We start from the raw sequence: 115,343 nt of genomic DNA on the forward strand, positions 1-115,343 counted from the left end.
AATGCAAATTATATTAAAGCAGCATTTGCTTATGGATTCGATTTATGTGTATATAAAACGGTAAGAACAAAATTACACAAATGCCATCCGTTACCTAATGTTTTATCTGTTCATCCCAAAGGTAAACTTACGTGTAATTTAGACACAGTTTTAGCTGATACTAATTATAGCCAACCTCTTTCAATCACTAATTCATTTGGGGTTCCATCATTTGCTCCTGATATATGGCAACCAGATATGGCTGATGCTGTTAAAGCTGCTGGTCCAGGACAATGTGTTATTGGTAGCTTCCAAGGAACTCAAGGTAATGGAGTGATAGAACAAGATTATGCATTAGCCGCTAAATTAGTAAGAGAAACCTATGCACCAATTTTAGAAGCTAATTTAAGTTGCCCGAATGAAGGTGCAAGTAAATTACTTTGCTTTGATGTAGATAGAGTTGAAAGAATTGTTAAAGAAATTAAAAATGCTGTACCTGACCGCCCTCTTATCCTGAAATTAGCTTACTTCCCAGATGATGAAAGAATCGTTTCATTATTAACTCGTATTGGAAATATAGTTGATGGGTTAAGCGCGATTAATACGTTGTCAGCAAAACCTGTTGACGCAAATGGTCATCCAGCTTTAGGTGAAAATCGAAAAGAAGGCGGTATCTGTGGCGATGCAATTCGTTGGGCTGGCTTAGATATGGTTAGTCGACTCGATAAATATCGTAAACAAATGGATTTAAAATTTGCAATTATAGGTGTTGGTGGAGTTAGTAACAGTGAACATTATCATCAATTTATAAAAAATGGTGCTGATGCTGTAATGAGTGCAACAGGTGCGATGTGGAATCCGTTACTTGCTATTGAAATAAAAAAGAGTTTGAAATAATAGTAAAAAATAATACATCGCAATAAAGAGCTAATACTTTTGTTACAGGGTAACTTATTTACCCTGTTTTCTCTTAATTTCAACCTTAATATTGATCACTTTTTATTAAAATAATAGTAGCCAAAAACGACATGAGCAAAAAACACAGTGGCTAAGATTATTCTAACATGTAAAGAATTAAAAATAATAAAAGGAATAAGTAGCACAACAAACACCATTGCCAACATCTTAAATAAACTTGACTTGGTTGCCTTCTTTTCAATTAGCATTTTTTGGATATAAGTTTGATAGTAACTAGTTTGTGTAAAATAGTTATAGAGGCGCTCTGAACTATTTAACCATAGATATGCAGTAAGTAAATAAAAAGGTACTGTAGGTAATAAAGGAATAAAAATACCAATAGTTCCTAAAGCAAAAGAAACTCCACCTAGAACAACAAATATCGATTTTTTTAGCATGTCTAAATCAATTTAATTAATATTCATAGGATATCGAAGATAGCACAATTATAATAAACAAGGAAAGTATAAAGAAAAATAAGAATTGGCGGAACGGACGGGGCTCGAACCCGCGACCCCCTGCGTGACAGGCAGGTATTCTAACCAACTGAACTACCGCTCCGCTTTTTAGATACTTTAATGTGGAACATCAAAGTAGGCGTGATGTTAAAGATTATTTTTATTTTCGTCAATAAAATTTTTAAAAATAAAGTTCAATTGAATAGAAAACAATCATTAATGTGCTTTAATGTGCTTTCCATAATGCCCCGCCACTTTTTTTATCAATCTTTTCTAAAATTGACTCGTGAGCAGAGAGTTCAGATTCATTTGCTTTAATTATCTTTAAAGGAGTTCCATTACGTTCAATTTTCTTGACGGTATTATTTGACATTGATAATGGATTATCTTCAGCGCTGAATGCTAACGTCGTTTGCCCCCCTGTCATTGCTAAATAAACTTCAGCTAGAATCTCAGCATCAAGTAAAGCGCCATGCAGTGTACGATGTGAATTATCAATCTGATAACGCTCACATAGTGCATCTAGATTATTTCGTTTACCAGGGAAAAGCCGCCGAGCCATAGCTAGTGTATCAGTAACAATACAATGTTCGGCTGTTTTAAAATTTAAACCACAAAGACGAAATTCATAATCCATAAATCCGACATCAAAAGATGCGTTATGAATGACTAATTCAGCACCATCAATAAATTTTATAAAATCATGTGCTATATTTTTAAATATTGGTTTATCTTTAACAAATTCATTACTTATACCGTGAACTCTAAAGGCTTCTTCATCAATTAAACGTTCTGGATTGATATAAACATGGAAATGATTGCCAGTTAGTCGCCGATTTAATACCTCAACAGCACCAATTTCAATAATCTTATGCCCTTCATAGTGATTATTACCGTCTTGGTTCATACCTGTTGTTTCAGTATCTAATACAATTTGACGTGTTGAATGTGTTATCACGTTATACTCTTCTTCTAAAATTGGGAAATTTAATAATTAATGGTATAGTCTAACACCAAAATGCGCTGATGTTGATACCTACAGTGTTTTCGCCACTAATTACACAACATCACATTATTTAATTCTAAATTTTATTCAATAGGCAAAGTTTATTTAGTATGTTAAAAAAAATTCAAATTTTCACAGATGGTTCTTGTTTGGGTAACCCTGGTCCCGGTGGATATGCCGCAATTTTAAAATATAAACAAACAGAAAAAGTATTAGCTCAAGGTTATTTTAAAACTACCAATAATCGAATGGAATTATTAGCTGCAATTGTTGCTTTAGAGCTTCTTAAAGAACCGTGTCAAATTCAACTGTATTCTGACAGCCAATATCTACGTAATGGCATTATGAATTGGATTCATGGATGGAAAAAAAATGGCTGGAAAACATCAAATAAACAACCTGTTAAAAATGTTGATTTGTGGCAACGTTTAGATGAAATAGCTAAATCACATACTATTGAATGGATTTGGGTTAAAGGTCATGCTGGTCATATCGAAAATGAGCGTTGTGATATTATTGCTAAAAATCAAGCCGAATCCCCAACTTTACATGATACTATTTTTGAAGCATCGTTAAAGGACTGAATACAAAAAACAGTTAGATAACTAAGAAGGTATAATACCTATGTATCGATTACATGTTATCCCGGCCCTAAAAGATAATTATATTTGGTTGTTGGAAAACAACGATAAACAAATTGTTATTATCGACCCAGGTGAAGCTGCCCCTGTAATTAGTTATCTAAAAAAAACATCACTTGTCACCCCTTGCAATTTTACTAACTCACCACCATATCGATCACACTGGCGGGGTAACAGAGCTAAAAGCATTTTATCCCGATATTGAAGTTTATGGGCCTAGTGAAATTAATTTGCAGATTAACTATCTAGATAATATAGATAAAATATCAATTGCTGATTTTCAATTTGATATTATTTCAGTACCGGGACACACATTAGGACATTTAGCTTATTATTGCCGACCATATCTATTTTGTGGTGATACCTTAATGTCTGCTGGTTGTGGTAGAATTTTTGAGGGTGATTATAAGCAAATGCTAAGCTCGCTTAATAATTTAAAGCGACTACCTGATGATACGTTTATTTGTGCAGGACACGAATATACTAAAGCTAATTTGAACTTTGCACAAATGATGGTTCCACATGATAAAGTTATTCATGAATATTATAATTATATTTGCAAAAAGAAAATTACTTTGCCTTCTATTTTAACCAAAGAAAAACAGATTAACTTATTTTTACGGTGTAAAGAAAAATCTTTACAAAACAAATTCAATTGTAACAATGAGTTAGAACTGTTTGCTTTTTTTAGGAGCCAAAAGGACATTTTTTAGGTATAATAAGTCGTTTAAATTAATGTCCTAACTTATAATCTAATGAAAAAATTATTAATATTTACAGTGTTATGTGCTTTTTTAGTCGGGTGTCAAAACCAAGGGTCGCGATACACTTCTGGCTCAAAACCATACAATTCTAAATCAATAGTTAATTCTAGCGTTAAAAGTGGTGGTGTTAATTACGCTTCAGTCACGCAAAATCCTTGGCATTACATGCTAACTCAAATTAACGTAAATGTTCCGAACAACAGCCGAGTTGTCGCGGAAAGAGAACGTTTGCTGCGTAATCCACAGGGATTTGAAAATATTGCATTACGATCTGAACCTTATGTATATTACATCATTAATCAGTTACGAAAAAATAAGCTACCGGTTGAACTTGCTTTAATTCCATTAATTGAGAGTGCTTATGACCCTTTAGCTACCTCGCCTGCTCAAGCGGCTGGTTTATGGCAATTTGTGCCAATTACAGCTAAAGAATATGGTTTAAAACGTAGCAGTAGTTTTGATGGACGTCGAGATCTAATTGCTTCAACAAGCTCAGCTATATCTCTTTTACAAAATCTTAATAACCGCTTTAATGGCGACTGGTTATTAACATTAGCTGCATATAATGCAGGTGAAGGTCGAATTCAACGAGCGATTGATAAAAATAAAGCTAAAGGACTACCTATTGACTATTGGTCTTTAGATTTACCACAAGAAACAATGCATTATGTGCCAAAAATATTAGCTATCATCGACATTGTTAAAAACAATAAACGTTATGGAATTAAACTACCGGATTGTAATTATCAAAACTCTTTAGTTAGAATTGATATGTCTAAAAACATTTCATTGTCTAAAATAGCGCAATATACTGGATTATCACTAAATGATTTAATGACATACAATGCCGGTTATGTGCAACAAACTGTAAATGGCCCTTTTCATCTATTAGTTCCTTATTCTCATGCTAATAAACTATTCAAAAAGTTGAAAAATGAGAATTTAGTTACTAGTCAAGTAACTGAGCTTTTAGAAGATGTGCCACATAACAATATGCCGTTTGAAATTAAATCAACGACAATTCAATACAGTACAGTAAATGCTAAAGATGCTAAATCTATTTTAAGTAATGGCAAAAAACAGATTACTTACCAAGTTAAAGCTGGTGATAATCTTTATTCCATTGCGAGGAATTACCGAGTGAAAATCACCGATCTTTTACAATGGAATAAATTAAAAAATGGACGAGTAAAAGAAGGTGATGTATTAACAATTAATTTAGTCAATTCGAATTCATTTTAAAATTGACTAATAATGGATTATGATCCGATGCGGCTGTACTAATTATCTTAGCCGCATCAAGCTTCAAACCTCGATAAAAAATAAAATCCAATGGCCTACCTAAAAACGTTTTTCGAATATCAATAGCAAAATTAACCGGTTTAAGATTTATTGATCGAGTCAAATGATAGAGTAAATTCAGTCGTTGCCGACTCCATGCATTAAAATCACCTGCCAAAATCACTGGTCCATCATGTTGCTTAATATAATTTAATAACATATACATCTGTTGACGATATATCTTTACACCAATACTAAAATTGATGGCATGAATATTGGCAACTAACAGCTGTTTAGTAGAATTTTTAATTGGATAAACAGTAATTAGAGCTGATTTGGGTACCCGAATAAATGGCTCTTTTTCTCTAAACGATAATATTTTAGTCGGTGCTGAATCAGTTATAGTCATAACTCCAGCAAAAATATCATTAAAGCAGTAAGCTGGTACATGATCTGCAACTTTGTTATTCGCAGATATAAAATTCAATAATTGTGGTGTTGTTTGGGCTTCTTGTAATAGCATTAACTTTGATTGGCTCGCATATTGTTCAAGAATTTTAATACAATCAGCCCGTTTTTGTTTAAAAATATTCCAAACCAAAACCGAGAATGATGATTGATCAATTAGTGGTTCATCATTGACTATCTTATGGTTTGGTAATATCAGTTCAACACTACTATTTCCTTGATATCGTAGTGTATAGTCTCGATGTTTAAACATTTTAACCGTTCATTTTTTCTTTTAAATAATCATCAAATGACAAAGTATCATTCTGTTCTTTCTTTTGTTGCTTTTCAATTGACATAGTTCTTTGCTGAACAAAATCACCATCAGTCAATAATTGCAAAGGTTCTGAACTAAGCTGATTTTTATATTGAGTTGCTAAAACTAAGCCAAATTTAGCAGTACCTAAATCACTGATAGCCTCAAGCGTTCTTGCTGAAAGTGTTAATTCAGGCTGATCAAACATCAGATCAAGCCGTTCGCAAACTTTACGATAATGTTGTTTATCATCTTGATGATCCAATACATCAGCAACACGGAGCAAATCTTTAAATAATTCGTGGCCGACTTTCGATAATGGCTCACGATAACTATCACAGCCGATACCAATTTCAAGACCAGGTTTACGCCCTTCCATAATAACCCGATTCCAATTTAATTTTGTACACTCAAGTTCGGCACTACTCATTTCAGGCGCTGGCGCTAACGCACACCATATCAAAAATAGATCAATAAAGCGGATCTGTTCCTCAGTAATACCTATTGGTGAAAATGGATTAACATCAAGCGCACGTACTTCAATATACTCTATTCCACCACGTAATAAGGCATCTGAAGGTAACTCCCCTGCTCTAGGAACTCGTTTAGGACGAATTGGTGCATAAAATTCATTTTCAATTTGTAAAACGTTATCATTTAGTTGTCGATAATGACCATTAACTTTAATGCCTAATTTGCTGAACTCATCTGATTTGACATGGGTGGCACGTTTTAATCCTTCAACATAAGTATCTAGATGATTAAAGGTAATACCTAATTGTTTCTGGGCATTGTTGGTGTAACCAATATCGCTTAATCTTAATGAAGTTGCATAAGGCAAAAAGCAGTTACCATTGGTTTGTTCTATAAATGCTTTAGCTTTTTGCTTATCTTGAATAAATGAAGAGCACATAGAAGGTGATGCGCCAAACAGGTAAGGAATCACCCAACCAAATCGATAATAATTACGTATTAAAGTAAAATAACCTTCAGAAATAACCGCTTTTCCTTCTTCGGCGTTTTTCACCCCAAACCGGGCTTGCCAAAATGCCATAGGCAAAGAGAAGTTATAATGCACGCCGGATATGGTTTGCATCATTGCGCCATAACGATTCTTCAATCCTTCTCGATAAACCGTTTTAAAACGCCCTTCATTTGAGGAGCCATATTGCGCCAAAATAATATCGTCTTCATTTGCCACAAAACAAGGCATACTTAATGGCCACATCATCTCATCGCCGATACTGACACTAGCATAACGATGTAAATCACGCAAAAACGTGAGCATATAATTAATATTCGTATTAACCGGCGTGATAAATTCAAGCATCGACTCAGCAAAATCGGTTGTTATCCAAGGATGAGTTAATGCTGAACCAATTTTATTAGGAAAAGGTGTTTTTGCTAAAGAGCCGTCTGGTAAAATTCTGAGCGTTTCACGTTCAACACCCCGTTGAATGCCTTGTAAAATTGTATAGTGTTTTTCCAACCAATTGAGTGCTTTAGAAACATCAGGAATCATAATTTTATATTTCCTAAATTCAGTTTAAATTGGCTTAATTTTAGCATAGTTTAATGGTTTATATAGGCTGTTTTGTGACTATTAAAAAGAAAATAGAAATCTATCAATATACAAAATAATATAAACTAAAAGAATGTCACAAATAAGAAACCATTATCTACTAGATAGATAATGGTTAGTAACTTTGCTAATGAATCAGCTTATTTATTGGCTTGTTCAATTTTTTGATTAGCGACATAATCCTCATCGACCGGTGTGATAAGATTATTCTGATGATCAACAATATAGGTTTTTCCAAAACCTAAAACTAATCTACCGACTGTTGGTGTGATTTTAAACAAATTGAAATCTTTCATTTCCGCTAACATATACACCATTTTACTTACCCTTTTAGCAAGTTGGTCAATGATGTTATCAAAAAGCTCAGATTCTCTTTCAACAATGCTTGTTGTTGCACGGAACGATAGTCGTCTACGAGCATAGATATTCTTGGTATTGCATTCATCATCAATAATTAAAAAAGAGAGATTTGCATTATCTTTCATATTTTGACTATGAGGGGCGAGATCTGATATTAAAACGTAATAATCTTTTCCATCAAAAAAATAAGGTGAATAACTCGTATCTACTTCACCATTTTTAGTCATTGTTGATAATATAATTGTGCGAATTGTTTCATGTAAATTTTCTATTGTACTTTCAACAACATCATTTTTGGACTCAGCCATAATTACTCCTTGTTTGTCTATTCAGTTAACTTATTAACTTCATTGTTATAAATTCAATTGGATGCATTTATCAAAATAGTTCGAAATATCAGTATGAGAAATTATAATAAAACTACTTGTCGGTAGGTTTGTCTTTAACAATTTCAGCAATTGTTTTTCTGACTGCTTATCTAACGCATTGGTTGTTTCATCCATAAAAATCCAATCAGGTTTATGCATTAAAATTCTTGCAATCATTAGTCGTTGCTTTTCACCACCGGAAAGTGTTTTTAAATTATCACTGAGTAAATTTCTATCGATAAATTCTGTAGAAAAACCAACTTTTAATAGAAGTTGCTTAATCAAACTTAAATCTTTTTCAAACAAAGGTTGCGGATAGCTTATTGCATGAGCTAATCCCCCAACCGGAAAATAGGCATTTTGCGATAAAAATAATGTCTTTAATTTTGGCACTTTAATCATCCCCTCAAAATTGGGATAAAGGCCAGAAATTACTTTGAAAAATGTTGATTTACCTATACCCGATGCACCGGATATAACAACCGAATCGCCTTTATTAAGATAAAGATTGGGTAGTGTTAATAAAACAGTGCCATCCGGTTTTTTTATAGTTAAATCTTCAATGGAAAATGCATCTTGATTAATCTCTAATTGGCTAGCTGATTGATATTGATGAGCAGCTTGATTAGCTTTTTCAAAAAACTGGGTTAAACGATAACTACATGCAATAAGTTCGGCAAGTTTAGTATAATTGAAAATAAACCAAGACAAGTTAGTCACAACATTACTAAATGATTTACTAATTTGCATTAAAGAACCTAAGCTAACTTTACCAATTAAATAGATAGGCAAAGAAAAGAAAATAGGCACACTTAACACCGTTAAATAATAAGGCCGTGTAAAACAGCCTAAAATAAGTTGTCGTTTAATTAATAAATACCAATTTTTAATAATATGATTAAAATGCTGTTCAAATTGTTGTTTCTCCACTTTTTCACCATTCGCTAACGCGATTGCCTCTTTCGATTCACGAAATCGAGTTAAGACAAAGCGATAATTTGCCTCTAAGTGTTGTTGTTCAATTAACACGTTTTTTAAGGGGCGCCCCAGCATGTGGGCAATACAAGAAGTGAATAATACATAGATAGGTGCTAGCCAAATTAAATAATGAGAAATACTTATATCAATATTGAATAGACTAAAATTTAAAACAAAATTATCGGTAATTTTCCATAGAAGCATAAAATAGGAAAACAGGCCTATACATTGAGTAATCAGCGAAAAGCCTTCATTTGTTAATCGCTCAATAAATAGCAGACAGTCTTCGGAAATACGCTGATCAGGATTATCAATTTGGTCTTGATTTAAATACCAATATGCCTTGTTATTCAGCCATTTATCAAGTATCGAATCATTTAAAACCTTGCGCCATGTAATCACTAAGGTTTTTCTTAAAAATTCAATTATTAAGTAAGTTATTGCCCCCGAAATAGTTAATAACACAAAAACGATTAATTGGGTAATAACGCCTTGCATGTCATATTTTTCTAATGCATTAAAAAAGTTTTTATTCCAATTAATCATTTCAAGACTAATTTTAATTAAAACAATATTTAAACAAATAATAATTAAAGCATAACAGTAACCATATTTACCTTGTCTTGTTTTGAAGCAAAGCTTCATAAGCAAGATTATATTTTTCAATGTTTGCACAACTTATACTCTCAAAACTGCCTTTTTCTAAATCAACTCCTGCCAATTATCAATTTGACAGAAGTATTTAACTTTAATGATTAAAAATTAATAACCGCACTAACTGCAAAAGTTCTTCCCGGTGCGGTTTGAAGCTCGATAGGATTCGTCACTTTTACATTATTTTGTGGATTTTTATAATAACTACTAAACATCGGCCATTTAAAATAACGGCGGTCAAATATATTTAACACCGATCCCCGAATAGTAATATTTTTGCTAGGGTGCCAATTTAAATAGGCATCATAGACTGCATAACCGCTTGGTTTAAATATTTCATCTGATGAGGATTTATCCCTAGAAACGTGAGATACCGCTTTGGAAAAAGTGCCGACGACTTCAGTATCAAAATTAAAATCGGGAACATTCCATTTCAAACCGATATTACCTTGCAGAGGCATGGCTTCATTAAAATAAGTTTTTTTATCACCGGGGGAATCTTGTTTTTTTCCATATTGATATGAGCTTGAAGCATTCAAAGTCCAATTTGGCGCAAAATGCCACTCGCCCGATGTTTCAATGCCCCATAGATTAACATTGGATAAATTTTTGTAGGTATAATCCTTCGGTCCAACCCGAATGAAATTCTTGATATAGTTGCTATAATCAGCTTTGAATAAGCCTACACTAAACCAACCTTCTGAAAAATCGCCTCTGATGCCGGTCTCATAAGATTTCACTTTTTCAGGTTTTAGTTTAGGGTTAGGAATCAGATTCATCGTTACCGAAGGCAATGAGGTATAAAGCTGTTGAGCCGTTGGCATTTTGAATCCTTCAGCATAACGGGCATAAACAGAGTATTGATCAGTGATGTTATATAATATGCCTAACTGCGGAATGAGGCGATGTGAACTCAAATCACGAGGTTCTTTGCCTTTAACCACCGCATAATGGCTATCCGTATTGGGTTTAATTTTATACGTTGCATATCGTAAACCCGGTTTAATTTTTAAATTTTCTGATATAAAGTGAAATTCATCTTGAAGATAAATATCTGCACGCTGCGTTTTAGCGTTAGCAAAATTAAATCCGCCACCTATGGTTTTTACGCCATTTTTTGTGCTCTCATTACGATAATTGCTACGGGTAATATCCCCTTGAAAACCATAAATTAAATCATGCGTTGTATTGAAAAAATCAACGTTTGAATTTAACTGAAGATCCAACTGCCAAAACTTTTCTTTATAATCATTCGTGGTATAAGTATAAATCGGTGTTTGTCTTCGATCTTTTTGTTGACGATGCGATTTTAAATAACGTTCTTGCGGCGAGTAAGAGAACATGGTTTTGATTTGATCGATAAAGCTTATTTCGGGAGTCCAACTATCATCAATCGCAAACCTTTTACGAGTTTGAATTTGTGTTCTTTGATAATCCCCGTTGAATGTTCCATTGGTTTGTAATCCATAATCATACATTTGTTTTACATACGAATTAGAACGGAAATTCTCAAATGCTAACTTTGTTTCTCGAGTATCATTACGATAAACCAATTTGGTTAACATATTTTCAGATTTAGCATCCAACGGATTTAATTTATTACATTTAATAGCATCTGCGCCACGTGGACAGCCCCAAATACCGCCATTTGCTTTAGCTTTAGTTAACTTGGTTTCTTGGTAATCTCTTCGACTAAAACTGATCAATCCTTCTAAGTTAGGCATCAATTCAAGCGCTAACATACTCGTTTTGGTATTTTGTTTATTTAAACTATCATAACCGCCACTTACTCGAACAGCATAAGACTTACCTTTAAGTAAATCACTAGGATCTATGGTCTTAAACGCAACTACCCCACCAACAGCATCTGCCCCCCATAATACCGAGCCAGGTCCACGAATGACTTCAACAGCTTTTATATTTGCTAAATCAATAAAATTTCTATTGCCGTCTTGGATACTTTCAATCACTCTTGAACCGTCAACTTGCATTTGAATACGGTTACCCGCCATACCACGTATTCTAATACTGCCTAAATTACCAAAAGGGTCGGTCCCTGAAGTTTGCCGATTAACTGATATTCCCGGTAAATATCTAACTAAATCTTCCATTGTTGACATTTGATGATCATCTATATTCTTTCTAGAGATGACATCAACGGTTTCTGGAATAGCTAATTTGGCTCTTTTTTGTCTACTAGCCGTAACCGTCATAGTTTCCAATTCATCATCAGCAGCAAATACTGAGAAGGAGATTGAAGCAGTCAAAACGGTTAAAAAGATTTTATTTATTTTCATTTTTCACCACAAAGTTATATTAATAAACTGCTCAAATTAATTCCCAATATTTGATAATTATCATTTTTTACTAATTAATCTAGCAAAAATAGAAAATATGATCAATGAGAATAATTATCATTTATATTGGATAATGATTATCATTAGCTTTAATACGAGAGGCTAAAATATTAAAATAAGCGATTAATATCAATGAGGTTTAATAGAGAAGCAAATCTATACCAATAGTTATTAATAACTAATATAAATATTAGTCATTAATAGCCTAAATCAGTAAATAACTATCTGTATTTTTCCAACAAAACCAAAACTTCCATGTGTGAAGTGTGCGGAAACATGTCGAACAATTGGGCTTTAGTCATTTGATAATCGCTTAAAAGCTGCAAATCTTCTACCATAGATGCTAAGTTACAACTTGAATATAATATATATTTCGGTTTTATATTATCTAAGTATTGAATGAGTGATTTACCAGCCCCGCGTCTTGGAGGATTAAGTAAGACTAAATCAGGGATACCTTTTTCATTGTTTACATATTTAGTGGCATCTAGCGATTTAAAATCTAGTTTATCATAACCAAGTTTTTCAGCGGATTTTGTTGCGCACTCAATGGCATCAGAACTAATTTCAATGCCAGTCAATTGGATCTTTTCATTATTAGAATGACCGATACAATGCAAACCAAAACCACCTACTCCACAAAATAGATCCCATATTGAGTTAACATTTAAGTTTGCCACCCAATCACTAGCCGTTTGATAAAGTTTTTCTGCAATGTAACTATTTGTTTGAAAGAAACTTTTAGATTTAATATATAAAGGTATCTGATTGAATTGGAACGCTAAAAAAGGGTTATCGGTTAAAATCAGTTCTTCTTCCCCCTCTAATATCGCTGCATGGTTAGGTTGGATGTTGATAGTAACAACTTCTAAGTTATTTATTTGCAAGTTGTGGTAACTATTTTTGATTTTTCCTACAAATTTATGTGATTTCAATACAAATCGCAGCATAAAATGGCTGTTATTATCAATAATGCTTTCTGTGATGATAACGAATTTTAACTCCCCTTTTCGCTTGTTGATATTATAGGGAACTAATCCTTGCTTACGAATATAAGTACGAACCAATTTTAGAATATTTTGCATGTTCGAGCTATAAAGCGGGCAATCGCACAAATCAATCGCATCATTACCATTTTGGATGCCTAAAATTGGTTTTTCAACCGTACCCAGCACCGCCATTTTAGCTTTATTACGAAACCCTGATTCAGAACTCGCATACGGCTCGTTAACTTGTTTAGGATTAAAATCAGCTAATTTCTCCAACAAATGACTTTGTTTCTCAGTTAATTGAGAATGATATGGTTGATTAATTTTATGACAAGACAAACATTTTTTTTCTTGATAATAGCTACATTGCATCATATTGAAACCTTTTTTTATAATGTTTTATTATATAATTAAACGGTTTCAAGCTGTATTAGTTTTCATTTTTTATACACAAAAAACCCGTTCCTCAACTTTTTTTTCGTAAAATTTAAACTTTTAATCAAGAGGAATTATCCACCGCTATGCTTTAAAGAAACAACGGTATATGATAGGATATTGCCATTAAAATTACAGGAACACGTTAATGTCTATTAAGTTAAAAACTCCCGCCGAAATTGAAAAAATGCGTATTGCAGGCAAATTAGCTGCTGAAGTTTTAGAGATGATCGAGCCGTATGTTAAACCAGGAATTACTACTGGTGAACTCGATAAAATTTGTTATGAACATATTGTAAATGTACAAAAAGCTATACCTGCCAATATTGGTTATCATGGATTTAAACATACAAGTTGTATATCTATTAACGACGTGGTGTGTCATGGTATTCCAAGTTTTGATAAAAAATTAAAAGATGGTGATATTCTTAATATAGATGTAACTGTGATCAAAGATGGTTATCATGGGGATACTTCAAAAATGTACATTGCAGGTAAACCCACTGTCGCTGGCGAAAAACTTTGCCAAGTTACACAAGAGAGCTTATACGAAGCGATTAAAATCATAAAACCAGGAATTCGATTGAGAGAAATCGGTAAAGCTATTCAAAAATATGTTGATAAATTTGGATTTTCTTCAGTTCGTGAATATTGTGGTCATGGTATTGGTGAGGTATATCATGATGAACCTCAAGTATTACATTATGATGCTGATGATGGTGGTGTAATTTTAAAACCAGGTATGACTTTCACGATTGAACCGATGGTGAATACTGGCGATTGGCGTACACGCACAATGAAAGATGGTTGGACCGTTAAAACTAAAGACCATGGACTTTCAGCTCAATATGAGCACACTATTTTAGTAACCGATAACGGGGTTGAGGTTTTAACCCTTCGTAGTAACGAAAACTTTCCTCGTATTATCGAACATTAAATAAAAAAAGAGATTCAACAAAACTGTTGAATCTCTTCATTTCATCCTTCTAATCTATCAACTTTCTTTTGATATCTTTTAACTTTCCAAAGTTTCGATAGAAGCTCATAAAATTTTTTATGAATTAATGCCAAGCTATTACCATCGCCAGAAATCAATTAAGTATTTCTTAATATAACAGCGTATAAAGCTTACGACGATAACTACTAGCTAAAGCGTTATTAGTACCCAATGCAGCTAACAGATCAAGTAATGTCTTCTTAACTTGACCATCTCCCGCATTTAGATCTTTTGTTAACGGTTTGAATAGAAGCTCTAAAGCCTCTTCGTGTCGCCCTACTTGCATCAATTGTGATGAAAGTTGGATCATTAATTCAATATTGTCAGGTTGTTTGGCCAATTCAGCTTGCAACTGCTGTAATTCTGGTGAATTTGCCGCTTGTTCAAGTAACTCAATCTCAGCTTGTAATCCATGAAAAGCGGAATCTTGGTCTTGTAGCGGAATTGTTGCTAAAACTTCTTTAGCATCGTTAAGTTGCTTTTGTTCAATTTGCGCTTTAGCTAACATTAATGCGATATCTGATCTTGGTTTGCCTAAGTGATCAGTTAGCGTCGTCCATGCTTGTTTTAATAAAGGTAAAGCTTGGTCATATAACCCTTCATTAAATAATTTTTGAGCTTCAACAAGTTTTAATTCATCTTCATTAGGTAAGATTTTGGCTAAAAATGCTTTAATTTGATCTTCACTTTGTGGACCTTGAAAACCATCAACTGGCTGCCCATTTTGGAACATATAAACTGTTGGAATTGCTCTTAAACCAAATTGTGCTGCAAGCATTTGTTGCTCATCACAATTTACGCTGGCTAAAATAAATTGTCCTTGATGCTCTGTCGCTAATTTTGTTAGCGTGTTTGTCATCTCTTGATGATTTGGACTTCTTGGTGACCAAAAGTAGAATAACACGGGAGTATTTGTCGATTTTTCGACAATTTCTTGAATATTCTGTTCGTTAACATCAAAAATAAATTGATTTGACATAATTTATCCTATGAATAATTTAATTTATTACTTATTTTCTAAAATTTTATCCATTAATCTGTCGGGAAGCAAACGTTTAGCTATCGCTGCTAACTTCGTTACTTTAGTTACCCTGTAACGTATTTTTGGCTTATCGTGCTCCAATGCATGATAAAGATAGGGTAAAACAGCTTCGGGAGCTAAGGTAAAACGTCTAGCAATTGGTGGATTTTTTACAATATTCTCTTTTTCGGTTTGATTCACATTATTTGAAAAATAGGTTTTTAATGGACCAGGTTCGATTAAACAAACCTTTATATTCGTTTTAGCTAATTCTAACCTTAATACATCAGACCATGCTTCTAAGGCGTATTTACTGGCTGAATAAGCTCCTCTCCCTGGGGTTGCAACAATTCCAACAATAGAGCTTGTTTGAATGATTCTTCCTTCATTTTGATCTAGCATTGCCGGTAACAATAATTGAGTTAATTGATGTACACCAAAAAAGTTTGTTGAAAACTGTGATTCTAACTGCGATCGACTGATGGTGTTTAATCGACCATATACCCCAAATCCGGCATTATTAAATAAAGCATATAATTTACCTTCACATAAAGTTAAAACTTCCTGCGCAGCTTGAGTAACAGAGTCTGGATCATCTAAATCTAAAAGAACGGTTTCAAAACCTTGCTCGACTAATTTTTTTTGGTCTTCAACTTTACGGCAAGAAGCAATAACACGATAACCTCGCTTTTTTAATGCTATTGCTGAAATCAAGCCAATACCGCTTGAGCAACCTGTTATAAAAATTGTACGCAAATTTTATCTCCGTTATGATTCATTTATTGTCAAGTTCACTTATGGCAATTATGATAGCACATTTAAAACAAATATACGGCTAATAAACACCTAGAGGTCCTTATGAAAATTGCTATTATCGCAGCAATGGAAGAAGAAGTTGCAATATTAAAAAGTCAAATTACTGATTATCAATTAGAACATCATTTAGGATGTGATTTTCACATTGGCAAAATTGCTAATTGCGACATCGTATTATTACAATCAGGTATCGGTAAAGTAGCTGCGGCATCTGGAACTACCCTGCTTTTAAATAATTACCAAGTTGATGCGGTTATTAACACTGGCTCAGCTGGTGGGCTTTCAACTATGCTCAGTATCGGTGATATTATTGTATCAAAAGATGTTTTTTATCATGATGTGGATCTAACTGCTTTTGGATATAAGCCGGGCCAAATGTCTGGTTGCCCTGTCTCGTTTCCTGCTGATGAAAAATATCGATCATTAGCCGAAGCTTGTATAAAAAAACATGGTGTCAATGCTGTGGCTGGTTCAATCGGTAGTGGAGACGCTTTTATTAATGGAAAAAGTAATCTTGAACGAATTAAGCAAACTTATCCTGACGCAATTGCCGTTGAAATGGAAGCCGCTGCGATCGGCCATGTTTGTTGGTTATTTAAAGTTCCTTTTGTAGTGGTTAGAGCGATTTCAGACAATGGGGATAATGAATCAGCAATTGATTTTCAATCTTTTTTAAAGTTAGCCGCAGCTCAATCATCTAAAATTGTTGAATCGATGCTAAGTGAACTTGCTTAAATAAAGTGGTGTCAATTCATTTGACACCCTAGATCAATTTAAGCCATATTGTTCAAATAGCGGTTTTCTCCAACCAGATAATATTTCTGGCATACTTTCGTTTTGATCGATTTTCCATTTTATATATTGACTGATTAACCGTTTTGATAAAATTAACTCACGGCTAAGCCCAGTCTGTGATGATATTTTTTCAGTGATTTGCTTTAATAAATCAGAAGTTTCTTTGTAATTTGGATAACTATTAATTCGTTTAATTGGAGGAATATTCGGTATAGGTTCCTGCAATATTTCCAAAATGGTTGGACCATATAGCCGAACTTCTTTTCCTTTCATTCCTAATTTATCAAGTTCAGCTAACGACGAAGGTTGGAAACGAGCAATCTTAAATAAAACAGCTTCATGTACAACAAAATTTAATGCAATATTTTCAGATTTGGCTAATTGGTATCGCCATAATGCTAACTTAGCCAATTGTCCTAAGCTGTCACCTTTTAATTGCCAGCTATTTCCGATATTTAGATAAGCATCTTTAGGATCAAACGGCTTGCATTTACGGGCAATCGCACTTTGACATTCTTGATAAGCTGCATCTAAATAATGATTAGTTGTGAGTTTAGCTTTTAGAATTTCCATTAATTGGAAGAGATATAACACATCATTAATCGCATATTCACATTGTTTTTCAGTCAAAGGACGTTTTAGCCAATCTGTTCGAGTTTCGCTTTTATCTAATTCAATACCTAGGTATTTATTAACTAAACTAGCATAGCCACTGCTAACAGGATTATCTAGGAATGATGCCAAAATTTGGCTATCTATAATTGGAGTGGGTACACAGTTAAATGTAGAAAGAAACACATCAATATCCTCACTACAAGAGTGAAAATATTTTTCAATTGTGGGATTGGCTAAAATAGCTAAAAAATCCTGCCAATTGTTGATATTAACCGGATCAATTAATGCTGCATGTTTACCATCAAAAACCTGAATAAGTCCTAATTGAGGATAAAATGTTCGCGTACGAACAAATTCCGTATCTAATGCGATTGCATTGCTGTTCGCAATTTTTAAACAATAACTAGATAATTCTTCATCAGTAGTAATATATTGATAACTCAAAATATGAATCCTATTTAAGAGGTCGATTTTTTTGCAAATGATACATCTATTACAACAATTTCAGAACGGGTCATTAATCGTATTGGCGGCCCGCCAAACCCATAACCACTACTCACGATACTGGTAAAATGATGATTAGTATCTTGATAAATTCCCTTAGCATTTTTATACATCATGGCGACTAAAATATTAACCGGGAAAATTTGCCCACCATGTGTATGTCCAGATAGCATCAAATCTACATTTTGTTCAGCGGCTTCATCAAGATTTCTTGGTTGATGATCTAACAATATTATAGGTTTCTCGGTATCAGTAAACAGGATTAAATCAGATAATGGAGAACGCTTAATATCATACCGAGATGAAGAAAAATCATCCCGCCCTATCAATGTTATACCAACTTCATCAAGATAGACTATGTCATCTTTTAAGACTTTCAAATTTGCTTGTTTGAAGGCATTAATAATATCATCTTCACGATTATTAGCGTCATTAATTCCTAAATATTCATGATTACCAAAAATAATATAGCTACCATATTTTGGTTTTAATTGTTGAAATTGCTTATCAAAGCCATCTTCTAAAAAAGGCTTTAAACTTTTATCCAGTGTATCCCCCGTTATCACAATAAAATCAGGTTCCAAAGCGTTTACCTTTTCGACCATTTCTTGAATCATTTTGGTAGACGTATGTTCATTGATATGAATATCTGAAAGTTGAACAATTCTTAAATGCTCTACATGGGCAGGTTTATTAATTTCAACTTTATAATGGACAATTTGAGGATTTATCGCCATTTCATGCCCAAAACAAAACAGCGCTGCAACAGCAATAATAAAGCTAACCTTAAGCCATAGATTGGGTTTTAATCTTTTTTTACTAAACCAATAAGTGATATCAAAAATAGTAGCTATAAAAACGCTACAAATCATCAATCCAGAAATGGAGATTAAAGAAAGATGTATATTTGAAGGTATAAAACCATCTAATAATCTGGCAAAAATTAATGATAATCCAGCAAAACAGACAGTGACCCAATAAATAATTCGAAAGTAACCTGTTAAATTCAAATTAAGCCAAAACTGCCAACGTTTACCAAAATAGAATGTAACAAACACGCTAATAACAATCGTTGCAAAAATGGCTATAAAATCAACAAATGTCATAATTTCCCGAACAATCGAAAGCAAAAAATGGTATGATAACAGAATTAGAACCTATAGCACCAATAACTTTTATGAATAGCAAAAAAGATCAGTTATTTTCAACACCAATTGATAAATTAGGCGATTGGACTTTTGATGAAAAAGTTGCCGAAGTCTTTCCCGATATGGTGCAACGCTCTGTTCCCGGTTATTCGAATATAATCTCAATGATAGGCATGTTGGCTGAAAGATTTGTTCAACCCAATTCAATGATATATGATTTGGGATGCTCGCTAGGCGCTGCATCACTTGCAATTCGTCGGAATATCAAACAAGAAAATTGCCATATCATTGCCGTTGATAATTCATTACCAATGGTAGAACGATGTAAAAAACACCTTGATGCCTATAAATCAACTACACCTGTTGATGTTATATGTGAAGATATCTGCAATATTAATATGCAAAATGCTTCAATGGTTGTCCTAAATTTTACCTTGCAATTTCTAACGCCAGACAATCGTCAACGTGTTTTAAATAATATCTACCAAGCATTAATTCCTAATGGCATATTAGTGCTATCTGAAAAATTTAGTTTTAATGATAAGAGTGTTGATGAATTATTATTTAACATGCACCATGACTTCAAACGAGCGAATGGTTACAGTGAACTAGAGATTAGCCAAAAACGGAATATGCTTGAAAACGTTATGCTTACCGATACTATTGAAACCCATAAACAGCGTCTTGCTAAAGCAGGATTTAAACATGTCGATACCTGGTTTCAATGTTTTAATTTCGGTTCTATCATTGCTATAAAATAACATCAGATTTAACCCAATTACAAAGGAATAACGAATGATTGATTTTGGTGATTTTTACCAAATTATCGCAAAAAATAAGCTTAAAAATTGGCTTGAAGTATTACCAGCACAACTAGCTAATTGGCAAAAGCAAAATTTAGATAACCGTTTTAGCCAATGGTTAAATAGCATTAAACACTTGCCAGCAATTACCCCTTTTCAAATCGACTTCTTACACAGCGTAACAGCTAAAACTGAGCAACCGTTATCTTCAGGGGAACAGCAAAGAATCACCCAATTATTGAAAACTATGATGCCGTGGCGTAAAGGCCCTTTTCATCTTTATGGTGTGGATATTGATACAGAATGGCGTTCTGATTGGAAATGGGAACGACTAATTAATCACATTGAAAATTTAGAGGGCAAAACAGTTCTCGATGTTGGTTGTAATAGTGGTTATCACTTGTGGCGAATGGTTGGCGCAGGAGCTAAACTTGCCGTTGGTATTGATCCAATGGCGCTTTATTTATGCCAATTTGAAGCAGTAAGAAAACTATTAGGTAATGATCAACGAGCTCACTTACTACCCTTAGGAATTGAGGAACTGCCAAAATTAAATGCATTTGATACGGTTTTTTCAATGGGCGTATTATATCATCGCCGTTCGCCACTTGATCATCTTTACCAATTGAAAGATCAATTAGTTGATGGTGGACAATTAGTGCTTGAAACCCTGGTTATTGAGGGAGTCGAACACCAAGCATTAATGCCAGGTGAACGTTATGCTCAAATGCGAAATGTCTATTTCATCCCATCTGTCCCCACCATGATAAATTGGCTACATAAATGTGGTTTTAAAGAGATAAAAATGGTTGATATATCGAAAACCAGTTTAGATGAACAGCGCAAAACAGACTGGATGGAATCTGACTCATTAGCTGAGTTTCTTGATCCAAACGATTTGAACAAAACGATTGAAGGTTACCCTGCTCCAATACGAGCGGTATTTGTTGCCCGAAAATAGTGCATTGATCTTATCGCATCAATTAATATAAAAAACGGGCTTATGCCCGTTTTATTCTTAACTATATAGATAATATTAATTATTCTTTATAATCATTTGAACTGGGTAGTGATCTGAATACTTATCAGTAAAATCATCTTTAAGTACCTTAACATCAATCACGTTATCTTTAAGTGGTGGTGAGACATAGATATAATCATAACGTAATGGTACTGATGCTTGATCATAAAAGACTTTAGTTGGTGCGGTTGAGATAAATTCTTTGTGTTTTATCTTTAATGCATCAATATAACCCGCATCAAGTAGATTTTGTTGAACGGTATAGCTTAATTGGCCATTTACCAGATTATCAAGAATTGGTCTTTTCTTCTGTTTTTCTTTTATATCTTCTAAAAGCGTGCTTTTATCATAATCAGGTTTATCTGCTGGAGAGAATGAATTCAAATCCCCCGCGATTATCCATTTACCATTAGGATCACGACTGTATTTAATTGAATCTATAATCAAATTAATTTCATCGATACGCTTAGCCGTCCAAAACGGGTTCATATGGGTTATCACAAAATGATAATTACCAACATCTGCAAACAGCGCTCCATGCCATAAATTATCGACCACTTTATTCACATTTACGATAGGATATTTTGAGGTAATGGCAACTGGGAAAAAAGCAGGATCATCTGGTGACTCTTTTAACAGAACAGCATATTTGTGACCATAACTGGCTGCAAATTTTTCAAGTTTTTCTCGAGTAAAGAAATTCATCTCTTGCCAGGCAATGATATCGGCATCTTGAGCTTTTGCCCAATCAATATATTTCTGCTTGCCTTCGCTCTCATCTAACTTCATCCCGTTATAAACATTATAACTGATGATTTTAAGTTGCTTAACATCATCAATTGATGCGTAAGCACTTGAAGCACTAAAAATAATACCACCAATTAATGCTGCAATTTTCAATCTAGTTTTACTCATAAGATATTCCTTTATTTTATTAACTCACTATAAATATTATATTGATTCGATTTTAATCAAAATTCTTTTTATGATTTATGTGATTTAGGTCAATATTATTATCTACAATTCGTGCGATTCGAATTTTATTCAAGGAAGGAGCATGATCTGTGAATATAAAGATTGGATAATTGCGATTTTGAAACTTCAAAAACCCCGCTCCTCAACTTTTTTTATAATATAAATACAATTCAATAAATTCAGAATAACGGTTATTGATAAAATAAAAGGCATAATAAAAATATTATGCCTTTTATAATTATTGTAGTGATAAATTACACAATGACTAAAATTTATTTGATAATATAGATATTAGTATCTTGGGTAAAATTTAAAAATTTTTCAAATGGGCCATATGCTTGGTAATAAGTCATATTTGGATCTATTTCTTTAGGACAAAGTTCATCAGATTTTCTTAAAGAATTTATGCCTTCCTCTCCACCTAATTTTTTATACTTACTAGCAAAGTCATCACCATTTAAAGTGAAAAGTTGTTTCCAATTATCTAATGTGTCTGCTAAATATTTTTTACCAGCATCACATTCAATTCCACCCAAATTAATTTTAGGGAATACGTATTGCTCAATCTCAGCAAATTTTACTGGTTTATTAGGAAAACTTACTTCAAATCCTGTCTCTGGATCTTCATTGGATTCAAAAAATTCATTTTTTAATAAGGTGATATAATCTTTTTCACGATAGACTTTAATTCTAGGAAGTTGGATATCTTTTTTGGTTTTAAATTTTTTAGAAAGTTCATTAGGGGCTTCCTGGTTGATTGAATAGTCCCAAGTATTATCTTCCCTTTCGATAAAAACATTATTTATCACTTTAACAGGTAGTTCAACTTCATCTTCTACACCATTTATAATAATGGAGACTTTACGTAAAGATTTTTCATATAACTTATCATAATCTTCGTCACTGGTATTTTCAGTAGCGTAGATATAGGTATGAAACATATAGTTGCTTTGTGTAGGATTAATAAAACCATCATTAGGAAACCTAGCTGGTTTAACGATAAAATCGAGCGACTCATTTTTATAAGCTAAATTATGCTTACCATATTCAAAAGTATAGGTAGTGTTAGAGTTAGCCGGAATAGCGAGTTCTTTACCATCAATGGCTACTACAATTTCATTATCAGTGGGATTATCAATCATACGAACAACTGACTTAGGTTCATCGGAACAGCTACAAAGCATAACGCCACAGACAATTAAAATGGGTAATTGAATTTTTTTCATCACATTCATTTATATTCATAATTGGGGAGATAACAATTTTATCATGGTGAAAAATCAAAATAAATGAATTATTTATCTTTAAATTGCTTTACAAAATAGTTTTTGATCTAATCAAAGTTTGAAAGCAGTTATATAAATTATGAAAAATATCCTAATAGTAATTAGGATATCTTGGAAAGATTTACTGCTGTGGCCAAATAAAGCGACCTTTAGCGTCAGGATCTTCATTAATAAATTTTCTAAGCTGATCTGATTGATAAAGTTTTTTTACATCTTGCGCCCACTTGGTATTTAAGTTTTCTTTCTTAACTACGACCATTAATTCAAGATTCGGAGTTAACTTTTCTTGAACTAAAACATTATCTGCCGGAATATGACTTAACCATGCTATTCCCCCAGGCATTATGGCATAATCAACCTCATTAAGCGTTCTAGGAATAATTTCAGATAATATTGCTTTAAATTTTAAATTATACTTATTTTCTGCAATATCATTTAAATCTAACGTTCCTGCTTCACTTTCAGGTTTTAAGGTGATCCAATTCAAACTTTGTAATAATTGTAATGAACGAGCTTTATTTGATGGGTCATTTGGAATAAGAATTGTCTGTCCATCAGCAATTTCATTTATTGAATGATGTTTCTGTGAAAAAAGCGCCGCGGATATTGAAGGAATATGAACTAAAGAAACAAGATCACTCTTAGTTTCTTTATTATATACATCTAAATAAGATTGATGTTGAGCGGCATTGAGATCGATACTTCCTTCAACTAAAGCGGTATTTGAATCCCTTAATGAACTGAAATTTACCATCTTAACTTTGTAACCTTCTTGTTCTAAAGCAGGTTTTACGACTTTTTCCATCATTATATTATGCATACTTGGTGGCAAACCAACTACGATTTCTTTCTTCTCTAGTTGGTTGTTTTTAGCTGAATCTGACTTGTTGTCACACCCAATTAATGTAAATCCTAATAATATAAACAGGTAAATATATTTTTTCATTATCACTCCCTATTAAGATAAATTAGTCGAACATATTCTGATACGACTATTGAGTCATTATAGTCGGTGAATAACTATTGGGATAATACGAAAAAATTATATCTATATTCAAATTGGAAATATGTGAAATAAGATTAAAATATCGCTAAGAAAATAGGATATCAATAAATTAGTTAAACTAGTATCCTTAATATTATTAAGCTTTTGAGTTCAATGTCCTTATTATATTAAAAAAATAATGGTATCCTTAGGATTAGGACCAGATTTTAAACATAAGGATCATAATGAAAAAAACTATCATTTGCTTTTTATCATTTTTGATAATTGGCTGTAACCCAAAGAGTGATAATGAGCAAGCTATTAATAATAATTACTTATTTTTTCAAGCTCCTGAACTTAAACCATTTTCCAAACCAATAAAAAAACAAATATTATCTGGTAGCATAAACCAAGAGTTTACTATAAATCAGCAAGGTTTTATTACCTCTGTTGTTTCACCCGAAATTCAACCTACTTTTAATCAATCATCAGATAAAGCATTTCCAGTCAAAATAGATATTGATTACCAAAAATCCTTAATGATTTTCTCGCAACAAGATCAATTTCTTTTAGAATTTTATATAAAATTCGATAATGACAAGAATATGACCGAAATTCATGAAGCAAAACTACCTATTGCTTGGTATGCTAATTATGATGAGCAAAAAAGATTGATTAAGCTTACAAAAAAAACTGATCCCAATCTTATTACCTTCGTATCAACATTTCTTTATGACCAAAATAATTTGAAAAAAATCATTACAGAAACCACATTTAAAGAAAATGATGAAACAAAACTAATGTCAAAAAATGAAGTGGAATATTTTTATAATAATCATCATCAAATTGATAAAAAAATAATTTATTTAGATGATTATATAACAAAAAATAACCAAAAATTAGAATGCCAATTTTATGATTTTAATCAATTTGGTGATTGGACGAAATATTATTGCTTAAAGCCTAATGAAAATTTCAGTTTCTTTGTTTTACGTGAAATTGAATATTAACCTTTAAGTAAATAAATAGGAGTATAATAATGAAAATCAAAATAATTCTTCTTATAAGTTTAGCGCTATTTGGATGTAAAGATAATCATACACCCAATATAGCCGTTGAAAATAGTTATTTAATTCATGCCGGTATAGATTTAGCCCCCTATTCCATTCCAATTAAAGAACAGTCAATAAAAGGGGATAATCCTGTAACTTTAACGGCAAATACCGATGGACTCATTGAATCAATGACTTTAGATTATTATAAATTTGTTATTGATTATAAAAATGGGAAATATACTTATGAATCTGAAAATAAGAACCTGAATCTTGATATCAAGTTTGATCAAGAAAAAAATATTCTTTCTTATCAGGATGCAAAAAAAAATAATAAATTATTGGTAGGTTATGATTCTAATGGGCGAATAATAAAAATTGAAGATTCAACCTATGACTTGGATTTCATTAGTCAAGTTGATTATGAAAACGATTTAGTCTCTAAAAGGGTTGTAGAAATTTTTCAAAAATACGATGAAACTGACAGTTTCATCGTTGTTTTAAGAGAATATAAATATTTTTATAATGATAAAAAACAATTGAGTAAAAGAATTCAATACGACTACAAAATTGAATTTGGCAAAATTGTACTCGATGAAAACAATCAAAGAATAGCTGAGATGAAGGAAGAGTGTTCTTATGGTGATTATAATAAGCACGGCGATTGGACTAAAGAATATTGTTTAGGTCCAAATAAAGTGACGACGCATTTTTATTTACGAAATTTGGAATACTTTTGATTAAATTGATAAAAAAAGTCATTTAAATATTATTTAAAATCAATTTATTATTTAACCCTCGATATTTCAAATATAATATCGAGGGTTAGTGAGCTGTAAAAAACAGTTAAAAAACAATACTTTTAGATTGCTCCCATAATAACATGGGGGATATAAAGTTCCTCAAGATAAGCAATATCATCTTTAGTTAATGAAACTTTTAACGCGCCGACTGCATCATCCAAATATTGCGTTTTGGTTGCACCAATGATAGGTGATGCAACGCCTTTAGCAAATTGCCATGCTAGCGCAACTTGCGTCATGGTTACACCATATTTTTGTGCGATATCATTTACTCTTACAACAATTTCTCTATCTATTTGTTGCGTACTATCATATTTGGCAATAGCAACTTTATCAGTTTTACTTCGCAACGTATCGGTTTTCCATTCTAATCGGGAAAGTCTACCAGCCGCTAATGGGCTATAAGGAGTTAATGAAACATGGAATTGCTTACAGATCGGAATTAACTCTCTTTCATCTTCCCGATATAATAAATTATAGTGATTTTGCATTGAAACAAATTGAGTCCAACCATTTTGCTTAGCTGCCAGCTGCATATTATAAAATTGATAACCATACATTGCCGAAGCACCTAGGGCTCGTACCTTACCCATCTCGACCAAATGATGTAATGCCGCCATGGTTTCTTCAATCGGTGTACTGTAATCAAAACGATGAATTATGTATAAATCGACGTAATCGGTACCCAATCGTTTAAGGGATCCATCAATTTCTCTTTCAATAGCTGTTTTAGAGAGGTGTCCTTCGTTAAAATAGACTTTAGTGGCCAAAACGACTTTATCTCTAGCGGTATTTCGTTTCAATGCTCTTCCAACATATTCCTCGCTAGTTCCACTTGAATAAGTATTAGCTGTATCAATAAAATTAATACCTAGATCTAAAGCATGTTTAATGATGGCTTCACTTTGGTCGGGATTAAGTGTCCAGTCATGCATTTTACTGGCAGGATCACCAAAACTCATACATCCTAAGCAAAACCTGGAGACCTCAATATCAGAAGTACCTAATTTTATATAATCCATACAATAACTCCTCAGTATGTCAGAATCGTTTAAATAATTTAATAAATTGATAAAAAGTCAATTTTGATAATATTATTTTAGAGATAACTTTTATTGAGATAAACAGGGTATTCATTTATAGTATCATGAATTAAATTCATTAATTTTATATATTATGCATAACTATAATGAACTCAATTACTTTATTACTATCGCTGAAGCAAAAAGCTTTATTGGAGCAGCTAAATCTTTGGGAGTTTCCTCTTCCGCATTAAGCCATAGTATGAGGAATTTAGAAACTCGATTAAATCTCAGGCTATTTAATCGTACAACTCGAAGTCTTTCACTAACTGAAGCTGGTGAACAACTTTATAAACAACTAGCGCCTCTATTTAAACAGATAAATGAAGAAGTTAACGCACTTGGCGATTATTTAGATACGCCATCAGGTACAATTAGGATCAACGCATCAAATATTGCGATTGAAAACTTTATATATCCTAAATTAAGTCAATTTTCCTTACGCTATCCACAAATTAAGATTGAAATTGAATGTGACAATAATCTAGTCGATATCGTTAAAGATGGTTTTGATATGGGTTGTAGAATTGGGAATGACCTTGCTAAAGAAATGGTTGCTGTAAAAATATCAGATCCTTTGCGAATGGTCCTAGTTGCTAGTCCTGATTATCTAAAGCAGAGAAAAGAGCCTAAACAGATAAGTGATTTAGATCAACATCTTTTAATTGGCAAAAAAGTTTCAAGCCAACATGGAATGGAAACAATTTGGGAATTTACTAATAGTGGTAATATTATTCAATATCCCCCCTCTACTCACTTCTCCATCAATAATCATTTAAGAAAACAGGCGATACTTGATGGCTTAGGTATTTGTTGGATTGGTTATCCTGATGTAAAAAATGAATTAGCAACTGGAAGACTTATAGAATTATTAAGCGACTATTCAATTACCTATGAGCCATTTTATATCTATTATCCAAGCCGTAAAGGCCATTCAAATGTTTTTAAACTTGTTTTAGATGCATTGAAATCTTAATTAGATTAATCTTTATATTTTAAAAAGGCAGTAATACTGCCTTTTTAATTTTCCAAAATGGCCTATCAATTTTTTAATAAACTATATTGATGATTAACTTCGTCAATTGCTTTGCGAAGATCTTCTTGAAACTGTGGGATAGTTTGTAATTTTGAGTACTCCACTGCCCCAACCATTCTACCGGCATTTACGTCGGTCTGCCAATGGGCCCCACAAATCATTCTGCTTTGACCAAATTCATAGCCTCGTTTGATTAACGCTTCAGCATGTGAAGGTGAAATTTGAGCTAGAACTAAAGCTAATGTCCAACCATAAGCGGTATGACCTGATGGAAATGAACCATTTTGACGTAATCGTTCTTCTTCATCAACAGGCTGGCAAGAGTGATTACCAAAATAGACAAAAGGACGTTTTCGCATATAAAACTCTTTAGCCGTTTTAGTGGCATTATCAGCAGAATCAACCAATAAATCACCAAACATTTTATATAAAGTGGGTGTTGTTTCGGGTGATATTGTAATACCTAAAGGTTCAGAAAAAATTTCAGCTACATTTGCCGTATGCAAATCAGCATCCTTTGTTGCTTGTTTCCAGCGATCAGTATCTTTAAGATTATAACCATGTAAATAGGCAATCTTATCTGCTTCAAATTCAGGCGTACCTTCTTGAGGATAAATAGGCAAGTATTCTTTACTACTAACGGCTTGATCGGCAGTATGATATGTAACCCCAACTTCATGACCAAGAAAGTCTTCGGTTGATCCTTTTTGAAAAGCTAATAATGATGAAGAAAATATTAAAGAACAGTAGAGTGTTGAAATGAAAATTGTCAATTTTCTAACATTTATTTTTTCTGCCATATTTTACTCCTATTACCAGATTAATGATTAAACAGGCTTACTTCGGAGAACTTGGAAAAATTTTGATGATAATAATAACTTTATTTAGTATTAATTTTTTAGGATTTGGGTGAGTAATTGAAATATGATCTATTATTGGTGCCAGTGGTCGGACTCGAACCGACACGCTTTTAAGGGCGGCGGATTTTGAATCCGCTGCGTCTACCAATTTCGCCACACTGGCATCTGAAGTGTAAATAAGTAAACGTTGGCAATTATACTAAGCTTTGTGATATCTGCAACAGATATTATTATAAACGCAGTTAGTTGCCTAAAATTTCTACTACCATTTACGTTTCCAAGCAGGTAATTTTTTTAAAATAGTATAAGCGGTCTCTTTTGCCACTAAATAATCAACATTATGGTTATTTGAATATTTAAGAGTAACTTCTTGCCATTTTTCATCAAAGGTTTTCATTGAACCATCTGAATGAGCGCAATGTTTACAGTAGTTTTTCGACAAATCATGTAAAGGATAATCAGCAATAGCTGTCATTGGCATACCACAAGCAATACACATTTTCATATTTTAAATTCCAATTAATTTGCAGGTAATTAAAATAAATCGACTTAACCTGAATAAAAATGCTACTCCGAGTTTAGATTGAATACAAGATATATAAGAATGGCTATATTTTATTAGAAAGTGAAATCGATTTGTGCAGTATTTATTTGATTATTATTTTGTTGTTGTAATAATTGATAGCGGCGTCTTAATGCCCTTTGCTTACATAATCGCAAAATTTCTTGTTTTTGAACATCTGAAAATTTTAACCAATTGAATCTTTCCTCCCTGGAACGAAAGCATTTGATGCAATAACCTTGCTTATCTGTCTCACATACTCGTCTACATGGGCTTTGTATGTCAAAAAATTCAATTTGATCCAATCTATCTCTTCCTATGAAGATCAACAACTATTAAAGCTCTTTTAAGCCTAATCCTTTACTTAATATTTTAAAACAATCATCACAATCATGTGTTGCCGCATCAAGCAAAGTTTGTGTTGGTGCATGAATCAATTTATTAGTCAATTTATGTGAAAACTCAAAAAATACATCATCAATATTGGCACCTTGTTTAATTGCTTTTAAAGCTTTTAATTCTAATTCACGCTTAATAACTTGTGCATTCTGGCGATATTGCTTTACATATTCAACAGCATGTCTGGTTTTTAGCCAATCGATATACAACTCAGCTTGCTCATGAATAATATATTCAGCTTCATTGGCGGCAATAATCCGTTGTTCTAGATTGTTCTGAACGGTTTGTTGCAGATCATCAACAGTATAAAGATAAACATTTTCGAGTTGACTAATTTCTGACTCAACATCACGAGGAACGGCTAAATCGATAAATAACATTGGATTATTATTTCGTTCATGTAGTGTCCGTTCAACCATCCCTTTGCCAATAATAGGTAAAGGACTAGCAGTTGAACTAATGACAATATCAACCTCTTTGAGTCGATTAGCAATATCGGGTAAAGAGATGATCTCAGCATCAATAATAGATGCTAATTTTAGCGCTTTATCTCTTGTTCGATTAGCAACAATAACATGTTTGAATCCATGAGGCTTTAAGTAGCGAGAAATAAGCTCAATGGTCTCACCTGCTCCCACTAGCATTACACTTAACTCAGACACATCAGAGAAAAGATCACGCGCAACTAAGCACGCCGCGTAAGCTACCGAAGCGGTATTTGCTCCAATATTAGTTTCTGTTCGAACAATTTTGGCTACATGAAAAATAGATTGAAAAAGTTTTTCGAGTTGAACTGACAAACAATTATTTTGCTGAGCAAAATTATAAGCTTGTTTTACTTGACCAAGAATTTGAGGCTCACCAATAATTAACGAATCAATACCACAAGCAACAGACATAAGATGTTCGACAGCTTTCTGGCCTTCATAGCAATATAGTGACTTATTAAAAACATCCAAATCAACGTGATGAAATTGTCCTAACCAATTTTCAACAGATTGCTTTACTCGAAAAAAATCTGCCTCATCCTCATAACTTAAGTAAATTTCTGTGCGATTACAAGTTGATAAAATGACGCACCCAGTAATTAAAGGATGCTGATATAGACTGTATAATGCCTTATCAATAATCTCATTAGAAAAAGCAATTTTTTCTCTTAAAGCGACTGACGCACTTTTATGGTTTACACCCAATACTGTAATAGACATTGCATTGATTCTTTTATAATAGTTTATAAAGCGTCTAAATTTAAATATTATAGCTAAAAAAATAATAAAGGTTAATTACAGTTACTTTTTCTTATTCGCAAAATTATCAGCTATAATATGCCCTACTTTTGACTATAACTACTTAAGAGTTATTTTATGACAAAAATCAAATTTGCGTTACTTTTTATATTGCCATTAATGATTACTGCATGTCAAACAACAAAATACCAATCTAATGCATCAATCGAGCAACAATGGCAAAGCCATAAACAGATACTTGAACAAATTAATTCTTTTAAGGTTAATGGTAGTATTGCTCATACTGGAACAAAAACGAAAAACTATGGTCGTTTCCTTATTATTCAACAATCACAAGATCATTATGAGGTCAAATTAACGACACCTGTAGGAACCAATATTTTAACACTAAAGTCGGAACCAAACTATGCCGAATTAGTGGATAAAAATGGTGGACATTATAATGATGTTAATATTGAAAGATTAATGAAAAAAGTTTCTAACATCAACATTCCTCTTAACTCTTTACATAATTGGTTAAAAGGCTTTTCTGATGATAACCAAACAGATAAATTAGATAACTCAGGTAGGCTTGCATCAACATCTTTTATGCAAAATAACAATAAATGGACATTAAAGATTTTGAGCTATGCAACTTATACTTTCAAAAATAAAAAAGTTGATTTACCCGCCATCATTGAACTTTCACATGATGATGAACTTATTCGCTTAAAAATTAGCAACTGGACGTTAAACTAACGGAACAGAATATGAAACATTGGTTATCGCCAGCTAAATTAAATTTATTTTTATACATTACTGGACGTCGTCCAGACAATTATCACAATTTACAGACATTATTCCAGTTTATTGATGTTTGCGACAAACTGACTTTTAATGTTCGCAATGATGGTAAAATAAGATTATTAACTCAATTTGAACAAGTCCCTGAAGATAAAAATCTAATCACTATTGCAGCTCAGCGGTTAAAATCCTATGCAAATAATAGTGAACTTGGTGTGGATATTGCTATAGAGAAAATGATCCCAATGGGAGGAGGACTTGGCGGTGCGTCTTCCAATGCTGCAACAGTTCTTGTTGCTTTAAACCAATTATGGAATTTAAATATTGAGCAACAAACTTTAATAACAATAGGCCGTTCAATTGGAGCGGATGTGCCTATTTTCATTTATGGTCACTCAGCATTTGCTGAAGGTATCGGCGATCAGTTTCAACAAGTTGATATTCCTCAATATTGGTATTTAGTTAGTTGTCCTAATATTGAAATTTCAACAGTTAAAGTATTTAACGATCCTAAATTACAGCGTGACACACCTAAACGAACTTTTGAACAATTAATGTCAATTCCTTTTGATAAGTTTACTAACGATTGTGAACCTATTGTGCGTGAACGTTATCCTCAAGTCGATCAGCTTATATCGTATTTGTCCAAATTTGCTCCAACAAGGCTAACAGGGACAGGAGCATGTGTTTTCACTCGTTGTGATTCTAAAGAACAAGCATTGTCGATACAAAATGAGCTGAAGTCCCTCTCAGTCAAAAACTTTATAACTAAATCACTAAACTTATCACCGCTGTATGCAGATTAATTAATTTTGTTTAACATGATTAACCATATAAATATAACTAATTTATATGGTTAATCACCATAAAATCGAAAAAGTCCCAACCTTAGTGTATAGCATCATTTGGTATAACAAAAAGATGATGATCATAATACTCAACGCAATAAAGCCCTTCAAAACTTTTATAACCTTGATCAGCTAACGCGGATTTTAACCATTTTTCATCCTTACCTAGTTGCTCTAAAACATTATCAACGGGTTGTTCGTTTTCTAATACAATGACGGATATGTCCTTATCCCCTTTTTTAACTATTGATAATTGCCCATTAGGCTCCAAAATAGCTTTTTCAACACAATGAATGTTGAAAACATTCTTCATTCTGAGTAGTACTGCAAAACTAGCCAAATCTAAATTAATCGAGGTGAAAGCATCTAATTTTAATTTTCCATGATCCATTAATATAATTGGATTACCAACAATAAAGGCTTTAGCATTTTGACTTCGTTTTTTTAAATAATTAGAGGTATACATGATTGCTGTCCACATCAACAAGACAACAATAAAATCATATATGGTCAATTTAGGATTATAGATAATTCCACCTGCAATCCCACCTAATATCATATTCCCTATAAAATCAATGCTCGACATTTGCGATAGTGATGTTTTACCTGTTATTTTTAAGAATAAAACGATACATATAAAAACAACCAATAACTTTAAAGCAATAATAATAAAATCCAGATAGTTAAGCATAGTACTCTCCAAATGTTAAAGACCTAAGCTAGTAAAACAATAAATATTAAAGTTAATACTGAAAACCTATAAAATTTTAGAAGAGATTTTAATAAATTAGAAAATTTGATTATATAAATCGTGAGTAATTGAGTGACGCTTTAATATTAGGTTGCCCTGCCATTGGTATTCCCAGCCACCTTGCTGCCATTATGGAGGGGCGGAATTTTCAAGGGTTCTTTTTTTTCGTATTTTATCGTATTGTTTAAGTTCGGATTTTGAATATCGCCGTATTTCGGCCTTACGGTCAAATTCATTTTCTTCAATCCAAAAATTGTTCTTAGAATTTGTATTTTCACTTAAGAAAGATGAATTTTTTGGTAAATTATTGGCAGAATTTTTAAAATTTATCGGAGTTTTTAAAATAAGATTTCCCTGTTTATCATAAATATAATTCCAATTTTTATCCTTTAGAATCTTACCCGATGCACCATATATTTGATCGGATTTTTTGAAGATTGATATACAAATTTTATAGAAAAAATCATCATTCAAATATAAAGAAATATAAATCCTCAAGAATTTTTAATTATTTTACTATATCTAAAATTGAGTCCTGATGATAAGAACTTAGGTTTTTCGCTTAACTCTATTTGTAATATTGGGCAAACAGCCCTTTTAGCGGAAACGCAGTGCAAAGGGCTTACGCTCTGCCATTCTCACCTAGATTTTTATAACCTGCTCTGGCTCGTTAAAATCCTTCACCCTAACTCAGAATCGGAATTGTTAGAGAAACTAAATTGATTGTTAAACCAAAAAACCAAATTTTACATTGGTTTTTCCCTTTTAGTTTTTATTTAGTATAGTAAATTCTACACCGTCATTTTCAATATACAAATCATAAATGCGTATATTATTCCTTTCAAGGAATAAATCAAAACTATTGATTTGTTCATCAAGCTCATCTAAAATAGAAAATAAACCCGTATTAATAGATTCTTCTTTTTCTTTTAAAAGATTTTGTAAAGACTCTGGTATTATATCTTTTCCTTTACTAATATTTCCACTATAATGCAATTTATTAATATTATTAAAACTAATTTCTCTATGTAGGCTAACATTGATACTTCCTATGTTCAATTTATTAGAACCTACTATCAATATGATATTATCTATTATTTTCTTCATTTCGTTAAGGACATTTAAAGTTATCTGATAATTTTTTCAAATTACTATTACTAAATCCATCGGCTCCATCCGGATGGATTAATCTAGCATGCGCATCACCTATACCTTTTGTAGGATTATGAATTACATCAAAACCTGCTTCTCTTATACTTTTTGCATCTATTTCTGCAATATTTCCAGCATTAATAATATCATGTAATCGAGTAGCTTTAGTAAAAGCTTCTTTAGCACTACTCGCTTGAACTATTTGAAATTTCAAACCTTATTAAAATCCTTATCCCTAAGTATGAAGTCGAACTAGTAGATAAGCTAAATGCTTAGAAAAAAACCAATTCTATAAGTTGGATTTTAAGATTATTTTAAATATCTATCTAAATTTTCTAATAAATAAAAATCTTCTAGATTTTCTTTATTGTAACCCGTTTTTTTTAAATCTTCTTTTATCTGATTTAATAACTTTAACCATTCTTTGATAAATGCATCTATATCTATAATTAGTTCATTTGAAACTTTCTTTATCTCATTAAGTATTTCATTCCCCCCTCTTAATGCAGTCCAATCAGATTTTATCTTAATAGTGTTTTTATATTGCAAACACTCCCATGTTCCAAAGAAAATATTACTTCCCCAATTAATTGTGAATTGTTTCTCATTTTTTAAAGAATTAATTAATAATAAAATATCTTTGAAAATATCTGAAATTTCTGCACATAACCACAGTTCTAAAATATAACCATTCCAATACATATAAATTGATGATTCTCTTGTGTATGGATAAATTGTTTGTAAAGCTTCATTTATAGTAATATCTTCTTTATCTCTAGGTAAAAGATTATTAGGGTGGCTTATTAATAATTTAAAATTCATTATAATATCATTTTAATGACAGGTTGATTTTAATTTAGCTTCTTTCCCTTGGGCTATAGGTTCAGCTGTGCAATCTATTGGAAAACCATGAAATGTACCATCTCCATTATTTCTAACTCTATAATGTGTCGCCGGATGAGGAGTTGCTACATCAGGAGCTATTCCTGGATGAAATACCACACTCTTACTATCAGCATTTACAGGAAAATCCTTAAATCCACCAGGTTCTAATGTATCTGCTAATTTTCCCGCATAATTTAAATCAACTTTATTTCCCCATTTTCCGTGTGGTAAATTCTCTGTATTAGCTAAAATTTGAGCATCTTTATTAGATAACTTTGTACCATGACGTTTCCCTCTAGTATATCCATTTTCAGGTTTTAAATCCAATCCAAACGGATCAACCCAAGCATTACTATCATGCACATACGCATAAAAATTCGGGTTGTTTCCTTCAAGTTTTATAGGGTCTTGGCTTATATAAGTTCCTGTATTACTGTCGTAATACCTAAACCGATTGTAATAAAGCCCATCTAGTTCTTCGTCTTATATTGTCCTTGATGTATGAAGAGTATAAATCACCTGTTGTTAAATTTATCATGATTTTAAAGCAAATTTTTATGGCCGTATTTTTCATAATTAAAAATATTTCTCAATATTTTTATATAAAGTTTTTAATTCTTCTAAATTATTAAAATCTTTTCGTTGATGAAGAACATTTTTTTCAGATAAAATTTCAATTAATTCAAAAAAACAACTATTATCATCCCAAACAACAAATTTTCCGATGTAATTGTCATTTGTAATATCTATAACTATAGTTCTTTTTAGAGTACTATCTAATATATTTTCACCAAAATTTATTTTTTGTATTTCTAATTCACAATTATTAGGAGGTATTAAAGTTAAAAACCAATTGTAAAATTCATCTATTATCATAATAAAAATTTACCTACATTCAATTTTTGCCCCCTTTCTTTATTCCGCTTTGAAGCGGTTTTTTGGTAGCCAATTTATTTTACAATGTAAATTTTTTCAGGGTTATATATTGGAATTTTTATCGTAATACCTTTTGTGCTTCTTACTTCGATGAAATCATTTTCTAATTTCACTTCTATAAAAGGATTGCTATTATCTAAAAATAAGAACCAAAGTAATTTTCCTGTTTTGTCATTAAGTTGAACAAAACCGTCATTACCAAAACTTCCTTCACCAACATTTATAATAAAGTTATCTGTTTCAAATTTTTTAAGTATATCAAAACAGGAAACCCAGTCTTCATTATTGTATTTAAAAAAACTTTCAATCGTTGATTTACATAATACTCTTATATATTCATTATTATTTTTTAAAACTAACATTTCTCCATTTGGAAAAAATAAAGCATTAATTAATGGACACTCAAAATTATCAATTAAATCATTTATATTCATAAAAATATCTTTTATCCACAAGAAATTCGAGGTTTTTCTTTTAGTCCTTTGTCGGGAACAACTCCACCTGCTTTTTTATTTCTTATATCGTTAAATCGTTCTTTGAATTTTTGCCCCCAAGTTTTTCCTGTTGTAGAATCGGGAAAAACATCATCTGCTTTTACAACATTAACTTCAAGTTTATCTATACATGCATTTTGGGCGGAAAGCAACCTTCTATTATCGTAAGATACCAATTGTCCATCAACTTCAATAACATTTATCGGCGTATATTTAGACGCATCAAATACTCTTACTTCAGACACAGTCCTTTGTGAAAAGTTAATATCATTGGGATTTACAAATATGGGGGACAACCCAAACGGATCCACCCAAGCATTACTATCATGCACATAAGCATACAAATTCGGGTTATTTCCTTGCAGACCGATGGGGTCTTTGCTGATGTATTGCCCTGTTTCAGAATTATAATATCGGAACCGATTGTAATAAAGCCCCGTTTCAACATCCTCATACTGCCCCAGTTGCCTGAACGGAATAAATAACTTATTGTTAAAGATATCTTCCCGTATTCTGCCATAGATGTCAAATTCTACCTGCCAAACCAATTCACCTTTGTCATCATAGACCTGAGCGGGTCTGCCCAAATAATCCGATACAATTGAGTAGGACTTGTTCTAGCATAGCTGATAGACACCTATAAAAAACGGGTAACTGTCAGATCAGGTTTGAGTTACTACATCTAAGATTTTACCTGCATAAAATAAAATTGAACTTCATAAAATTTATATTAAATTTAATGTTTATAACCAATCCCATGAACAGTTTTAATTAAAGTTGGTGTGGATGGATTAATTTCTATTTGTTTTCTCAATTTTGAAATATGTTGATCGAGCGTTCTGCTATTAGGTAAAAAATCATATCCCCAAACATAATCAAAAAGCATATCTCGAGTAACAACCTGATTTTTAAACTGATATAAACACTCTAAAATCTTAATTTCTCTTAAGGTTAATTCGATAACCTGATCGTTTCTTTTTGCATACAATTCGGAAGAATAGACATTCAAATCACCAAATTGAAAATAGTCTTCTTTAGAGCAATTTGAGTATTTTGATTTTAAGTAACGTTTGGCTATTGCCTTGATTCTTGCCCTAAGTTCATGAATACCAAAAGGCTTATTCATATAATCATCAGCACCGAGCTCTAATCCAATTACTCGGTCGATCTCTTCATCTTTAGCAGATAAAAATAGAATTGGCACATCTTCATTTAATTTACGGATTTCACGACAAACAGAATAACCATCAAGTTCAGGCATCATAATATCTAAAATAATAAAATCGGGTTGATGTTGATTAAACATTTCAAGTGCAACTTTACCATCATTTGCTTTGATAATCGTATAACCTTCTTTTTCTAGAAGATCTGACATACCATTAAGAATATGCTTATCGTCTTCAGCAATTAAAATCTTCATTTTCTAACTCCATTAAAATAAGTGAAAACGCAATTCCTGGATTCTGATTCATAACTTTAATTTCACCATTGATCTGATTAGCTAACTGATTGGCAATCGTCAACCCTATTCCAGTACCTGAAACCCCTTCGGTTATGGATGAGCTAACCCGATAAAAAGGATCAAAAATCTGTTTTAATAAATGATTAGCAATGCCCTCACCATAATCTCGAACCGTAATTATCACCTGTTTTCCCGATTTAGTTAAAGATAAATCAACTTGCTTGCCCTTAGAAGCATATTTTTCAGCATTACTCAGAAAATTATTGAGAATTTGCATTACACTGTCTTCATCCGTATTAACAATACAATCACTTGCAATATTAGTGATATTAAGATGTAACGATTTTGCATCTAAAATAGGACTAAAGGTATTATATATCTGGTTGATTAGCTCGGTTAAATTAACTGGTTTTATATTGACACTAAGTGGTTTATTAAAACTTAAAACATTTTGAACTAGCCTAGTTAATCGCTTACTTTCAGCACTGATTACATACAAATAATCAGGAATGGGCGCAGGCTCATCTTCTAGATACTCTGACAACATTTCAGAATATAGTGTGATATTGGTTAGGGGGGTTTTAAATTCATGGGAAACTTGCCCGACAAAACTAACCTGCTGTTTTGCTAAGCGCAATGTTCGAGTATATTCTCGATAGCTATAGAAAATCAATCCAAGTATTACGGTAATGAAAAGACCAATAACAACAGAACCTAATAAATACAAATTAACAACATTTGGGGAGAAATAATAATAGGTTAAATGCCAATTTTGTAAAGGATAGTCAAGCGATATCAAAATTTCATTATCAGATTTTTCACCATTGGTATAAATCTGCTTATCGCCATCGGATAATTTAAAATTATCATCAAAAGCTTGCTTATCTAATAAATTGATCATATCAAAAGAAAGTTTGATGTTAGAAAGCTCAAAACCAATAATATTATCCGATTGAATTGACCAGTAAATTAAGTGGTTATACATTTGATACCAACCAGAACTTGGTTGAAACTGTTCAGTATGATCTTGTTGATTGAATAAAACAGAATTATCTAAAGCGATGGATTCTACTATCTTATGCCATTGCGAATCATACACATCACTTACAAATAAAATTTTATTTTTATTGATGATAAAAATATTTTTAATATCAGTTTCTGATCCTAATAAATCTTCCGCTTTATCGTTGTCGTCATTAATTTGAAGTGACAAACTACTCAAATAAGATAGACGCTGATTTAGCAACGATTCAATCGATAACTTGATATTATTTATACGGCTTTTGGCGAGTAAGATTTGGTTGCTTTCTCGTAATAACACTTCGTGTTCTACACTTCGCCAACCTAAATAGCTTATAAACGCTATTAACATCATTAAAGATAAAATCGTTGCTAATCTTTTCATAATTATTTCTTAATTACATTGCTTTTTGACTCAAACTGCTTTTCAGCTGAAATTTTGTTGAAAACGTCTTTATCAGCTTTAGCAGCATCAGCCATAATATTATTTTTTTCAATTTGGCCTCTTAATCTTTCTTTTGCCTCTTCTGAGGATACTGAATTTGAAATTGAGCTAAGTTTTTTACTATTTTCCATAAGAATATCTTCTGCTTCTTGAAACCTACCTAGATTGTAATACTCTAAGGCTTTTTCATTCTCAATGGTTACCTTCTGGATCTCTGATTCAGCTAAAACTTCTTGAATCATTGAATCCTTGACCAACTTTTTATCATCGGTATACGCTACGCTTACAAATTGAGTTTCGTGTTCAGCTTTATTTCTCAATAAATTGTCATATGATAAATCAATTTGAGCTAACGTTTTACTTTGGCCAACTTTTCCTTCCTCAGGGATGACTTCTAACAGTACATATTTTTCTTGATTTGAAAACAATTGATTCATTTTAATCGTAACTTGATTACCTTTAATTACACCATCTCGACCAAGTAAACGCACTGGTTTAACGCCATCTTTCAATTGGATAGTAATCACAACATTTTGAGCAACTGTGGACATCACGTCAGTAAACTCGTGAACAAACATTTTTTCAAGATCAAAAGTATTATTAACAAATACATGATTACCATCACTATAACTTGCGATAGATGACATTAATATTTCATTATAATCAGAACCGATCCCCATTGTGGTAATAGCAATATTCTTTTTAGCTGCAATAATAGCTAATTGAGAAAGTTCAGCTACTGAACTAGGACCTATATTGGCTTGACCATCAGATAACAAAATAATACGATTAACTTTATCTTTCGTAAGTTGGCTTTCAACTTGTTTTATTCCCTTACTCAATCCTGCAAATAAGGCTGTTCCTCCACCTGCAACTAAATTTTTATTGATTAGTTTAATAATTTGTTCTTTATTCTTTACTTTAGTTGCTGGAACAATAACTTTCGCATCATAATCATAAGTAACAATAGATAATGTATCTTCTTCATTTAGCATATTAACCGCAAAAATAGCAGCTTCTCTCGCTTTTACTATGCGATCGCCTTGCATTGAACCTGATTTATCAATAACAAGCGCTAAATTGATCGGCACATGTTTATTAGAGTTCGCTTTTTCACCAGTTAATGAAACTTTTAAATAATTGGTTTCTTCACTTCCTGCCATAATAATAGGTGAAGACAATTCTGAACGGACGTTAATTTGTGAAACTTGTGAACTTGGTAGAATTGTCGTGGCATAGCTAAATAAACTAGACAAGACAAAACCTAACATGACAAATATTTTAATAAATTTCATAGTATTTTCCTTCCTATATAAAGTTTATTCAATTATTCATCAATCGCCAAATAAATTGTCTAAATAATGTATTTAATTGTAAAAAGTTGTAAAAAGTAAAACCTTGATAAAAAACACCTATTAGTACTTAAACTAACCAATCTCTCTATTTTACGGTGCGTTAACTGTTTGTTTATTGCCAGTCTAAAGTGCAAAGGTATATAATAAAAAATTAGTCGCTTTTGAAGAGAATAGTTAGAGAACATTTAAAATGACTCAATCAAAACTTGAACTTATTAAAAATAGCATTATCACAATACCAAATTATCCTAAACAAGGTATCTTATTTCGTGATATCACCAGTCTACTTGAAAACCCTATTGCATTTAAAACATCTGTCGATCTTTTAATTGAGCATTATAAAGATAAAAAAATCGACAAAGTGGTTGGCACCGAAGCTAGAGGTTTTATCTTTGCAGCGCCACTTGCGTTAGCATTAGGCGTTGGTTTTGTACCGGTAAGAAAACCAAATAAACTACCGCGTAAGGTATTTAAAGAAGAGTATCAACTTGAATACGGTACAGATACCTTAGAAATGCATTGCGATGCGATCAAACCTAACGAACGAGTGTTAATTATTGACGATCTACTTGCAACTGGAGGCACCGTTGCCGCTACCGCAAAATTAATTCAAAAAGCAGGTGGTATTGCTCAAGATGCGGCATTTGTAATTAATTTACCTGATTTACACGGGAAAACAAAATTAACTGATATGGGAATTAACTGTTACACATTAGTCGATTTTGCCGGTGAATAACGCATATTTTTAGGGCGAAATGTCGCCCTATTCGTCTGCAACATCCTCATTTATTAATATCCTCATTTTTGCCATCAAATTCAGGCTTATCTTATCCGCTACTCTAATTTCATTTTAACTAGCCCAAACCACAACAAATATCGCCATACTCAATTTGCATAAAATATCAACTTAATGCTTGAAATAGTTATTATTATGAATTATTATTCAAAAATAATGAATATTTATAACAGGAATTAAACAGTGAAAAAATTTAATCATATTATTGCCAGAACCCCAGCTAAGTCACTTATCAACGGATTAACCTCTGCCAATTTAGGAAAACCAGACTATCAAAAAGCGCTTGATCAACATAACAACTACATTCGAGCATTACAGCAATGCGATGTCGATATCACAATATTACCTGCCGATGAACGATTTCCAGATTCTGTTTTTGTCGAAGATGCCGTGTTATGTACGCCCTGTTGCGCCATTATTACTCGCCCTGGCGCGGTAAGCCGTCGTGCAGAAACAGAAATCATCGTTGATACTATTGAACGATTTTATCCTAATAATGTTGAACACATTACCGCCCCTGGCACTGTTGAAGCGGGCGATATTATGATGGTTGAGAATCACTATTACATTGGTTTATCCGCTCGTACCAATCAAGAAGGTGCCAATCAAATGATTGCTATCTTAGAAAAATACGGACTATCCGGTTCAGTGGTGACTTTAGAGAAAGTATTACATCTAAAAACCGGACTTGCCTATTTGGAACACAATAATTTATTAGCTGCGGGTGAATTTATCACTAAACCAGAATTTCAACATCTTAATATTATTGAAATACCAGAAGAAGAGAGTTATGCCGCTAACTGTATCTGGGTTAATGAGCGAGTCATCATGCCGGCTGGTTATCCAATTACTAAAGCTAAAATTGAAGCGCTTGGCTATCAAGTCATCGAAGTTGATACCTCAGAATATCGCAAAATTGATGGTGGAGTTAGTTGTATGTCATTGCGATTTTAATTAAAACTTAACTGAACAATTAAAATAAGAAAACGATATGAATATGCCAGTAAGAAAAAAGCTTGGCATACTCCCACTTACATTAATGGTAGTGGGCAGTATTGTCGGTAGTGGTATTTTTAGCCTTCCTCAAAACATGGCCGAAGGCGCTGGGGCTGGTGCCATACTAATTGCATGGGTAATAACCTTATTTGGCATGTTTATGCTTACGCGAATTTTTCAGTATCTTTCAATTCGTTTTTACAAAATCAATGAAGGATTATATGGCTATGTTCGTGAAGGATTTGGTGATTATATTGGTTTTAATGCCGCTTGGGGCTATTGGATATCGGCATGGATGTCATGTGGCAGCTATTTAGTTATCCTATTTAGCGCATTAGGTTCATTTGAGTGCTTCAATTATTTTGGTAATGGCACCACTATTCCCGCAGTGATTGCTGGACTTATATTCTTATGGATTATCCATTTTTTTGTCATAAAAGGCATCTATCAAGCATTTTTACTTAATTGTTTAGTCACATTAGCTAAAATTGTGCCTATTTGTTTATTTATTGTTTGTGTCGTTTTAGCGTTTAAAGTTGATACTTTTAACATGGACTTTTGGGGGACACCTCAATTAGGAACCATCCTCAGTCAAGTAAAACATACCATGCTTTATACCGTATGGGTTTATTTGGGGATTGAAAGTGCAACAGTTTATGCTGCTCGAGCTAAAAATATTATTAGTATAAGTCGAGCCACCTTTTTTGGTTTTGCTATTACCAGTCTATTATTAGTCTGTGTTTCGGTGCTATCTTTAGGGATCGTCCCACAACACGAACTGGCACAAATGAAAAATCCATCCATGGCCTTAGTGATTGAACATGTTGTAGGTAGTTGGGGAGCTAAATGTATCAACATTGGTTTGATTGTGTCGGTCAGTGGTGGATTATTGTCTTGGTTAATGTTAGCGGCTGAAATGCTGTTCCTTTCTGGCCAAGGCAATCAACATACCGTACCTAGTTGTTTCGGTAAACTTAATAAAAACAGCACACCCGCTAATGCATTGTGGTTAACAACGAGTTTAATTAGTGTACTTATGATTTTGGCACATTTTTATCAATCGGGTTACAACACCTTAATTCAGCTATCAACTTCAATGGTACTCATCCCCTATCTACTATCAGCACTATTCGTGTTTAAACTATCTATAAGGCAACGAAAAAAACATCTATTATTCATCGGTACACTGGGTTCAATTTATGGATTCTGGTTAATCTATGCTGGTGGAGTGTCTTATTTATTACTATCCATGATCTTATATAGTGTTGGATTATTATTCTACCTTTATGCAAGAAAACAAAGGCATCTATCATCTTTCAGTTATTTGCATGACAAAATTTATGCCATAACCATAGTTATACTAGCTATCATAGCGATAATATACTTCTACATTATTCCACAATAATCGAAAAGGCATTATTTACGAAACAGATAAAAATCGGCCAATAATTCTCTAAATGGTTGGGAATACCCCCCATGGTCATCACGCATACACAATGATTGACTAAGGAAATTATCATTTTGATGAAATGAAAAGGCCATCAGTGCCAACGAGAAATCCTTATCAGCTGAATATTTTACTTGCATTTCACTGCATAAAAATAACCTATTTAACTCGCATAACTGTTTAAATTTATCTGCAACATGATAAGGTAAGACTAAACAAAATAATCCATTTGGTTTTAATAAACGAATTACCGCATCAATAAGTTGCTGATAGTTTAAACTCTCGGTATAACGAGCCAACTGACGCTCTGTATTTCGGCATTCGACTGCTGATTGGAAATAAGGTGGATTAGTTATAATCAAATCATAACAAGCAATATCATCTATTCTAAATTGATTAACATTGATATTTAATGCTTGGATCGTTTGAAAATTAGCATTTAAGCTATTTTGCTGACATTGCATAATCGCTTGCGGATCAATGTCGATCGCATCAATTTGACATGAATGGTTTTCTAAACGTTGGGCAAGCATCAATGCTATAACACCACACCCAGTACCAATATCTAAAACATTTTGTATATCAGGTTTAATAGGAGCCCATGCACCTAACAAGCAACTATCCGTTGTCACTTTCATGGGACTTTTATCATGGGCAACAAAAAAACGCTTAAAGGTAAATCCACCTTTTTTTAATGGTAGCTGATTATTTGGCATGACTAAACTTTCTAAATAATGGCTTATTGGACGCAATTGCATCAGCCCAACGAGTTGGCTCCGGCAAACGGTAACCGCGTAAACATTGTTTGACCCAATGTAATGCACTGTCCTGACTGATTCTATGCCCTGCGGAAACAAATAACGGATTACAATTATCTTTACTTTGTAAAACCCAGCCTATCTGTTCTTGCTTATCAACCAGAGGCGTTACATTTCCCGCTTTTTTCGATTGAGGCTCGAATTGTCCACATAATTTTCTTTTTGCTACACCAATCGTAGGTATATCGAGCAATAAACCTAAATGACTTGCAATTCCTAATCGTCTGGGATGAGCAACACCCTGCCCATCAACCAACAACAAATCAGGTTTGTGCTTAAGCTGTTGCCATGCTTTAAGCAATGCTGGATACTCCCGAAAAGACAAATATCCTGGAATATAAGGAAAATTTGTTTCCAATCGAGCAATATTATATTCAACCACTTCAAAATCAGGAAATGTCAATATCACAATCGCAGCACGAGTTATCATGCCACCTTGTTCAAAACCGACATCCGTCCCACCAATCAATTTTATTGCTGGGTTAAAATCATCCACCAAGCTAACCTGATTGGCTAATTGCTGTTGTGAAAGTTTTAATTGTGCTAAATTAATAGACATTTCAACTCTGCTGAGTATTATTAGTTACAATAAAATGATTTTACCAGAATAAGTATGCCTTATACATTAGCAAATCCAACCGAATTAACCGAAGAAATAAAAAAAAGTCGCTTTATTGTCAATGCGGCACCCATTATAAATGCTGAGCAGGCTGCACAATTTATTGATAGCATTAGTGATCCAAATGCAACTCACAACTGTTGGGCATGGAAAATAGGACAACAATATCGTTTCAATGATGATGGAGAACCTACCAGTACTGCTGGGCGCCCTATTCTATCAGCTATTGAAGGACAAGATTGCGATCAAGTCGTCGTTGTTGTGACCCGCTATTTTGGCGGAATTAAATTAGGTACAGGTGGACTAATCCGTGCTTATGGCGGCTCAGCAAGCCATTGCTTACAACAAGCTGAATTAATAGAACTTATTGCCAGAACAACCTTAGAATTTCACTGTTACTATAACGAGTGGCCTATCATAGAAAACCGACTGAAGGAACTCGATGCAATTATTGAACAACAAAATTTTGATGCAGAAGGTGTTACAGTCGGCATCGCTATCACACAAGACAATTTGCTCACACTTAAAAAGAATATTAGTGATATTACTCGCGGAAGAGTGATTATTGAATGAAATCTGAAAACTTTTTGAATACCTTCAATAACGTTAAATTTAAATATACTCTTAATTGAACTGACTTGGAAATAGATAAGCATAAAAATAATTTAAATACCGCTTCAACAATGAAATCAGCACTTTGGAAAATATACACTTAAAGCAGCGGGATGAGGTTTAAAATTAATTTAAATGTTTTTAATCATTCAAAAAATGACCTCAAAAACCCCGCTCCTCAACTTTTTTTCTTTCCCTCAAGGATAAATAATTGCTAGTGATAAATAGTTAATTATTAAACTCATATACACTACCGTCACCCCATGTGCCAATGTAATAACGGCTATTATGATAAGCTAATGCAACAGCTTGAGATAAGTTCGAAACTAATGTCGTCACTTTTTTGCTTTGTACATCAATTTTTCGCACCATACCGGCACCATTATCAACCACTGCCACTACATTTGGGGCAATTCGTACAATACCTACACCTGGGCGACTAAATTCGGCGCCGAGTTCCGTTTGAGTACCATTTGGACTGATCATAGTTAGACGTCCACTGTATTGAGAAACAACTAAACTATTATCCGCTAATTGAGTCACGCCAACTGGTGTAGTTAATCCACGAGCAACAATATTTTTTTGTTTTGTTTGAAGATCAAGCGAAACAATTTCACCTGTTGAACGATTAGTGATGAGTAATTGCCCCTGATTAGAAAAAGCGATTCCGGTAGGCGTATGATAACCATCAGAAATTTTTTCTGATTTACCATCACGATTAATTTTTAAAATATAATCATCGCCATAAGATGAAACATACATATTATCTTTTGCATCAAAAACTATTCCAGCTGGTGATGATATACCCGAATAAAAAGTCTCTTTTTTACCATTAGCATTTATTTTCAAAATTGAATTATTTGACCAATCTGTCACATACATCTCACCTTTACTATCAAATGCGATTCCTGTTGGAGCATTGAAGTCTGAGGAAATCTTTGTTAAGCCTGCCATAGATGACCCTCCATAAAAACAGCAAAATATAAACATCGATATACGCAGTAAAAATTTTTTCATTATTAATTTCCTTATTTATAACACATTAATTTTTAATACTATTTTCAATTAATCGAATCGCAATTAACGCTAGGATTAAATTAACGATAGACAAAAAGACACAAAGTATTATGGCTCCATTCCAAGCTTTATTTTGATAAACAATACCGAGTAAATAAGTACCAATACTACCGCCAGCCAAACAAGCAAGAAGATATAAAGATGAAATAGCTCCTCTAGAACTAATTGGTACAATTTTATTTAGCATTGCAATCACTAATGGTTGAATACCAAATACGAATAGAAATAAACAAAAAATGCCTAATCCAATAACATATAATGATGAGCTAAATCCTATAGTGGCAATCGATACACATACCGCTAACAGACAGATGATGAATAGATATTTTTCATTGATGACTTGAGTTAACTTACCAGTGATCATGCTACCGACTACCGCACTTAGACCAGCAAAATTCAACCAACCTAAAACGGTTGAAGATAAGTAAAAAGGTGCGCCTTTCAAATAAAAAGTGAGTAAAGAAGATATTCCAAGATAAACAAAAAATAGTAAAAAACCGATTACTAAAAAAATAACGACAGTTTTATCTAGAAATAATTTAAGTGCAGAGAAATACGTACCTATCAAACTGGTTGTTGGAGATTGATTTGTTGTTTGCTTTATACCAAAAGGAACAAAAAGACATGCTACAATGATTAATCCCGCATAAATGATAAAAGCAATCTGCCAAGACCAAAAATCAGTTAACATCGCAATCACACTACGGCTAAAAATGATGCCAACAATTGAAGCTGAAATCATAATTCCCATTGCTTGTGGTAACTTATGATTTGGCGTGTTTTTAGCGGTATAAGCAAACAAAGCAGCAGGAACAGCAGCTGCAAAAAAGCCTATTAATGACATAACAACCAAATATAAATTAAAACAATCAATGATCACCGATAAAATAAGACAACAAATAGTTCCAATACTGCCAATCAGAACTAATAACTTTGTTGAAACGTTATCCGAGAGTGGACCATAAATAAAAAAAGAAATGGCATAAAAAAAACAAGATAAACTAAACACATTTCTCGCTTCTAAAATATCAATATGATAACTTTTTGATATTTCTTGAAAGATAAGTTGACTTATATAAACCGAGCCGACTAATAGCACAATTAAAATTGCTGACAAAATTAGACTTGATTTTTTCTGTATTGTTTCTTCTTTTAACATAGATTTCATAATAAAGATTAATTAGTTTTCAAGAAGACTATCTAACAAATAGCTAATTTAAAAATACATATTTTGTTATACGAAAATCGTATAGCAAAAAAATGATGATTAGCAAAAGATGTAAAACTCATTCATAATAACTAAATGATGATTGAGCTAAAAAACTATACGACGATTTGGACACCAAACTAATTGATGTATTAAGAACTGTGTAATTATGGACATTTACAGCAAAAGATTACCGACTATTAAGCAATTACAATATTTCATTGCGGTCTGTGAAGAACTTAGTTTTACTGCCGCAGCCAAAAAACTTGGTATTAGCCAACCTCCTCTTTCAACTCAAATTAAAAATTTGGAAGAAACCCTACAAAGCACACTATTTTTAAGGAACTCTCACAATATTGTATTAACCAATGAAGGCGAAATACTAAAATCTAAAGTAACACAATTATTAAGTGATCTTTGTTCAATGGTTAAATCAACAAAGCATCTAGAAAAAGTTATTATAGGAACAACTAAAACCTTAAGTTTTGACTATATTCCTTATTTCAAATCGTTTTTATCCAAATTTAGTGATGAAACAGAAATATATAAACATAACTATACCTCTAAAGAGCTAATACTTGAGTTACAAAAAGGCAATATTGATTTTGCCTTTGTTTCGGATTATTCAACTAGAGATTTTAATGAAAACTCAATACTAATCTATCAAGAACCCATGACCTTAGTATTGCCAGCTCATCACCCATGTAGTAAACAAGATAAAGTTAATCTTAATGATGTGATTGATTTACCCCTGTTTTGGTTTAAACAACATTTAAACCCATTTTTTTACGACCAGTGTGAAAAGGTTTTCAATAGCTTAAACCACCCACTACATCGTCGTGCCGAACTCGCTGATAATTTATCTATGCTACTGGAAGTTGCATTGGGTAAAGCAATAATGCTTTTACCACAATCGATGACACAAATGAAAGTCGATGGTGTTATCTATAAAAAGTTGATCAACAGCCAAGATAAAAAATTAAAAATAAATATTTATCTGATATGGCGTAAAAACATTAAAACTTCAACAGTCAATCAAGCAATAATTGATTATTTTAATCAGCATAAAATCAGCTAAATTAAACCTCAAAAACCCCGCTCCTCAACTTTTTTTGCTAATTTATTCATTATTGGAATGGTGTCAAAAATGTTGAGGAAAGGGTTTTTTGGTAAATTCTTTTAAACTATTTTTCTTTTTTTAGTTATTAAATCGCCTTTGGTTGCTTGTACATAATAAAGCCATTACAATTATGCAAAACTAATCACTTTTCTTTTAAACTTATGATTACTTACACAGATGCAACTTTAGATGATTTGCCTTTTATCGTGGATGTATATAATTCAACAATTGCTAGTCGCCAAGTTACAGCTGATTTACAGCCGGTGTCTGTTGAAAGTCGTTTAACGTGGTTTGAACAGCATAATCCACAAAAACGCCCACTTTGGTTAATCAAATATCAAAATCAACCTTGTGGTTGGGTGAGCTTATCATCATTTTATGGCCGTCCGGCTTACGATAAAACGGTTGAAATTAGTTTATACATTCATCAAGATTTTAGAGGGAAGAAAATCGGCCAAGCCACAGTGACACAAATTGAATCATTTGCAAAAAAAATCGGTATTCAATCCATACTTAGCTATGTTTTTGGACACAATACGCCTAGCATAAAACTATTTGAAAAACTTCATTATCAACATTGGGCCCTACTCCCCAAAATTGCCGAACTTGATGGCGTCAAGCGTGATTTAGTTATTTTAGGTAAGCATCTGGATTAACACATCTATCTAACTTAGTTATGATTTATTTTTTTCAAAAGGGATACTCCACACATGGGCAATCTAAGAAATCTTCAATATTTATTTCAACAAGCAAAAATTACGAGTATTTTAGTTCTGCTTAATGTTGCATGGTTTGTTATTTCTCATCTACTTGATTCTCGTGGTTTTTCAACATATATGGAAAACGCCTTCTTGATTGACTGGGGTGCGGATGTTGCTCAGTTAACTTTTTCTGGTGAATATTGGCGTTTATTTACCAATATCTTTGTACATGCAGGATTAGCTCATCTTGCTATGAATATGTTAGCATTATGGAGTGTTGGGATTGTTTTAGAACGATTGATCCCACCATTTTCTTTTATTGGTATCTACTTATTGTCCGGCTTATTTGGTAGCTTAGCGAGTGACGTTTCAACCATTCGTCATAGTGTTATTAGTTGTGGTGCTTCAGGGGCTATCTTAGGTATTATCACTGCACTGCTTGCCTATTCGCTCATCAATCGTACCGATCTGCAAGAGATGCCTATCAAGTCTATTGTAATCAGTTTATTTCTGACTCTGGGATTAGGTTTGTTACCTTCTATTGACAATATGGCGCACATTGGTGGTGCGATTACAGGGTTTATTCTAGGTGGGATAGTTACGGTCTGTTTGAAAAAATTTCGCTATCAAAGCAATATTTACACTCTATTAATCTTAATCCTCTTTGCGGCATCGTGTTTGCTGTTATATTCAATTTATCAATATTTTAAAACAACATATGGTTTTAATTATTAAAAATAAAGGCGCAAATTGAACTTTGCGCCTTTATTATTTTATCTGATTTATTAATAACTACTTAGCACTCGAGCCGGATCAATTTTATATGCTCTTCGAGCTGGGTAGTAGCTGGCAATCAAACTCAATAACATTGCCGTAATAAACACAATGACAACATCAAACAGATGAATTTCGGATGGTAAAAAATCAACAAAATAGATGTTGCTATTTAAGATTTTATGTCCCATCATCGACTCAAAAACACCCATTATGTTTGAAAGTTGCCATGAAACGATAACGCCAAGCACCACACCAATCACACTACCAATCAAACCTGAAATTACACCATACCAAATAAAAATACGTTTTATAAGATTATTGGTTGCGCCAAGTGTTTTAAGAATAGCGATATCTCGTTGCTTATCTTTAACTGCAATAACTAGCGTCGATACTATATTAAAACAAGCAACGCCAATTACGACAATCATCGCTAAATACATAATTTGTCGAATCATTTGAATATCACGATACATAAATCCAAATGTACGTTCCCAACTATTAAAATCGAGATTTTCTTCAAGATTCAACGTTGCCTGGCCAATAATATCACTAGCTTGATAAACATTATCTACATTGATCATCAATCCTGTGACACTGTCACCAATATTGAGTAGCTTTTGTGAATCAGTTAAAGGTAATAAAGCCACATTGTTACTCAATGAGCCACTAAGATCTAAAATACCATGTACTTGTAAACGAACTCGACGAGGTGGTTTAAGTTGTTCTGGATTGTTTGAAACCGGAATAAGCAAAGAAACCCACTGCCCTTCTTGAACTGCAAGTGATTTAGCTAAACCGGCACCTAAAATGATTTGTTGATTATCTGCTTTAAAATCTTGCCATTTATTATTAAGTACATAATTTGGTAATGCACTTATCTTCTTTTCTTGTTCTGGGTCAAGCCCTTGTACTTCAACCGCACCAAGCTTGCTACCATTTTCAATCAATCCCGTAAAACTAACAAACGGCATGGCAGATACAATACGTTTATTTTCTTGCAGTTCAGTTTGAATATGTTCCCAATTTTCCAAATTGCCCATATGAGAATAAACTTGTCCATGAGGCACGACCGATAAAACTCGATCATTTAATTCACGCTCAAAACCATTCATGGCACTTAAGCCAATGATCAGCGCAGCAATACCTATAGCAATGCTCAGAGTTGAAATAATTGATATCAACGAAACCATACCGCTTTTACGGCGTCCTTTACGGAATTTTATGGCTGTGATTAATGATAAATTCATAATCCATTTACCTTTATTTTATTTCACCGAATGAGACAACTGTCCATCACTCATAATCAATTGATGATCGAGTTGATTTGCTAAAGCGAGATCATGCGTAACCACTAAAAAAGCCGTACCATGTTCACGATTAAGTTTTATCAATAACTCAAAAATTGAATCAGCTGTTGATTTATCTAAGTTACCCGTTGGTTCATCAGCCATCACGAGTGCTGGATTATTAATCAATGCTCGTCCTATCGCAACGCGTTGACGTTCACCACCAGATAGTTCAGATGGACGATGATTAGCACGTTTAACTAGATTTACCGACTCTAACATCGCCATAGCGCGTTTTTTAGCTTCGCTAGGTGAAGTGCCTCCAATCAACAATGGCATTGCTACATTTTCAAGCGCAGTAAAGTCAGGCAATAGATGGTGGAACTGATATACAAATCCAATTTCTTGGTTACGCAAATGTGCTTTTTCTTGTTCTGATAAGCGATTCAGTTGTTGAGATTTAAATGTGATTTCACCTGAAGTTGGTTTGTCTAATCCACCAAGCAAATGCAATAAAGTACTTTTACCTGAACCAGAGCTACCAATAATTGCCAGCAATGATTTAGGATAGATATCAAACGAGACATCTTTTAATACCTCGGTCACCATTTTGCCTTCTTTATAGGTTTTATAAAGATTTTTAGCTGAAAGAAGTGGCTGTGAATTATTCATAACGTAAAGCCTCGGCTGGTTGGATATTGGCTGCACGATATGCAGGATAAATAGTTGAAATTAGCGATAACATAAGTAATCCGAAAATAATAAATATAATTTGTGCAGGTTCAACTAGCGTTGGTAATTCAATACCAGCAAAGGATAAACCAAGCACCGACATCAACTCATTTAAATATGAGGCTAGTAACAAACCAATGGCGCTACCTAATAAAGTTCCAATGACACCTGAACTAGCACCTTGAATAATAAAAATCAGCATAATCTTAAAGCGTGATAAACCCTGCGTTTTTAATATGGCCACTTCGCCTTGTTTTTCCATAACTAATAAGCTAAGCGAAGTAATAATGTTAAATGCCGCAACAATTACAATTAAACTAATCAACAGCCCCATCACATTTTTTTCCATCTTAATAGCTTGGAACAGCTCACCACGTTTTGCTCGCCAATCGGTAAACACCAAGTCTTCAGGTAATGGATTTTTTGTTACTGACGAAATTTCAAGTGGATGAGCTAAAAATAGACGCCAGCCACTAATATTATTAGCAGGATAACGTAATAAATTTCTAGCATCAGTTTGATTGATATAAATTAACGCTTGATTGATATCATGATTAACGGAAAACAACCCGCTCACGGTAAATAAACGTTGGGAAGGAATACGCCCTACTGGTGTAATCTGACTGGCATCGGTGACCATCAAGCGAATCTTATCGCCAACTATCACACCCAATTGATCGGCTAACGTCTGCCCTAATATTACATTATAGCTGCCTGCCTGTAAGGTGTCGATTGAACCAGCATAAACATAATCTTCAATCGGATCGTGGTCGTCAGCAGTAATCCCCATTAAGGTGCTGACCGTGATACTTTGTTGACTTTGTAAAACCACATCACCTGTAATAATCGGCGTTATCCGCTCAACACCTTGGATATTTTCAAATTGCGATGAAGTGATAATACTAGAATCAATTTTACCTGTTTTAGAGGTAATTTGTGCTTGAGGAAAAAACTTTAAGATACTATTTTGCATCTGCTCTTCCAGCCCATTCATTACCGACAATACCACAATTAAACCGATAGAACCAAGCATAATTCCAATCATAGATAGCCAGGAAACAAAGCGGCCAAAACCATCGTTTTTTTGCCCATATACATAGCGTAAACCAATATAAAATACTAATGGACGAAATATCTTTGACATAATAGTTATTAAGTACCTGAAGTTTTCAATCAACTTTTTAAATTTTAGTTGCTTATCATACAGGATTAAACAGTTATAGAAAACAACCATATAATTACGTTATAATATCACGATAACTTTGTCGCAATTATCTATTATTCCAACATGCCTAATAATATTTCTAGCATCATTCCTAAAAAATCAGGTGAAGTTAAACAAGTTGGTCAACTTGTCGGTTCTTCATTATCTCAATTTTGTGCGCAGATCATTGACGCACATGATGGTTTAGTGGTGATTGTTACAGATGATATGCAACAAACAACTCGTCTTCATGAAGAGCTAAAACAATTTTCACACTATCCGTCGATCTTCTTCCCCGATTGGGAAACGCTTCCTTATGATAGCTTTTCCCCGCACCAAGATATCGTGTCAGAACGATTATCTTGCCTCTATAATCTAGGGCATTTGACCAAAGGTGCATTAATCTTACCAATTAATACGCTTATGCAAAAAGTCTGCCCGCAGAACTATTTAGGTGGGCATGTCTTTATGATGAAAAAAGGCTTAGCCATAAGTCGGGAAAATCTACGCTTGCAACTTGAAAATACCGGTTATCGTTCAGTTAGTCAAGTCATGGAACATGGTGAGTATGCTACTCGCGGAGCATTATTTGATATCTATCCGATGGGCAGTGAAAGCCCTTACCGTATTGATTTCTTTGATGATGAAATAGACAGCATTCGGACTTTTGATGTCGAAACTCAACGGACTCTCGATGAAATTACCGAAATTCAACTACTACCTGCTCATGAGTTTCCTTTTGATAAAACATCAATAGAATTGTTTAGAAGCCAATGGCGAGAGAGATTTGAAGTAAGGTTAGACTCTGAAAGTATCTACCAACAAGTCAGTAAAAATATTTTACCAACCGGTATTGAGTATTGGCAGGCATTATTCTTTAATGAACCACTCACGTCACTATTCAGCTATTTTTTATCTAATACACTGATCATTAACACTGCTAACATCGAACAGTTTGCTAATAAATATTGGCAAGATATTACTCAGCGTTATGAGAGCCGAAAAGTCGATCCTATGCGACCGCTTTTAGAACCAACAATTATTTGGTCAAAAACCGATGAAATCTTTGCTCATTTCAAACATTATCCACGAATTACGGTTTCACGCGCTCAAATCACTGAATCGAACAAAAGTATTAATTTACCATTTAGTTTACTGCCTGAAATGGCTATACAGATTCAGCAGAAAAATCCCTATTCACATTTTGAACAATTTACTCAAAATTTTAATGGCAGGATTATTTTTTCAGTCGAATCGGAAGGTCGAAAAGATGCATTGCTAGAAATATTAGGCCGTATAAGAATACATCCAACCACCATTACTCAACTTAGCCAACAATCGGATAACCGTTATTGTTTAATGATTGGTGCTAGCGAACAAGGTTTTATCGATCATCAACAAAATTTGGCCTTTATTACTGAAAACGAATTATTGGGCCGTCGAGTTATTCGTCGTAAGAAAGAGAGCAAGCAGGCAATTAATACTGACAGTTTAATCCGTAGTTTAGCAGAATTAACACCTGGTAAGCCTGTTGTACATCTTGAGCATGGTGTTGGTCGCTACGCTGGTTTAACCACATTAGAAACAGGTGGTATTACTGCTGAATACCTTATTTTACTTTATGCCAATGATACCAAACTCTATGTACCCGTTTCATCGCTAAACTTAATTAGCCGTTATTCTGGTGGTGATGAAGAAAATGCTCCACTCAATAAATTAGGTACTGATGCATGGAGTAAAGCTAGACAAAAAGCTGCCGAAAAAGTACGAGATGTTGCAGCTGAATTGTTAGATATTTATGCTGAACGCGAAAGTAAGCCAGGCTTCGAATTCAAACAAGATCGTGAACAATACGAGCTGTTTTGCCAAGCTTTTCCTTACCAAGAAACGGAAGATCAGCAAAATGCCATTGGTGCTGTTATTGGTGACATGTGCTCACCTTATGCTATGGACCGATTAGTTTGTGGTGATGTTGGTTTTGGTAAAACCGAAGTGGCAATTCGTGCTGCATTTTTAGCGGTGATAAATCATAAACAAACCGCAGTCTTAGTCCCGACTACTTTACTTGCACAGCAACATTATGAAAGTTTTTGTGATAGATTTGCCAATTGGCCAATTCGCATTGAAAGTTTGTCACGATTTAAAACCGCTAAACAGCAACAAGCTATAATTCAAGAACTCGCTGAAGGTAAAATCGATATTGTTATTGGCACCCATAGACTTTTACAAGAAGATGTAAAATGGAAAGATTTAGGGCTTTTAATTGTTGATGAAGAGCATCGCTTTGGTGTTCGCCAAAAAGAGCGAATTAAAGCGATGCGAGCCAATATCGATATTTTAACCTTAACGGCAACCCCAATTCCTCGAACGCTAAATATGGCAATGAGTGGTATGCGTGATCTCTCAATTATCGCTACACCACCTGCTCGCCGATTAGCGGTAAAAACCTTTGTTCGAGAATATGATAACTTAGTTATTCGTGAAGCCATCTTGCGTGAAATTTTGCGTGGCGGTCAAATTTATTACTTACACAATGACGTATCAGATATTGAAAATGTGGCTGAAAAGTTAGCTGAATTGGTTCCTGAAGCACGAATTGCAGTTGGTCATGGGCAGATGCATGAACGCGATTTAGAGCGCGTAATGAATGACTTTCATCATCAACGATTCAACTTATTGGTGTGTACTACCATTGTCGAAACCGGAATCGACATCCCTAATGCCAACACCATTATTATTGAAAGAGCCGATAAATTTGGTTTAGCACAATTACATCAATTGCGTGGTCGAGTTGGACGCTCATATCACCAAGCTTACGCTTATTTATTAACACCACACCCTAAATTACTAAGTAAAGATGCTAAAAAACGTCTTGATGCTATCGCTACATTAGAGGACTTAGGTGCTGGTTTTGCTTTAGCTACACATGATCTTGAAATCCGTGGTGCAGGCGAATTATTAGGCAGTGATCAAAGTGGGCAGATTGAAACAATTGGTTTTAACCTTTATATCGAATTACTTGATGATGCCGTTAAATCTCTTAAGGAAGGCAAAGAACCGACTCTTGAATCATTACTTAATAATCAACAGACCGAAGTTGAGTTACGATTACCAACGTTGATTCCTGATGATTTCATCCCCGATGTCAATACTCGATTGTCACTATATAAGCGAATTGCAAGCATCGAAAGTTTAGATGAATTAACCGATATTCAAGTCGAAATGCGCGATCGCTTTGGTCAGCTACCTGATCCGGTACTTTTTTTATTAGAAATAACAAAAATCCGTTATCAAGCACAAAAATTAGGTATTACAAAAATTGAATTTGGTGAAAAAGGTGGTTTTATTGAGTTTGGATCTAACAACAAAATTTCAGTTGATTATTTAATTGAAACAATTCAAAAATCACCAAAAAATTATCGCTTGGAAGGAACAAATCGATTAAAATTACTCAAAGCTGATTTAGAGTGCATTGAACGCATTGATTATATTAAAAATTTATTAGCTGATTTTGCTGAACATCAAGAAAAATAGCTCGAAATATACAGGAACATAAGAATTGAAAAAAACAATATTAACTATTATTACTATTGCTATATTAACCATTATTACTATTGCTATATTAGGCTATATTTGTATAGCATGGCATACAGGTATCGTAATAGAAAAGGAACTATACAATACGTTACCCGAAACCGTTGCAAAATTTAACAATGCGCAAAATATCTTTAAGTTAAACATTTCCCATTCTAATCATGAAAGACATCTGTTTTCAACCAAAACACACATCTATATGACGTTAACACCCAAAGATGGAAGTTCAGAGGATGTATTAACGTTAGCTGATAAAGATTTTACTATTCATCATGGACCATTCCCAATTGCAGCTTTAAAACAAGGTATATTTTCACCACAACAGGCTTGGATTGATTATGAAATCAGCCAAGAAGCTAAACCTGCGTTATGGGAAGCTATGGGAAATCAACCATTTATTACTGGCTACATTAGTTTGGATTATAGTAATAATCTGATCATGAAACTTTTTAGTCGAAAATTTAGTGAAAAAAGGGAGTTCGAAACTAATATTAATCTTGAATACGAATTAGGTAATGGTAGTTTTACATTTATTAGTAATAATGATTCCCCTATACCTTCGATAACGCTGGATTTAGATAGATTTCACACCAAAAAAGCTAATGTATATTTCACTTTAGATAAGCTTCACATTGAGTTTGCTGGCGAAAAACAATCAACAAATACTCATTATTTATTGAGTTTAGATTCTTTAAATACAAATCTAAGAGATGCTTTTTTCAATCCTGATTATGACTTTACTAAGTCCGATAATGACACTTTCTTAATAAACAATCTAAAAGTAGATAGCACTATTGATTCCAATAATCAAAATATAACATTACAAGCTAACCTCGATAAGTTTACCTTAATTCCTGAGTCAGACGATAAACGACCTGCTATAAAAGTAAATAAAATTTCAGTCAATCAGAAAGTTAATTTTGGTGATAGCCGTACTCTAAATGGCTTTTTTAGCGGTAGTATTGACTCGATCTTATATGGACAACAAGAGTTAGGAAAAGCAGAAATAAATATTGATTATCAAGGGTTAGATAAGGCGGAATTTGGTGCAGCGTTTATCGATGAAGATACTCAATATAATCAACCTATCAATAGTCGATTTGAGTTAAAAAATTTAAATTTACATAATGATAATGGTGACATCAATATCAAAGGTTTACTTGATGTTACTAATCTTAATAAAATTTATATAATTAACGATCCGTTAGATAACATCAATAACTTTACATTACACGTGAACGCCCCGCTTAACGTACTAGCGCGTACATTTGCTCAATATTATTCTCCTAATAATAGTGGTATAACAGAGGATCAATTTAATAAATCTAAAAAAATAGTCCAAGACATATTGGCACATATGTCTAATGATTCGCCATTATTTACCTTTAGTAAAGACGGAGAGCAAGGTTTATTTATTGATATACTTCAAGATAGCAATGATGTTAATATTAATGGAAAAATTTATAATAAAAGTGATGTATTGGAACTATTAAAATAATAATGAATTAAAACCCAATTAGTCTTAAACCCGAAGTAAAAAGCAGTAAAAATTATTAATTTTAGAAAAGTAACTAACAAGTAATAGAAATTAAGAGAGTAAAAATGAAGAAAACAAAATTAGCAGTTGGTGTTATTGCAATATTAGGTTTGGGGTATGTTGGTACTGCATGGTATACCGGAAATGTAATTGAAAATGGTCTTGATGGCACATTAAAAAATTTAACCCAAAAAGTTAATAGTTTACAAGATAATTTTAATGTACAAATCACGCATACAAATGACGAAAAAAGCCTTTTCTCAACTAAAACACACATAAAAATAGCTGTAATTAAGGACTCAAAAACAGTTGTATTATACGATGATGATGTGATTATTCATCATGGTCCTTTTCCAATTGAAGCGTTAAAAAATGGCGTATTCACACCACAACAAGCTTGGGTTGAATTTCAAAATAGTGAACAATTTAATCCTGATTTATGGAAAAAAGCGGGCAATCAGCCATTTATGAAAGGTCATATAAGCCTGTCTTACTCTGACTTCATAGACTATAACATATCAACTCAACCAATTGTACTTGATTTGAAAGATATCGGAGTTGAAGATGCTGATGGTAAACTTGATCTTGGTGAGATAAATTGGCGTGCTTCAGGAAACATTAATTTTGTTGCCCCATCAATTTCGATTGAAGCAAGTAAAATTAATTATCAACATGATGCAGATAATCAATTAAAAATAACCAATTTAAAAGTTGTTAACGATGCAGATTTTCAAAATAAATATACTTTAAATGCTAGCGTTGATGATTTCTATTTTAATTTTGAATCGGCCAGAGATACACCAGAAATTTCTCTGAAAAATTTAGCTTGGAATTATGTGTTAGAAGCAAAAGAGAGTGGCTTAAATGGTGATTTTGCATTCAAGCTTGGTTCATTTAAATATGGTAAACAAGACATAGGTAATGGTTCGTTTGAATTTGATTTTGAAGGATTAGATAAATCTTTTTTAGAAATTTACCCGGAAGCAGCGCCGTTTTTAGCTAAAATTAAACATAGTTCACCTAATACCAAAATAAACATCAAAAAAGTCAATTGGCACAATGCAGCCGGTGATTTTAACTACAGCGCATTTTTTGATGTTTCTGATTTCACTATAATGTCAAGTTTCAGATTGGCTCAAAATATCGATCAACTTAACCAATTTAAAGTAAATCTTGATGCACCATACAAAGTTATAGCACGTATTAAGACTCAATTTGATAATCCAGAAAATGAAAATATTTCTGAACAACAATTTGAGTCTGATGCTAAACAAATGCAATTCATCGTTGAAAGATCTTTTAATAGATCTCCATATCCAGCAATTTTATTTAAAAAAGGAGATGTGGAAGGTATATTCACTGAAATTGAATACACTAAACAAAGTGGTCAATTCAACCTTAATGGCAAAAAAATGAGTTTTCAAGAGCTTCAAAACCATTTTTAAAAGTTAAACTCTTTATCACTAATTTATCCCGCCACCTTTTGGCGGGATAGCTTCAATAAACAATTTATTTGTAAATCCGATACATATTATTTGATTAGTTATATCAAATCACAAAATGAAGTATTTGTTTAAACAATGATAGATGAATATTTAAATCATAATTCAACTTACTTAGAATTATGAATTCTTTTACTTTAACTGAAAATAAATTTTATGAATAAACATTCTTCTGTTAGTAATGAAAATCAATTTAAACGCACCATGAAAACTCGGCATTTAATTATGCTATCTTTAGGTGGTGTAATTGGGACCGGTCTATTTTTTAATACCGGTTATATTATTGCCACTGCTGGCGCAATTGGTGCAATCATTGCCTATTTAATTGGCGCATTAGTCGTTTATCTTGTCATGTTATGTTTAGGTGAACTTGCTGTGGCTATGCCTGAAACGGGTGCCTTTCATACCTATGCATCTCGATTTATCAGCCCGGCTACAGGCTATACGGTAGCCTGGCTTTATTGGTTAACTTGGACTGTCGCATTAGGATCAAGCTTTACCGCTGCCGGATTGTGTATGCAATACTGGTTCCCGCAAGTTTCAGTATGGCAGTGGTGTTTAGTGTTTTGCATAGTCATTTTTATGTTGAATATGATTACCGCTCAATTTTTTGCCGAAAGTGAGTTTTGGTTTTCGATAATAAAAGTCATCACTATCGTAGTATTTATCATTGCCGGAAGCGCAGCTATTTTTGGCATAATTCCGATGAAAAATGATATGCCAGCTCCATTTTTACATAATATTACCGAGCATGGCTGGTTTCCAAATGGTATTACGCCAATAATTATGACCATGGTATCAGTTAATTTTGCTTTTTCTGGAACCGAACTTATTGGTATAGCTGCTGGTGAAACCCATCAGCCTGAAAAATCGATTCCATTAGCGATTAAAACCACTATTTTCAGATTAATCATCTTTTTCGTCGGTACAATTTTTGTATTAGCAGCGCTACTACCAATGGAGCAAGCTGGTGTAATCAAAAGTCCATTTGTTGAAGTGTTCGAAAGTATTGGTATCCCCTATTCGGCTGATATTATGAATTTTGTTATTTTAACCGCTATTCTATCAGCCGCTAATTCTGGTCTATATGCTTCTGGTCGGATGTTATGGTCACTATCCAATCAAGGTACATTACCTAAATATTTTAGTAAACTAAATAAAAAAGGTATTCCAACCACTGCTATTTCCGTTAGTATGATTGGTGGTTTATTAGCGCTGTTTTCTAGTGTCATCGCCCCAGATACGGTGTTTGTCGGTCTGACCGCGATTTCTGGATTTGCTGTGGTGGCAGTTTGGTTAAGTATTTGTGCTTCTCATTACTTTTTTAGAAAACAACTTTCATCTTCTGACATTGAAGGTCTCAAATATAAAGCACCTTTATACCCATTAGTACCAATTTTAGGCTTTATTCTATGCTTAGTTGCTTGTGTTGGTTTGGCATTCGATCCAGAACAGCGCATCGCGCTTTATTGTGGTATTCCATTTGTGGTGTTTTGCTATATCGCCTATCATGTTACCCGAGCTTATCAACAACGAGTAAACCGATAATGTTTAATCCAATATCATTCAACCAAAATATCATAATTGACGGTGCTTTAGCTAGTGAGTTACAGCGCCGTGGCTGTGATCTTAATGATAGTTTGTGGTCAGCCAAAGTATTAATAGAACAACCCGATCTGATTAGGCAAGTTCATTATGACTACTTTAAAGCTGGTGCAGATTGTGCAACCACAGCCAGCTATCAGGCATCACCTTTAGGGTTCGCTAAAAAAGGGATATCTTTAGATGAATCTATAAAGCTTATCAAAAAAAGTGTCGAGCTGGCTCAACAAGCAAAAGAGCAATATTTAACTCAGATTGGTAAAAATAAACTACTATTTATAGCTGGTTCAGTTGGTCCTTATGGTGCTTATTTAGCCGATGGTTCAGAATACACAGGCAACTACCAATTAAGTGAAGAAGAATTTATCGAGTTTCATCAGATCCGAATACAAGCACTAATCGATGCAAAAGCCGATATCCTAGCTTGCGAAACCTTACCCAATTTTGCTGAAATTAAAGCGATTGTTAAAGTACTGAAACAGTATCCAACAATGACAGCATGGTTCTCATTTACCCTAAAAGATGCTAATCACCTTAGCGATGGTACCCCGCTAAAAGAAGTTATCGATTATCTAAATAACGTTGATCAAGTGGTTAGTGTTGGTATTAATTGCATTGCCTTAGAAGAAGTAACTGCCGCATTAACCGTATTACAAACCTTAACTAGAAAACCTTTGATTGTTTATCCAAACTCAGGTGAACAGTATGATCCAACCACCAAACAATGGCATAAAAATCACCAACACAACTGTACTTTCAAAAACCAATTACCAACTTGGTTAAAATTAGGTGCTAAATTGATTGGCGGATGCTGCCAAACTACACCTAAAGATATTGCAGAAATTGCTGACTATTTAAAAAAATATTAAATAGTGATTCAATCTGTAAGGAATAAAATCGCTGTTAATTGAATAGATAAATTAATGGCAGTTTAACTTTTTAAGAGTTATTTGCATTCTCACCCCCCTCAAAAACCCCGCTCCTCAACTTTTTTTGAATCAAAAAACCCGTTCCTCAAAATTTTATAAAGATATTAAATACTATAATGTTAACTATCCCATATAGTGTAGATGCAATGGACTTGCCTCCAAAAGCATCCATCACTAATTTAGGTTTGAGACTTGGAGTTTTTTAGACTCAATGCTATTCAATATTGGCATGTCGATTTTTCATTGATTCTGGCGTTTGATTCAAATCTTCCATTAGGCTATAAATGATGCTGTCATAAGTCAGCAGAGATAGTTGTTCAAAGGTACTGCCCATAGGTTGATTTAATTGAACAACATTGATTGGAATTGCAACAATGTTATCAGCTAGTTTTGCTAAACTTGAGTTGTTGTTGGTGGTAAATAGGATTATTTTAACACCGATTGCTTTTGCTTGATTAGCATAAGCAATGAGGCTTTTAGTTTCCCCAGAATTAGATCCTAAAATCAATAAATCACCAACATTTGCTTTAGGTTTGCTGATTTCAGTTATTAAACTCACATTTAAACCTAAATGCATTAATCGATTAGCAAATGCACTAATCATTAATCCTGAACGGCCGGTTCCAGCTAAAAAGATATGTTTTGCGGAAATAATAGCGTTTTTAAATTCCTGAAGTTGATCTTCATTTAAATTACCTTGCTGAGCCGATATTTCTGTCAATATATTGCTAAGTACATTTTTGATAGTCACTGTTTTATTCCTATTTTATTGCCATTTTTAATTTTTCAATATTGCTTTCTATGGCATTATTTTTAAAGATGAATCCACCCGATACAATGCTATTTGCTCCAGCTGCAATGCATGGTGATATAGTTTGGTCGGTAATATTGCCATCAACTTGGATGTCGTAATGATAATTACCTTTTTGCTTTTCACGGGTTAATTGTTCAATTTTTTGTAAGGTAAAAGGTAAAAAGCTTTCATTTTTTTGACCAGGATTGACTGTCATAACTAGTACCAAATCAATAAAAGGTAAGAGTAGCTTAAGGTTTTCAATTGGTGTGCTTGGATTGATAGATATTCCAGCTTTGATATTGTTACTTTTTATTTTGTTGATAATGAATGAGTGATGGGCCGTTGCTTCGTAATGAAAGGTGATGATATCAGCTTTAGCATCAATAAAATCTGCTATGGCTAACTCAGGCTTCTCAACCATAAGATGACAATCTAAAATAAAATCAGTATGTGCTTTTAAATCTTTGACAAAGCTTGCATTAAAGCCAAGATTTGGTACATAGTGATTATCCATCACGTCAATATGTAATTGACGAATACCCAATGATTTAAATTTTTCCAAGTTTTCTTTAATCTGATAAAGATCAGAATTAAATAGTGATGGAGACAGTATCATAATTATTCCCTCTTATTAACAGCCCATCAACATAAAATTGACATGACGTTTTCGTTCACGTAACGCATCCCAGTCAACAAAATAGATTTTTCCTAATTGCCCTAATAGTGGCAAACCATCTTTAATGATCAACACCAATGAGAAATGACCAAAAAGTGATGATTTGATATGAGCATCAGTATTTAGCATAACCCATTTTTCTGCTGGATAATTGGGATCACTAAGTCCTAAACCAAATTCAACATGCTTTGGACCAGGGCTGTTGTACTGATTTTCACTGGTCATGCGTGGTACAATTTTTTCTAAAGTATTGTTGATATCGACATGAAGAAACTCATCACCAAAAAAATTAGTGTCATGCATACACTCTTCAAAAAATAGTGAGCAAGTTGTATGTGTGGTAGCTATGGTTAACTGACCATTTTGGATATTGGATTGCTTAACAAATTGATTTAATTCTTCAGTAATATCATGGTAAGAGTGTCTGCCAGCAACAGTATTGATTTCAATGGCATGATGAATAATTTTCATATTGCTTTATTCCTTATTGCAGCCTCATTAACTTTGTTATTTCAGTTAACGAAAGTCAATGAGGCGGTCGTTATAAATACTTAATGATGCTTTTCAATTAAATAGCTAAACGTTTTTTTAACTCTGCAAAAAACTCATTCAATCCTACACCAGTAAGTAATGGTAAACCGTTGATGACTTTAGCCTTAATTGAATCTGGTACGATGGTGGTACTCACCACAACGTCATAAGAGTCGATTTTATTAAGTTCATCAGCAATTTTAGATTGATAAATTTTTACTTGATCTGTTAATTTTTCATCACTAAGCCATTTAGTGACTTTGCTTACTGCAATAGTTGAAGTTGCATGACCTGCACCACACATTATGAGTAAATTTTTCATATGACTATTTCCTTTTAATACATTTCAATTTTTTTGATTTTGTTGATATAGATAAGCAAGCAAAGGATTACGAGAGCTAAACCAATTAAGCCAAGGTATCCGATATGGGTTAATAACAGTACAAATAGTGTTACAGGCCATAATCCACATAAAATTACAGTAACAATACCAGCTGTACCTACATCATAATTAGCTAGATGGAATACATCAGTGATGACTGGTGCAAGCCAAGTTGCCATATATAGGCAGATAACTAGGTAAATGGTGCCACCAAGGATTGAACGAATAATATTACCTTTAAAGAACGGTACCATTAAGCAGATGCCAAATGCATAGAAGGCTAAATCACCAAAAGGTAGTACTTTGTTACCCGGTAAGATCAAAGCAAGTAGTAATGATACTGGCACCATGATTAACGCAGTTGCCATTACTGCAGGATGACCAACAGTTAATGCGGCATCCATTCCGATGTTTACTTGTTTTCCATTAAGTTTTTTGCTAGTAAATTCACGCGCAGCGTCAGCAACAGGAAGTAAGCCTTCCATAAACATTGCAACCATTTTTGGCATAATTTTCATGATTGCAGCAGTTGAAATACCTAGCTGACCAATTTTTGGAACATCATAATTGGCTAAAATCCCTACAACAATACCGATGATTAATCCGATAACAACAGTATCACCAAAGATACCAAAACGTTTGGTTAGCGTTTCTGAATCGGCATTTAATTTATTTAACCCTGGAATACGGTCAAAGATCCAATTTAATGGGATTGCGACAATTGCACCCGATAATGCCATGAGGTGAGTAATAGCAATGCCAGGATAACCAAAAAATGAGCTTATTGGTTTTTGTAGTAGATCGGCTAAAAACCATTGCAACATTACTGCAGTTATACAGCCAATGATACCAACCCAATATTCACCTGTGACTGAATACGCGACTAAACCTAGGAAAATCGCAAACCAGAAATTCCAGATATCGACATTTAACGTTCGAGTCCAACCGAGTGAGATAAATAAGAAATTGATAATTAGTGATGCTGGAATTAGTAATAATCCCAATGTCGTTGAGAATGCCAATGGCCCACCTACTCCACAACCAATATCCATAATACTTAATGATGTTCCATACTGTTCACCCATTTTTTGGATGGCAACACCTAAAGTGTCAGATAGTAAACCGATAACTAATCCAAGACCAACGATACCGATACCGACGGTAATACCCGACATTATTGCTTTGGAAAAACTGACTCTAAAAAATAAGGCTATGATAAAGATGATGATGGGTAAAAAAACCACTCCACCAAGATCGATTAACCATTGAAAAATATTAATGACACTATCCATTTGTATCTCCTTGATAAAATTAATCCACCCTATTTAACGCCAGCGCTATTTAAGATAGAGGTAAATTCGTTAATTGATTGACACTTTTCTAATAATTTTATTTGCTCATCATTTTGAAATAAGCCAATAAGGTTCTGTAAATTCTCAATTTGTTCATGTGGCTGCTTCATTGCTAGCATAAAAATAAATTTGACTGGGATTTGTTCTTTATCATCAGTCATACCAGAAAAAATGATTGGATTTTTTAGGGATGCAAAGCAAATTTGTGATTGATTAACTTTTGAAGAATCAGTGTGTGGTATGGCAAAACCGACAGAATTAATTAATAATCCTGTTGGATATTGTTTTTCTCTTTGCAAAATTCCATCTAAATAGTCTTGTTTAACAATTCCATGTGAAAATAACATTTGTGCCATTGTTGTTAAGATCTCTTCTTTAGTTTTTGCCTCAATATTGAATAGGCATAAATGCTGATCAAAGTACATTCTTGATTCCTCTTTGATTGTCCAAAAATAGTTTAAGTTGTTTAAAGTTTGTGAGATTTTTTAAGGATGAAATTGCCTGTTTATTCGAGACTATTTCATAAATTTCAGTGAAAACGTCATTAATACTATTAATATTGTTCTCCGAAAGACTAACCATGATAATGATGCTGACATCAATCATGCCCCATTTGATCGGTTGTTTTAATGTCATGATTGATATGCTTGATTTGATAACAAACATTGGTGAACCATGTGGTAAAGCGATCCCGTTTTCAATCGAGGTATCACCGATTTCTTCACGATATAACACTGAATCACGATAGTTTTTAGTTACAAATCCTTTCTCTTCAAGCTTATTTATCAGTAAGTTAAGGCATTCATTTTTGTGTTGAATATCAACGTTTAATTCAATTAAATCTGCTTTAACGAATTTAGCTGTTGTTGGATAGTAATTGTCTGAAAAATCGGGTTGTTTATTAAGAACATAGTTGGCGTAAGCTTGGATAATATTTTGGTAATCTTGATTGTTTAATAATGACGATATTTTGACAATGGGTTTATTAATGTTGTTGATATCAAGTGTAGTGATGATTAAATCGACATTACTAAGTTTGGTCGAATTTAATTTTGAAACAGAATAGACTTCGATATTATCTTTCGACGGTAAAAGTTTTCGTACTTTATTTAAAATTAAATTTGATGATGAGCATCCATATTGGCAAATAATGACAATATTATTTGCATCCGCGGCTTTATCTAAAGCTATTTGAAAATGAATCAATAAAAATGAGATTTCATGATCATTTAAATGGATGTCAAATTTACGTTCTAAGTCTGAAAGTGCATACCATAACACACTAAATAATTTAGAATATTCTTGTTTTATCTCATCTAATATTGGATTTATAATACGGATTTTCTTTTGTAAACGAGTAATCATCGATGGAAAATGTGACAATAAAGAGTGAAACAATTTACTATCACCCGTTAAATCTACATTCTCAATGTCACCAATTTTTTTTATGATCCTAAAGATGATTTGTTCATAAAAACTGTCATCAACAATGATATTTTCATCAATGATTCGATGAGCAAAAAACAGTTTGCTTAAATATTTAATATCATTGGTTGGAAACGCCACCTGAAAAGTTGACTCAAGTGTTTTTGCCAATTCCGAGGCAATTAAGTAGGATTGCATATATCGAATATGATTAAATAAAAAATCATTTTCTTCAGGAATGGAATATCCCAAACACAATCTCTTAAGTTGTATGGTAATTGATATCAGTAGCGAAGATAAATAATGCTCAGTAGATTGTGCAACGACCGATTCAAAACGTTCAAACAGTAATCGATTTATCTGTTCAAACGAATCATCCCCAATAAAGGATTTCATCAATTGATTTAGATAATAGTCATCTTGTTTGTGAATATATAAGGAGAGAAAATGTTTAATCGCTCGTTGAATTTGATTTTCATTACCGTCAACATGAATTCCTTTGTGGGTGACGGTTAATACGATATTTTCTTGCTCAAGCGCACGATTAATAAATTCGATATCTTTGTGTAATGATGTTTTACTGACTAAATAGTCAAAAGATAATTGTTCAAGTGATACGGTTTCACTGTTTAATAAACTTCGTTTAACAATATCTAAACGACGGTATTCAGGGCTTAATCGCCGTGATTTTTTATTAAAATAACTGTGACTATTTTTTTGTTCTAAATAATTAATTATTGTTTCAATATCCGTTTTTTGACCTAATAAAATTAATCCGTTACGAGGTGACTTTTCGATTCGAATATCCATATTCGGTATCGTTTTTAAACGTTCGTTTAGTTTCTCAATATCGCAATATACGGTTTTAGTTGAAATTAATAATTTTGAACTAAAAAAAGCAGCCGGTTTAAATTCTGACTGGCTAAAAAGTAGTTTAAGTAATTTGATCTGTCTTTCCATTACTCAACTCCTTTTTCTGTATGTAATACCTTCATGATGATTTAAAGTATAGTTAGATAAATAAATAAGACGATTACATTTTTTTCCAGATTAATCTGGAATCCAATGTGATAATAACCAATGTTGAAAAGTCTGAGTGCGTAAATAGCAATCTTAAAGTGGGGTATTTTTCTTAATCTAGATGATTATAAAGGTCTTAATAATGAGGTAATACATTTAGTCATTTGACATGAAATTACTATTTTATACTTCTTTTTAATGAATAAATTAAGAATGATGATTATTTGGATGATTCATTTGAGATAGTAAAGCATACCTTTAATATTTTCATCTTATTAAATAGCTGAGTTTATTTTATATGAAGAGATAAATGTTTGTAATAACTTATGTTATAAGTTAATTCAATAATAATGGTTTGATGCTTTTAATAGTTTGCTTTTATTTCAATAAAAAGTATATTATTTTGCAATAAACCATTATTAAATAATCTTTTGTGCTCAATCATTTATTTTGCTAATACGCGTTCAACCGTATCGACAATAGCTTGAGTTTGTGAATCAATTTCGATATTAACACTATCCCCTACTTTTTTGGTATCCAGAGTAGTAATCGATAAGGTTTCTGGGATCAGGTGAATGTTAAAATGGTTATCTTTAACCTCACCAACGGTTAAACTTGCGCCATCTATACCAATAAAGCCTTTATATAGCACATATTTCATAAATTTTTCAGGCATAGCTAAGGTCATTTGACAGTTAGTAGCTGTTTTTTGGATATCGATAATGGTTGCAGTACAAGAGACATGTCCAGACATAACATGCCCACCAATTTCATCACCATATTTAGCACTTCGTTCAATATTAACAAAGTCATTTTGCTTCTTATTGCCGAGAGTAGTTAAAGCAAGGGTTTCTTGCATAATGTCAAAGGTTACGCAATCATTTTCAATTCCGGTTACAGTTAAGCAACAGCCATCATTTGCTATTGATGCTCCGATTTCAATATTATTTGTTAAGTTGTGTGGAAGTTTGACTTTATAGGTTCTTAATTTGTCTCGATCTGTGATACAAATAATCTGACCAACACCTTGTACGATTCCTGTAAACATTATCATAACCTTTATATTTAATCATTTAGCTAAATATTTTAGCGCAAACCAGTAAAAAATAATAACGATTGAAATCGAATATTTAATAAATGAATGATTTTATCTTCAAAAAGATATTCAATTGGATGCTCTACTGATATGATCGGATTTAATTTATGATTTAAAGGTTGCCCATTTATGTTGAAACTTATTTTAGCTATTTCAATCGGTTCAGTTTTCGGAGGATTGCTTCGCTGGTTCTTATCGTTAAAATTAAATGTCATTGCTTTTGCTATTCCTTTAGGTACATTATTTTCTAATTTGATCGCTGGTTATATTATTGGTTTTGCAATTGCTTTTTTTAATCATGCAAATCTTTCTGCTGAGTGGCGATTGCTGATAATTACAGGTTTTTGTGGTGGGTTATCTACTTTTTCAACGTTTTCGGCTGAAATTGTTAACTTTCTTCAAGAAGGTCGTATTGGTTGGGGATTAGCGACCATTGCAGTTCATGTTACTGGCTCAGTTTTAATGACATTTTTAGGCTTTTTTACCTATCAATTTTTTCGTTCATGAAGGTATATTAATCCAAAACAATATAAAAAATGATCACAAATAGTATTTACAACCTAAAATTACTGTATTAATATACACTGTATATACAAACAGTATCGAGGTTTTTATGCTTATTGAACATTCTTCACCACAACTTATGGCTATCAATTTTGAAACACCTTTTCAACAGGTGTTACAACAACAGAGACCTTTATTACGTTCATTTAATAAAGAGAAAAAATGGCAATTATGGCTATCAGATCGTCCGATGCTAAAACGTTCATGGGTGAATACTGCTGGACTTGATAAAGAAAAAGTTGTTCATTTAGCTAATTTGAATAATGAAAATTTAGTATCTACTATTGAGAAAGCATTACAAAGTAAAACCTGTAGTTATGTAGTTGCATGTGTTAATGATCTTAATGAGAAAGATAAACTGCGTTTACAACAAGCCGTTTTAACTAGCAATACCTGTTTGTTTTTAGTTCACGATGAACAAAACCAACAACCAATTCAATACCATTAAAAAAATATCTGTTTCTAAAATTTACAGTTATAAAAGAAAGACACTGTCTAATATGGCAGTGTTTTGAATGATTTTTCGTTTTAAAAACTTAGAAAGGAATAGGAAAAAACACGTTAAGTGTTAGCATCATTTTTCGCTTGATTAATGATAGCGTTAGCTATCCATTGAGAAAGCGATATAATATATGAATCATCTAAATTCCAAACATCTTTTAAAACCGTTATTTGCGAACCACAGATGATTGATATGGTATAAATGACTTTATTATATTGCTCTTCACTAAGCTGTGATTGTAACGGTTGTAATAATTTCGAAATTACCTCTTTACGATTTTCCCGTACTCGTTTTGTTGTATTAGGTGCTAATTTAGAACGCTCATTCGCCCATTGTTGCAAAGATAATCGCATCGTCGCTCTTATAGCACCTTCATGTTTTATCATTTCAGTATAAGCAAACGATATGAATTCATTAACTCTTTGGTTTATATTTTGTTCGTCTGTATGCCATTGTAAAATAGGATCAAGTGAACGATTAACTACAGCCGATATCAGATCATTTTGTGTTGGAAAATAGCGATAAGCAGTCGACCTTGAGATTCCTGATTTATCAGCTAACTCAGTAATCGTTGGTTCAATGCCATTTTCTAATGAGTCTAAGGCAATCTCTATCAATCGCTCATAATTCTTTTTTTTAAGACTTGTAAAGTTGTTCAAAGAACTAGTTTCAGATTTGTTCATAACACTGTTTTTTGACTTATATTAATTTTGCGCCATTTCTTTCATTCTAAATAATAAATTATTAATTGTGAAATATTTTAAAAAAATGAGACTAAAGTCTCATTTTTGATATATAATGTTACCCAATAAAATTTGAATGTTTAGAAACATAATTTAGGCAAACAAATTTAAATACCAATTCTATTCGACACCAACAATAAGTAAGTAATACCGGTGCGACATTAGTCGCACCGCTATTTTATCGCAATTAATAGTATTAATTCATATTGATAAGAAGAACTTTAATATTTTAATGTTCCTTTACTATTGATTGTTAACTGTGAGACAATCTCACATGCAGTATCCTATGTTTCAAATAAGTAATAGATATATAAGATTTTTATTATTTTGTTAACTTAATATAGGAAACACACAATGAAAGAATATCAAACTGATGTAGCTGCTTTCGTATTACGAATTGCTTTAGGTATGATGTTTTTAGCTCATGGTTTTACTAAATTACTTGTTCTAACACCAGAAGGTACCGCAGAGTATTTTCACACTCTTGGTTTTCCTGGGTTCTTTTCTTATATTGTAATCGTTTTTGAAATTGGTGGCGGTGCATTGTTGCTATTAGGTATTCTAACTCGCGCTGTTGCATTAATTGCCTTTTTTCAACTAGCAATAATAACTATTGTGCATTGGGCTAATGGTTGGTCATTTACTAATCCAGGTGGTGGTTGGGAATATCCAGCATTTATGTCTTTAACTGCTTTTAGTCTTTCATTGCTTGGAACCGGCAGATTTAGTGTTCTATCTGGTAAAAAATATCCACAAATTATCGAGTCATAATATGTTAAATTTCTAGGAAAGGTAAAAATGATTACCTTTCCTCTAACTTTGATTTATCGCTTAAATAAATAGTTCAATCTAGTTTTAATAATGGCTTAGTTTTCCTATCGATATTGTTTATTACTCTTCCCTATCTTAACATTCAGATAATTATATTTTATTTAAACCAGTTATGTTTATATGATCTATTTTATTAAACATATTACGCTACAATTTTTTGATTGTTTATTTATTAATAATAAGAAAACTATAATATGTATATTCTGGGTAAATTTATCTAAGCATTGAAAGCTTTATCTGAAATCAATCCTTAAAATATAAACTAACATCAATCGGCAAGTAATTTGAAACTATTTAACTAAAGTCTCAATCCACCATATCTTGCTTGTCACTTAGACTCTCAATAAAATCTTCAACTACTAAAGCGGCTTTTTGAGCGCCTTCTAAATATTTATCAATGAACTCTTGGTTGTAAATGGGTTCCTCTCCATAATTGGCTTTATTATCATGATTAATAAATTCATAGTGAAGTGATACTTTAAAATCCCCTTTATATTCATAAATATAATGACATCCAAAATCCTTATCAATTGAACATTTAATTACTAATGGTTCAGATTGAATAGGTAACCAATTTGGTTGGGGAACAATTAGAATATTATTATTTTTAAATCTATACAGAACTATATTATTGTCAAATTGATTACTCTCTATAAATTTATTATAACAATAATCACATTTTTCTTTACTTTTTGCATACTCTAAGTTTTCTTGAAATATTTTAAATGAACTGTCATCAGAGCTATTCTTATTAGTTCTAAAAAAATCAATATCTAAATTGTTAAATTGTAAATTTTCATTTTTTATATTATTGCAATAAGCAGTTAATGCTTTGGATGTTGGATGAAGGCAAATATCACTCGAGTCAATTCTAATATCACTAATTTTATCAATTTTATGAGCTACATCATTAGAAAACTTCTCGCAAAATTTTCTTTCTGAAACATTAGCACTATTATATCCTTCAATAACCCAAAATGGTGAATATTTAGAATTAGGATAAATACGTAAGATTGCATCTTTAGACAGTTCAACTAAACGTCCATTTTTTTTGCACTCGCTACTTGGTCTATTTTCTAAATACTTAGTCACGCCAGGTACTATGATTAAATAAGTCGGCCAAAAGAAAGTACAAAATAATGGTAATAATATATAACTGAATAGAGAAGCTAATTTATTTCTTGAACCAAAATATTTTTTTGTTTCTGATTGGCAAAAACGAATTATTAGCGGAAAAACAATGGCTGAAAGAAAAAATATAAAAAACTCCAAATTAGCATTGATTGAAATATAAACAGTTAAAGCCAAAATTATAGTTGCTAGAATTGCTCTAATAATTCGATTCATTCTTACAAAGATAGTTATGAATGAAAAAACATAAAAGAAATAAAAGATTGGCAACAAGAATAATAATATAATAACCTCTCTTGCTACATGATGCACATCAATGGATTGAAACATGTAAAACACCTATAAAATACTAATTAATATTAAATTATTTTTAATTAGCCAGTATTATCACAGATAAATATTAATGTCAAAAATAAGAATATTTACTTCAATTATTAAAGTTTAAAATAGTGTTTTATTTATTTCACTTCATTAAATTTTTTGTATAAATGATTCACACTTCTTTACTGTTGCAAATCGCATTAATGCAGACATAAAACTATCATGAACTATTTGTGAAGCAATTATATTGTCATTAAAGTTAAGATCACGAGTAGTACAAGCATCATGAATCAAAATTGGTTGATAATTTAGTTCAAATGCGCAGCGTGTAGTGGAATCAACACACATGTGACTCATCATTCCACAAATCACTAATTGTGATATACCTAATTGCTCTAACTTCTGTTGTAAATGAGTTTGGTAAAAGCTATTTGGATATGCTTTTTGAACAATAAATTCATTATGCTCTTCAAGAGGAAGTAATTTAGAATGTAACTGACTTCCGTAGCTATTTTTTACAAAAAAAGCGGCATTAACATCTTGATTAACGTGCTGTATATAAATAATCGGCAATTGCTTTTGACGGAAATAATTTTGTAACTTTAAAATATATTTCAACGTCTGTTCGGTATTATTTAATGGGTATTTTCCCTCAGGGAAATAATCATTTTGCACATCAATAATTATTAATGCTTGCGTCATTTTGCTCTCCTTTATAATGTTTTATGTTATTATTCTGCAGGTATTAACTTTTAAATAACATAGTAAATTGAAGGAATTAACAGCAGTTCGCTTTCAAAATGAAAATATGGATAAAAAAGATCGCGCTATATTAAATGAGTTAAAAGAGAATAGTCGTCAATCTTGGCGAGAGATTGGAGAGAAGGTATTCTTGTCAAGCCAAGCAGTTGGTCAACGTGTGCAAGAGTTATTAAATAATCATATTATCGAAAAATTCACCATTAAAGAGCAAAAATCTCAATTACAATTTATTACTATTTATATGAATTCAAATCAATTTGAATCGTTTGAAAAGTTAGTAAAATCTTTTGATGAGGTTTCCGAATTTTACAAAATTACTGGTGATGGTTGTTATATGATTGTCTGCCACTTTGAAAATAATAGTCTAGAGAACTTCTTAAATAAAATTGCTGATTATAGTCGTTATAAAGTCAGCCATAAGTTAAAACAAATCTTATAATTAATCGTAAAAATAAATGATTAAATATTTATATTTGATAAGTCATTATGGTTAATAATAATCGCTTGCTTACAATTTATTTCAATAAATTAACAAAAAGCTATTGCTCATTAATCGTTTCTGTTATATTTTGTACAACAGTTAAATTTAAAGGTTTTAATTTTTATGAATTGTTTTTGTATGACTAAACACCATCATCACCATCATTCCTGAATAGTCTTCAGGCGATTGGTGCTGGAAGACAAATGGTCTTCCGGTGATTTCGCAAAAGCAAATAGAGAACCCTCGGAAGATCAAACTTCCGAGGGTTTTTTGTTTGTGGTTAATAATTTTATTTAGGGAGAATAACATGTTGGATAATTCACGTTTACGTATAGCAATGCAAAAATCAGGACGTTTAAGTGATGAGTCAAAAAAATTACTAGCTCAGTGTGGTATCAAAATTAATCTACAAGAGCAACGTCTAATTGCTTTCGCTGAAAATATGCCAATTGATATTTTACGCGTTCGTGATGACGATATACCAGGCCTTGTGATTGATGGCGTAGTTGATATTGGTATTGTAGGCGAAAATGTTTTAGAAGAAGAAGTTCTAGATAGGCAAGCTGAAGGTTATAATCCACAATATAAAAAATTACGTAGACTTGATTTTGGAGGATGTCGTTTATCTATTGCCGCCCCTCGTGACTTTAACTATACAGGTCCCGAGTGCTTAAATAATTTGCGTGTAGCAACAACTTATCCTCACCTACTCCGCCGTTATCTCTCTCAATATAATGTAAGTTTTAAAACTTGTTTGCTTAATGGTTCTGTTGAAGTGGCTCCTCGAGCTGGTTTAGCTGATGTAATTTGTGATTTGGTATCAAGTGGTGCAACTCTTGAGGCCAATGGTTTACAAGAAATAGAAGTCATTTATAAATCTAAAGCATGCTTAATTCAACGTGAAGGTGAAATGTCCTGCACTAAACAAGCCCTAATCGATAAAGTGATGACTCGAATTCAAGGTGTAATTCAAGCTCGTGAATCTAAATATATTATGCTTCACGCTCCAACAGCAGTTTTAGATCAAGTTGTTTCGCTATTACCTGGTGCAGAAAATCCAACTATTTTACCATTAACCGGTGAACAAAATCGGGTAGCATTACACATGGTTAGTACTGAGTCATTATTCTGGGAAACCATGGAAAAACTAAAAGCATTAGGTGCTAGTTCAATCCTTGTATTACCAATTGAAAAAATGATGGAGTAATCAAATGAAGCTTTCTTATTGGCAAAATTGTTCTAAAGAACAGCAAGCAGAATTATTAACTCGCCCGGCAATTGCTGCCTCAGATTCTATTAGCCAAGTGGTTAAAGATATTTTGACACAGGTTAAACAAAATGGTGACCAAGCCCTCAAAGCATTGAGTAGTAAATATGATAAAACTCAAACCAATCAAATTAAATTGACTGAAGATGAGATAAAAACAGCAATTAGTCGTGTCACAACGGATTTAAAACAGGCAATGCAATTAGCTGTGAGCAATATTAAAAAATTCCATCAAGCGCAAGTAAGACCGACCATAACAGTTGAAACTATGCCAGGTATTCAATGCCAATCAGTGACCAGACCTATTGATTCAGTTGGTCTTTATATACCTGGTGGTTCTGCTCCTTTATTATCAACTGTTTTAATGCTCGCTATTCCAGCCAAAATTGCTGGTTGTCGTAAAGTGATTTTATGCTCACCTCCCCCAATTGCAGACGAAATTTTATATGCTGCCGATCTTTGTGGTGTAACAGAAATCTATCAACTAGGTGGGGCACAAGCGATTGCTGCAATGGCATTAGGTACCGAGTCAGTTCCAAAAGTCGATAAAATATTTGGCCCGGGTAATGCTTATGTTACTGAAGCCAAACGTCAAGTAAGCCAACGTCTTGATGGTGCAGCTATTGATATGCCAGCAGGCCCTTCTGAAGTATTGGTCATCGCCGATAGTTCTGCTAATCCATCTTTTATAGCTGCTGATTTACTTTCTCAAGCTGAACATGGACCGGATTCACAAGTTGTACTACTCACTCCTGATGAGAAGATTGCACAGGAAGTTTCGATTGAGGTTGATAAACAACTTATGCAACTATCGCGCCAAGATATTGCTGAAAAAGCGTTGAAAGAAAGCCGACTTATAGTAACCAATGATTTAGAAGAATGTGTAGATATCAGCAATCGTTATGGGCCTGAGCATTTAATTATTCAAACTAAAAATGCGGATCAACTGGTCGATAAAATTAATAGTGCCGGTTCAATATTTATCGGTGATTGGTCACCAGAGTCTGCTGGCGATTATGCATCAGGTACAAATCATGTATTACCTACTTATGGTTATACCTCAACTTATTCAAGCCTCGGGTTACCAGATTTTCAAAAACGGATGACTGTACAAAAATTAACGCCTGATGGATTGAAAGCAATAGGTACAGCAGTTGAGCTAATGGCACAAGCTGAGCAACTGACTGCACACAAAAATGCGGTAACGATTCGCTTAGCTAAACTTAATGCTGATAATAAATAATAGGTGGATAAAATGGATATTAATCAATTAGTCAGAAAAAACGTACAAAAGTTGACACCTTATCAATCAGCCAGGCGTATTGGTGGTAAAGGTGACGTGTGGTTAAATGCCAATGAATACCCTGTTGCCCCCAATTATCAGTTAACAGAACAAACATTAAACCGTTATCCAGAAGCACAGCCTGAACATGTTATAAATGGTTATGCGCAGTATGCAGGAGTTCGACCTGATCAAGTGATAGTTAGTCGCGGTGCTGACGAAGCGATAGAACTGTTAATGCGTGCTTTTTGTGAGCCTGATACAGATACAATACTTTACTGTCCACCAACTTATGGTATGTATCAAGTCAGTGCTGAAACTTTAGGAATAAAAACTAAAACTGTACCGACCAAATCAGATTGGCAACTTGATCTTGAAGGAATTAAGCAAAATATTGATAGTGTTAAATTAATCTATGTTTGTTCACCAAATAATCCCACTGGTAATTTAATCAATCAAGATGATATTAAAACATTACTTAATATAGCCGAAGATCGAGCGCTAGTTGTGATTGATGAGGCTTATATTGAGTTTTCGCCTAATTCAACGGTAGTCAGTTGGCTTAAAGACTTTCCTCACTTAGTGATTTTACGCACCTTATCAAAAGCATTTGCACTTGCCGGTTTACGTTGTGGATTTACTTTAGCTAATAAGCCAGTAATCGACGCGTTACAAAAAGTGATCGCTCCATATCCATTAGCTACACCTGTAGCTGACATTGCCACTCAGGCATTGAGTAAAGACGGTATTAATACGATGAGATTGCATGTCATCAATCTGAATAATCAAAAAGAAAAGCTGGCTAAGCATCTTTCAGCACTGCCTATAGTCGAAAAAGTTTATCCTAGTGAATCAAATTATTTATGTGTTAAATTTCAGAATAATAAGGATGTATTTCATAAACTTTGGAATGAAGGCATTATATTGCGTGACCAAAGTAAATCAATTGGTCAAGATGGTTTTGTTCGAATTTCGATTGGTACCCAAGCTGAATGTGAAGCAGTAATAACAGCACTTAAAGCCATATTATAGGAGCAAGTATGTTACAAAAATATTTATTTATCGATCGTGATGGAACATTAATTGTTGAACCTCCTATCGATTTTCAAGTTGATAGTTTCGAAAAACTTGAATTTGAACCTAATGTGATACCCGCATTACTTAAATTACAAGCTGCTGGTTATAAATTAGTTATGGTGACCAATCAAGATGGTTTAGGCACCAGCAGCTATCCACAAGCCAAATTTGATGGCCCTCATAACTTAATGATGCAAATATTTGAATCACAAGGCGTCAGATTTGAAGAAGTTTTAATTTGTCCACATTTTCCTGAGGACAATTGTGAGTGCCGTAAACCTAAACTAAAACTGGTGCTTCCTTATTTAATGAATGGCAACTTAGACAAACAAAATAGCTATGTAATTGGTGACAGGGTCACTGATATCCAGCTTGCAGAAAATATGCAAATAAAAGGGTTACGTTATGATCCAGTAAATCTTAATTGGAACGAAATAGCTCAACGTTTAACCACAGCAGATCGTTATGCAAAAGTCGAAAGAAACACCAAAGAGACTAAGATTTTAGTTGAGGTTTGGTTAGATAGACAAGGTGGTAGCCAAATTAATACAGGTATTGGTTTTTTTGACCATATGCTCGATCAAATTGCTACTCATGGTGGCATTAAACTCAATATCCAAGTTGAAGGTGATCTTCATGTTGATGATCATCACACCATTGAAGATACTGGCCTTGCTTTAGGTGAAGCGCTAAAACTAGCTCTTGGAGATAAACGTGGAATCACACGCTATGCATCAGTTATTCCAATGGATGAATGTTTAGCAAAATGTGCAATAGATATTTCTGGTCGCCCTTACCTTGTATTTTCGGCACAATTTAGTGATCCTAAAGTTGGAGATATGAGTACACAAATGGTAGAGCATTTCTTCTACTCTTTAACTTATGCTATGGGGATCACCTTACATATTGAAACATCAGGAAATAATGATCATCATAGAATCGAGAGCTTATTTAAAGCATTTGCTCGAACACTTAAACAAGCAATTAAAATTGAAAGTGATAGATTACCTAGTTCGAAAGGAGTGCTATAGATGAAAATTGTCATTCTCGATACAGGCTGTGCAAATCTTTCATCAGTAAAATACGCAATACAACGACTAGGCTATAATCCAATTATTAGTCTTGAGCCTGATATTGTGCTTGAGTCGGATAAACTCTTTTTACCGGGTGTGGGTTCCGCATCTGCAGCAATGAAAAAGTTAAAAGAACGGAATTTAATCGAGCTGATAAAAGTTTGCACCCAACCTGTATTAGGCATCTGCCTTGGTATGCAACTTTTGGCCGATTATAGTAATGAAGGGCATGTCCATACGTTAGGTATCATTCACGAAAAAGTCTCTGAAATTCCTGATTGTGGACTACCACTACCGCATATGGGGTGGAATCAAGTTAACCCTAAAGCTGGCCACCATTTATTCCGAGATATTCCTAATGGTGCTTATTTTTACTTTGTACATGGATACGCCTTACCATTATGCTCATCAACTATCGCAGAAACCAATTACGGCGAAAGCTTTACAGCTGCCGTACAAAAAGACAACTTTTACGGTGTGCAATTTCATCCAGAGCGTTCTGGCTCAGCCGGTGCAAAATTACTAAAGAACTTTTTGGAGATGTAAAAATGGCAGTTTACCCTATTATTATTCCTGCTCTGGATTTAATTGATGGCACTGTGGTTCGATTACACCAGGGTGATTATGAACAAAAACGTGATTATGGTAATGATCCTTTAGCTCGATTACAAGACTATCAGAGGCAAGGAGCTAAATTACTACATTTAGTTGATTTAACAGGTGCTAAAGATCCAAAAGCTCGGCAAATCACATTAATTAAAACACTGATTAATGGTGTCCAAGTTCCAGTACAAGTTGGAGGAGGAATTCGCAGTGAAGATGATGTTAAAGCCCTTCTCTCTGCTGGTGCAACACGAGTTGTTATCGGTTCAACTGCAATTAAAGATCCCAAATTAGTAAAAAAATGGTTTGAAAATTATGGACCTGAATCTTTGGTATTAGCATTGGATGTTCGTATTGACAAATATGGCAATAAAAATGTCGCTATTCATGGCTGGCAAGAAGATTCTAAGCAAACTTTAGAACAAGTAATTGAGGATTACTTACCTTATGGCTTAAAACATGTCCTTTGTACTGACATTTCAAAAGATGGTACATTAACTGGTTCTAACATAAGCTTATATCAAGAAATTAGCAAAAAATACCCAACTATTGATTTTCAAGCTTCTGGTGGAATCGGACAGTTGAACGATGTAAAGGACTTAAAAGACAGTGGTGTTGCTGGTGTCATTGTGGGTCGGGCATTACTAGAAGGTAAATTTACAGTTCAGGAGGCAATTTCATGTTGGCAAAAAGGATAATACCTTGCTTGGACGTTCGTAATGGTCAAGTTGTTAAAGGCGTGCAATTCCGTAATCACGAAATCATTGGTGATATTGTACCATTAGCTAAACGCTATGCGGAAGAAGGTGCAGATGAACTGGTTTTCTATGATATCACTGCTTCATCTGATGGGCGTGTGGTTGATAAAAGTTGGGTGGCTAAAGTTGCTCAAGTTATTGACATACCCTTTTGTGTTGCTGGTGGTATAAAAACGGTTGAAGATGCTGGGCAGATTTTAACTTATGGGGCAGATAAAATTTCAATCAACTCACCTGCTTTAGCTAACCCAAACTTGATTACTCAATTAGCTGATTGCTTTGGTGTGCAATGTATCGTGGTAGGGATTGATACTTGGTATGATAAAGATTCAGATAGTTATCACGTTTATCAATTTACCGGTGATGAAAAGCGAACTGTAGCCACCAAATGGAATACAATTGATTGGGTTCAAGAGGTCCAAAAGCGAGGTGCCGGTGAAATTGTATTGAATATGATGAACCAAGATGGTGTTCGTAATGGTTATGATCTTAAGCAACTTAAAACGATTAGAGAAGTTTGCCAAGTACCACTGATTGCTTCTGGCGGTGCGGGTACTATGGAGCATTTTTTACAAGCTTTTAAAGAAACTAATGTTGATGGTGCTTTAGCGGCTTCAGTCTTTCATAAACAAATTATTAATATTGGCGAACTTAAACAATATTTAGCTCAACATGGAGTAGAAATACGATTATGTTAACTCAACATTCCCAAATAAAGATAGATACAAAATCACTTGATTGGCAAAAAGTCGATAATTTAATGCCAGTTATTATTCAGCATTATATTTCTGGTGAAGTGCTCATGCTGGGCTATATGAATCAGGAAGCTTTAGCTCAAACCCTAAATAGCGGAAAAGTAACGTTTTATTCTCGGACTAAACAACGTTTATGGACCAAAGGCGAAACCTCAGGCAACTTTTTAAACGTGGTTAATATCTCAACCGATTGTGATAACGATACGCTGTTAATTTTAGTCAATCCGATTGGACCAACTTGTCATACTGGAACAAACAGCTGCTTTAAGAATTCTAAAACTGAATGGGGCTTTCTATACGATTTAGAACAATTACTTGGCTCTCGTAAGCAAGCTGATCCTAACACCTCTTATACTGCAAAACTCTATCATGATGGTACTAAGCGTATTGCTCAGAAAGTCGGAGAAGAAGGTGTAGAAACCGCCCTTGCTGCCACTGTACGAGATAAAGAAGAATTGAAAAATGAATCAGCAGATTTGATTTACCATCTATTAGTCTTACTACAGGATCAAAATCTATCACTCCAAGATGTGATTGGCATTTTAAAAGCTAGACATAAATAATATAAAAAAGAAACCAAGCGAGGCACAATCTTTGAGCTTGGTTTCTTAAAATACATTTCAAAATGACCTATCGGTTTATCTAACAGGTAATTTAACTCCATTAAACATAGCTTGCACTGCTACATTGTTTTCACAAAGACTAATTTTATCTATTGTTTGTCTATTTAAATGTGGAGAAAATTGACTAATAAAATCATACATATAATTACGTAAGAACAGAGATCGCGCAAAGACGATATAAGTTGTACTGTAAGGGAATATATGGCCGGCATTTAGCACCACAAATTCACAATCTGAACTTTCATCAACCGCCATTTTAGCCACAATGCCAACACCAACACCTAATTTGACATAGGTTTTAATCAAATCAGCATCAGTAGTGCTAAATACAATATTTGGGACTTGATTAGCTTTAATAAATGCCTGATTAAGATCGGAACCATCATTAGAAAAATCATAACTAACTAATGGATATTTAGATAGCTCATCAATTGTAACTAAACTGCTTTTAGCTAAAGGGTGATCTTTCATGACAATGACAGCTTGGTTCCAATGATAACAAGGTAATGCAATCATATCATCACTAAGATCTGATAAATCGGTCACGATAGCAAAATCAGCTTGTCCAGTTTGTACTTGCATCAGGCATTGAGGAGATGACCCTTGTTCCATATGAAGAGTGATACTCGGGTACTGTTGCATAAATTGTTGGATAACAAGAGGTAAAGTATAACGAGCTTGAGTATAAGTGGTTGTTATCGTTAATGAGCCTTGATTTGGTTGACTAAACTCTTTAGCTAAAATTTTAATATCTTGTGCTTTATTTAAAATATCACGGGCTAAAGCTATAATCTGCTCACCAACTGGTGTAACTTCTGAAAGATGTTTACCTACACGGGTAAAGATTTGTACATTTAGCTCATCTTCCAATAATTTAATCTGCTTACTTATTCCAGGTTGAGAGGTATAAAGTTTTTCAGAAGTAAGCGATACATTGAGATCATTATTAACAACCTCAACAATATAACGCAGCTGTTGCAACTTCATGACAAAGGCTCCTTTAACTATATACCTTTCCCTTTTCTCAAAAAAAACTTGAGGAAAGGGGTTTTTTAAGGTAATTCCCTTCACACCTTACCACATAAACGGCTTTTTATATTAAACAGCTACTGAACCTGAGCTATTCTTTATAAAATGATTAAGTGTTATTACCTATTTTTTACTATTAACCCATTTACCATGAACATATTGCATGACCCAACCAGTAGATTTGCCGTTAACTTCAGAAGTAACATACTGTTCTTTATTCTTTCGGCTATAACGAACAATACTTGGATTACCATTTGGATCATGGCTTGGTGCTTCAGTTAAATAAATAAATTTTTCTGGTAAACGATATTTAAAGCGTTGTAACTCTTCAACTAATGGTGCACGAGTTTCCCGTGATTTTGGGAAATTATGCGCTGCTAAAAATATACCTGATGCACCATCTCTAAGGACAAAATGTGCATCTGATTTAGTACATTGTAATTCAGGCAAATCAACTGGATCTTCTTTAGGAGGAGCCACATCACCATTTTTCAAGATTTTACGTGTATTTTTACAATCTTGATTAGTACAGCCCATATAGAGTCCAAAACGACCTGATTTTAGGTGCATTTCTGATCCACATTTTTCACATTCGATAATGGGCCCATCATAACTTTTTACTTTAAATGTACCCTTTTCAACCAAAGAACCATCACAAATAGGATTATTACCACAAATATGTAGCTTACGCTCATTATCAAGCAGATAACTATCCATAGCGGTATGACATTTAGGGCAACGCTTAAGTGCTCTTAAAGCGTTGGTTTCAGCTGTTTCAGCTTCTTCCAAAATGTTTAAGGTTTCATGTTCTGGAATTAAGTTAATTGTTTGCTTACAACGCTCTTTTGGCGGTAATGCATAACCAGAACAAGCTAAAAACACGCCGGTTCCTGCAGTTTTAATCCCCATTTCACGACCACAATTAGGACATTTAATTTCTGGTGTTAAAACTAAAGGATTTAATTGCATTCCACCATGATCTGGATCTTGTTCAGCGATTTCAAGATGCTGGCTAAAATCTTCAAAAAATTGATCTAAAACTTCGCGCCATTCTTGTTTTTTATTAGCGATCTCATCAAGTGCATGTTCCATACGAGCGGTAAAATCATAACTCATAAGATCATTAAAATTTTCACTTAATCTATCGGTAACAATTTCACCAATTTTTTCTGCGTAAAAACGACGATTATCTAATCGTACATATCCACGATCTTGAATAGTTGAAATGATCGTTGCATAAGTAGAAGGGCGACCAATTTCTCGTTTTTCCAACTCTTTTACTAAAGAAGCTTCATTGTAACGAGCAGGTGGTTTAGTAAAATGTTGATCTGGATTTAAGCTAAGTAACTCTAAAATATCGTTGACAGATACAGCGGGTAACATTTTATCTTCATTGTTTTTACTCAACTGAGATTGTACTTTTGTCCAACCATCAAAACGTAAAGTACGACCTTTTGCTTTTAAAGTAAAATCCCCAGCTTTAACAGTAACAGTAATTGAGTTATATTCAGCTGATGTCATTTGACAAGCAACAAATTGACGCCAAATTAGTTGATATAACTTAACAGCATCAACCTCAACATCACTCAGACTTGTAGCTTGTATATTAACATCAGAAGGACGAATAGCTTCGTGCGCTTCTTGTGAGTTTTTCTTACTGGTATAAACATTCGGTGATTTTGGTAGATATTTATCACCATAATTTTCACCAATATAATCTCGGACCATCGTTAATGCGTCTTGACTCAAATTTGTAGAGTCGGTACGCATATAAGTAATATAACCTGCCTCGTATAAACGCTGTGCTAACATCATTGTCTTTTTCACCCCGAAGCCAAGGCGAGTACTTGCAGCTTGTTGTAAAGTCGACGTAATAAATGGCGCAGTTGGATTACTTTTAGTTGGCTTTTCTTCAATATTGGTTACTTGATATTGTTTATTATTTAGCTCTGCTAAAGCAATATCAATAGCAACCCGATCTTTCGGTTCAAACGCATCATCTTTATAATGCGTAACTTGCATTGTTAGTTTTTCTTGATTAGCTGTTTTTAAATCAGCATAGAGCTCCCAATACTCTTCAGGAATAAAGGCATGGATTTCACGTTCACGTTCAACAACTAATCGTACCGCAACGGATTGGACTCGACCAGCTGACAAACCTCTTGCTACTTTTTTCCAAAGTAATGGCGACACCATAAAACCAACTACGCGGTCCATAAATCGGCGTGCCTGCTGAGCATTAACACGATCCATATCAAGCATAGCAGGATGCTTAAACGCATTTTGAATCGCAGTTTTAGTGATTTCATTAAATACAACACGTCGATATTTATCATCATCACCACCAATAACATCTTTTAGATGCCACGCGATGGCTTCCCCTTCTCTATCCAAGTCGGTTGCGAGATAAATCATATCAGCATCTTTGGCTAATTTTTTAAGCTCATCAACTACCCGCTCTTTACCGGGTAAAATTTCATAATGAGCCTTCCAACCATTATAAGGATCGACACTCATACGATCGACTAAGATCTGCTTTTCAGATCGTTTTACTTTCTTCTCGGCTTTATCTTTGCTGGTTTTTTCATTGCGGTGGCTACTACCACTAACTGGAAGATCTCGAATATGCCCCACGCTTGATTTAACCACGAAATCTTTACCAAGATATTTATTAATTGTTTTTGCTTTTGCTGGTGATTCCACAATAACAAGGGATTTTCCCATAATTAAACCTATTTATCCTGTAGTTTAAGTTATTTACTGTCTAAATTAACATCAAGTAATGACAGTAAATCATCTTTAATTGTCGACACTTTACTTGCATACTGCTCTTTTTGCTCTGCATCTTCAATTAATTGTGTAATTGTTTGTGACAACGTACATCCCCGGCGTTTAGCTAAATTAGCTAATCTTTGCCAGACTAGAAATTCTAAATCAATAGACTTTTTACGTGTATTTTGCTGCTCGGCATTAAAATGTCGTTTTCGTCGCGCCCGAATGGTTTGCTTCATGCGGTTATCTAAATCGGGATTTAAATGCTGCTTAATCCAATCAACGACGGCTGTCGGTTTGTGTTCTAATAACAATAGTTCATTTACGGCTTGTTGAGCTGCACTCTTTTCAACATAACGAGTGATAGGCTCCCCTTCTAAATGTCTTTTTACTAAATAGTGCCACTTCCAACCGCATTCAAGGTTTTCTAATTGTTGATATTTCATAAGCTCACCTTGTGACGCTGTAACTAAATATGTTAGTTGTAGCATAATCTTGACACACAATAAAGAAAATTATTGCATTTGACAAATTTTTTATAAATCTGCTATCGTTCGTCTATCATTTTGAACTTCTACTTAAGGAATTACAAATAATGGCAAAAGCCGATGTTATTTATATTAATGGTTACATTTACACTGCAGACGAGCATGATACCGTTTGTGAAGCGCTTGCAATTAAAAATGGCTATATTATTGCAACTGGTACCACACAAGAGATAAATAACTCCCAATATGTTGATAATTGTACAATAATTCATGATCTACTAGGTAAAACAATGATGCCTGGCATAATTGATGCTCATCTACATACCTTTTGGGGCGGTATGCAATTATCATCATGTAATTTAAATTATCAAAGTTTAACTGTTGATACTACCTTAGCCATTATTCAAGAATATTTAGATAATGATTCCGCAGACAATAGTAAAAATTGGTTACAAGTTCGTGGTTGGTTACGCCAAGAAGTGTTACCAATCGGAACCGACATTACCCGCTTTGATCTTGATAAACTTAATACCACGCGCCCTGTAATTCTGTTTTCAAATGATTGTCATACGCTTGTTGCTAATAGCATTGCTTTAGAAAAATTTGGACTTGACCGTAATACGCCAGAGCCTTCTGATGGAAAAATTGGACGCACTGAAGATGGCGAATTAAACGGTATATTAGAAGATGCCCCTGCTATGCGCGCATTTGACAGCATCTCTAAAATTACCGATGAACAAGCAGTAAACATAGCTAAATTATCACAAACTGAATTAAATAAGCAAGGTGTAACGTCAGTTATGGATGCACGCATCACTGAAACACAAGCCGATGCATTTCTAAAATTACAACAACAAGATCAGCTCTCAATACGTTTATTTGGTGCACGTGAATTACCACCTGATGATGTTGGTTCTATTGAAGATATTCCTGCTGTTATTGATCGCGTTAAACAATTTGCTAAGCGTTATGATGATAAAAACTGGCAACCTAAACCAGGTATAAAAGTATCGCATACCAAATTATTTGTCGATGGAGTGATGCAAGCACCATTAATGACAGCTCGCTTACTAAAACCTTATCAATTAGAAAATGAAAAAGATCGCCTCGGTGATCTATATTATTCAACAGAGATGTTAGATGCATTAATACTGGAATCATCTAAAGCTGGATTTCATCCTCACATGCATACTGTTGGCGAAGGAGCAATTGAAGTTGTTCTTAACGCGATTGAAAAAATGCGAAAAACACTACCAGATGCAGATATTCGTCCTAGCACTGCACATAATGAACTCAGTGCTATGCATCAATTTGCTCGTTATAAACAATTGAAAACCAGTGTAGTATTTTCATTCCAATGGGCAGGCTGTAGCTCAGCAATGGTAGAACAATACGAAACCTTATTTGGTGCCGAACGCTATAATGGTTTAGAAGCCCACGGTCAGTATATAGATGCTGGAGTCACCTGTGCGTTTGGTAGCGATTGGCCAATTGATCCACTTAATGAATGGTATGATTTCCAAATCGCTATGACCAGACAAATTGACGCACAGCACCCTCGTTTAAATAGTGACCGCAATTTAACAGCAACCGAAGTCCTACGCTGTGCAACAATTGGCGCCGCTTATGTGTTAAAACAAGATGATTATATAGGCTCTATAGAAAAAGGAAAATTTGCAGATTTAATTATTTTAGATCGTAATCCATTTACCATTCCAGCAACGGATATTCAAAATGTCAAAGTATTAACGACGATTGTTGGAGGGAAAACAGTTTATCAACACGCCTAATAATCGTTAAAACTTTATTACCCCGCCTATTAGTCGGGGTAATTTTTCAATGATTAATCAGCATCAACAATAACATCGCCTTCCACTGCTGGTTTTCGAGAAAAATTTAAAATCGCAGCAATAATAAATGCTCCGATAAACATATCAATGACATACCATAATGCACCTTTGGTTACACCACCTAACGCAACTAAACCACCAAATGCAACTAATGAATCAATACCATTAATCATGCCTAGCATTCCCGCAACCGCTGTACCAACAACGATCGCAATAATAACGCGTTTTGGATCTTTAGCCGCAAATGGAATCGCCCCTTCTGTAATACCAGCTAGGGATAAAAAGAACGCAGTAATACCAAACTCTTTTTCTTCCTTAGTATATTTAGAGCGAGACACAATCAAAGAAGAAATAGCCAATCCTAAAGGAGGAATTGCACAGCACATACGAAATACACCATTAGGACCGTAAACACCTTCTGCCATAGCTGCTAATGTAAAAGCTGTAGCTGCTTTACTACATGGTCCGCCCATATCTAGCGCTGCAAGAACACCAATTCCTATACCTAAAAATGCCGCATTAACTTCAGACATGCCTTTTAAAGTTTCGACCATCGCTTTTACAAACCAATCTAGCGGATATGACAAGCCATAAATATAAATAGGAGCCATAACTAATAAGGTCACAGTTGGAATAATCATAACAGGCATAACCGAGGCAATAACTGGATGGACTTTAACTGTTTTAAACCATTTTACAAAATAACCAATTAAAACACCGAAAATCATAGCACCAATAAAGCCTGTACTTACATGATTAGCACCAATTGGATTATTTACTACATATCCCATAATAAATGCTGGAGCTAAAGCGGCATTTCCACCAATCGAATAAGCCATATATGCCGCAAGCACAGGTACCATCATTGAAAAGCCATAAAACGCAACTTGCTGTAAATCGGCAAAGAATTGATTACTTGGTAAAATAGTGTCACCAGTTACATGACCAGTCATTAACACTATTGAAAAAAGAATACCTGAAGCAATAATAACTGGTAAAAATTTACTGATACCAGTATTTAATGACCTAAATATTTCTTTTCCAATACTCTCCTTAACTTCTTTTTTAGATGATAGTGCTTCAGCATTGTTAAAAATATTAACCGTGTTTTTAACCGCTTCACCGGTGCTCACCTTAATCACATTTTTAAAAGGTTCTAACCTTTCAGCATTATCAATAGAAATATCTGTTGCTAACAAAATCACATCAGCACTTTTTAAATCTTGTTCTGTTAAAACATTGTCAATTCCTGCTGCGCCTTGTGTTTCGACCTTACAATCCCATCCTCGTTTTTTAGCTTCATTTTCAATTTTTTGTTTAGCAATATAAGTATGAGCCATACCCGCTGTACAGGCACATATGGCCACAATTTTTTTATTTTTTAGCGATTCTTTACTCATATAAACCTCGAATTAATTTTGCTACAGTTTGAATATCACTATTTAACAGTTCTTCAATAAAATCATCATCAGCCAAATTAGATGCCAATTTAGCAATTATTGTCAAATGCTCTTTATCCGCATTTTCTGGAGCGCCAATCATTACTACTAACTTAACTTTATTTTCATTATTCCAAATTATTCCTGGATTATACTTACCTACCACAATAAATGGTGTTTTCACTGCGCCACTTTTAGCATGAGGCAAAGCAATATCTGTTAGTACATCTGTATCCATTTCTTTTTCATGATTCATAAGATCTTGGAAAAATTGTGTGACATTGTTTAAATACTCGTTACTGTTTTCTGCCATTAATTTGATCACTAATGATTTATCTTGAGCAAGATTATCAGTTAGTTCGACGGGAATAACCGGAATTAAAGCCATAAATAAGTCCTCTTGATAATTATTTAGTATAAAATTTTAGTAAAATAAAGATATACAAAACAAATATATAACGTTCATTTTTTATTGACACTTAATTTTTTGATTAAATAATTTGATCTAGATCACAAATATGAAATATTTAGAATTTATTAATGATTAAAATAATCATTAACTTCAATAGCAAATTCTTACACTGAATAAAACTAGTTGGTAAAGTTAACTGCTGAGCAGCAACCAATTATTGCGTTATAAAAGAAGTAAAAATTCTAGATGTTGAGAATAACATTCTAAAAATCTCACATGTACTTAACCAATTATCAAATATTAAGATAACATGCTGGCTTTTAAAATTTGTGCTGCATTGTAAAGTAAAGCTTGCACTCGAATTGCATAAGCAAAGATTTATAAATCAGTGAAATATGGAGTAATATTATTACAATTTAAAGCATCATCAAGGGTTTAAGCAATCATTTGTTTTCAGCAGATAATAATACTTGAACGTTTAAAAGAATAATCTTCAAGTTTATTAAGCTTTACATTCAACTCTGATGCAGCAAAATTTTTAATAGGGGAAAAGCAATCTAATAAATAACTTGCTTGAAATACTGACAGTTAGAAATTAATACAATAATTTCAAGTTTCTTAAGGAAGGTCTGTTTTTTATTTAGATATAAACTTTAAAATCAACTTATTTTAAAAAACATTAACTTGTTGACTGATTGAATGTTTACCTTATACTATGCGCAATTGTTTACCGGCAGTACAAAAATGTTCAACTCCTCAAATCTTCTTAATTGTGTACTCTTTCCAATCGTTAAGCCTAATTATTCAAAATTAAAATGCCAATTAGAAAATAAAGTGATTGTCATTACCGGCGCTAGCTATGGAATTGGTGAAAGTCTGGTTAATCTTTTAGCCAATATTCAATGTCATCTTATTTTAGTCGCTAGAACACATGATAAATTAATAAATATACAGCAGTCATTAGCTCACAAAAAAGCTAAGATTGATATATTTTCGGTTGATTTGCGCGAATCGGAACAATTGGATAATTTAATTACTAATTTACAGCGATACTCTGTTGATATCTTAATCAATAATGCTGGCAAATCAATTTGTCGGTCAATACTGCAATCATTATCACGTATGCATGATTTTGATAGAACGATGAAGTTAAATTATTATGCACCGGTCAAACTCTGCTTGGCGTTAATTCCCCAATTACAGCGTAATCAAGGGCAAATTATTAATGTTTCTGCCATAAACGTACTTTTAGCCCCAACGGCTAATTGGGCTGCTTATCAAGCCTCAAAAACGGCCTTTGACCAATGGTTAAGCTGTGCAAGGCCAGAATTGGAAAATCAGAAAATCAATGTTTCAACAGCTTATTTACCTCTTGTTAAAACACGAATGATTGAACCTACTAAGATTTATAAGAGATTTCCTGCCTTACAAGCTGATAAAGCTGCAGCCATAATCTGTCGTTTATTACAAACAAAAAAACATCAATATAAACCATGGTGGACCATTATAGTTCAACTTGCCTCATTATTTTTTAATAATATTTGGGTTAAATTGAACCGTTATTTTTTGAAGAAAACGCTATGATAAAACTTATTAAAGCGCTATATAAAAAGAAATTATTAACTTTACTAGGCATTTGGCACTTATTAAATAGCGTTCATATTGTTGGTATCAATTTAATGGCGTTGCTTTATGTTCGTCAAAAGCTTTCTCCTAACCAAATTGCAATCGATGAGAATGGCACTGGCACTGATTATCGCACTCTTTTTAATCAATCTCAGCACCTTGCCAAACAATTAGCGATTAATTTTAAAATAAAGCGTCATCAAAAAGTCGCTATTATAGCGCACAACCACCTACTCTTAGTTCACACTTTATTTGCAATGACAAGATTAGGCGTTGATGTTTATCTTATTAATACTGAACTGTCGACAAATCAACTTAAGTCCATTCACGAAAATGTCGGTTTTGACTGGATAATTCATGATCCAGAAATAGAGTGTTTATCAAATGTAAAAAGCTTACCCATTTATCATGAAAGCCTTATGTCAATTCACTCTCTATTAGCTTCAACTTCAACAATTGATGTAAAAATTAAAACGACCCACTTCTCAAAAATTATAGTTTTAACGAGTGGTACAACAGGGCGTTTTAAATTAGCAGAACGCAACAGTAAGGCACAAAATTTTATTAGTCCATTTTGTCAACTACTGGTGAAACTAAATCTTTTCCGTTATCAAAAAATCTATATTGCAACGCCTATTTATCATGGGTTTGGTATGGCAAGTTTATGTATAGCTGTGTTATTAGGTGCGACAATGTTTTTAACAAAAAAATTTGATAGTCAAAAAGCATGCAGGTTAATTGCTAGTAACCAAATAGAGGTGGTCACACTTGTTCCTTTAATGTTAAATAGGATGCTGAAATGCTCTAAACATCAACTCACTAGTTTAAAATGTATTATTACCGGAGGCGCGCCAATTACAGCAATATTAGTTGATCAAGTCATTGCTACACTTGGAAAGATATTATTCAATTTGTATGGTACATCAGAAGCAGGCGTTTGCATGATTGCCTCGCCCGATGCTCTCTCTATCAAGCCAGAAACCATTGGTAAACCGCTGAGAGGATTATCAACAAAATTACAGAAGCAAAACAATGAATCACAAAAACACCATGAGCTGTTTATTAAATGTGCTTGGTCAACTGTAGGCAACCATTGGGTTTCAACAGGAGATTTAGTCTATCAAGATGCTGACGGTTATTACTTTTTAGCAGGTCGAGTTGATGATATGATTGTTTCAGGTGGTGAAAATGTTTATCCATATGAACTTGAACACTGCTTATCAACTCATCCGGAAATTAATGATGTAACAGTGATAAGTGTGCCGGATGAAGAATTCGGGCAAAGATTGGTCGCCTTTATTGTTTTAAATCCTAATACCGAACAATCCGAAACTAAAATACAGGACTGGCTTAAATCAAAAATAGCCCGTTATCAGATGCCAAAAAAAATCATTTTTATCGACGAACTACCTATGACAAGTATTGGAAAAATAAACCGTAAAAAATTACAAAAGCTATTTTTTAATCATTTAAGTAATGCATAACACTTAGTTAGCAATAAATGAACTGTTGTCCATTATTATATTCTAATAAAAATTTTTCTTAGAAAGGTATTATGAATTTGTAGGCGGCGCTATTTAACCTCTACTTTGAGTTACTCTTCTTGAAAAATAAGCCTGAAAAGTTGACTGGTTTATTTCTAGTTTTCAGTATTTATTTATGGTTAACGTCCTAAAAAAATATCTTTACTGGATCTAGAACCCTCATCTTTAATTTGTTTCTTCTTTTCTATTAAATAGTTATTTGCTTTGATATATATATCTTTATCGCATTCAATGTTTAAGATTAATTTATTATTACTTTTATTTATGACGAGAAAATGATTATCCTTATAATCAAAAATAATATTTTCTACCGATGTAGCACCTTTATTAAAATTAGATAAATTATAATAATATCTGAAAGTTACATATTGTTTTGAGATATGAATATAACCATACTCTTTTTCATCAACTTTAGCAAAAATTTTTAATGTTAAAGAATCCTCATCTTCAATTTTATCATATTTATAGGATTTTATATAAAACTTAGGGCTAGTAAATGAGCACGTAAATAACAAAGATATTATTAAAAAAGTTATAACTGAAATTACCTTAAAGATTCTCATTTCATTATACCTGCTGCTTGAGATGCATTATACATAGAACTTGCACATTGTCTTTTGAGCAAATTATATCCTTTTGTTGCATTTACCACATCATAATTATCAACATACATTTTTAAAATTAGACATTTGCATATCATCTACATCAAAACTTGTTCCTTTGGGACTAACGAACGAGAAAAACAAAACTTGAATTAAAAGAAAAATTTTTCCATTATGCCTATCCCTCTATTTTTAAATTTAAATCTTCTGGTGCTATGAAGATAGTTTCTTTGAAACCAACGCCTTTAGATGCTCCAACCAAAACTTTCTTTATTATCTTTTTCAACTCACCAATACCCATTCTAATTAATATATCCATAGCTTTTCTAGATATTAAAAGACCGTCCCCGAAGGGATTAACGAGAGTATTATAATCATGCGTATAAGCATGAACTTTGGTTAGCTTCCTTTTAGTTTTATGGGATCTTGGCTTATATTGGTTCCGGTATTACTGTCGTAATATCGGAACCGATTAGATAAGCTGAAGCGTTGAAACTTTAAAAGGATTTTGCATTACCATTCTAACACGAGCTGCTTTACTCATTCCGTCAGTTTAAAAATCAGCACTGGCGAGATATCAACACCATATATCTCCTTATATAGAAATAATGTTTATTTCATTCCTTTATGAAGGATATCGCAACTTTCTTTAAATTTTAGCTCACAAGCTTGTTCAAAATACTTTTTAGCTAACTCGCTATTTTTTCAATACCATCACCTTTATAATACATAATGCCTAAATTATGCATTGCTTCAGTGTTACCATTATCTATTGATTTTTTATACCAAAATAGTGCTTTCTCTTTATCGACTTCGACTCCCTCACCTTCTTCATACATGCGTGATAAACCATATTGCGCAATAGAACCCCCTTGTTCCGCTGCCTGAGTAAGCCAATATAGCGTTTTTTCAGTATTTTCTTCGACGCCGTCGCCGTTCTAATACATAAATGCTAAATTAAACTGAGCATCTTTATCTCCCTGCTCAGCCTCAGTGTTACAAGCAATAAAAGCTTTATCAAAAGCTTTTTGTTCGAAATAGGTAGCGCAATTATTAGCGTAAGCCGTGGTCGATAATAATGCTGTTAATACAACATATACCAATATAGCGCTTTTTCTTTATTTCCTTCATGATCAAGCATCCAGGATAAACCACTGTGCTCCGCATAAACAAACCCTTGTTTAGTAGCTTTAGTGTACCAATAGAGCACTTTTTTTCTATTTTTATCGAAATCGAACGACCGCCCTAATTCATATTGAGCAACAATAAATCCTTGCTCTGCTGCTTTAGTGAGCCATTTTTCACGTTCAAACCTTCTGGATAAATCATATTGCGCTTGAACAGATCCGGCTTCCGCTGCTTGAGTGAGCCAATAGAGTGCTTTTTCTTTGTTTTCCTCGACTCCCTCACCTTCTTCATACATGCGTGATAAACCATATTGCGCAATAGAAACCCCTTGTTCCGCTGCCTGAGTAAGCCAATATAGTGCTTTTTCAGTATTTTCTTCGACACCGTAGCCGTTGTAATACATAAATGCTAAATTAAACTGAGCATCTTTATCTCCCTGCTCAGCCTCAGTGTTACAAGCAATAAAAGCTTGAGCAAAATCTTTTTGTTCAAAATAGGTCGCACAATTATTAGCGTAAGCCGTCGTCGATAATAATGCTGTTAATACAACAAATAGTACTTTTTTCATTAGTTTTCCTTAAATTCCTAAAAATAATAATAATTTTTTTATTTTGCCTGCTGGCAAGAAAAGAACAAAAATACGTTTACTATCTATTACTTGTTAACAATGTACTTTTAAATCGCTTATCGGTATATGGAGTTGATAAAATGACTAACACGCTAACCCAATATATTGAGCCTATTAAAATGTCACTGTTAAGCTAATTTATATCAAAAAAGTGATTGTGTTAACAGAATAAATAACATTTTGAGTCTATATAAAAAAGAACTGCCTTAATATGTAAGACAGTTCTTTAAACAGATTTCTAATTTGCCTGACTTATGAATAATGTTTATTTGATTCCTTTGTGAAGAATATCGCAACTTTCTTTAAGTTTTTGCTCACAAGCTAGTTCAAAATACTTTTTAGCTAACTTGCTATTTTTTTCAATACCATCGCCTTCATAATATATAACACCTAACTGATGTATTGCTTGAGTGTTACCATTATCTGCTGCTTTTTTATACCAAAATAGTGCTTTGTTTTTATCGACTTTTATACCGTCATCACCTTTTTCATACCTAGATGCTATCTCATATTGTGCTTGAGCAAGCTTTTGTTTTGCGGCTTTCGTGTACCAATAATGCGCTTTTTCTCTATTGACTTCGGTATCTTCTGCTGAGTGATAATACATACCTACTAAATAATCTTGCGCTTCAATATCCCCTTGCTCTGCTAAACGGGTGGCCAATGATAGCTTTTGTTCTTTAAAATGATCTGAAAACTTTTCCTCATTACTAAATCCATATTTTGCTGCTCTAACATACCAATATATCGCTTTTTCTTCATTGGCTTCGATTCCATCACCTTTGTCATACATAAGTGCTAAAGAATATTGTGCTTCACCAATCCCTCGTTCCGCAGCTTTAGTGTACCAATAGAGCGCTTTTTCTTTATCAACTCCGATACCCTTCCCGCTATCATACATAAATGCTAAATCATATTGCGCATCACCAAGCTCTTGTTCTGCTGCTTTGGTGTACCAATAGAGCGCTTTTTCTTTATTGACTTCGACACCTTCACCTCGGTCGTACAAATGTGCTAACTCTAATTGTGCAATGGGAAGCCCTGCTTCCGCTGCTTTTGTATACCAATATAGCGCTTTTTCTTTATCGACTTTGACACCGTCGAATCCGTTTCCATACCGTTCTGCTAAACGATATTGCGCATTACTATCGCCTTGTTCTGCTAAACGGGTAGCCAATAATAGCTCTTGTTCTATAAAATGATCTGAATACCCTTCTTCATTACGATATCCATGGTTTATTGCTCTAATATACCAAAATTTAGCTTTTTCTTCATTGGCTTCGATCCCGTCACCTTTGTCATACATAACCCCTAATTTATATTGTGCACTACTATTCTCTTGTTCCGCAGCTTTTGTGTACCAATAGTGTGCTTTTTCTTTATTGACTTCAACACCATCACCTTCGTCATACATAACCCCTAATTTATATTGCGCCCAAACATCCCCTTGTTCAGCGGCTTTAGTATACCAATAGAGCGCTTTTTCTTTATTGATTTCAACACCGTTTCCATTGTTATACATGCATGCTAAATAATATTGCGCTTCAACTAATCCTTCTTCCGCTGCTTTCGTGTACCAATATACTGCTTTCTCTTTATTGACTTCAACACCGTCTCCTTTGTCATATCTTTTTGCTAACTTCAATTGCGCCCAACCATCCCCTTGTTCCGCAGCTTTAGTGTACCAATAGCGGGCTTTTTCTTTATTGACTTCGACACCTTCACCTTTGTCATATCTCTCTGCTAACTCTAATTGCGCATAATAAAGCCCTTGTTCCGCTGCTTTTGCAAACCAATAGATCGCTTTTTCTTTGTTGACTTCAACACCGTACCCATTGTCATACATACCAGCTAAATCATATTGCGCACTGCCGAGCCCTTGTTCTGCTGCTTTTGTGTACCAATATAGCGCTCTTTTTTTATTGACTTTGACACTGAACCCATTGTCATACATACGAGCTAAATCATATTGTGCATCACCACGCCCTTTTTCCGCTGCTTGAGCTTTCGTGTACCAATATTGTGCTTTTTCTTTATTGACGTCGACACCCTCACCTTGGTCGTACATATATGCTAACTCTAATTGCGCATAATCAAGCCCTTGTTCTGCTGCTTTTACGATCCAATAGAGCGCTTTTTCTTTATTGACTTTGACACTGAACCCATTGTCAAACAGAAGGGCTAAATGATATTGTGCCTTATTAACTCCTTGTTCAGCGGCTTGAGTATACCAATATAGTGCTTTTTCTTTATTGCCTATGAAAAGAAACTCACTGTCATAAAGACGTGCTAAATAAAACTGAGCATCTTTATCTCCCTGCTCAGCCTCAGTGTTACAAGCAATAAAAGCTTTATCAAAAGCTTTTTGTTCGAAATAGGTAGCGCAATTATTAGCGTAAGCTGTCGTCGATAATAATGCTGTTAATACAACAAATTGTACTTTTTTCATTAGTTTTCCTTAATTTCCTTAAATATAATAATTTTTTTATTTTGTCTGCTGGTAAAAATAGAACAAAAAATACGCTTACTATCTATTACTCGTTAACAATGTACTTTTAAATCGCTTATCGGTATATGGAGTTGATAAAATGACTAACACGCTAACCCAATATATTGAGCCGTATTAAAATGTCACTGTTAAGCTAATTTATATCAAAAAAGTGATTGTGTTAACAGAATAAATAACATTTTGAGTCTATATAAAAAAAGAACTGCCTTAATATGTGAGGCAGTTCTTTTAACATGTTTCTAATTTGCATGACTTATGAATAATGTTTATTTGATTCCTTTGTGAAGGATATCGCAACTTTCTTTAAATTTTAGCTCACAAGCTTGTTCAAAATACTTTTTAGCTAACTCGCTATTTTTTTCAATACCATCACCTTTATAATACATAACGCCTAAATTATGCATTGCTTCAGTGTTACCATTATCTATTGATTTTTTATACCAAAATAGTGCTTTTTCTTTATCGACTTCGATACCGTCACCTTGGTCATACATACGTGCTAAAGTATCTTGTGCATTACCAAGCTCTTTTTTCATTGCTTTACTGAGCCAATATACCGTTTTATCTTTATTAACTTCGAGACCGTCACCTTTGTCATACAGTTCTGCTAAACGATATTGCGCTTGAGCAATTTCATATTCCGGTCCAGTGATTTTTCTATGTCCCCTTTTTATTAGCTCTGCTATGACATCGTCACTTTCATTATTCAAAACTGCTAAATAATATTGGGCGTGAACAAATCCTTTTTTTGCTGCTTTCGTGTACCAATACACTGCTTTCTCTTTATTGACTTCAACACCGTCACCTTTGTCATATTTCTCTGCTAACTCTAATTGCGCCGAACCCTCATCTTGTTCCGCTGCTTTTGTATACCAATATAGCGCTTTTTCTTTATTTCCTTCATGATCATACATACTGGCTAAGCCATATTGCTGCGCATAAACAAACCCTTGTTCAGCAGCTTTAGTGTACCAATAGAGCGCTTTTTCTCTATTTTTATCGAAATCGAACGACCGCCCTAATTTATATTGCGCAAGAACAAATCCTTGCTCTGCTGCTTTAGTGAGCCATTTTTCACGTTCAAACCTTTCGGATAAATCATATTGTGCTTGAACAGATCCGGCTTCCGCTGCTTGAGTGAGCCAATAGAGTGCTTGTTCTTTATCGACTTCGACTCCCTCACCTTCTTCATACATGCGTGATAAACCATATTGCGCAACAGAAACCCCTTGTTCCGCTGCCTGAGTAAGCCAATTTAGTGCTTTTTCTGTATTTTTTTCGACGCCGTCGCCGTTGTAATACATAAATGCTAAATTAAACTGAGCATCTTTATCTCCCTGCTCAGCCTCAGTGTTACAAGCAATAAAAGCTTTATCAAAAGCTTTTTGTTCGAAATAGGTAGCGCAATTATTAGCGTAAGCCGTCGTCGATAATAATGCTGTTAATACAACAAATTGTACTTTTTTCATTAGTTTTCCTTAATTTCCTTAAATATAATAATTTTTTTATTTTGTCTGCTGGCAAAAATAGAACAAAAATACGCTTACTATCTATTACTCGTTAATAGTGTACTTTTAAATGACTTATGGGATATGGAGTTGATAAAATGGTTAACACGCCAACCCAATATCTTTAGCCGTTTTAAAAAGTCACTGTTAAGCTAATTTATATCAAAAAAGTGATTGTGTTAACAGAATAAATGATATTTTGAGGCTGTATAAAAAAAGAACTGCCTTAATATGTGAGGCAGTTCTTTTAACATGTTTCTAATTTGCATGACTTATGAATAATGTTTATTTAATTCCTTTGTGAAGGATATCGCAACTTTCTTTAAATTTTAGCTCACAAGCTTGTTCAAAATACTTTTTAGCTAACTCGCTATTTTTTTCAATACCATCACCTTTATAATACATAACGCCTAACTGATGTATTGCTTGAGTGTTACCATTATCTGCTGCTTTTTTATACCAATATAGTGCTTTTTCTTTATCGGATTCGATACCGTCACCTTGGTCATACATACGTGCTAACTCATATTGCGCAGCAGTATGCTCTTCTTGCGCATCACCATCCCATAGTTCAGCGACTTTTGTGTACCAATATAATGCTTTCCTTTTATCAACTTTGACCCCATCACCTTCAGCATATATACTTGCCAAAGAATATTGCGCCCCAACAAACCCTTCTTCCTCTCCTTGAGCTTGAGAAAACCAATATGACGCTTTTTCCTGATTGACTTCGACACCATCTCCTTGGTCATACATATATGCTAACTCTAATTGCGCAGAAATATCCCCTTCTTCAGCTGCTTTTGTGTACCAATATAATGCTTTACTTTTATTAGGTTTGACCCTATTGCCTTCGGCATACATATGTGCCAAATCAGATTGCGCTTCAACAACCCCATATTCTTGTCTTTCTCCTTGAGCTTTAGCTCGGGAGTACCAATATCGTGCTTTTTCTTTATTGACTTCGATACCCTCACCTTGGTCATACCTATATGCTAACTCTAATTGCGCAGAAATATACTTTCCTTCCGCTAATTTGGTATACCAATATAGCGCTTTTTCTTTATTGATTTCGCCATCTATACCTTGGTCATACATAAGAGCTAACTCATATTCTCCATCAGCAAGTCCTTCTTCCACTTCTTCAACTTTAGAGTACCAATATGCTGCTTTTTCTTTATTGATTTCGACACCCTTACCTTGGTCATACATATATGCTAACTCAAATTGCGCAAATTCATACCCCAGTTCCGCTGCTTGAGTGTACAAATAGAGGGCTTTTTCTTTATCGACTTCGACACCATCTCCTATTTCATACATACGTGCTAAATGATATTGCGCCTCACTAAGCCCATGTTCCATTGCTTTAGTAAACCAATAGAGGGCTTTTTCTTTATTTTTTTCGACACCGTCACCTTTATAATAAAGAAGCGCTAAATCATTTTCCGCCTTATCAAACCCATGTTCTGCTGCTTGAGTGAGCCAATATAGCGATTTTTCTTTATTGACTTCAATACCGTTATCGTCAACATACATAAGTGCTAACTGATATTGCGCCTCAAGAAATCCTTGTTCCGCTGCTTTTGTGTACCAATAGAGTGCTTTATCTTTATCAATGCCGACACCATACCCATTGTTATACGTCTGTGCTAAATCATATTGCGCCTTAACATGGCCTTGTTCCCCTGCTTCTGCGTACCAATAGAGTGCTTTTTCTTTATTGTCGGCACCTATACGTTCGTCATATATAAGTGCTAAATTATACTGAGCTTCCCTATCTCCTTGATCAGCCTCAGTGTTACAAGCAATAAACGCTTGATCAAAATTGTTTTGTTCATAATAGGTCGCGCAATTATTAGCGTAAGCCGTCGTCGATAATAATGTTGTTAATACAACAAATTGTACTTTTTTCATTAGTTTTCCTTAATTTCCTTAAATATAATAATTTTTTTATTTTGTCTGCTGGCAAAAATAGAACAAAATACGCTTACTATCTATTACTCGTTAACAATGTACTTTTAAATCGTTTATCGGTATATGGAGTTAATAAAATGTTATCATATCAACCAAATATCTTGGGCCTAATTAAAAAGTCACTGTTAAATCAATCTATATCAAAAAAGATTGGGATAACAGAATCAATGACATTTTGAGTCTGTATAAAAACCTGTCTTAATATATAAGACATTTTTAGCATATATATTTTCAATATGAATTAATCGTGTTTATTTAAGGGAATTATAATCATCACATCCTTTATCAAAACCAAGCGAACAAGCTTGCTTAAAATACCTTTTTGCTAACGCTATATCTTTTTTTACTCCGTCTCCGTGGTGATACATAAGTCCTAAATTATATTGCGCTTCACTATACCCTTGTTCCGCTGCTTTTGTGTACCAATATAATGCTTTCTTTTTATCAACTTTGACCCCATCACCTTCAGCATAAATACTTGCCAAATAATATTGATCTACCATAAACTCATCTTCCTCTTCTTGAGCTAGAGATAGAACTTGAGCTTGAGAATACCAATATAGTGCTTTTTCTTTATTGATTTGGACACGATCTCCTTGGTCATACATACGTGCTAAATTATATTGCTCATCACCATTTCCTTGTTTGGTAGCTTTAGTATACCAATCTAGCGATTTTTCTTTATTGACTTCAACACCATCTCCTTGGTCATAGATATATGCTAACTCTAACTGCGCAAAAATATGACCTTGTTCCGCTGCTTGGGTGTACCAACTCCGTACTTTTTCTTTATTGTTTTCGACACCATCTCCGACTTCATACATACGTGCTAAATTGTATTGCGCGTCACCATCCCCTTGTTTGGCGGCTTTGGTATACCAATATAGCGCTTTTTCTTTATTGACCTCGACACCATCTCCGACTTCATACAAACGTGCTAAATTAAATTGCGCATAACTAGCGCCTTGCTCAGCGGCTTTAGTATACCAATATAATGTTTTTTCGATATTTCTTTCGAGACCTTCCCCTTTGTAATACTTAAGGCCTAAATTATATTGCGCGTCACCATACCCTTGTTTGGCGGCTTTAGTAAACCAATATAGGGCTTTTTCTTTATTGACTTCGACACCGAATCCTCTGTTATACATAGCCCCTAAATTAAATTGTGCATTACTAAGACCTTGTTCAGCGGCTTTAGTATACCAATATAATTCTTTTTCAATATTTTGTACGACGCCTTCCCCATTACCATACATAACCCCTAAATTATATTGCGCTTCACTATGCCCTTGTTCAGCGGCTTTAGTATACCAATATAGTGCTTTCTCTTTATTGACTTCGATATCCCATCCTATGTAATAATTATATGCTAAATCAAATTGCGCTTGAGCAAATCCAGCTTCCGCTGCTTTTGTTTCCCAATATAGTCCTTTTTCAATATTTTCTTCAACGCCATCGCCGTTGTAAAACATTAGTGCTAAATTATACTGAGCTTCCCTATCTCCCTGCTTAGCCTCAGTATTACAAGCAATAAAAGCTTTATCAAAATCTTTTTGTTCATAATAGGTAGCGCAATGATTAGCGTAAACCGTCGTCGAGAATAATGCAGTTAATGCAACAAGGGGGATGTTTTTCATAAGTTCCCTAAATTTCCTTAAATATAATAATTTTTTTATTTTGCCTACTGACAAGAAAAGAATAGGCTTACTCTCTATTACTTTTTAACAATGTACTTTTAACTGGCTTATGCGTATGTGGAGTTGAAAAAATTGTTAACACGCCAATTATTGGATCACATAAAAATGTCACTATTATTAGAAAAGTATTTAACCATAATATTCCTATAAATATATTTTCTCATTACTTTATATCAAATCCTTAATATTTCCCTTTCTTCAGAAATTAAAAATGCGATTTATTTTTATAGGCAAATAACCTTGGTTTAATCTATTTTTATTCTTATTCATAATAGAGAGCTTAACCTAAATATAAATCACTTTCTTTGAGTCTAAAAAATCTATTTTTATTAAGAATTGTTCAGAAATAATTCATATTAAATGGTTAAATCCAGAATTTACTAAATTAAATGTCAATATAATAAAAATTAGCTTGCATAATTATGATAATGTGGCAGAATTCCCTGCCGCTTCAAGCGGGTAAAAGGCAAAACTATACTTAGTAGTTTTTTATTGTTTTTTGGGACAGAGGAGCAAAAATAAATCATGTCCGCAATAAAAATGAAACGAGTTTTAACCACACCTGCATTAATTGCATTTGGTTTAGCTTATATGGTTCCTTTAGGGATCTTTACCACTTATGGGGAAGTTACCGTTGTCAGTAATGGACACTTACCTATAGCCTACATCATCACCCTTGCCATGATCTTTTTCACAGCATTGAGTTACTGCCGAATGGCAAATAAACTCCCTATTGCTGGTTCGGCGTATACCTATGTACAACGAACTTTTGGTGGAAAAGTTGGTTTCTTAGTTGGTTGGGCACAAATTCTTGATTACCTATTTTTACCAATATTAAATTATTTGGTTTTAGGAATATATCTACATGAGCACTTTGAGAATATTCCAGCCTATGTATTTGTATTAGTATCGATTATGGGTGTCAGTATATTAAATTATCTTGGAATAAAGTTAATCAATTGGGCCAATATCACTTTAAATTTATTTCAAGCGTTATTTATCGTATTGTTTATTATTATAACGTTAATAAATGTTGATTTAACACCCGAAGCGATGCTCAAACCAATATCAGTTACACCAGATGACTTTAGTGGTTTATTTTCCGGAGCCGCCATATTATGCCTTGCATTTTTAGGTTTTGATGCAATAGCGACACTGGCTGAAGAATCAAATGAAGCGAAAAAAACCTTACCAAGAGCTATTATTGGCACCGTACTTATTGCTGGTTGTATATTCCTAGTTGTTTCCTATTGTGCGCATTTAGCGTATCCGCAATGGACTGATTTTGTTGATAATAGAGATACAGCGAGTTTGGATGTAATGCACAGAGTTGACAGTATAAGTCATTTAACCAATATTCTTGGCAATTTTGGTAATGATTTTATATATAATTTCTTCCAAACAGCATATTTAACTGGTGTATTTGCCTCAACAATGACAGCACAAACTAGTGTGTCTCGAATTTTTTATGCTATGGGACGTGAAGGTGTATTACCTAAAAGAATCTTCTATAGAATTCATCCACGTTTTAGAACACCTTACTTATCAATAATTTTTGTTTCTATTTTTTCATTATTCTCTTTGGTTCTTGATTTAACCTTAGTGATATCGATGATAAGTTTTGGTGCATTAGTCGCTTTTACCTTTGTCAACCTATGCGTTATCAAAAGCTACTTAGGTGGTGAAACCAAGAAAACAGTGTTGATGCTATTAAAATATGGACTAATGCCTGCAATTGGTTTACTACTTTCGTTGTGGCTATGGACTAGCCTTGAATCGACAGCAATGATGGTTGGATTGATATGGTTGGCTTTTGGATTCTGTTATCTACTTTATTTAACTAGATTTTTTACAACAACATTACCATCAATTGATCATTCGGAATTGGATTCAATTATCAAAGATTAGATAATTCTATTAGGTCTACTTAAAAGTATTTAGTTCATGCCCTTTAAAAATAATCCCGTCGACCAAGGTCGACGGGATTTTCATTTTTAAGTAATAAAACTTGATTAAAATCGCTTAAAATTATTCACCAAAACCTGTAGCAAATAATTCACGGATTTCATCCATAGCTGCTTTTTCATCTTCACCATCACAGATGATTTCAACAGTTGAACCACCTTTAACGCCAGCACCAAGTAAACCCATCATACTTTTTAATTTAATAGCTTTATCGTTATAAACAAGTTCAATTGATGATTTATAACGACCAGCTAATTTAACAAGTGTCGTTACTGGGCGGGCATGTAAACCAGTTGAATTTTTTACTACCATTTGCTCTTTTAGCATATTATATGTCCTTACTTATATCTAACGTTAATACGATACCTGTATTTATATCATAAATTCATTTTTTTTGCTCTTTTTTAGCGTTAATTTTTGAAATTTATTCATAACATTCTGATTATTAATAGCTGTTTATTAATAATACTAAAATTACTCTACCCAGAAATATCTCACCACATGGAAAAAAATTGGAGCAGCAAAACAGATTGAATCGAAGCGATCAAGTATTCCTCCATGACCACCTATAAGCCTTCCCCAGTCTTTTACACCCCGATCACGTTTGATGGCAGACATCACTAATCCCCCAAAAAAGCCCAAGAGTGTAATCATTAGCGAAATTAAACCCGATTGCAGAAAAGTAAAAGGCGTGATCCAAAACATACATGCCCCAATAAAACTGGCTGATAAAATACCGCCAACAAACCCTTCTATCGTTTTTGCTGGTGAGACATTTGGGCTAATTTTATGTCTTCCAAATAATTTTCCAAAAACGTATTGCAATACATCTGATAGCTGAACGACGAGTACTAGATAAGCGATTAACAACAGGTTACGACCTTGATAATTTTCGATGTCTAACACTAATAATGCTGGCACGCATGAAATACAATAAACCGTAATCATCAATCCCCATTGTACATCCGCTATTCTTTCTAAAAAATTTCGGGTCGATCCTGTAATCGTAGCAAATATTGCCAGGAACAAAAACGCATAAACTGGAATAAAGATACTGAATAGACCATACCAAGCATAAGCGACCAAAATATATTGCACAGGTAAAGCGATACCAAATGCAAAAATTAATGCAAAATAGTCGTAGCGATTAATCGGTGTTAAAATAAGAAATTCACGTAAAGCTAATCCCGAAACAATAAAAAACAAAAATATCACTGCCAATTGACCTAACCAAAAAGCTCCACCAATAATGGCTACCATCACCCACCATGCATTAATTCGAGCATTTAAATTATCAATACTGGGGGATTTGAAGCGGTATTTTAGAAGCTGACCAATTATCGATGCCACTAACAAAAACAAACCGATGCCCAAAAACAATAAAAATGTATCATATTGATAATGGGACATCTTAATTCTCCTTGTGTGTAATGTTACAAAAAAATCCGTTAATTATTGATAATACCATTAATGACAGCAAAAACGATTAAACAATTTTGTAATAAAAATAAAATTATTTGGAATCTTAACAGCGATAAAACTCCCTTTTGGCGATCATCCACTGTCCTTAATGTTGGAGCATTAATGAGTTTTAAATTGATTAACGCCTTATCCATCGCCAACAATTCATTTTGCAAATGGTCTGAATGATTGGCTAAATATTCAAATAACTTTTTATCAAAAGCGACTCTTATAGCGTAATATTTACTTACTAAACCAAGGAGAAAAATAATCAAACAAAAAATGGTTAAAGCTCCTTCCCCAAAACTTATCAAAGCAACAAAAGCACCTAATACGGATAAAAGCATAGAATAAATATCAATCTGTCTGCTAATTGATAAATAATGACAAAATATCTCCAAATCGGTTTTGCTAATACTATTTTGCAATGGGTCCGAACTTAACATCTCCCTATCCCTTCTTTAATCGTTGAAAACCAATTGGATAAAATCAATTGTTGTTGGTTAGATATAACAATCGAATTCCGACAGGCTTTTACTTTATTTATTGCTTCTTGTAGATTATTGGCTCTTTTCGTCCATAATAACCACGCAATCACAGCGGTTGCACTTCTAGAATAACCTAAAGCACAACAAACTAATAATTTACCTTGTTGATGATAAAGTTCAATAGTTTTCGCGGCTTGTTGACACTCTTCCTGCGAAAGTGGGGTCATATCTAAAACGGGAATAAGAGTATATGCACCTTTAAAATGCCCAATTGGTAACTCGGCGCACAAATCTACCACGGAATTATAATGATTTTGCTTTAAGCTTTGACTGGATGGAATGCGGCCTAAATAAACTTCATCAACGATCAAATCATCAGTTTGATGTCTGATTGTCCATATCCTTGAATTTATCCACATAATGATAAAATATGGGAAAAAAAGCAAAATAACGGGAAGCTTAAAATGGCCATTTTGTTGTTTTTGAAAGTCTGATGAGAACAAATAATTAGCAGCAACCAATAACAAAGCACCTGCCAACCATAATAGAGCCCATACAGAATAATAGACAACAACGGCCAGTGATAACAAGCTCAAACCAAAATAAATCAATGCCCAGCAATAGCTTGACGGTCGATGTTTCATCTGTTTTTCTCTCTTATCTGGCCATAACCAAATACAAAAACACCCAACCCATAATCCAGTTGGAATATCAAAAAAATGATGCTGCCAAGTGGTTAAAACTGAAAGTCCAATTAACAAGCACCAAATATGTAAAAAATAACGACTCAATCCACGAAAATAGTTAGCGTAAAACTGCCATAAAATAACTAATAACGTAATATGTAATGAAGGAGCTTGATTAAATGGCTTATCAAATCCCATCAAAATATCAAACATCAATCCAAAAAATCCGTCCAAAGCCGGACGATCAAAATAGAATTTCAGTGGAAAAAGCAAAAAACAAATAATACAAATGACTTGCGCCGTTAACAGCCGTAAACCAAGAGTCTTAAGAGATTGCCATGAAGATGTTAGTAAAATGGCAAAACCATACATGAGATCGATAGACCAATAAGGAACAATCGTCCATGGCCAAAGTGGAATATTACGTTCCCAACTAAAAAATAGACTCGGTATCCCCTCACGTTGAGACGTAAACCAGTTAGCAAAATTGTAACTAGTAAAAAAGAACACCGATAAACCGACTAACCATATACACTTATAAAAGTTAAGCCGGTTAAATACTTTTAGCATAATTAATTCGAATTTCGTTGCGCAAGCGAAACGGTAAAAATACCCCACTGATCTACCAACATGGTAACTTTAGTAAATCCAGCTTCCTCAACTAACTGATCCATCTCAAGCTGAGTCCGTCGTCGCATAATCCATGCTTTTCCTTCTCGATGAGAGGTTAAAGCTCTAGCAATAAATTCAAGTTGAGGATGCCAAGGTTGATTGGTATAAATTAAATATCCCCCTGCTGGAATCACATCGGACAACCCTAACAAAGATTCACGTAATAACTGATTATCATCAAACAATTCATATAAACCTGAAACCACCGCTAAATTAGGTTTTGGAGATAATTGTGAAAGTTCATTACGACTAAATGCATCACCTTTTTCAAAACGGACAATATCACTTAAACCTTGTTGTTCTATGAGTATACGCCCATCACGAATATTGATATCACTATAATCACGTAATAGAACCGAATTTGGTTTATGGGCAATTTGATTAATCGTTTCTAGAATGTAGCGACCATGTCCTGCAGCTATATCAACAATGTTAACTTCATCAGATTGTAGCTTTTCAATAGTTTGCTTTAACAATTGCTCTAAATGGTTTTTACGTTGTCGAATACCCCTCCAGCCAATAGATTGCAAATAGAGATAATCAAAAAATTGACCGAGTTTAGAGGAACCAGAAGGTTCATTTCGATAAACATAATCTAGTGTACTACCCGAATCAAATCCTGTTTCTAAGCCTAGCTTGATACCATCAGACATTTTACCAGCATGTTTTAAGGTCGCTCGAACACACTTCCAATACCATGACTTAATCCATCCAGAAGGCGGTAATGCTAATTTATCGGTTTCCATGCGAGTATAACCAACTCGATCAGCATTTGTTAATACCGGAACATTGGGTTGATTTGCAAAACAGCCTTGTATAAACCGCCTCGCCCTATCGATAGCCATGTAACGATCTTTCTCGCCAAACGTATCGTGATAAAATTTTGGTAAGATATGGAACTCTTTTTGGTTTGTTCCTAGATTATCATAAAAGATTTTCTGTGGTTTACGACGCACCACAAAATCAGAGCCAGAAACGAGTAATTGAGTGGGAACAGTAATGGCGTTGGCATCTTTAACAATTCGATCTGATACCGCATAAAGATCAAGCAATAATCTAACTGAAATAGGTCGAGTAATTAATGAATCTTTATTAAAAGATTCAGCCCGACTAGTATCATGCGTTAATAAATTCGGTTTGACATAACTATTTACGAAAAAATTTCCTTTTAGATTATACAGTAACTTAAGTCCTGGCACAGCTAATGGTACATATAACTTAACGCTAAATGCGGGTGATCCTAAAACCAAGGCGCGAATATTTGGCACATAATCATGCACCCAAGCGCTTGCAATTACCGCCCCTACACTTTGAGCGATAACGGCAATATCTTGCATACTCAAAGAGTATTCCTCAATGATATGCTTAATAAAACAATCAGCATCTTTAATTAGCGTGGCAAAATTGGGAGCATCACCACGCTCACCTTCTGATTGACCGTTTCCTCTCGCATCCCAAGCAAAAATATGGTAGTCAGGTAAATCAAGTTCATCAGCCAAATGGGCTACTCGTCCAGAGTGTTCATGACCTCGATGAAAAAGTACAATGACTTTTGAAGTCTTTTGATCATTAGTCTCAACAGCTGGCCAATAACGATAAAATAATTGACAACCATCATGACTAATAAATGTTTTTTGCTGCTGTTCACGCATAAGCTAATCCTTGATATTTGTTGATTCTTGCAATCCCTTTCTAACTCTATTAACTACCGTAATTAATAACAAAAAGATAATTAGCCACAATACAGTATTAAGCCAATCAAGTGGTAACAAATAGGTAGAAATGCCTAAACTTATTAGGCTAAAAACAAAAGCCCGATCACTTTTACCCATGGGGCCATCATAACGTCGTGAGCTACCTATCATCACACCGAGTACTCCAGCAAACTCAGTTAAAAAAGATAACAAAACGACTAAAATAACTAAACTGTTATTGACCTGATTCAATTGAGTAAAGATTAATAGTAATACAGAATCAGAAACCACATCACAAATCTCGTTTAAATACGAACCAAGATTTGATTTTTGGTTATATTCTCTTGCTAGCATACCATCAATCGCATTGAGTGCCATCCGAATAAACATCCATAATGGTATTAACAAAAATAACCATAGATGATCTGCAAAATAACCAACAAACATAGCAACTAATATCGACCCAACACAAGCACCTAATGTCACCTGATTGGCAGTTATTTGTGAATCATAGAGCAACTTCACATAAGGACGAAGCAATGCTTGAAAGCGCGATTTTAATTGATAAATAGAAAACATTTTTCGTCCTTTAATACATAATTAAACAATACGTTGTAATTGAGTATACTTTAATGAGCTATATAAAGGGAGTGATTAATGAAAAATTATTTAAGGATTACTTTTTTTGTATTTTCCAACACAATAATTTAAAAAAATCATTACAAATGATTAAACTATCAATAGTTGCATATCAAGAGCTAAAGTAATCATATAATTTTTCTAATGAAAATCTATTCAATAATGAATTGGCAAATCTTCTAATCACAATCTGATGAATACACATTTGGATACTTTTCTGCTGATCGTTTGACAAATTAATCAACAATTAGTGAACTAAAATTAAAGCAAATTATTTTGTAAATCGTTCGCTGGCTGAAACGCTATCAAAACTCGCTCATAAAACATGCCATGTCTGGCAACATTATGAGCATGATTAAAATGTAGAAGCCGATATCATAATAGAGTTTTGGATCAAAAAAATAGCATCAATCAAATTGATGCCATCAAATACTGTTTACAAGGCGGAAAAGGTCAATAAATGAGACACTACATTATAAAAGATAGCTTGTTTCAGCAAGTTGTATATAACTTACTAATTAGTGGATTTGAAATATTGTAGAATAAAAAATATTCAGAAAATATGGCTGCTCAAATAGTTAAAGTTAATTACAACATGAAGATTTACCAAATAAACCAAACACCTAAAAATAATATTAATTTAATTAACAAAATGTCAAAAACAGTTAACAGTAATTCAATTTAGATGGTAGGAAATTATGATTTATCAATAATAAAACTAATTTCAAAGGGAATGTACACAAGATATAAATTTATATGTCCCGACTATGGGCAAAACCATGAAAAGTTTGACTGGTGGTAATTATAACAAATTTTTAGTCAACCATAAATGGTAACAATTACCATTCATGATATCATAAGATTTTTATTTCTTGATCCACACGACTTTTTTATTATTACCGAACGCAAGTTCATTTGGTGAGATTAAAGTGTATTCGATACGATTACTACTCATACTTCTTAAATAATTAGAATCTTCCTTCACATCAAATGTTGAATTTCTATTTATCATAGGATCTACATGATTCACTTCATAATGATCACCTTGTGCAGTAATTGTAACAGTACTCGAAATAGAGTTAGGATTAGGCTCAACCCACGTTCCAGAAAATTTTCCTGAAACATTATCATTACAACCAACTAGGGCAATAGAAAAAAGGCAAACTGCAATTACTTTTTTTAACATCATTATTTTCTCCAATTAATTTATATCATTTTCAATTTTTTAAAATTTAACTTCATCAGATAAATCCAAAAAACACGATAGTGCAGAGCTTAGAACTATAGAAAATTGTTATTTATCGTTAATATTAGAAGCAATGATAAATTCCATTCTTTATAATCAGAATTATACTTTCCCAGTGATGGTAACACAAATAAATGCCCAACATACTAGGTAAAGTATCATCACCACATTTATAATAACCAGTTTTTTCGGAATTTCCAAGAGCATCAGCAATAGCGTTCCCTAATTCTGGATTTTCTGCTTGAATACTCAAATATTTTTCTTTAAAAGCCCTAAAGGGCTTTTAAATTATCTATTAATTAACGTCTTAAAGCCCCAAATTTAGAAATAATATTTTTAACAATTTTTGGATCAGCGGTAGGACAGCTGTTTAAGAAACTATTTCTAGCACTAGATGTACGACCAATATTAAATTTTCCATGTTTTTTAGAAATTATACTAAAAAAGTCTTTTACTGCTGAAGAACATTCGGATGGATTTGCCCCATTCATTTTACCATACATGCACATAACAACTTTGCACGGATCACTTTTAGCAAATACCGATGGTGCTATTAACATTGAGCAAACAGCTAATGGAACAACTAGTAGTTTTTTCATTTTCATAATTGATTCTCCTTTGTTTCTGGTACATCATATCTTTAAACTATATGAGTAGGTCTAAATGAATTAAATTTTAGTAAGGGAACATCTATAATGTTGTTTTCAGAAAAAATTTTTCTTTCAATAAAAGCCGGTTCATCAAAATAAACTATTTTATGGGCAATAAAAGGGCGAACTTTTTCCATGATCACTATTTCATTAATCCCTAAATTAGTTTTTTTACCCGCACGAGTTGTATAAACTTCTGAGCCAAGTTCTACAACTTCTTGTGGTAATAAAACATCCCGTCCCTGCTCCGAAAAATTATCACTTTTAGATCCTCCACCTTTAGAACGTGAATTTGATTTATTTTTTACTTTGACTGTTT

The 115,343-nt window shown here is 33.5% G+C and carries 113 protein-coding genes, 2 tRNA genes, 1 pseudogene and 1 other annotated feature (2 of these 117 running past the window's edge); of the genes and pseudogenes, 41 read left to right on the forward strand and 75 right to left on the reverse strand.

Annotation, left to right across the window (positions count from 1 at the left end; all coding sequences use genetic code 11):
- Positions 1-876 carry the 3' portion of a hypothetical protein gene (locus J3U18_RS06215; protein ID WP_267353262.1) on the forward strand. Its footprint begins 177 nt before the window's first position, so the window shows 876 of its 1,053 coding nt (coding positions 178-1,053); the start codon falls outside the window, past its left edge; the stop codon is at positions 874-876.
- A 95-nt stretch (positions 877-971) separates the two neighbouring features.
- Here the strand turns inward: J3U18_RS06215 and J3U18_RS06220 are convergent, their stop codons facing one another.
- The 3 genes from J3U18_RS06220 to dnaQ form a co-directional block, all read right to left on the reverse strand.
- Positions 972-1,334: a YbaN family protein gene (locus J3U18_RS06220; RefSeq protein ID WP_267353263.1), complete on the reverse strand. Its 363-nt coding sequence runs from the start codon at positions 1,332-1,334 to the stop codon at positions 972-974.
- An 86-nt stretch (positions 1,335-1,420) separates the two neighbouring features.
- Positions 1,421-1,497 (reverse strand) — tRNA-Asp (locus J3U18_RS06225).
- A 123-nt stretch (positions 1,498-1,620) separates the two neighbouring features.
- The gene (dnaQ, locus tag J3U18_RS06230) at positions 1,621-2,352 is read right to left on the reverse strand and encodes a DNA polymerase III subunit epsilon (protein ID WP_267330356.1); all 732 of its coding nucleotides are present in this window, start codon (positions 2,350-2,352) and stop codon (positions 1,621-1,623) included.
- A gap of 158 nt (positions 2,353-2,510) precedes the next feature.
- On the opposite strand from dnaQ, the gene rnhA reads away from it, so the two are divergent.
- The 3 genes from rnhA (at position 2,511) to J3U18_RS06245 (ending at position 5,047) form a co-directional block, all read left to right on the forward strand.
- A complete protein-coding gene (gene rnhA, locus J3U18_RS06235) occupies positions 2,511-2,984 on the forward strand; it encodes a ribonuclease HI (protein ID WP_065562837.1) in 474 nt (157 codons plus the stop codon).
- A 173-nt stretch (positions 2,985-3,157) separates the two neighbouring features.
- Positions 3,158-3,754 carry a hydroxyacylglutathione hydrolase gene (gloB, locus tag J3U18_RS06240; RefSeq protein WP_267353264.1) on the forward strand — a complete coding sequence of 199 codons (597 nt, stop codon included), beginning with the start codon at positions 3,158-3,160 and terminating at the stop codon, positions 3,752-3,754.
- A 42-nt stretch (positions 3,755-3,796) separates the two neighbouring features.
- Complete coding sequence (locus tag J3U18_RS06245; RefSeq protein WP_081303339.1) at positions 3,797-5,047, forward strand: transglycosylase SLT domain-containing protein; 1,251 nt, start codon at positions 3,797-3,799, stop codon at positions 5,045-5,047.
- Here J3U18_RS06245 and J3U18_RS06250 read toward each other — a convergent pair.
- The 6 genes from J3U18_RS06250 to rlmC form a co-directional block, all read right to left on the reverse strand.
- Positions 5,028-5,807, reverse strand: coding sequence for an endonuclease/exonuclease/phosphatase family protein (locus tag J3U18_RS06250; protein WP_065562840.1), 780 nt, complete (start codon positions 5,805-5,807; stop codon positions 5,028-5,030). The two genes, J3U18_RS06245 and J3U18_RS06250, sit on opposite strands and share 20 nt — an antisense overlap.
- Before the next feature lies 1 nt (position 5,808).
- Positions 5,809-7,371 carry a glutamate--cysteine ligase gene (gene gshA / locus J3U18_RS06255; RefSeq protein ID WP_267353265.1) on the reverse strand — a complete coding sequence of 521 codons (1,563 nt, stop codon included), beginning with the start codon at positions 7,369-7,371 and terminating at the stop codon, positions 5,809-5,811.
- 200 nt (positions 7,372-7,571) lie between these two features.
- Positions 7,572-8,099: a HugZ family protein gene (locus J3U18_RS06260; RefSeq protein WP_065562842.1), complete on the reverse strand. Its 528-nt coding sequence runs from the start codon at positions 8,097-8,099 to the stop codon at positions 7,572-7,574.
- A 45-nt stretch (positions 8,100-8,144) separates the two neighbouring features.
- Positions 8,145-9,803 (reverse strand): ABC transporter ATP-binding protein/permease, encoded by a 1,659-nt coding sequence (locus tag J3U18_RS06265; protein WP_267353266.1) that lies wholly within the window; start codon positions 9,801-9,803, stop codon positions 8,145-8,147.
- A gap of 89 nt (positions 9,804-9,892) precedes the next feature.
- A complete protein-coding gene (locus tag J3U18_RS06270) occupies positions 9,893-12,088 on the reverse strand; it encodes a TonB-dependent hemoglobin/transferrin/lactoferrin family receptor (protein WP_267353267.1) in 2,196 nt (731 codons plus the stop codon).
- 281 nt (positions 12,089-12,369) lie between these two features.
- The gene (gene rlmC, locus J3U18_RS06275; protein ID WP_267353268.1) at positions 12,370-13,512 is read right to left on the reverse strand and encodes a 23S rRNA (uracil(747)-C(5))-methyltransferase RlmC; all 1,143 of its coding nucleotides are present in this window, start codon (positions 13,510-13,512) and stop codon (positions 12,370-12,372) included.
- Between the two features lie 208 nt (positions 13,513-13,720).
- On the opposite strand from rlmC, the gene map reads away from it, so the two are divergent.
- On the forward strand, positions 13,721-14,509 hold the full coding sequence (gene map, locus J3U18_RS06280; protein WP_220226051.1) for a type I methionyl aminopeptidase: 789 nt from the start codon (positions 13,721-13,723) through the stop codon (positions 14,507-14,509).
- 169 nt (positions 14,510-14,678) lie between these two features.
- Here the strand turns inward: map and J3U18_RS06285 are convergent, their stop codons facing one another.
- On the reverse strand, positions 14,679-15,548 hold the full coding sequence (locus J3U18_RS06285; RefSeq protein ID WP_220226052.1) for a co-chaperone YbbN: 870 nt from the start codon (positions 15,546-15,548) through the stop codon (positions 14,679-14,681).
- 27 nt (positions 15,549-15,575) lie between these two features.
- Positions 15,576-16,346: an SDR family oxidoreductase gene (locus tag J3U18_RS06290; protein WP_065734137.1), complete on the reverse strand. Its 771-nt coding sequence runs from the start codon at positions 16,344-16,346 to the stop codon at positions 15,576-15,578.
- A gap of 102 nt (positions 16,347-16,448) precedes the next feature.
- Between J3U18_RS06290 and J3U18_RS06295 the strand changes: the two genes are divergently transcribed.
- Complete coding sequence (locus J3U18_RS06295) at positions 16,449-17,141, forward strand: 5'-methylthioadenosine/adenosylhomocysteine nucleosidase (protein ID WP_267353269.1); 693 nt, start codon at positions 16,449-16,451, stop codon at positions 17,139-17,141.
- A 33-nt stretch (positions 17,142-17,174) separates the two neighbouring features.
- Here the strand turns inward: J3U18_RS06295 and rnd are convergent, their stop codons facing one another.
- Positions 17,175-18,260: a ribonuclease D gene (gene rnd, locus J3U18_RS06300; RefSeq protein WP_267353270.1), complete on the reverse strand. Its 1,086-nt coding sequence runs from the start codon at positions 18,258-18,260 to the stop codon at positions 17,175-17,177.
- A 14-nt stretch (positions 18,261-18,274) separates the two neighbouring features.
- Positions 18,275-19,426, reverse strand: coding sequence for a metallophosphoesterase (locus J3U18_RS06305; protein WP_267353271.1), 1,152 nt, complete (start codon positions 19,424-19,426; stop codon positions 18,275-18,277).
- Between the two features lie 32 nt (positions 19,427-19,458).
- Here J3U18_RS06305 and cmoA point away from each other — a divergent pair, with 32 nt between their 5' ends.
- On the forward strand, positions 19,459-20,229 hold the full coding sequence (cmoA, locus tag J3U18_RS06310; RefSeq protein WP_267353272.1) for a carboxy-S-adenosyl-L-methionine synthase CmoA: 771 nt from the start codon (positions 19,459-19,461) through the stop codon (positions 20,227-20,229).
- Positions 20,230-20,263: 34 nt separating this feature from the next.
- Complete coding sequence (cmoB, locus tag J3U18_RS06315; protein ID WP_267353273.1) at positions 20,264-21,232, forward strand: tRNA 5-methoxyuridine(34)/uridine 5-oxyacetic acid(34) synthase CmoB; 969 nt, start codon at positions 20,264-20,266, stop codon at positions 21,230-21,232.
- A 75-nt stretch (positions 21,233-21,307) separates the two neighbouring features.
- Here the strand turns inward: cmoB and J3U18_RS06320 are convergent, their stop codons facing one another.
- The 3 genes from J3U18_RS06320 to J3U18_RS06330 all read right to left on the reverse strand — a co-directional run bounded on the left by J3U18_RS06320 (position 21,308) and on the right by J3U18_RS06330 (position 24,499).
- Positions 21,308-22,207 (reverse strand): endonuclease/exonuclease/phosphatase family protein, encoded by a 900-nt coding sequence (locus J3U18_RS06320; protein WP_220226057.1) that lies wholly within the window; start codon positions 22,205-22,207, stop codon positions 21,308-21,310.
- 332 nt (positions 22,208-22,539) lie between these two features.
- A complete protein-coding gene (locus tag J3U18_RS06325) occupies positions 22,540-23,502 on the reverse strand; it encodes a hypothetical protein (RefSeq protein ID WP_267353274.1) in 963 nt (320 codons plus the stop codon).
- 172 nt (positions 23,503-23,674) lie between these two features.
- Positions 23,675-24,499 carry a MetQ/NlpA family ABC transporter substrate-binding protein gene (locus tag J3U18_RS06330; protein ID WP_267353275.1) on the reverse strand — a complete coding sequence of 275 codons (825 nt, stop codon included), beginning with the start codon at positions 24,497-24,499 and terminating at the stop codon, positions 23,675-23,677.
- A gap of 284 nt (positions 24,500-24,783) precedes the next feature.
- Here J3U18_RS06330 and J3U18_RS06335 point away from each other — a divergent pair, with 284 nt between their 5' ends.
- A complete protein-coding gene (locus J3U18_RS06335) occupies positions 24,784-25,548 on the forward strand; it encodes a hypothetical protein (protein ID WP_267353276.1) in 765 nt (254 codons plus the stop codon).
- 29 nt (positions 25,549-25,577) lie between these two features.
- Positions 25,578-26,330: a hypothetical protein gene (locus tag J3U18_RS06340; RefSeq protein WP_267353277.1), complete on the forward strand. Its 753-nt coding sequence runs from the start codon at positions 25,578-25,580 to the stop codon at positions 26,328-26,330.
- Between the two features lie 122 nt (positions 26,331-26,452).
- Here J3U18_RS06340 and J3U18_RS06345 read toward each other — a convergent pair whose 3' ends face one another.
- Positions 26,453-27,415, reverse strand: coding sequence for an aldo/keto reductase (locus J3U18_RS06345; RefSeq protein ID WP_267353278.1), 963 nt, complete (start codon positions 27,413-27,415; stop codon positions 26,453-26,455).
- Positions 27,416-27,569: 154 nt separating this feature from the next.
- Between J3U18_RS06345 and J3U18_RS06350 the strand changes: the two genes are divergently transcribed.
- Complete coding sequence (locus J3U18_RS06350) at positions 27,570-28,451, forward strand: LysR family transcriptional regulator (protein WP_267353279.1); 882 nt, start codon at positions 27,570-27,572, stop codon at positions 28,449-28,451.
- 65 nt (positions 28,452-28,516) lie between these two features.
- Here J3U18_RS06350 and J3U18_RS06355 read toward each other — a convergent pair whose 3' ends face one another.
- The 5 genes from J3U18_RS06355 to hemA form a co-directional block, all read right to left on the reverse strand.
- Positions 28,517-29,311 (reverse strand): acid phosphatase, encoded by a 795-nt coding sequence (locus tag J3U18_RS06355; protein ID WP_081303342.1) that lies wholly within the window; start codon positions 29,309-29,311, stop codon positions 28,517-28,519.
- Between the two features lie 136 nt (positions 29,312-29,447).
- Positions 29,448-29,534, reverse strand: a tRNA-Leu gene (locus tag J3U18_RS06360).
- Positions 29,535-29,633: 99 nt separating this feature from the next.
- Positions 29,634-29,876 carry a zinc ribbon domain-containing protein gene (locus J3U18_RS06365; protein ID WP_065563429.1) on the reverse strand — a complete coding sequence of 81 codons (243 nt, stop codon included), beginning with the start codon at positions 29,874-29,876 and terminating at the stop codon, positions 29,634-29,636.
- A 113-nt stretch (positions 29,877-29,989) separates the two neighbouring features.
- Positions 29,990-30,238: a DUF1289 domain-containing protein gene (locus J3U18_RS11910; protein ID WP_065563430.1), complete on the reverse strand. Its 249-nt coding sequence runs from the start codon at positions 30,236-30,238 to the stop codon at positions 29,990-29,992.
- A gap of 30 nt (positions 30,239-30,268) precedes the next feature.
- A complete protein-coding gene (hemA, locus tag J3U18_RS06370; protein ID WP_267353280.1) occupies positions 30,269-31,540 on the reverse strand; it encodes a glutamyl-tRNA reductase in 1,272 nt (423 codons plus the stop codon).
- 156 nt (positions 31,541-31,696) lie between these two features.
- Here hemA and lolB point away from each other — a divergent pair, with 156 nt between their 5' ends.
- Together lolB and ispE are read left to right on the forward strand one after the other, a co-directional pair.
- Positions 31,697-32,317, forward strand: coding sequence for a lipoprotein insertase outer membrane protein LolB (lolB, locus tag J3U18_RS06375; RefSeq protein ID WP_267331961.1), 621 nt, complete (start codon positions 31,697-31,699; stop codon positions 32,315-32,317).
- An 11-nt stretch (positions 32,318-32,328) separates the two neighbouring features.
- Positions 32,329-33,168: a 4-(cytidine 5'-diphospho)-2-C-methyl-D-erythritol kinase gene (gene ispE, locus J3U18_RS06380; protein ID WP_267353281.1), complete on the forward strand. Its 840-nt coding sequence runs from the start codon at positions 32,329-32,331 to the stop codon at positions 33,166-33,168.
- Positions 33,169-33,250: 82 nt separating this feature from the next.
- Here ispE and J3U18_RS06385 read toward each other — a convergent pair whose 3' ends face one another.
- The 11 genes from J3U18_RS06385 to J3U18_RS06435 form a co-directional block, all read right to left on the reverse strand.
- Positions 33,251-33,901 carry a DUF421 domain-containing protein gene (locus J3U18_RS06385; RefSeq protein WP_081299555.1) on the reverse strand — a complete coding sequence of 217 codons (651 nt, stop codon included), beginning with the start codon at positions 33,899-33,901 and terminating at the stop codon, positions 33,251-33,253.
- Positions 33,902-34,726: 825 nt separating this feature from the next.
- Positions 34,727-35,068, reverse strand: coding sequence for a hypothetical protein (locus J3U18_RS06390; RefSeq protein ID WP_187755189.1), 342 nt, complete (start codon positions 35,066-35,068; stop codon positions 34,727-34,729).
- 4 nt (positions 35,069-35,072) lie between these two features.
- Entirely contained in the window at positions 35,073-35,327 is a 255-nt protein-coding gene (locus J3U18_RS06395; RefSeq protein ID WP_220226067.1) for a hypothetical protein, read from the reverse strand.
- Between the two features lie 95 nt (positions 35,328-35,422).
- Positions 35,423-35,935 carry a hypothetical protein gene (locus tag J3U18_RS06400; protein WP_220226068.1) on the reverse strand — a complete coding sequence of 171 codons (513 nt, stop codon included), beginning with the start codon at positions 35,933-35,935 and terminating at the stop codon, positions 35,423-35,425.
- A 12-nt stretch (positions 35,936-35,947) separates the two neighbouring features.
- A complete protein-coding gene (locus J3U18_RS06405; protein WP_255561391.1) occupies positions 35,948-36,361 on the reverse strand; it encodes a hypothetical protein in 414 nt (137 codons plus the stop codon).
- 213 nt (positions 36,362-36,574) lie between these two features.
- Positions 36,575-36,874 carry a hypothetical protein gene (locus tag J3U18_RS06410; protein WP_220226069.1) on the reverse strand — a complete coding sequence of 100 codons (300 nt, stop codon included), beginning with the start codon at positions 36,872-36,874 and terminating at the stop codon, positions 36,575-36,577.
- 74 nt (positions 36,875-36,948) lie between these two features.
- On the reverse strand, positions 36,949-37,368 hold the full coding sequence (locus J3U18_RS06415; protein WP_220226070.1) for a hypothetical protein: 420 nt from the start codon (positions 37,366-37,368) through the stop codon (positions 36,949-36,951).
- An 11-nt stretch (positions 37,369-37,379) separates the two neighbouring features.
- Positions 37,380-38,015 carry an RHS repeat-associated core domain-containing protein gene (locus tag J3U18_RS06420; protein WP_324169790.1) on the reverse strand — a complete coding sequence of 212 codons (636 nt, stop codon included), beginning with the start codon at positions 38,013-38,015 and terminating at the stop codon, positions 37,380-37,382.
- Between the two features lie 149 nt (positions 38,016-38,164).
- Entirely contained in the window at positions 38,165-38,848 is a 684-nt protein-coding gene (locus J3U18_RS06425; RefSeq protein WP_065563435.1) for a response regulator transcription factor, read from the reverse strand.
- A complete protein-coding gene (locus J3U18_RS06430) occupies positions 38,829-40,295 on the reverse strand; it encodes a sensor histidine kinase (protein ID WP_267353282.1) in 1,467 nt (488 codons plus the stop codon). The genes J3U18_RS06425 and J3U18_RS06430 overlap by 20 nt, the downstream gene beginning before the upstream one ends.
- A 2-nt stretch (positions 40,296-40,297) precedes the next feature.
- On the reverse strand, positions 40,298-41,650 hold the full coding sequence (locus J3U18_RS06435; RefSeq protein ID WP_267342700.1) for a vWA domain-containing protein: 1,353 nt from the start codon (positions 41,648-41,650) through the stop codon (positions 40,298-40,300).
- A gap of 250 nt (positions 41,651-41,900) precedes the next feature.
- Here J3U18_RS06435 and apt point away from each other — a divergent pair, with 250 nt between their 5' ends.
- From apt to J3U18_RS06450, 3 genes are all read left to right on the forward strand, one after another.
- Complete coding sequence (gene apt / locus J3U18_RS06440; RefSeq protein WP_267331968.1) at positions 41,901-42,446, forward strand: adenine phosphoribosyltransferase; 546 nt, start codon at positions 41,901-41,903, stop codon at positions 42,444-42,446.
- 243 nt (positions 42,447-42,689) lie between these two features.
- Positions 42,690-43,460: a dimethylargininase gene (gene ddaH / locus J3U18_RS06445; protein WP_065563439.1), complete on the forward strand. Its 771-nt coding sequence runs from the start codon at positions 42,690-42,692 to the stop codon at positions 43,458-43,460.
- Positions 43,461-43,497: 37 nt separating this feature from the next.
- Positions 43,498-44,907 carry a basic amino acid/polyamine antiporter gene (locus tag J3U18_RS06450; RefSeq protein WP_220226084.1) on the forward strand — a complete coding sequence of 470 codons (1,410 nt, stop codon included), beginning with the start codon at positions 43,498-43,500 and terminating at the stop codon, positions 44,905-44,907.
- An 11-nt stretch (positions 44,908-44,918) separates the two neighbouring features.
- Here J3U18_RS06450 and J3U18_RS06455 read toward each other — a convergent pair whose 3' ends face one another.
- Together J3U18_RS06455 and nfi are read right to left on the reverse strand one after the other, a co-directional pair.
- Positions 44,919-45,665 carry a tRNA1(Val) (adenine(37)-N6)-methyltransferase gene (locus J3U18_RS06455; protein WP_267353283.1) on the reverse strand — a complete coding sequence of 249 codons (747 nt, stop codon included), beginning with the start codon at positions 45,663-45,665 and terminating at the stop codon, positions 44,919-44,921.
- On the reverse strand, positions 45,655-46,320 hold the full coding sequence (gene nfi, locus J3U18_RS06460) for a deoxyribonuclease V (protein WP_416380393.1): 666 nt from the start codon (positions 46,318-46,320) through the stop codon (positions 45,655-45,657). The genes J3U18_RS06455 and nfi overlap by 11 nt, the downstream gene beginning before the upstream one ends.
- A 60-nt stretch (positions 46,321-46,380) precedes the next feature.
- Between nfi and J3U18_RS06465 the strand changes: the two genes are divergently transcribed.
- Positions 46,381-46,959, forward strand: a complete 579-nt coding sequence (locus J3U18_RS06465; protein WP_267342705.1) for an IMPACT family protein — start codon at positions 46,381-46,383, stop codon at positions 46,957-46,959.
- A 267-nt stretch (positions 46,960-47,226) separates the two neighbouring features.
- Here J3U18_RS06465 and J3U18_RS06470 read toward each other — a convergent pair whose 3' ends face one another.
- Together J3U18_RS06470 and J3U18_RS06475 are read right to left on the reverse strand one after the other, a co-directional pair.
- Positions 47,227-47,952 carry a serine/threonine protein kinase gene (locus J3U18_RS06470; protein WP_267353285.1) on the reverse strand — a complete coding sequence of 242 codons (726 nt, stop codon included), beginning with the start codon at positions 47,950-47,952 and terminating at the stop codon, positions 47,227-47,229.
- 88 nt (positions 47,953-48,040) lie between these two features.
- Positions 48,041-49,234: an MFS transporter gene (locus J3U18_RS06475; RefSeq protein WP_267353286.1), complete on the reverse strand. Its 1,194-nt coding sequence runs from the start codon at positions 49,232-49,234 to the stop codon at positions 48,041-48,043.
- A 217-nt stretch (positions 49,235-49,451) separates the two neighbouring features.
- On the opposite strand from J3U18_RS06475, the gene J3U18_RS06480 reads away from it, so the two are divergent.
- The 3 genes from J3U18_RS06480 to J3U18_RS06490 all read left to right on the forward strand — a co-directional run bounded on the left by J3U18_RS06480 (position 49,452) and on the right by J3U18_RS06490 (position 51,838).
- Positions 49,452-50,360, forward strand: coding sequence for a LysR family transcriptional regulator (locus tag J3U18_RS06480; RefSeq protein ID WP_267353287.1), 909 nt, complete (start codon positions 49,452-49,454; stop codon positions 50,358-50,360).
- 203 nt (positions 50,361-50,563) lie between these two features.
- A complete protein-coding gene (locus J3U18_RS06485; RefSeq protein ID WP_267353288.1) occupies positions 50,564-51,058 on the forward strand; it encodes a GNAT family N-acetyltransferase in 495 nt (164 codons plus the stop codon).
- A 54-nt stretch (positions 51,059-51,112) separates the two neighbouring features.
- Entirely contained in the window at positions 51,113-51,838 is a 726-nt protein-coding gene (locus J3U18_RS06490; protein ID WP_267353289.1) for a rhomboid family intramembrane serine protease, read from the forward strand.
- Between the two features lie 50 nt (positions 51,839-51,888).
- Here J3U18_RS06490 and lolE read toward each other — a convergent pair whose 3' ends face one another.
- The 3 genes from lolE to lolC are packed head-to-tail and all read right to left on the reverse strand — an operon-like array spanning position 51,889 to position 55,033.
- Positions 51,889-53,127, reverse strand: coding sequence for a lipoprotein-releasing ABC transporter permease subunit LolE (lolE, locus tag J3U18_RS06495; protein ID WP_065734855.1), 1,239 nt, complete (start codon positions 53,125-53,127; stop codon positions 51,889-51,891).
- 18 nt (positions 53,128-53,145) lie between these two features.
- A complete protein-coding gene (gene lolD, locus J3U18_RS06500) occupies positions 53,146-53,838 on the reverse strand; it encodes a lipoprotein-releasing ABC transporter ATP-binding protein LolD (RefSeq protein WP_065563449.1) in 693 nt (230 codons plus the stop codon).
- Positions 53,831-55,033 carry a lipoprotein-releasing ABC transporter permease subunit LolC gene (lolC, locus tag J3U18_RS06505; RefSeq protein ID WP_416380076.1) on the reverse strand — a complete coding sequence of 401 codons (1,203 nt, stop codon included), beginning with the start codon at positions 55,031-55,033 and terminating at the stop codon, positions 53,831-53,833. The genes lolD and lolC overlap by 8 nt, the downstream gene beginning before the upstream one ends.
- Positions 55,034-55,186: 153 nt before the next feature.
- Here lolC and mfd point away from each other — a divergent pair, with 153 nt between their 5' ends.
- The 5 genes from mfd (at position 55,187) to mmuM (ending at position 64,206) form a co-directional block, all read left to right on the forward strand.
- A complete protein-coding gene (gene mfd, locus J3U18_RS06510) occupies positions 55,187-58,636 on the forward strand; it encodes a transcription-repair coupling factor (protein WP_267353290.1) in 3,450 nt (1,149 codons plus the stop codon).
- Between the two features lie 25 nt (positions 58,637-58,661).
- Positions 58,662-60,194: a DUF945 family protein gene (locus J3U18_RS06515; RefSeq protein ID WP_267353291.1), complete on the forward strand. Its 1,533-nt coding sequence runs from the start codon at positions 58,662-58,664 to the stop codon at positions 60,192-60,194.
- 104 nt (positions 60,195-60,298) lie between these two features.
- Positions 60,299-61,678, forward strand: coding sequence for a DUF945 family protein (locus tag J3U18_RS06520; protein WP_267353292.1), 1,380 nt, complete (start codon positions 60,299-60,301; stop codon positions 61,676-61,678).
- 213 nt (positions 61,679-61,891) lie between these two features.
- The gene (gene mmuP / locus J3U18_RS06525) at positions 61,892-63,283 is read left to right on the forward strand and encodes an S-methylmethionine permease (RefSeq protein WP_267331980.1); all 1,392 of its coding nucleotides are present in this window, start codon (positions 61,892-61,894) and stop codon (positions 63,281-63,283) included.
- Positions 63,283-64,206: a homocysteine S-methyltransferase gene (gene mmuM / locus J3U18_RS06530; protein ID WP_267353293.1), complete on the forward strand. Its 924-nt coding sequence runs from the start codon at positions 63,283-63,285 to the stop codon at positions 64,204-64,206. Before mmuP ends, mmuM begins: the two co-directional genes overlap by 1 nt.
- A 274-nt stretch (positions 64,207-64,480) precedes the next feature.
- Here the strand turns inward: mmuM and hxlB are convergent, their stop codons facing one another.
- The 8 genes from hxlB to J3U18_RS06570 form a co-directional block, all read right to left on the reverse strand.
- A complete protein-coding gene (gene hxlB, locus J3U18_RS06535) occupies positions 64,481-65,017 on the reverse strand; it encodes a 6-phospho-3-hexuloisomerase (protein ID WP_267353294.1) in 537 nt (178 codons plus the stop codon).
- 10 nt (positions 65,018-65,027) lie between these two features.
- A complete protein-coding gene (gene rpe, locus J3U18_RS06540) occupies positions 65,028-65,678 on the reverse strand; it encodes a ribulose-phosphate 3-epimerase (RefSeq protein WP_267353295.1) in 651 nt (216 codons plus the stop codon).
- Between the two features lie 15 nt (positions 65,679-65,693).
- Positions 65,694-66,209: a YjbQ family protein gene (locus J3U18_RS06545; RefSeq protein ID WP_267353296.1), complete on the reverse strand. Its 516-nt coding sequence runs from the start codon at positions 66,207-66,209 to the stop codon at positions 65,694-65,696.
- A gap of 97 nt (positions 66,210-66,306) precedes the next feature.
- A complete protein-coding gene (locus tag J3U18_RS06550; protein ID WP_065563458.1) occupies positions 66,307-66,591 on the reverse strand; it encodes a PTS sugar transporter subunit IIB in 285 nt (94 codons plus the stop codon).
- A gap of 14 nt (positions 66,592-66,605) precedes the next feature.
- Positions 66,606-67,943, reverse strand: a complete 1,338-nt coding sequence (locus J3U18_RS06555) for a PTS galactitol transporter subunit IIC (RefSeq protein WP_065563459.1) — start codon at positions 67,941-67,943, stop codon at positions 66,606-66,608.
- Positions 67,944-67,972: 29 nt separating this feature from the next.
- A complete protein-coding gene (locus tag J3U18_RS06560; protein WP_267330310.1) occupies positions 67,973-68,428 on the reverse strand; it encodes a PTS sugar transporter subunit IIA in 456 nt (151 codons plus the stop codon).
- The gene (locus J3U18_RS06565; RefSeq protein WP_267353297.1) at positions 68,418-70,388 is read right to left on the reverse strand and encodes a BglG family transcription antiterminator; all 1,971 of its coding nucleotides are present in this window, start codon (positions 70,386-70,388) and stop codon (positions 68,418-68,420) included. Before J3U18_RS06565 ends, J3U18_RS06560 begins: the two co-directional genes overlap by 11 nt.
- A gap of 505 nt (positions 70,389-70,893) precedes the next feature.
- Positions 70,894-71,496: a riboflavin synthase subunit alpha gene (locus tag J3U18_RS06570; RefSeq protein ID WP_220226101.1), complete on the reverse strand. Its 603-nt coding sequence runs from the start codon at positions 71,494-71,496 to the stop codon at positions 70,894-70,896.
- Positions 71,497-71,673: 177 nt separating this feature from the next.
- Here J3U18_RS06570 and crcB point away from each other — a divergent pair, with 177 nt between their 5' ends.
- On the forward strand, positions 71,674-72,051 hold the full coding sequence (gene crcB / locus J3U18_RS06575; RefSeq protein ID WP_065563463.1) for a fluoride efflux transporter CrcB: 378 nt from the start codon (positions 71,674-71,676) through the stop codon (positions 72,049-72,051).
- Between the two features lie 106 nt (positions 72,052-72,157).
- A complete protein-coding gene (locus J3U18_RS06580; RefSeq protein ID WP_267331986.1) occupies positions 72,158-72,556 on the forward strand; it encodes a cell division inhibitor SulA in 399 nt (132 codons plus the stop codon).
- A 113-nt stretch (positions 72,557-72,669) separates the two neighbouring features.
- Here J3U18_RS06580 and J3U18_RS06585 read toward each other — a convergent pair whose 3' ends face one another.
- Positions 72,670-73,293: a TetR/AcrR family transcriptional regulator gene (locus J3U18_RS06585; protein ID WP_267353298.1), complete on the reverse strand. Its 624-nt coding sequence runs from the start codon at positions 73,291-73,293 to the stop codon at positions 72,670-72,672.
- A 414-nt stretch (positions 73,294-73,707) separates the two neighbouring features.
- On the opposite strand from J3U18_RS06585, the gene J3U18_RS06590 reads away from it, so the two are divergent.
- The gene (locus J3U18_RS06590) at positions 73,708-74,124 is read left to right on the forward strand and encodes a DoxX family protein (protein WP_065734870.1); all 417 of its coding nucleotides are present in this window, start codon (positions 73,708-73,710) and stop codon (positions 74,122-74,124) included.
- Between the two features lie 366 nt (positions 74,125-74,490).
- Here the strand turns inward: J3U18_RS06590 and J3U18_RS06595 are convergent, their stop codons facing one another.
- On the reverse strand, positions 74,491-75,645 hold the full coding sequence (locus J3U18_RS06595) for a hypothetical protein (protein WP_267353299.1): 1,155 nt from the start codon (positions 75,643-75,645) through the stop codon (positions 74,491-74,493).
- Positions 75,646-75,786: 141 nt separating this feature from the next.
- Positions 75,787-76,338: a cysteine hydrolase family protein gene (locus J3U18_RS06600; protein WP_267331988.1), complete on the reverse strand. Its 552-nt coding sequence runs from the start codon at positions 76,336-76,338 to the stop codon at positions 75,787-75,789.
- Between the two features lie 106 nt (positions 76,339-76,444).
- Between J3U18_RS06600 and J3U18_RS06605 the strand changes: the two genes are divergently transcribed.
- The 9 genes from J3U18_RS06605 to hisIE all read left to right on the forward strand — a co-directional run bounded on the left by J3U18_RS06605 (position 76,445) and on the right by hisIE (position 84,257).
- Positions 76,445-76,837: an Lrp/AsnC family transcriptional regulator gene (locus J3U18_RS06605; RefSeq protein ID WP_065563469.1), complete on the forward strand. Its 393-nt coding sequence runs from the start codon at positions 76,445-76,447 to the stop codon at positions 76,835-76,837.
- Positions 76,838-77,028: 191 nt separating this feature from the next.
- Positions 77,029-77,154, forward strand: a sequence feature (His leader region).
- A gap of 32 nt (positions 77,155-77,186) precedes the next feature.
- Positions 77,187-78,086, forward strand: coding sequence for an ATP phosphoribosyltransferase (hisG, locus tag J3U18_RS06610; RefSeq protein WP_065563470.1), 900 nt, complete (start codon positions 77,187-77,189; stop codon positions 78,084-78,086).
- 4 nt (positions 78,087-78,090) lie between these two features.
- Positions 78,091-79,389 (forward strand): histidinol dehydrogenase, encoded by a 1,299-nt coding sequence (gene hisD, locus J3U18_RS06615; protein WP_267353300.1) that lies wholly within the window; start codon positions 78,091-78,093, stop codon positions 79,387-79,389.
- Between the two features lie 12 nt (positions 79,390-79,401).
- Complete coding sequence (gene hisC / locus J3U18_RS06620; RefSeq protein ID WP_267338584.1) at positions 79,402-80,460, forward strand: histidinol-phosphate transaminase; 1,059 nt, start codon at positions 79,402-79,404, stop codon at positions 80,458-80,460.
- 8 nt (positions 80,461-80,468) lie between these two features.
- Entirely contained in the window at positions 80,469-81,536 is a 1,068-nt protein-coding gene (hisB, locus tag J3U18_RS06625) for a bifunctional histidinol-phosphatase/imidazoleglycerol-phosphate dehydratase HisB (RefSeq protein WP_267353301.1), read from the forward strand.
- Positions 81,537-82,124: an imidazole glycerol phosphate synthase subunit HisH gene (hisH, locus tag J3U18_RS06630; RefSeq protein ID WP_065563474.1), complete on the forward strand. Its 588-nt coding sequence runs from the start codon at positions 81,537-81,539 to the stop codon at positions 82,122-82,124.
- Between the two features lie 17 nt (positions 82,125-82,141).
- The gene (gene hisA / locus J3U18_RS06635; protein ID WP_416379896.1) at positions 82,142-82,879 is read left to right on the forward strand and encodes a 1-(5-phosphoribosyl)-5-[(5-phosphoribosylamino)methylideneamino]imidazole-4-carboxamide isomerase; all 738 of its coding nucleotides are present in this window, start codon (positions 82,142-82,144) and stop codon (positions 82,877-82,879) included.
- Positions 82,861-83,637: an imidazole glycerol phosphate synthase subunit HisF gene (hisF, locus tag J3U18_RS06640; protein WP_065734876.1), complete on the forward strand. Its 777-nt coding sequence runs from the start codon at positions 82,861-82,863 to the stop codon at positions 83,635-83,637. The genes hisA and hisF overlap by 19 nt, the downstream gene beginning before the upstream one ends.
- On the forward strand, positions 83,631-84,257 hold the full coding sequence (gene hisIE / locus J3U18_RS06645; RefSeq protein WP_267353302.1) for a bifunctional phosphoribosyl-AMP cyclohydrolase/phosphoribosyl-ATP diphosphatase HisIE: 627 nt from the start codon (positions 83,631-83,633) through the stop codon (positions 84,255-84,257). The genes hisF and hisIE overlap by 7 nt, the downstream gene beginning before the upstream one ends.
- 75 nt (positions 84,258-84,332) lie before the next feature.
- On the opposite strand, the gene cysB is transcribed toward hisIE, so the two are convergent.
- From cysB to matP, 3 genes are all read right to left on the reverse strand, one after another.
- Positions 84,333-85,304 (reverse strand): HTH-type transcriptional regulator CysB, encoded by a 972-nt coding sequence (cysB, locus tag J3U18_RS06650; protein WP_267336883.1) that lies wholly within the window; start codon positions 85,302-85,304, stop codon positions 84,333-84,335.
- Between the two features lie 165 nt (positions 85,305-85,469).
- Positions 85,470-88,070, reverse strand: a complete 2,601-nt coding sequence (topA, locus tag J3U18_RS06655; protein WP_267330302.1) for a type I DNA topoisomerase — start codon at positions 88,068-88,070, stop codon at positions 85,470-85,472.
- Between the two features lie 29 nt (positions 88,071-88,099).
- The gene (gene matP, locus J3U18_RS06660) at positions 88,100-88,564 is read right to left on the reverse strand and encodes a macrodomain Ter protein MatP (RefSeq protein ID WP_065563479.1); all 465 of its coding nucleotides are present in this window, start codon (positions 88,562-88,564) and stop codon (positions 88,100-88,102) included.
- A gap of 149 nt (positions 88,565-88,713) precedes the next feature.
- On the opposite strand from matP, the gene J3U18_RS06665 reads away from it, so the two are divergent.
- Positions 88,714-90,396 carry an amidohydrolase gene (locus J3U18_RS06665; RefSeq protein ID WP_065563480.1) on the forward strand — a complete coding sequence of 561 codons (1,683 nt, stop codon included), beginning with the start codon at positions 88,714-88,716 and terminating at the stop codon, positions 90,394-90,396.
- A 53-nt stretch (positions 90,397-90,449) separates the two neighbouring features.
- Here the strand turns inward: J3U18_RS06665 and J3U18_RS06670 are convergent, their stop codons facing one another.
- Both J3U18_RS06670 and J3U18_RS06675 read right to left on the reverse strand, forming a co-directional pair.
- A complete protein-coding gene (locus J3U18_RS06670) occupies positions 90,450-91,856 on the reverse strand; it encodes a PTS fructose transporter subunit IIC (protein WP_267353303.1) in 1,407 nt (468 codons plus the stop codon).
- Positions 91,849-92,283, reverse strand: coding sequence for a PTS sugar transporter subunit IIA (locus J3U18_RS06675; protein WP_065563482.1), 435 nt, complete (start codon positions 92,281-92,283; stop codon positions 91,849-91,851). The genes J3U18_RS06670 and J3U18_RS06675 overlap by 8 nt, the downstream gene beginning before the upstream one ends.
- Before the next feature lie 723 nt (positions 92,284-93,006).
- Here J3U18_RS06675 and J3U18_RS06680 point away from each other — a divergent pair.
- Together J3U18_RS06680 and J3U18_RS06685 are read left to right on the forward strand one after the other, a co-directional pair.
- Complete coding sequence (locus J3U18_RS06680; protein WP_218058467.1) at positions 93,007-93,891, forward strand: SDR family NAD(P)-dependent oxidoreductase; 885 nt, start codon at positions 93,007-93,009, stop codon at positions 93,889-93,891.
- Positions 93,888-95,417 carry an AMP-binding protein gene (locus tag J3U18_RS06685; RefSeq protein ID WP_267353304.1) on the forward strand — a complete coding sequence of 510 codons (1,530 nt, stop codon included), beginning with the start codon at positions 93,888-93,890 and terminating at the stop codon, positions 95,415-95,417. Before J3U18_RS06680 ends, J3U18_RS06685 begins: the two co-directional genes overlap by 4 nt.
- Before the next feature lie 179 nt (positions 95,418-95,596).
- Here J3U18_RS06685 and J3U18_RS06690 read toward each other — a convergent pair whose 3' ends face one another.
- The 10 genes and pseudogenes from J3U18_RS06690 to J3U18_RS06730 form a co-directional block, all read right to left on the reverse strand.
- Positions 95,597-96,040: a hypothetical protein gene (locus tag J3U18_RS06690; protein WP_065563484.1), complete on the reverse strand. Its 444-nt coding sequence runs from the start codon at positions 96,038-96,040 to the stop codon at positions 95,597-95,599.
- A 217-nt stretch (positions 96,041-96,257) separates the two neighbouring features.
- Positions 96,258-96,398 (reverse strand): hypothetical protein, encoded by a 141-nt coding sequence (locus J3U18_RS06695; RefSeq protein WP_267330298.1) that lies wholly within the window; start codon positions 96,396-96,398, stop codon positions 96,258-96,260.
- A gap of 370 nt (positions 96,399-96,768) precedes the next feature.
- On the reverse strand, positions 96,769-96,942 hold the full coding sequence (locus J3U18_RS06700) for a tetratricopeptide repeat protein (RefSeq protein ID WP_416380394.1): 174 nt from the start codon (positions 96,940-96,942) through the stop codon (positions 96,769-96,771).
- Positions 96,943-96,954: 12 nt separating this feature from the next.
- Positions 96,955-97,011: pseudogene (locus J3U18_RS11915) on the reverse strand (hypothetical protein); the annotation flags it as partial.
- Between the two features lie 6 nt (positions 97,012-97,017).
- On the reverse strand, positions 97,018-97,182 hold the full coding sequence (locus tag J3U18_RS06705) for a hypothetical protein (RefSeq protein WP_176701545.1): 165 nt from the start codon (positions 97,180-97,182) through the stop codon (positions 97,018-97,020).
- Positions 97,164-97,775 (reverse strand): tetratricopeptide repeat protein, encoded by a 612-nt coding sequence (locus J3U18_RS06710; RefSeq protein ID WP_267336887.1) that lies wholly within the window; start codon positions 97,773-97,775, stop codon positions 97,164-97,166. Before J3U18_RS06710 ends, J3U18_RS06705 begins: the two co-directional genes overlap by 19 nt.
- A gap of 325 nt (positions 97,776-98,100) precedes the next feature.
- Complete coding sequence (locus tag J3U18_RS06715; RefSeq protein WP_267353306.1) at positions 98,101-100,284, reverse strand: SEL1-like repeat protein; 2,184 nt, start codon at positions 100,282-100,284, stop codon at positions 98,101-98,103.
- A 326-nt stretch (positions 100,285-100,610) separates the two neighbouring features.
- Positions 100,611-101,813: a tetratricopeptide repeat protein gene (locus tag J3U18_RS06720; RefSeq protein WP_267353307.1), complete on the reverse strand. Its 1,203-nt coding sequence runs from the start codon at positions 101,811-101,813 to the stop codon at positions 100,611-100,613.
- 324 nt (positions 101,814-102,137) lie between these two features.
- Entirely contained in the window at positions 102,138-103,766 is a 1,629-nt protein-coding gene (locus tag J3U18_RS06725) for an SEL1-like repeat protein (protein ID WP_267353308.1), read from the reverse strand.
- Positions 103,767-104,077: 311 nt separating this feature from the next.
- Positions 104,078-105,463: an SEL1-like repeat protein gene (locus J3U18_RS06730; RefSeq protein ID WP_267353309.1), complete on the reverse strand. Its 1,386-nt coding sequence runs from the start codon at positions 105,461-105,463 to the stop codon at positions 104,078-104,080.
- Positions 105,464-106,048: 585 nt separating this feature from the next.
- Here J3U18_RS06730 and J3U18_RS06735 point away from each other — a divergent pair.
- Positions 106,049-107,431 carry an APC family permease gene (locus J3U18_RS06735; protein ID WP_065563489.1) on the forward strand — a complete coding sequence of 461 codons (1,383 nt, stop codon included), beginning with the start codon at positions 106,049-106,051 and terminating at the stop codon, positions 107,429-107,431.
- A gap of 120 nt (positions 107,432-107,551) precedes the next feature.
- Here J3U18_RS06735 and J3U18_RS06740 read toward each other — a convergent pair whose 3' ends face one another.
- The 9 genes from J3U18_RS06740 to J3U18_RS06780 form a co-directional block, all read right to left on the reverse strand.
- Positions 107,552-107,815, reverse strand: coding sequence for an HPr family phosphocarrier protein (locus tag J3U18_RS06740; protein WP_065734887.1), 264 nt, complete (start codon positions 107,813-107,815; stop codon positions 107,552-107,554).
- Between the two features lie 147 nt (positions 107,816-107,962).
- Complete coding sequence (locus J3U18_RS06745; protein WP_267353310.1) at positions 107,963-108,898, reverse strand: phosphatidate cytidylyltransferase; 936 nt, start codon at positions 108,896-108,898, stop codon at positions 107,963-107,965.
- 38 nt (positions 108,899-108,936) lie between these two features.
- Positions 108,937-109,395, reverse strand: coding sequence for a hypothetical protein (locus J3U18_RS06750; RefSeq protein ID WP_267338567.1), 459 nt, complete (start codon positions 109,393-109,395; stop codon positions 108,937-108,939).
- On the reverse strand, positions 109,389-110,693 hold the full coding sequence (locus J3U18_RS06755) for a phosphatase PAP2/dual specificity phosphatase family protein (RefSeq protein WP_267353311.1): 1,305 nt from the start codon (positions 110,691-110,693) through the stop codon (positions 109,389-109,391). Before J3U18_RS06755 ends, J3U18_RS06750 begins: the two co-directional genes overlap by 7 nt.
- A 2-nt stretch (positions 110,694-110,695) precedes the next feature.
- Complete coding sequence (locus J3U18_RS06760; RefSeq protein WP_267353312.1) at positions 110,696-112,447, reverse strand: bifunctional alpha/beta hydrolase/class I SAM-dependent methyltransferase; 1,752 nt, start codon at positions 112,445-112,447, stop codon at positions 110,696-110,698.
- Positions 112,448-112,450: 3 nt separating this feature from the next.
- Complete coding sequence (locus J3U18_RS06765) at positions 112,451-113,068, reverse strand: CDP-alcohol phosphatidyltransferase family protein (RefSeq protein WP_267353313.1); 618 nt, start codon at positions 113,066-113,068, stop codon at positions 112,451-112,453.
- 925 nt (positions 113,069-113,993) lie between these two features.
- Positions 113,994-114,329 carry a hypothetical protein gene (locus J3U18_RS06770; protein WP_267353314.1) on the reverse strand — a complete coding sequence of 112 codons (336 nt, stop codon included), beginning with the start codon at positions 114,327-114,329 and terminating at the stop codon, positions 113,994-113,996.
- Between the two features lie 344 nt (positions 114,330-114,673).
- Positions 114,674-114,973: a TrbM/KikA/MpfK family conjugal transfer protein gene (locus J3U18_RS06775; RefSeq protein ID WP_267353315.1), complete on the reverse strand. Its 300-nt coding sequence runs from the start codon at positions 114,971-114,973 to the stop codon at positions 114,674-114,676.
- 41 nt (positions 114,974-115,014) lie between these two features.
- Positions 115,015-115,343 carry the 3' portion of a type IV secretory system conjugative DNA transfer family protein gene (locus J3U18_RS06780; RefSeq protein WP_267353316.1) on the reverse strand. It continues 1,582 nt past the right edge of the window, so 329 of the gene's 1,911 nt are visible here — the last part of the coding sequence; its start codon lies beyond the right edge, outside the window; its stop codon occupies positions 115,015-115,017.

Source organism: Gilliamella sp. B3482 (assembly GCF_026536805.1).
GTDB classification, from domain to species: Bacteria; Pseudomonadota; Gammaproteobacteria; order Enterobacterales; family Orbaceae; genus Gilliamella; species Gilliamella apicola_E.

What these genes read in the sequence shown, in the direction of transcription:
- J3U18_RS06220 (WP_267353263.1), bottom strand. Translation starts at nt 1,334, where the DNA reads ATGCTAAAAAAATCGATATTTGTTGTTCTAGGTGGAGTTTCTTTTGCT.
- rnhA (WP_065562837.1), top strand. Translation starts at nt 2,511, where the DNA reads ATGTTAAAAAAAATTCAAATTTTCACAGATGGTTCTTGTTTGGGTAAC.
- J3U18_RS06245 (WP_081303339.1), top strand. Translation starts at nt 3,797, where the DNA reads ATGAAAAAATTATTAATATTTACAGTGTTATGTGCTTTTTTAGTCGGG.
- J3U18_RS06250 (WP_065562840.1), bottom strand. Translation starts at nt 5,807, where the DNA reads ATGTTTAAACATCGAGACTATACACTACGATATCAAGGAAATAGTAGT.
- gshA (WP_267353265.1), bottom strand. Translation starts at nt 7,371, where the DNA reads ATGATTCCTGATGTTTCTAAAGCACTCAATTGGTTGGAAAAACACTAT.
- J3U18_RS06260 (WP_065562842.1), bottom strand. Translation starts at nt 8,099, where the DNA reads ATGGCTGAGTCCAAAAATGATGTTGTTGAAAGTACAATAGAAAATTTA.
- J3U18_RS06270 (WP_267353267.1), bottom strand. Translation starts at nt 12,088, where the DNA reads ATGAAAATAAATAAAATCTTTTTAACCGTTTTGACTGCTTCAATCTCC.
- rlmC (WP_267353268.1), bottom strand. Translation starts at nt 13,512, where the DNA reads ATGATGCAATGTAGCTATTATCAAGAAAAAAAATGTTTGTCTTGTCAT.
- map (WP_220226051.1), top strand. Translation starts at nt 13,721, where the DNA reads ATGTCTATTAAGTTAAAAACTCCCGCCGAAATTGAAAAAATGCGTATT.
- J3U18_RS06285 (WP_220226052.1), bottom strand. Translation starts at nt 15,548, where the DNA reads ATGTCAAATCAATTTATTTTTGATGTTAACGAACAGAATATTCAAGAA.
- J3U18_RS06295 (WP_267353269.1), top strand. Translation starts at nt 16,449, where the DNA reads ATGAAAATTGCTATTATCGCAGCAATGGAAGAAGAAGTTGCAATATTA.
- J3U18_RS06305 (WP_267353271.1), bottom strand. Translation starts at nt 19,426, where the DNA reads ATGACATTTGTTGATTTTATAGCCATTTTTGCAACGATTGTTATTAGC.
- cmoA (WP_267353272.1), top strand. Translation starts at nt 19,459, where the DNA reads ATGATAACAGAATTAGAACCTATAGCACCAATAACTTTTATGAATAGC.
- cmoB (WP_267353273.1), top strand. Translation starts at nt 20,264, where the DNA reads ATGATTGATTTTGGTGATTTTTACCAAATTATCGCAAAAAATAAGCTT.
- J3U18_RS06320 (WP_220226057.1), bottom strand. Translation starts at nt 22,207, where the DNA reads ATGAGTAAAACTAGATTGAAAATTGCAGCATTAATTGGTGGTATTATT.
- J3U18_RS06325 (WP_267353274.1), bottom strand. Translation starts at nt 23,502, where the DNA reads ATGAATGTGATGAAAAAAATTCAATTACCCATTTTAATTGTCTGTGGC.
- J3U18_RS06330 (WP_267353275.1), bottom strand. Translation starts at nt 24,499, where the DNA reads ATGAAAAAATATATTTACCTGTTTATATTATTAGGATTTACATTAATT.
- J3U18_RS06335 (WP_267353276.1), top strand. Translation starts at nt 24,784, where the DNA reads ATGAAAAAAACTATCATTTGCTTTTTATCATTTTTGATAATTGGCTGT.
- J3U18_RS06340 (WP_267353277.1), top strand. Translation starts at nt 25,578, where the DNA reads ATGAAAATCAAAATAATTCTTCTTATAAGTTTAGCGCTATTTGGATGT.
- J3U18_RS06345 (WP_267353278.1), bottom strand. Translation starts at nt 27,415, where the DNA reads ATGGATTATATAAAATTAGGTACTTCTGATATTGAGGTCTCCAGGTTT.
- J3U18_RS06350 (WP_267353279.1), top strand. Translation starts at nt 27,570, where the DNA reads ATGCATAACTATAATGAACTCAATTACTTTATTACTATCGCTGAAGCA.
- J3U18_RS06355 (WP_081303342.1), bottom strand. Translation starts at nt 29,311, where the DNA reads ATGGCAGAAAAAATAAATGTTAGAAAATTGACAATTTTCATTTCAACA.
- J3U18_RS06365 (WP_065563429.1), bottom strand. Translation starts at nt 29,876, where the DNA reads ATGAAAATGTGTATTGCTTGTGGTATGCCAATGACAGCTATTGCTGAT.
- hemA (WP_267353280.1), bottom strand. Translation starts at nt 31,540, where the DNA reads ATGTCTATTACAGTATTGGGTGTAAACCATAAAAGTGCGTCAGTCGCT.
- lolB (WP_267331961.1), top strand. Translation starts at nt 31,697, where the DNA reads ATGACAAAAATCAAATTTGCGTTACTTTTTATATTGCCATTAATGATT.
- ispE (WP_267353281.1), top strand. Translation starts at nt 32,329, where the DNA reads ATGAAACATTGGTTATCGCCAGCTAAATTAAATTTATTTTTATACATT.
- J3U18_RS06385 (WP_081299555.1), bottom strand. Translation starts at nt 33,901, where the DNA reads ATGCTTAACTATCTGGATTTTATTATTATTGCTTTAAAGTTATTGGTT.
- J3U18_RS06390 (WP_187755189.1), bottom strand. Translation starts at nt 35,068, where the DNA reads ATGAAGAAAATAATAGATAATATCATATTGATAGTAGGTTCTAATAAA.
- J3U18_RS06400 (WP_220226068.1), bottom strand. Translation starts at nt 35,935, where the DNA reads ATGAATTTTAAATTATTAATAAGCCACCCTAATAATCTTTTACCTAGA.
- J3U18_RS06410 (WP_220226069.1), bottom strand. Translation starts at nt 36,874, where the DNA reads ATGATAATAGATGAATTTTACAATTGGTTTTTAACTTTAATACCTCCT.
- J3U18_RS06415 (WP_220226070.1), bottom strand. Translation starts at nt 37,368, where the DNA reads ATGAATATAAATGATTTAATTGATAATTTTGAGTGTCCATTAATTAAT.
- J3U18_RS06425 (WP_065563435.1), bottom strand. Translation starts at nt 38,848, where the DNA reads ATGAAGATTTTAATTGCTGAAGACGATAAGCATATTCTTAATGGTATG.
- J3U18_RS06430 (WP_267353282.1), bottom strand. Translation starts at nt 40,295, where the DNA reads ATGAAAAGATTAGCAACGATTTTATCTTTAATGATGTTAATAGCGTTT.
- J3U18_RS06435 (WP_267342700.1), bottom strand. Translation starts at nt 41,650, where the DNA reads ATGAAATTTATTAAAATATTTGTCATGTTAGGTTTTGTCTTGTCTAGT.
- apt (WP_267331968.1), top strand. Translation starts at nt 41,901, where the DNA reads ATGACTCAATCAAAACTTGAACTTATTAAAAATAGCATTATCACAATA.
- J3U18_RS06450 (WP_220226084.1), top strand. Translation starts at nt 43,498, where the DNA reads ATGAATATGCCAGTAAGAAAAAAGCTTGGCATACTCCCACTTACATTA.
- J3U18_RS06455 (WP_267353283.1), bottom strand. Translation starts at nt 45,665, where the DNA reads ATGCCAAATAATCAGCTACCATTAAAAAAAGGTGGATTTACCTTTAAG.
- J3U18_RS06465 (WP_267342705.1), top strand. Translation starts at nt 46,381, where the DNA reads ATGCCTTATACATTAGCAAATCCAACCGAATTAACCGAAGAAATAAAA.
- J3U18_RS06470 (WP_267353285.1), bottom strand. Translation starts at nt 47,952, where the DNA reads ATGGCAGGCTTAACAAAGATTTCCTCAGACTTCAATGCTCCAACAGGA.
- J3U18_RS06475 (WP_267353286.1), bottom strand. Translation starts at nt 49,234, where the DNA reads ATGTTAAAAGAAGAAACAATACAGAAAAAATCAAGTCTAATTTTGTCA.
- J3U18_RS06480 (WP_267353287.1), top strand. Translation starts at nt 49,452, where the DNA reads ATGGACATTTACAGCAAAAGATTACCGACTATTAAGCAATTACAATAT.
- J3U18_RS06485 (WP_267353288.1), top strand. Translation starts at nt 50,564, where the DNA reads ATGATTACTTACACAGATGCAACTTTAGATGATTTGCCTTTTATCGTG.
- J3U18_RS06490 (WP_267353289.1), top strand. Translation starts at nt 51,113, where the DNA reads ATGGGCAATCTAAGAAATCTTCAATATTTATTTCAACAAGCAAAAATT.
- lolE (WP_065734855.1), bottom strand. Translation starts at nt 53,127, where the DNA reads ATGAATTTATCATTAATCACAGCCATAAAATTCCGTAAAGGACGCCGT.
- lolD (WP_065563449.1), bottom strand. Translation starts at nt 53,838, where the DNA reads ATGAATAATTCACAGCCACTTCTTTCAGCTAAAAATCTTTATAAAACC.
- mfd (WP_267353290.1), top strand. Translation starts at nt 55,187, where the DNA reads ATGCCTAATAATATTTCTAGCATCATTCCTAAAAAATCAGGTGAAGTT.
- J3U18_RS06520 (WP_267353292.1), top strand. Translation starts at nt 60,299, where the DNA reads ATGAAGAAAACAAAATTAGCAGTTGGTGTTATTGCAATATTAGGTTTG.
- mmuP (WP_267331980.1), top strand. Translation starts at nt 61,892, where the DNA reads ATGAATAAACATTCTTCTGTTAGTAATGAAAATCAATTTAAACGCACC.
- mmuM (WP_267353293.1), top strand. Translation starts at nt 63,283, where the DNA reads ATGTTTAATCCAATATCATTCAACCAAAATATCATAATTGACGGTGCT.
- rpe (WP_267353295.1), bottom strand. Translation starts at nt 65,678, where the DNA reads ATGATACTGTCTCCATCACTATTTAATTCTGATCTTTATCAGATTAAA.
- J3U18_RS06545 (WP_267353296.1), bottom strand. Translation starts at nt 66,209, where the DNA reads ATGAAAATTATTCATCATGCCATTGAAATCAATACTGTTGCTGGCAGA.
- J3U18_RS06550 (WP_065563458.1), bottom strand. Translation starts at nt 66,591, where the DNA reads ATGAAAAATTTACTCATAATGTGTGGTGCAGGTCATGCAACTTCAACT.
- J3U18_RS06555 (WP_065563459.1), bottom strand. Translation starts at nt 67,943, where the DNA reads ATGGATAGTGTCATTAATATTTTTCAATGGTTAATCGATCTTGGTGGA.
- J3U18_RS06560 (WP_267330310.1), bottom strand. Translation starts at nt 68,428, where the DNA reads ATGTACTTTGATCAGCATTTATGCCTATTCAATATTGAGGCAAAAACT.
- J3U18_RS06565 (WP_267353297.1), bottom strand. Translation starts at nt 70,388, where the DNA reads ATGGAAAGACAGATCAAATTACTTAAACTACTTTTTAGCCAGTCAGAA.
- J3U18_RS06570 (WP_220226101.1), bottom strand. Translation starts at nt 71,496, where the DNA reads ATGTTTACAGGAATCGTACAAGGTGTTGGTCAGATTATTTGTATCACA.
- crcB (WP_065563463.1), top strand. Translation starts at nt 71,674, where the DNA reads ATGTTGAAACTTATTTTAGCTATTTCAATCGGTTCAGTTTTCGGAGGA.
- J3U18_RS06580 (WP_267331986.1), top strand. Translation starts at nt 72,158, where the DNA reads ATGCTTATTGAACATTCTTCACCACAACTTATGGCTATCAATTTTGAA.
- J3U18_RS06585 (WP_267353298.1), bottom strand. Translation starts at nt 73,293, where the DNA reads ATGAACAAATCTGAAACTAGTTCTTTGAACAACTTTACAAGTCTTAAA.
- J3U18_RS06590 (WP_065734870.1), top strand. Translation starts at nt 73,708, where the DNA reads ATGAAAGAATATCAAACTGATGTAGCTGCTTTCGTATTACGAATTGCT.
- J3U18_RS06595 (WP_267353299.1), bottom strand. Translation starts at nt 75,645, where the DNA reads ATGTTTCAATCCATTGATGTGCATCATGTAGCAAGAGAGGTTATTATA.
- J3U18_RS06600 (WP_267331988.1), bottom strand. Translation starts at nt 76,338, where the DNA reads ATGACGCAAGCATTAATAATTATTGATGTGCAAAATGATTATTTCCCT.
- J3U18_RS06605 (WP_065563469.1), top strand. Translation starts at nt 76,445, where the DNA reads ATGGATAAAAAAGATCGCGCTATATTAAATGAGTTAAAAGAGAATAGT.
- hisG (WP_065563470.1), top strand. Translation starts at nt 77,187, where the DNA reads ATGTTGGATAATTCACGTTTACGTATAGCAATGCAAAAATCAGGACGT.
- hisD (WP_267353300.1), top strand. Translation starts at nt 78,091, where the DNA reads ATGAAGCTTTCTTATTGGCAAAATTGTTCTAAAGAACAGCAAGCAGAA.
- hisC (WP_267338584.1), top strand. Translation starts at nt 79,402, where the DNA reads ATGGATATTAATCAATTAGTCAGAAAAAACGTACAAAAGTTGACACCT.
- hisB (WP_267353301.1), top strand. Translation starts at nt 80,469, where the DNA reads ATGTTACAAAAATATTTATTTATCGATCGTGATGGAACATTAATTGTT.
- hisH (WP_065563474.1), top strand. Translation starts at nt 81,537, where the DNA reads ATGAAAATTGTCATTCTCGATACAGGCTGTGCAAATCTTTCATCAGTA.
- hisF (WP_065734876.1), top strand. Translation starts at nt 82,861, where the DNA reads ATGTTGGCAAAAAGGATAATACCTTGCTTGGACGTTCGTAATGGTCAA.
- hisIE (WP_267353302.1), top strand. Translation starts at nt 83,631, where the DNA reads ATGTTAACTCAACATTCCCAAATAAAGATAGATACAAAATCACTTGAT.
- cysB (WP_267336883.1), bottom strand. Translation starts at nt 85,304, where the DNA reads ATGAAGTTGCAACAGCTGCGTTATATTGTTGAGGTTGTTAATAATGAT.
- topA (WP_267330302.1), bottom strand. Translation starts at nt 88,070, where the DNA reads ATGGGAAAATCCCTTGTTATTGTGGAATCACCAGCAAAAGCAAAAACA.
- matP (WP_065563479.1), bottom strand. Translation starts at nt 88,564, where the DNA reads ATGAAATATCAACAATTAGAAAACCTTGAATGCGGTTGGAAGTGGCAC.
- J3U18_RS06665 (WP_065563480.1), top strand. Translation starts at nt 88,714, where the DNA reads ATGGCAAAAGCCGATGTTATTTATATTAATGGTTACATTTACACTGCA.
- J3U18_RS06670 (WP_267353303.1), bottom strand. Translation starts at nt 91,856, where the DNA reads ATGAGTAAAGAATCGCTAAAAAATAAAAAAATTGTGGCCATATGTGCC.
- J3U18_RS06675 (WP_065563482.1), bottom strand. Translation starts at nt 92,283, where the DNA reads ATGGCTTTAATTCCGGTTATTCCCGTCGAACTAACTGATAATCTTGCT.
- J3U18_RS06680 (WP_218058467.1), top strand. Translation starts at nt 93,007, where the DNA reads ATGTTTACCTTATACTATGCGCAATTGTTTACCGGCAGTACAAAAATG.
- J3U18_RS06685 (WP_267353304.1), top strand. Translation starts at nt 93,888, where the DNA reads ATGATAAAACTTATTAAAGCGCTATATAAAAAGAAATTATTAACTTTA.
- J3U18_RS06690 (WP_065563484.1), bottom strand. Translation starts at nt 96,040, where the DNA reads ATGAGAATCTTTAAGGTAATTTCAGTTATAACTTTTTTAATAATATCT.
- J3U18_RS06695 (WP_267330298.1), bottom strand. Translation starts at nt 96,398, where the DNA reads ATGGATATATTAATTAGAATGGGTATTGGTGAGTTGAAAAAGATAATA.
- J3U18_RS06710 (WP_267336887.1), bottom strand. Translation starts at nt 97,775, where the DNA reads ATGAAAAAAGTACTATTTGTTGTATTAACAGCATTATTATCGACGACG.
- J3U18_RS06715 (WP_267353306.1), bottom strand. Translation starts at nt 100,284, where the DNA reads ATGAAAAAAGTACAATTTGTTGTATTAACAGCATTATTATCGACGACA.
- J3U18_RS06720 (WP_267353307.1), bottom strand. Translation starts at nt 101,813, where the DNA reads ATGAAAAAAGTACAATTTGTTGTATTAACAGCATTATTATCGACGACG.
- J3U18_RS06725 (WP_267353308.1), bottom strand. Translation starts at nt 103,766, where the DNA reads ATGAAAAAAGTACAATTTGTTGTATTAACAACATTATTATCGACGACG.
- J3U18_RS06730 (WP_267353309.1), bottom strand. Translation starts at nt 105,463, where the DNA reads ATGAAAAACATCCCCCTTGTTGCATTAACTGCATTATTCTCGACGACG.
- J3U18_RS06735 (WP_065563489.1), top strand. Translation starts at nt 106,049, where the DNA reads ATGTCCGCAATAAAAATGAAACGAGTTTTAACCACACCTGCATTAATT.
- J3U18_RS06740 (WP_065734887.1), bottom strand. Translation starts at nt 107,815, where the DNA reads ATGCTAAAAGAGCAAATGGTAGTAAAAAATTCAACTGGTTTACATGCC.
- J3U18_RS06745 (WP_267353310.1), bottom strand. Translation starts at nt 108,898, where the DNA reads ATGTCCCATTATCAATATGATACATTTTTATTGTTTTTGGGCATCGGT.
- J3U18_RS06750 (WP_267338567.1), bottom strand. Translation starts at nt 109,395, where the DNA reads ATGTTAAGTTCGGACCCATTGCAAAATAGTATTAGCAAAACCGATTTG.
- J3U18_RS06755 (WP_267353311.1), bottom strand. Translation starts at nt 110,693, where the DNA reads ATGCTAAAAGTATTTAACCGGCTTAACTTTTATAAGTGTATATGGTTA.
- J3U18_RS06760 (WP_267353312.1), bottom strand. Translation starts at nt 112,447, where the DNA reads ATGCGTGAACAGCAGCAAAAAACATTTATTAGTCATGATGGTTGTCAA.
- J3U18_RS06765 (WP_267353313.1), bottom strand. Translation starts at nt 113,068, where the DNA reads ATGTTTTCTATTTATCAATTAAAATCGCGCTTTCAAGCATTGCTTCGT.
- J3U18_RS06775 (WP_267353315.1), bottom strand. Translation starts at nt 114,973, where the DNA reads ATGAAAAAACTACTAGTTGTTCCATTAGCTGTTTGCTCAATGTTAATA.